The organism is Streptomyces sp. ICBB 8177 (assembly GCF_003144095.1).
Classification (GTDB): Bacteria; Actinomycetota; Actinomycetes; order Streptomycetales; family Streptomycetaceae; genus Streptantibioticus_D.
In genome coordinates, this window is sequence record NZ_NSKH01000018.1 from 1,712,183 (window position 1) to 1,825,332 (window position 113,150).

At 70.5% G+C, this 113,150-nt stretch carries 106 protein-coding genes and 4 tRNA genes (1 of these 110 cut by a window edge); 86 read left to right on the forward strand and 24 right to left on the reverse strand.

Annotated features, from left to right (window positions below; all coding sequences use genetic code 11):
* The first annotated feature begins 383 nt into the window (after positions 1-383).
* The gene (locus CK485_RS16160; RefSeq protein ID WP_109453082.1) at positions 384-1,391 is read left to right on the forward strand and encodes a regulator; all 1,008 of its coding nucleotides are present in this window, start codon (positions 384-386) and stop codon (positions 1,389-1,391) included.
* Here the strand turns inward: CK485_RS16160 and CK485_RS16165 are convergent.
* The 3 genes from CK485_RS16165 to CK485_RS16175 form a co-directional block, all read right to left on the reverse strand.
* Positions 1,375-2,163, reverse strand: a complete 789-nt coding sequence (locus CK485_RS16165; protein ID WP_109451235.1) for an NUDIX domain-containing protein — start codon at positions 2,161-2,163, stop codon at positions 1,375-1,377. The two genes, CK485_RS16160 and CK485_RS16165, sit on opposite strands and share 17 nt — an antisense overlap.
* Positions 2,164-2,435: 272 nt before the next feature.
* Positions 2,436-3,335, reverse strand: coding sequence for a hypothetical protein (locus CK485_RS16170; protein WP_109451237.1), 900 nt, complete (start codon positions 3,333-3,335; stop codon positions 2,436-2,438).
* Complete coding sequence (locus tag CK485_RS16175) at positions 3,332-3,913, reverse strand: hypothetical protein (protein ID WP_109451245.1); 582 nt, start codon at positions 3,911-3,913, stop codon at positions 3,332-3,334. Before CK485_RS16175 ends, CK485_RS16170 begins: the two co-directional genes overlap by 4 nt.
* A gap of 234 nt (positions 3,914-4,147) precedes the next feature.
* Between CK485_RS16175 and CK485_RS28790 the strand changes: the two genes are divergently transcribed.
* Both CK485_RS28790 and CK485_RS16180 read left to right on the forward strand, forming a co-directional pair.
* A tRNA-OTHER gene (locus CK485_RS28790) sits at positions 4,148-4,222 on the forward strand.
* Between the two features lie 407 nt (positions 4,223-4,629).
* Positions 4,630-4,977 carry a hypothetical protein gene (locus CK485_RS16180; RefSeq protein WP_109451247.1) on the forward strand — a complete coding sequence of 116 codons (348 nt, stop codon included), beginning with the start codon at positions 4,630-4,632 and terminating at the stop codon, positions 4,975-4,977.
* A gap of 137 nt (positions 4,978-5,114) precedes the next feature.
* Here CK485_RS16180 and CK485_RS16185 read toward each other — a convergent pair whose 3' ends face one another.
* Together CK485_RS16185 and CK485_RS16190 are read right to left on the reverse strand one after the other, a co-directional pair.
* A complete protein-coding gene (locus CK485_RS16185; RefSeq protein WP_109451249.1) occupies positions 5,115-5,534 on the reverse strand; it encodes a hypothetical protein in 420 nt (139 codons plus the stop codon).
* Positions 5,535-5,564: 30 nt separating this feature from the next.
* Positions 5,565-6,035: a hypothetical protein gene (locus CK485_RS16190; protein ID WP_199239366.1), complete on the reverse strand. Its 471-nt coding sequence runs from the start codon at positions 6,033-6,035 to the stop codon at positions 5,565-5,567.
* A gap of 493 nt (positions 6,036-6,528) precedes the next feature.
* Here CK485_RS16190 and CK485_RS16195 point away from each other — a divergent pair, with 493 nt between their 5' ends.
* Positions 6,529-6,990 (forward strand): lamin tail domain-containing protein, encoded by a 462-nt coding sequence (locus tag CK485_RS16195; RefSeq protein ID WP_109451251.1) that lies wholly within the window; start codon positions 6,529-6,531, stop codon positions 6,988-6,990.
* A gap of 326 nt (positions 6,991-7,316) precedes the next feature.
* Here CK485_RS16195 and CK485_RS16200 read toward each other — a convergent pair whose 3' ends face one another.
* Positions 7,317-9,752 (reverse strand): glycosyltransferase family 39 protein, encoded by a 2,436-nt coding sequence (locus tag CK485_RS16200; protein ID WP_109451253.1) that lies wholly within the window; start codon positions 9,750-9,752, stop codon positions 7,317-7,319.
* 330 nt (positions 9,753-10,082) lie between these two features.
* Here CK485_RS16200 and CK485_RS16205 point away from each other — a divergent pair, with 330 nt between their 5' ends.
* Entirely contained in the window at positions 10,083-10,742 is a 660-nt protein-coding gene (locus CK485_RS16205) for an SDR family oxidoreductase (protein WP_109451255.1), read from the forward strand.
* A gap of 88 nt (positions 10,743-10,830) precedes the next feature.
* Here the strand turns inward: CK485_RS16205 and CK485_RS16210 are convergent, their stop codons facing one another.
* The gene (locus tag CK485_RS16210) at positions 10,831-12,102 is read right to left on the reverse strand and encodes an amidohydrolase family protein (RefSeq protein WP_109451257.1); all 1,272 of its coding nucleotides are present in this window, start codon (positions 12,100-12,102) and stop codon (positions 10,831-10,833) included.
* A 345-nt stretch (positions 12,103-12,447) separates the two neighbouring features.
* Here CK485_RS16210 and CK485_RS16215 point away from each other — a divergent pair.
* The 9 genes from CK485_RS16215 to CK485_RS16255 all read left to right on the forward strand — a co-directional run bounded on the left by CK485_RS16215 (position 12,448) and on the right by CK485_RS16255 (position 19,316).
* Positions 12,448-12,520 (forward strand) — tRNA-Thr (locus tag CK485_RS16215).
* 57 nt (positions 12,521-12,577) lie between these two features.
* Positions 12,578-12,650 (forward strand) — tRNA-Met (locus tag CK485_RS16220).
* 84 nt (positions 12,651-12,734) lie between these two features.
* Positions 12,735-12,899 carry a 50S ribosomal protein L33 gene (gene rpmG, locus CK485_RS16225; protein ID WP_004571794.1) on the forward strand — a complete coding sequence of 55 codons (165 nt, stop codon included), beginning with the start codon at positions 12,735-12,737 and terminating at the stop codon, positions 12,897-12,899.
* A 209-nt stretch (positions 12,900-13,108) separates the two neighbouring features.
* A complete protein-coding gene (locus CK485_RS16230) occupies positions 13,109-13,561 on the forward strand; it encodes a MaoC family dehydratase N-terminal domain-containing protein (protein ID WP_109451259.1) in 453 nt (150 codons plus the stop codon).
* A gap of 1 nt (position 13,562) precedes the next feature.
* A complete protein-coding gene (locus tag CK485_RS16235; RefSeq protein ID WP_109451261.1) occupies positions 13,563-13,997 on the forward strand; it encodes a MaoC family dehydratase in 435 nt (144 codons plus the stop codon).
* Positions 13,998-14,100: 103 nt separating this feature from the next.
* Entirely contained in the window at positions 14,101-14,709 is a 609-nt protein-coding gene (locus tag CK485_RS16240) for a TetR/AcrR family transcriptional regulator (protein ID WP_241968367.1), read from the forward strand.
* 84 nt (positions 14,710-14,793) lie between these two features.
* Positions 14,794-16,245 (forward strand): MFS transporter, encoded by a 1,452-nt coding sequence (locus tag CK485_RS16245; RefSeq protein ID WP_109451264.1) that lies wholly within the window; start codon positions 14,794-14,796, stop codon positions 16,243-16,245.
* 619 nt (positions 16,246-16,864) lie between these two features.
* A complete protein-coding gene (locus CK485_RS16250) occupies positions 16,865-17,920 on the forward strand; it encodes a UDP-N-acetylmuramate dehydrogenase (RefSeq protein ID WP_109451266.1) in 1,056 nt (351 codons plus the stop codon).
* Positions 17,921-18,134: 214 nt separating this feature from the next.
* Entirely contained in the window at positions 18,135-19,316 is a 1,182-nt protein-coding gene (locus tag CK485_RS16255; RefSeq protein ID WP_241968468.1) for a hypothetical protein, read from the forward strand.
* 20 nt (positions 19,317-19,336) lie between these two features.
* Here the strand turns inward: CK485_RS16255 and CK485_RS16260 are convergent, their stop codons facing one another.
* Both CK485_RS16260 and CK485_RS16265 read right to left on the reverse strand, forming a co-directional pair.
* Positions 19,337-20,356: an adenosine deaminase gene (locus tag CK485_RS16260; RefSeq protein WP_109451268.1), complete on the reverse strand. Its 1,020-nt coding sequence runs from the start codon at positions 20,354-20,356 to the stop codon at positions 19,337-19,339.
* Between the two features lie 123 nt (positions 20,357-20,479).
* On the reverse strand, positions 20,480-21,718 hold the full coding sequence (locus tag CK485_RS16265) for a pyridoxal phosphate-dependent aminotransferase (RefSeq protein ID WP_109451270.1): 1,239 nt from the start codon (positions 21,716-21,718) through the stop codon (positions 20,480-20,482).
* A gap of 634 nt (positions 21,719-22,352) precedes the next feature.
* On the opposite strand from CK485_RS16265, the gene CK485_RS16270 reads away from it, so the two are divergent.
* The 48 genes from CK485_RS16270 to truA all read left to right on the forward strand — a co-directional run bounded on the left by CK485_RS16270 (position 22,353) and on the right by truA (position 60,734).
* Positions 22,353-22,425: transfer RNA gene (locus tag CK485_RS16270), tRNA-Trp, on the forward strand.
* Between the two features lie 108 nt (positions 22,426-22,533).
* A complete protein-coding gene (secE, locus tag CK485_RS16275) occupies positions 22,534-22,839 on the forward strand; it encodes a preprotein translocase subunit SecE (RefSeq protein ID WP_109451272.1) in 306 nt (101 codons plus the stop codon).
* Between the two features lie 77 nt (positions 22,840-22,916).
* Entirely contained in the window at positions 22,917-23,825 is a 909-nt protein-coding gene (gene nusG / locus CK485_RS16280; protein WP_109451274.1) for a transcription termination/antitermination protein NusG, read from the forward strand.
* Positions 23,826-23,994: 169 nt separating this feature from the next.
* The gene (gene rplK / locus CK485_RS16285) at positions 23,995-24,429 is read left to right on the forward strand and encodes a 50S ribosomal protein L11 (protein WP_109451275.1); all 435 of its coding nucleotides are present in this window, start codon (positions 23,995-23,997) and stop codon (positions 24,427-24,429) included.
* Between the two features lie 88 nt (positions 24,430-24,517).
* On the forward strand, positions 24,518-25,240 hold the full coding sequence (gene rplA, locus CK485_RS16290; RefSeq protein ID WP_109451277.1) for a 50S ribosomal protein L1: 723 nt from the start codon (positions 24,518-24,520) through the stop codon (positions 25,238-25,240).
* A 130-nt stretch (positions 25,241-25,370) separates the two neighbouring features.
* Complete coding sequence (locus tag CK485_RS16295) at positions 25,371-26,273, forward strand: hypothetical protein (protein ID WP_109451279.1); 903 nt, start codon at positions 25,371-25,373, stop codon at positions 26,271-26,273.
* Positions 26,274-26,568: 295 nt separating this feature from the next.
* Positions 26,569-27,129: a 50S ribosomal protein L10 gene (rplJ, locus tag CK485_RS16300; RefSeq protein ID WP_109451281.1), complete on the forward strand. Its 561-nt coding sequence runs from the start codon at positions 26,569-26,571 to the stop codon at positions 27,127-27,129.
* Between the two features lie 110 nt (positions 27,130-27,239).
* Entirely contained in the window at positions 27,240-27,626 is a 387-nt protein-coding gene (gene rplL / locus CK485_RS16305; RefSeq protein ID WP_109451283.1) for a 50S ribosomal protein L7/L12, read from the forward strand.
* A 652-nt stretch (positions 27,627-28,278) separates the two neighbouring features.
* Positions 28,279-31,764 carry a DNA-directed RNA polymerase subunit beta gene (gene rpoB / locus CK485_RS16315; RefSeq protein WP_109451285.1) on the forward strand — a complete coding sequence of 1,162 codons (3,486 nt, stop codon included), beginning with the start codon at positions 28,279-28,281 and terminating at the stop codon, positions 31,762-31,764.
* A gap of 130 nt (positions 31,765-31,894) precedes the next feature.
* Entirely contained in the window at positions 31,895-35,794 is a 3,900-nt protein-coding gene (locus CK485_RS16320) for a DNA-directed RNA polymerase subunit beta' (RefSeq protein WP_109451287.1), read from the forward strand.
* Between the two features lie 255 nt (positions 35,795-36,049).
* Positions 36,050-36,466 (forward strand): hypothetical protein, encoded by a 417-nt coding sequence (locus CK485_RS16325; protein ID WP_109451289.1) that lies wholly within the window; start codon positions 36,050-36,052, stop codon positions 36,464-36,466.
* 84 nt (positions 36,467-36,550) lie between these two features.
* Entirely contained in the window at positions 36,551-37,063 is a 513-nt protein-coding gene (locus CK485_RS16330) for a DUF1707 and DUF4190 domain-containing protein (protein WP_241968368.1), read from the forward strand.
* A gap of 514 nt (positions 37,064-37,577) precedes the next feature.
* Entirely contained in the window at positions 37,578-37,949 is a 372-nt protein-coding gene (gene rpsL, locus CK485_RS16335; protein ID WP_014144289.1) for a 30S ribosomal protein S12, read from the forward strand.
* A gap of 3 nt (positions 37,950-37,952) precedes the next feature.
* On the forward strand, positions 37,953-38,423 hold the full coding sequence (rpsG, locus tag CK485_RS16340) for a 30S ribosomal protein S7 (RefSeq protein WP_109451291.1): 471 nt from the start codon (positions 37,953-37,955) through the stop codon (positions 38,421-38,423).
* Positions 38,424-38,462: 39 nt separating this feature from the next.
* Positions 38,463-40,565, forward strand: a complete 2,103-nt coding sequence (gene fusA, locus CK485_RS16345) for an elongation factor G (RefSeq protein ID WP_109451293.1) — start codon at positions 38,463-38,465, stop codon at positions 40,563-40,565.
* Positions 40,566-40,787: 222 nt separating this feature from the next.
* Positions 40,788-41,981: an elongation factor Tu gene (gene tuf / locus CK485_RS16350; RefSeq protein ID WP_109451295.1), complete on the forward strand. Its 1,194-nt coding sequence runs from the start codon at positions 40,788-40,790 to the stop codon at positions 41,979-41,981.
* A gap of 834 nt (positions 41,982-42,815) precedes the next feature.
* On the forward strand, positions 42,816-43,124 hold the full coding sequence (gene rpsJ / locus CK485_RS16355) for a 30S ribosomal protein S10 (RefSeq protein ID WP_073492397.1): 309 nt from the start codon (positions 42,816-42,818) through the stop codon (positions 43,122-43,124).
* A gap of 13 nt (positions 43,125-43,137) precedes the next feature.
* On the forward strand, positions 43,138-43,800 hold the full coding sequence (gene rplC / locus CK485_RS16360) for a 50S ribosomal protein L3 (protein WP_109453088.1): 663 nt from the start codon (positions 43,138-43,140) through the stop codon (positions 43,798-43,800).
* A gap of 8 nt (positions 43,801-43,808) precedes the next feature.
* The gene (gene rplD / locus CK485_RS16365) at positions 43,809-44,459 is read left to right on the forward strand and encodes a 50S ribosomal protein L4 (RefSeq protein WP_109451297.1); all 651 of its coding nucleotides are present in this window, start codon (positions 43,809-43,811) and stop codon (positions 44,457-44,459) included.
* On the forward strand, positions 44,459-44,791 hold the full coding sequence (gene rplW, locus CK485_RS16370) for a 50S ribosomal protein L23 (protein ID WP_109451299.1): 333 nt from the start codon (positions 44,459-44,461) through the stop codon (positions 44,789-44,791). The genes rplD and rplW overlap by 1 nt, the downstream gene beginning before the upstream one ends.
* Before the next feature lie 47 nt (positions 44,792-44,838).
* Positions 44,839-45,675: a 50S ribosomal protein L2 gene (gene rplB, locus CK485_RS16375; protein ID WP_109451301.1), complete on the forward strand. Its 837-nt coding sequence runs from the start codon at positions 44,839-44,841 to the stop codon at positions 45,673-45,675.
* Positions 45,676-45,687: 12 nt separating this feature from the next.
* Positions 45,688-45,969, forward strand: a complete 282-nt coding sequence (gene rpsS / locus CK485_RS16380) for a 30S ribosomal protein S19 (protein ID WP_014178772.1) — start codon at positions 45,688-45,690, stop codon at positions 45,967-45,969.
* A 46-nt stretch (positions 45,970-46,015) separates the two neighbouring features.
* On the forward strand, positions 46,016-46,363 hold the full coding sequence (rplV, locus tag CK485_RS16385; RefSeq protein WP_109451303.1) for a 50S ribosomal protein L22: 348 nt from the start codon (positions 46,016-46,018) through the stop codon (positions 46,361-46,363).
* Complete coding sequence (gene rpsC, locus CK485_RS16390; protein WP_109451305.1) at positions 46,363-47,199, forward strand: 30S ribosomal protein S3; 837 nt, start codon at positions 46,363-46,365, stop codon at positions 47,197-47,199. Before rplV ends, rpsC begins: the two co-directional genes overlap by 1 nt.
* 5 nt (positions 47,200-47,204) lie before the next feature.
* Positions 47,205-47,624 carry a 50S ribosomal protein L16 gene (gene rplP / locus CK485_RS16395; RefSeq protein WP_109451307.1) on the forward strand — a complete coding sequence of 140 codons (420 nt, stop codon included), beginning with the start codon at positions 47,205-47,207 and terminating at the stop codon, positions 47,622-47,624.
* The gene (gene rpmC, locus CK485_RS16400; protein ID WP_109451309.1) at positions 47,624-47,848 is read left to right on the forward strand and encodes a 50S ribosomal protein L29; all 225 of its coding nucleotides are present in this window, start codon (positions 47,624-47,626) and stop codon (positions 47,846-47,848) included. The genes rplP and rpmC overlap by 1 nt, the downstream gene beginning before the upstream one ends.
* Positions 47,848-48,129: a 30S ribosomal protein S17 gene (rpsQ, locus tag CK485_RS16405; RefSeq protein ID WP_055470927.1), complete on the forward strand. Its 282-nt coding sequence runs from the start codon at positions 47,848-47,850 to the stop codon at positions 48,127-48,129. The genes rpmC and rpsQ overlap by 1 nt, the downstream gene beginning before the upstream one ends.
* A 100-nt stretch (positions 48,130-48,229) precedes the next feature.
* Positions 48,230-48,598, forward strand: coding sequence for a 50S ribosomal protein L14 (gene rplN / locus CK485_RS16410; RefSeq protein ID WP_109451312.1), 369 nt, complete (start codon positions 48,230-48,232; stop codon positions 48,596-48,598).
* Between the two features lie 3 nt (positions 48,599-48,601).
* Positions 48,602-48,925, forward strand: a complete 324-nt coding sequence (rplX, locus tag CK485_RS16415) for a 50S ribosomal protein L24 (RefSeq protein WP_109451313.1) — start codon at positions 48,602-48,604, stop codon at positions 48,923-48,925.
* Positions 48,925-49,488 carry a 50S ribosomal protein L5 gene (gene rplE / locus CK485_RS16420; RefSeq protein WP_109451315.1) on the forward strand — a complete coding sequence of 188 codons (564 nt, stop codon included), beginning with the start codon at positions 48,925-48,927 and terminating at the stop codon, positions 49,486-49,488. Before rplX ends, rplE begins: the two co-directional genes overlap by 1 nt.
* Positions 49,489-49,491: 3 nt before the next feature.
* On the forward strand, positions 49,492-49,677 hold the full coding sequence (locus tag CK485_RS16425; protein ID WP_003956452.1) for a type Z 30S ribosomal protein S14: 186 nt from the start codon (positions 49,492-49,494) through the stop codon (positions 49,675-49,677).
* 207 nt (positions 49,678-49,884) lie between these two features.
* Positions 49,885-50,283 carry a 30S ribosomal protein S8 gene (rpsH, locus tag CK485_RS16435; protein WP_109451317.1) on the forward strand — a complete coding sequence of 133 codons (399 nt, stop codon included), beginning with the start codon at positions 49,885-49,887 and terminating at the stop codon, positions 50,281-50,283.
* 22 nt (positions 50,284-50,305) lie between these two features.
* Positions 50,306-50,845, forward strand: coding sequence for a 50S ribosomal protein L6 (gene rplF / locus CK485_RS16440; protein ID WP_109451319.1), 540 nt, complete (start codon positions 50,306-50,308; stop codon positions 50,843-50,845).
* A 3-nt stretch (positions 50,846-50,848) separates the two neighbouring features.
* Positions 50,849-51,232 carry a 50S ribosomal protein L18 gene (gene rplR, locus CK485_RS16445; protein ID WP_109451321.1) on the forward strand — a complete coding sequence of 128 codons (384 nt, stop codon included), beginning with the start codon at positions 50,849-50,851 and terminating at the stop codon, positions 51,230-51,232.
* Between the two features lie 43 nt (positions 51,233-51,275).
* Positions 51,276-51,881 (forward strand): 30S ribosomal protein S5, encoded by a 606-nt coding sequence (rpsE, locus tag CK485_RS16450; protein WP_109451323.1) that lies wholly within the window; start codon positions 51,276-51,278, stop codon positions 51,879-51,881.
* A gap of 2 nt (positions 51,882-51,883) precedes the next feature.
* On the forward strand, positions 51,884-52,066 hold the full coding sequence (rpmD, locus tag CK485_RS16455) for a 50S ribosomal protein L30 (RefSeq protein ID WP_109451325.1): 183 nt from the start codon (positions 51,884-51,886) through the stop codon (positions 52,064-52,066).
* Between the two features lies 1 nt (position 52,067).
* Positions 52,068-52,526 (forward strand): 50S ribosomal protein L15, encoded by a 459-nt coding sequence (gene rplO / locus CK485_RS16460; protein ID WP_109451327.1) that lies wholly within the window; start codon positions 52,068-52,070, stop codon positions 52,524-52,526.
* Positions 52,527-52,695: 169 nt separating this feature from the next.
* Entirely contained in the window at positions 52,696-54,012 is a 1,317-nt protein-coding gene (gene secY / locus CK485_RS16465) for a preprotein translocase subunit SecY (RefSeq protein WP_109451329.1), read from the forward strand.
* Positions 54,012-54,671, forward strand: a complete 660-nt coding sequence (locus CK485_RS16470; RefSeq protein WP_109451331.1) for an adenylate kinase — start codon at positions 54,012-54,014, stop codon at positions 54,669-54,671. Before secY ends, CK485_RS16470 begins: the two co-directional genes overlap by 1 nt.
* Positions 54,672-54,812: 141 nt before the next feature.
* Entirely contained in the window at positions 54,813-55,649 is an 837-nt protein-coding gene (map, locus tag CK485_RS16475) for a type I methionyl aminopeptidase (RefSeq protein WP_109451333.1), read from the forward strand.
* A gap of 255 nt (positions 55,650-55,904) precedes the next feature.
* Positions 55,905-56,126, forward strand: a complete 222-nt coding sequence (gene infA, locus CK485_RS16480) for a translation initiation factor IF-1 (protein ID WP_003956442.1) — start codon at positions 55,905-55,907, stop codon at positions 56,124-56,126.
* A 37-nt stretch (positions 56,127-56,163) separates the two neighbouring features.
* Complete coding sequence (gene rpmJ / locus CK485_RS16485; protein ID WP_003956441.1) at positions 56,164-56,277, forward strand: 50S ribosomal protein L36; 114 nt, start codon at positions 56,164-56,166, stop codon at positions 56,275-56,277.
* 194 nt (positions 56,278-56,471) lie between these two features.
* Positions 56,472-56,852, forward strand: a complete 381-nt coding sequence (gene rpsM, locus CK485_RS16490; RefSeq protein ID WP_109451335.1) for a 30S ribosomal protein S13 — start codon at positions 56,472-56,474, stop codon at positions 56,850-56,852.
* A gap of 66 nt (positions 56,853-56,918) precedes the next feature.
* Positions 56,919-57,323, forward strand: coding sequence for a 30S ribosomal protein S11 (rpsK, locus tag CK485_RS16495; RefSeq protein ID WP_003948617.1), 405 nt, complete (start codon positions 56,919-56,921; stop codon positions 57,321-57,323).
* A 27-nt stretch (positions 57,324-57,350) separates the two neighbouring features.
* Positions 57,351-57,977: a 30S ribosomal protein S4 gene (gene rpsD, locus CK485_RS16500; protein ID WP_109451337.1), complete on the forward strand. Its 627-nt coding sequence runs from the start codon at positions 57,351-57,353 to the stop codon at positions 57,975-57,977.
* A 128-nt stretch (positions 57,978-58,105) separates the two neighbouring features.
* Positions 58,106-59,125, forward strand: coding sequence for a DNA-directed RNA polymerase subunit alpha (locus CK485_RS16505; RefSeq protein WP_109451339.1), 1,020 nt, complete (start codon positions 58,106-58,108; stop codon positions 59,123-59,125).
* Between the two features lie 207 nt (positions 59,126-59,332).
* Positions 59,333-59,821: a 50S ribosomal protein L17 gene (gene rplQ / locus CK485_RS16510; protein WP_109451341.1), complete on the forward strand. Its 489-nt coding sequence runs from the start codon at positions 59,333-59,335 to the stop codon at positions 59,819-59,821.
* 82 nt (positions 59,822-59,903) lie between these two features.
* Complete coding sequence (truA, locus tag CK485_RS16515) at positions 59,904-60,734, forward strand: tRNA pseudouridine(38-40) synthase TruA (RefSeq protein ID WP_109451343.1); 831 nt, start codon at positions 59,904-59,906, stop codon at positions 60,732-60,734.
* Between the two features lie 105 nt (positions 60,735-60,839).
* Here truA and CK485_RS16520 read toward each other — a convergent pair whose 3' ends face one another.
* Positions 60,840-62,033: a hypothetical protein gene (locus tag CK485_RS16520; RefSeq protein WP_241968369.1), complete on the reverse strand. Its 1,194-nt coding sequence runs from the start codon at positions 62,031-62,033 to the stop codon at positions 60,840-60,842.
* 142 nt (positions 62,034-62,175) lie between these two features.
* Here CK485_RS16520 and CK485_RS16525 point away from each other — a divergent pair, with 142 nt between their 5' ends.
* From CK485_RS16525 to glmM, 5 genes are all read left to right on the forward strand, one after another.
* Positions 62,176-63,795 (forward strand): ATP-binding cassette domain-containing protein, encoded by a 1,620-nt coding sequence (locus tag CK485_RS16525; protein ID WP_109451345.1) that lies wholly within the window; start codon positions 62,176-62,178, stop codon positions 63,793-63,795.
* A 128-nt stretch (positions 63,796-63,923) separates the two neighbouring features.
* On the forward strand, positions 63,924-65,171 hold the full coding sequence (locus CK485_RS16530; RefSeq protein WP_342673479.1) for a glycosyltransferase family 87 protein: 1,248 nt from the start codon (positions 63,924-63,926) through the stop codon (positions 65,169-65,171).
* A 261-nt stretch (positions 65,172-65,432) separates the two neighbouring features.
* Positions 65,433-65,879, forward strand: a complete 447-nt coding sequence (gene rplM / locus CK485_RS16535) for a 50S ribosomal protein L13 (RefSeq protein WP_109451349.1) — start codon at positions 65,433-65,435, stop codon at positions 65,877-65,879.
* Between the two features lie 42 nt (positions 65,880-65,921).
* A complete protein-coding gene (gene rpsI / locus CK485_RS16540; protein ID WP_109451351.1) occupies positions 65,922-66,434 on the forward strand; it encodes a 30S ribosomal protein S9 in 513 nt (170 codons plus the stop codon).
* 141 nt (positions 66,435-66,575) lie between these two features.
* Positions 66,576-67,934: a phosphoglucosamine mutase gene (gene glmM / locus CK485_RS16545; protein ID WP_109451353.1), complete on the forward strand. Its 1,359-nt coding sequence runs from the start codon at positions 66,576-66,578 to the stop codon at positions 67,932-67,934.
* A gap of 69 nt (positions 67,935-68,003) precedes the next feature.
* Here glmM and coaA read toward each other — a convergent pair whose 3' ends face one another.
* The 3 genes from coaA to CK485_RS16560 all read right to left on the reverse strand — a co-directional run bounded on the left by coaA (position 68,004) and on the right by CK485_RS16560 (position 74,974).
* Complete coding sequence (coaA, locus tag CK485_RS16550; protein ID WP_109451355.1) at positions 68,004-68,987, reverse strand: type I pantothenate kinase; 984 nt, start codon at positions 68,985-68,987, stop codon at positions 68,004-68,006.
* Positions 68,988-69,010: 23 nt separating this feature from the next.
* Positions 69,011-70,480 (reverse strand): NAD(P)H-hydrate dehydratase, encoded by a 1,470-nt coding sequence (locus tag CK485_RS16555; protein WP_109451357.1) that lies wholly within the window; start codon positions 70,478-70,480, stop codon positions 69,011-69,013.
* A gap of 93 nt (positions 70,481-70,573) precedes the next feature.
* Positions 70,574-74,974, reverse strand: a complete 4,401-nt coding sequence (locus CK485_RS16560) for a ricin-type beta-trefoil lectin domain protein (protein ID WP_206749854.1) — start codon at positions 74,972-74,974, stop codon at positions 70,574-70,576.
* A gap of 292 nt (positions 74,975-75,266) precedes the next feature.
* Between CK485_RS16560 and CK485_RS16570 the strand changes: the two genes are divergently transcribed.
* Both CK485_RS16570 and CK485_RS28530 read left to right on the forward strand, forming a co-directional pair.
* Positions 75,267-83,204: a ricin-type beta-trefoil lectin domain protein gene (locus tag CK485_RS16570; protein ID WP_146214551.1), complete on the forward strand. Its 7,938-nt coding sequence runs from the start codon at positions 75,267-75,269 to the stop codon at positions 83,202-83,204.
* Between the two features lie 50 nt (positions 83,205-83,254).
* Entirely contained in the window at positions 83,255-83,692 is a 438-nt protein-coding gene (locus CK485_RS28530) for a hypothetical protein (protein ID WP_146214552.1), read from the forward strand.
* Positions 83,693-84,490: 798 nt separating this feature from the next.
* Here the strand turns inward: CK485_RS28530 and CK485_RS16575 are convergent.
* Together CK485_RS16575 and glmS are read right to left on the reverse strand one after the other, a co-directional pair.
* Positions 84,491-84,859: a holo-ACP synthase gene (locus CK485_RS16575; protein ID WP_109451365.1), complete on the reverse strand. Its 369-nt coding sequence runs from the start codon at positions 84,857-84,859 to the stop codon at positions 84,491-84,493.
* A gap of 7 nt (positions 84,860-84,866) precedes the next feature.
* Positions 84,867-86,714 (reverse strand): glutamine--fructose-6-phosphate transaminase (isomerizing), encoded by a 1,848-nt coding sequence (glmS, locus tag CK485_RS16580; protein ID WP_109451367.1) that lies wholly within the window; start codon positions 86,712-86,714, stop codon positions 84,867-84,869.
* Between the two features lie 264 nt (positions 86,715-86,978).
* Between glmS and CK485_RS16585 the strand changes: the two genes are divergently transcribed.
* From CK485_RS16585 to CK485_RS16605, 5 genes are all read left to right on the forward strand, one after another.
* Entirely contained in the window at positions 86,979-88,022 is a 1,044-nt protein-coding gene (locus CK485_RS16585; RefSeq protein ID WP_109451369.1) for a L,D-transpeptidase, read from the forward strand.
* 196 nt (positions 88,023-88,218) lie between these two features.
* Positions 88,219-89,508 carry an alanine racemase gene (gene alr, locus CK485_RS16590; RefSeq protein WP_109451371.1) on the forward strand — a complete coding sequence of 430 codons (1,290 nt, stop codon included), beginning with the start codon at positions 88,219-88,221 and terminating at the stop codon, positions 89,506-89,508.
* A complete protein-coding gene (locus CK485_RS16595; protein WP_109451373.1) occupies positions 89,505-90,713 on the forward strand; it encodes an alpha/beta hydrolase in 1,209 nt (402 codons plus the stop codon). The genes alr and CK485_RS16595 overlap by 4 nt, the downstream gene beginning before the upstream one ends.
* A gap of 68 nt (positions 90,714-90,781) precedes the next feature.
* Complete coding sequence (tsaE, locus tag CK485_RS16600; protein WP_109451375.1) at positions 90,782-91,321, forward strand: tRNA (adenosine(37)-N6)-threonylcarbamoyltransferase complex ATPase subunit type 1 TsaE; 540 nt, start codon at positions 90,782-90,784, stop codon at positions 91,319-91,321.
* Between the two features lie 224 nt (positions 91,322-91,545).
* Entirely contained in the window at positions 91,546-91,755 is a 210-nt protein-coding gene (locus tag CK485_RS16605; RefSeq protein WP_109451377.1) for a hypothetical protein, read from the forward strand.
* 55 nt (positions 91,756-91,810) lie between these two features.
* Here the strand turns inward: CK485_RS16605 and CK485_RS16610 are convergent, their stop codons facing one another.
* Complete coding sequence (locus CK485_RS16610) at positions 91,811-92,377, reverse strand: hypothetical protein (protein WP_109451379.1); 567 nt, start codon at positions 92,375-92,377, stop codon at positions 91,811-91,813.
* A gap of 154 nt (positions 92,378-92,531) precedes the next feature.
* On the opposite strand from CK485_RS16610, the gene tsaB reads away from it, so the two are divergent.
* The 4 genes from tsaB (at position 92,532) to CK485_RS16630 (ending at position 95,257) form a co-directional block, all read left to right on the forward strand.
* Entirely contained in the window at positions 92,532-93,200 is a 669-nt protein-coding gene (gene tsaB, locus CK485_RS16615; RefSeq protein WP_109451381.1) for a tRNA (adenosine(37)-N6)-threonylcarbamoyltransferase complex dimerization subunit type 1 TsaB, read from the forward strand.
* 59 nt (positions 93,201-93,259) lie between these two features.
* Positions 93,260-93,793: a ribosomal protein S18-alanine N-acetyltransferase gene (rimI, locus tag CK485_RS16620; protein ID WP_109453099.1), complete on the forward strand. Its 534-nt coding sequence runs from the start codon at positions 93,260-93,262 to the stop codon at positions 93,791-93,793.
* Positions 93,786-94,889 carry a tRNA (adenosine(37)-N6)-threonylcarbamoyltransferase complex transferase subunit TsaD gene (gene tsaD, locus CK485_RS16625; protein ID WP_241968370.1) on the forward strand — a complete coding sequence of 368 codons (1,104 nt, stop codon included), beginning with the start codon at positions 93,786-93,788 and terminating at the stop codon, positions 94,887-94,889. The genes rimI and tsaD overlap by 8 nt, the downstream gene beginning before the upstream one ends.
* Positions 94,890-95,011: 122 nt before the next feature.
* Positions 95,012-95,257 carry a hypothetical protein gene (locus CK485_RS16630; protein WP_109453101.1) on the forward strand — a complete coding sequence of 82 codons (246 nt, stop codon included), beginning with the start codon at positions 95,012-95,014 and terminating at the stop codon, positions 95,255-95,257.
* Positions 95,258-95,299: 42 nt separating this feature from the next.
* On the opposite strand, the gene CK485_RS16635 is transcribed toward CK485_RS16630, so the two are convergent.
* Together CK485_RS16635 and CK485_RS16640 are read right to left on the reverse strand one after the other, a co-directional pair.
* Positions 95,300-95,719 (reverse strand): hypothetical protein, encoded by a 420-nt coding sequence (locus CK485_RS16635; RefSeq protein ID WP_109451383.1) that lies wholly within the window; start codon positions 95,717-95,719, stop codon positions 95,300-95,302.
* 186 nt (positions 95,720-95,905) lie between these two features.
* A complete protein-coding gene (locus CK485_RS16640; protein ID WP_199239367.1) occupies positions 95,906-97,114 on the reverse strand; it encodes a methyltransferase domain-containing protein in 1,209 nt (402 codons plus the stop codon).
* Between the two features lie 324 nt (positions 97,115-97,438).
* Here CK485_RS16640 and groES point away from each other — a divergent pair, with 324 nt between their 5' ends.
* Positions 97,439-97,747, forward strand: a complete 309-nt coding sequence (gene groES, locus CK485_RS16645; protein WP_109451385.1) for a co-chaperone GroES — start codon at positions 97,439-97,441, stop codon at positions 97,745-97,747.
* Between the two features lie 153 nt (positions 97,748-97,900).
* Positions 97,901-99,526: a chaperonin GroEL gene (gene groL, locus CK485_RS16650; RefSeq protein WP_109451386.1), complete on the forward strand. Its 1,626-nt coding sequence runs from the start codon at positions 97,901-97,903 to the stop codon at positions 99,524-99,526.
* A 188-nt stretch (positions 99,527-99,714) separates the two neighbouring features.
* Here the strand turns inward: groL and CK485_RS16655 are convergent, their stop codons facing one another.
* The 4 genes from CK485_RS16655 to CK485_RS16670 all read right to left on the reverse strand — a co-directional run bounded on the left by CK485_RS16655 (position 99,715) and on the right by CK485_RS16670 (position 103,520).
* Positions 99,715-100,488, reverse strand: a complete 774-nt coding sequence (locus CK485_RS16655; RefSeq protein ID WP_109451388.1) for an SDR family oxidoreductase — start codon at positions 100,486-100,488, stop codon at positions 99,715-99,717.
* 229 nt (positions 100,489-100,717) lie between these two features.
* Entirely contained in the window at positions 100,718-101,419 is a 702-nt protein-coding gene (locus CK485_RS16660; protein WP_109451390.1) for an MOSC domain-containing protein, read from the reverse strand.
* A gap of 3 nt (positions 101,420-101,422) precedes the next feature.
* The gene (locus tag CK485_RS16665) at positions 101,423-101,995 is read right to left on the reverse strand and encodes an MOSC domain-containing protein (RefSeq protein ID WP_109451392.1); all 573 of its coding nucleotides are present in this window, start codon (positions 101,993-101,995) and stop codon (positions 101,423-101,425) included.
* Between the two features lie 472 nt (positions 101,996-102,467).
* Positions 102,468-103,520 (reverse strand): aminotransferase class V-fold PLP-dependent enzyme, encoded by a 1,053-nt coding sequence (locus CK485_RS16670; protein WP_109451394.1) that lies wholly within the window; start codon positions 103,518-103,520, stop codon positions 102,468-102,470.
* A gap of 82 nt (positions 103,521-103,602) precedes the next feature.
* Between CK485_RS16670 and CK485_RS16675 the strand changes: the two genes are divergently transcribed.
* Positions 103,603-104,535, forward strand: coding sequence for a LysR family transcriptional regulator (locus CK485_RS16675; RefSeq protein ID WP_109451396.1), 933 nt, complete (start codon positions 103,603-103,605; stop codon positions 104,533-104,535).
* A gap of 423 nt (positions 104,536-104,958) precedes the next feature.
* On the opposite strand, the gene CK485_RS16680 is transcribed toward CK485_RS16675, so the two are convergent.
* Complete coding sequence (locus CK485_RS16680; RefSeq protein WP_109451398.1) at positions 104,959-105,264, reverse strand: WhiB family transcriptional regulator; 306 nt, start codon at positions 105,262-105,264, stop codon at positions 104,959-104,961.
* Between the two features lie 757 nt (positions 105,265-106,021).
* On the opposite strand from CK485_RS16680, the gene CK485_RS16685 reads away from it, so the two are divergent.
* From CK485_RS16685 to CK485_RS16705, 4 genes are all read left to right on the forward strand, one after another.
* Positions 106,022-106,633 carry a response regulator transcription factor gene (locus CK485_RS16685; protein ID WP_003948568.1) on the forward strand — a complete coding sequence of 204 codons (612 nt, stop codon included), beginning with the start codon at positions 106,022-106,024 and terminating at the stop codon, positions 106,631-106,633.
* A 495-nt stretch (positions 106,634-107,128) separates the two neighbouring features.
* Positions 107,129-107,764 carry a sigma-70 family RNA polymerase sigma factor gene (locus CK485_RS16695; protein WP_109451402.1) on the forward strand — a complete coding sequence of 212 codons (636 nt, stop codon included), beginning with the start codon at positions 107,129-107,131 and terminating at the stop codon, positions 107,762-107,764.
* Positions 107,765-108,098: 334 nt separating this feature from the next.
* Complete coding sequence (guaB, locus tag CK485_RS16700; RefSeq protein WP_109451404.1) at positions 108,099-109,613, forward strand: IMP dehydrogenase; 1,515 nt, start codon at positions 108,099-108,101, stop codon at positions 109,611-109,613.
* A gap of 164 nt (positions 109,614-109,777) precedes the next feature.
* Positions 109,778-110,899 (forward strand): GuaB3 family IMP dehydrogenase-related protein, encoded by a 1,122-nt coding sequence (locus CK485_RS16705; RefSeq protein ID WP_109451406.1) that lies wholly within the window; start codon positions 109,778-109,780, stop codon positions 110,897-110,899.
* Between the two features lie 252 nt (positions 110,900-111,151).
* Here CK485_RS16705 and CK485_RS16710 read toward each other — a convergent pair whose 3' ends face one another.
* Positions 111,152-111,760: a hypothetical protein gene (locus tag CK485_RS16710; RefSeq protein WP_146214553.1), complete on the reverse strand. Its 609-nt coding sequence runs from the start codon at positions 111,758-111,760 to the stop codon at positions 111,152-111,154.
* A 246-nt stretch (positions 111,761-112,006) separates the two neighbouring features.
* Here CK485_RS16710 and CK485_RS16715 point away from each other — a divergent pair, with 246 nt between their 5' ends.
* Positions 112,007-113,150, forward strand: partial view of a rod shape-determining protein gene (locus CK485_RS16715; RefSeq protein ID WP_109451410.1) — the 5' portion only. It continues 80 nt past the right edge of the window; only the first 1,144 of its 1,224 coding nucleotides appear in the window; it begins with the start codon at positions 112,007-112,009; the stop codon falls past the right edge of the window.

Here is a 113,150-nt window from a genome sequence, read left to right on the forward strand (position 1 = left end):
ATCTGCTCCGCACCGTGAAAGGAAGGCGATCTACCATCTGGTGCGCACCAGAAGGTAAGCATCTGGTGCGCACCAGAGTCAAGCCCCTCGCTCATTCGGGTGGTGGTTAGCCGCCTCGGTGCAATCCCAGGAGACCGGTACGAGCAGGGGGTTCGGTAGCCAACAGGGCTTAACTCTCGTCCTGTTAAGCCCTGTTGACCTGCGGCTATGTGGGGCATGCTGAGAAGGTCAGTTGGGGATCGATCGCCGGACGGTGGTCTGTGAGCACGGGACTTCGAAGTGCGCGGACGGCGCGCGGCTGGTCTCAGGAGCGACTGGTTCGCGAGATCGAGCGCTACGCCCGCCAGCACGTCACCGACGTTGCCTCGAATGCGAGTTTGCGGGTGTACGTGTCGGAATGGGAGAACGGCAAGCGCAAGATCTCGGAGCACTACGCGACGATCCTGCGGCAACTCCTCGGCGTTACTGACGCGGAGTTGCGGGGCGCGCCAGTCATGGCAGCGCTTCCGATGGCCGACGGATACAGCGACTTGCTCAGTCGGATCGACTCGGCCAGCAGCATTAGTGAGTCCATGGTGAAGGCGTTCAACGGTCAGACGGAGCTACTCCGCACAATGGACCGCGAGAGGGGCGCGGCACTCCTCATCGATCAGATGACGGGGCATCTTTCCGCCCTGGAAGACGCATTGAGCTTCGCCGTACTGCCGAGTGCGCGTCGCCCGGTGGCGCTTGCGCTCGCTGGCGCGTCGACACTGGCCGCGTGGCAGGCCATCGACGCGGGAGCGGTCGAACGGGCATGGCGCCAATACGAACTCGCGAAGCGGGCGGCGCGCGACGCTGAGGCACCGATGTACCTCGCCCATGCCATGGGAGAGCAGGCGTACGTGCTGTGCGAGGCTGGCCGGCCGGCCCTCGGGCTTGAGCTGATTCGTGACGCACAACGAGTTCTCGGGCGGAACGGATCGCCGCGGCTTTGGGCGTGGCTCTACGCCGCTGAGGCAGAGCTGTGTGCGCATGCCAACATGCCAGACGAGTCTAGGCGGGCACTCGATGCGGCCATGGGCAAGGTTCCTTCGGGCCCTGAGGACCGAGACCCGGACATGTTGAGCATCTTCCTGAACGACGCCCATCTGGCCCGATGGTGCGGCAACGTGTTAAGCCTGCTGGGCGACGATGACGCGGTGACCAGCCTGTACCGCGCCCTCGAAGTTGCAGACCCAACCTTTGTCCGCGCACGCGCTGGAATCCACGCGGATCTGGCCCATGCGCACCTGACGCGGGCCGAGTACGACGACGCGAACACCCACTTGCGGCAGGCGCGACTACTCGCGAACCGCACGGGTTCGGTGCGGCAGCGCCGTCGCATCGACCTACTCAGCGCGCGACTGTGACCCCCTGCGCACGTCGGCTTGCCAAGATGTGTAGCAGGGCAACGAGGGTGCCGGACCCCATCAGCTCACCGCGGGCCATGAGCCCTGGAATGTCAGCCAGGGGTATCCATTCAATGTGGCCGGCCTCTTCCAAGTCTGTCGGTGAACCGACCTTCTCGGCGCCGTGGCCTACGAAGATCTCGTGAGGCGAGTCGACCATGCCCACCATGGGCTGATAGGTCACCACGTGCTCTAGCGACTTTGGCCGCCACCCGGTTTCCTCGACGACCTCGCGTATCGCCGTCTCTGTCGTGTCCTCCCCGTCCTCGACGATGCCGCCGGGGAGCTCCCAGCCGAATTGCTGCGGCACGAATCGGTACCGCCACATCATGAGCACGCGGTCCTGATCGTCCAGAACGGCAGTCACGGCCACGCGGTGGAGCTTCACCACGTGGTGCTCAAACGGCTCCATGCCGGGCGGCTCTACGTCCCAGAGCTGAAGCTTGACCCACCGGTTGTCGTATAGGTCGCGCTCGCCATGGATGCGCCACGGCTTCAGTCCTTCCGGCCGCTCGACGCTCACCGCACCCGGCACCCGGTACGAGCTCCGTCCACGTACCTCCAGCGCGCCCTCGGAGACGAGGCGCGCGAGAACTTGCCGAAGCGCTGTCCGGCCGATGCCCAGCTCTTCGACGAGCGTGCGCTCTGAGGGGAACTTGTCCCCGGCGGTGTACACGCCAGCAGTGAGCCGTGCGTGAAGCGTCTCGTAGACCTTGGTCGTCTTCGGTCCCATCCGCGGGGCTCTCTCCGTTCCACTGCGGTGCGTACCAGCGTAGCGAGGATAAATCACGCTTCCCCCAGTCGATGCGTGAACGACAGACGTCCCCACATTCGAGCCTGCTGGTAGGAAGTAGTGGCCGTGCCAACTCATCCCCACAGCCGACAGGCACAGCCACTGTGGGGATGAGGATGGGTAGGAGGAGACTGACGTATCGCGCCGAATTTAGCGAAAATCCGCCCGCAACTCACAGGTGACGTGTGTGGCGTGACCATCTCGCTCCAGACTCAGGTCTCGAATAGTCCATCCTGTGACTCTGCAACGCGGACAAACCGGTACTCCGTCGAGCGTTCTCGCCCAAGCTGATCCTTCTTCTTTACGACTTCAATGAGGAAGGAAACCGGCATCCCAAGTTCAAGGTGCATTTCCATCAAGTTATCGGGTTCGATGTGTACATCATATGCTTTAGATTGACGGGTGGTACCGGTTTTAACCTTCACGACGCCCGACATGCGGAGTTCCGTGATCGTGCCCGCGACCGCTAGGCGGGATCGATAAGTCATTAGTTCACGCAGGCTGCGCACGTAACTCTTGCCGCGACTCGAAAGGTTGGAGGATCGAACGGTGCCGTCCACGCTGTGCCAGCGCATTTCCATGGACAGATCGAATTTATCTAGGGCTTCTACGACGCCGTCCAGGCCAGGGATTATGCGTTCCCATTGACGTACGTCCTGCTCATTTTCGACTGCGTTGACAAGCTTAAGCAGGTCGCGCATTGCGGGGTCCGCAGGCGAAGAATCAACCCTGCCTAGGCCGCCTTCCTCTTCGCTATTCTCAACCTTGGGGCGGACGTGCAACACCGTACTTCCGTGAGACAGGCCAGTTAGCTCCAATTCCACGTCTTTCCGTGCCGCAGCGGCAACCCCATCGCGGAGGGGTTTAAGGAGTGCATCACCGACGCGAAAATCCAGCACTCCTCGTTCGGCCACTTCGCCTCGTAGTCGGACTATCAGCTCTTCCGAAAGGGTGGCCTGGGGGTCGTAGTGGCGGGCCGCTTCCAGCCAATGTCGCCGCAACTCCTCTTCATATGCGTCGTCGCTGGATGGGGGGTCTGCCAGTTCAGCGAAGTATCGGCTGTTTGACTCGCGGTTACGCTCTAGAGCACGTTCACGCCAGCTCGTGCTCATAGGGTCACCTCCAGGTAGCCGCGCCGTGGTGCCGCACTCTCGATGGTGGGCTCACTCTTGTCTACCCCAGAGGTCCGACAGCGCTGCCACCAGTCATCCCACGCCCCTCTCTCCCGAAGGTACGCCTGATCCTCCGCATCCAAACGCTCGGCGCGGAAGACGGAGACGATCGGCCTGTAACGCACGGGAAGTGGTGACACTCCGAACTCGTCCAGCCGGGCCTCCCGATTGAACGCGGAGAGTAGCCAACGACTTCCGGGGAGTCCCTTCATGGCCGAAGCCGCTCGGTCATCGATCAAGACTGTGAGATCGATGTTCTGGGGGTTCACCTTCGTGCTGACGTAGCTCCCGCCCAGCCAGATGGCATGGACCAAGGAGACGTCGCCCACGTCCTCACGGTGACGTTCTTCGAGCTCAAAGAAACGGCTGAGGTAGCTCTCAAGGCCGGTCCAGAGTCGAGCCCTGGTCTCCGAGTCTTTGAAGATCAGGTCCTTGACCAGCAGTTTCTCAGCATTCTCCGGGCTGAGCCTGTACCTGCCGGGCCGTAGAAACCCGTCGTCCCCCCACTCAGGAATCACGCGCCCCTCCCCTGAGCATGCGTCCGCCGACTGGCACATGATCCCGGCTGTGCATGTATCGGGCAAGGGCAGCCGTCGTAGCGCGGTGACCGGTGCCGTTGTTGTCTGTGTGGGGCCAAAGAGCGTGGCTGGGGAGCGGCCCGGCGTACTGGCGAGGCGGGCCGCTCTGGACGAGGCGTGGACGATCAGAGGCAACTTCGACGCCAGACCTACTGTTTTTACAGGTCATCAGCAGTCGCGAGGGGAGAACAAGGGCAGACTGTAAATCTGCCGGCTCAGCCTACCCAGGTTCGAACCCTGGCGCCGCCACACGGACGACAAGACCCCGTGCGGCCTGCTTGAACAGCAGGCCGCACGGGGTCTTCTCGTTGGTCCGGGAGTGGGTACGTGCCGCAGGCGGGAGGCCTCCCCCGTGCCGAGGCGTCCCCCTGCGCCATGTGTCCTCCGGCGGGCCCTTCAGCGAGTCCTGCGGATCGGGCGGAACGAGGCGCGCCAACGTCTTGCGCCCCCCCGGGGGCCGCCTGCCCGGTGCCGGCCCGGGATGAGCGCGACGTCGAGGGCGCGGCCGGGCGCACGGGTCGCTCGCGGCGGGCCGTTGAACGCGCCTTGCGCTGGGCCATCCGGGCGCTTCGGCAACACCGCGGTCGCAGCGCTTCGTTGGGGGTGTTGTCTCAGGACGCATCCACGTCCTGTCCTCATCAGAGGAGGTCTTCTCAATGACGTTCCGCTCCAGCCGCCGCTTCGCCATCGTCGCCGCGGCGACGATGGCACTGGCCGGCTCACTGATGACCGCGTCTCCCGCGCTCGCGGCCCCGCCGCAGCCGTACGGCACGGTGGTCGCCGAGCACGGGACCTACGCGTATGCGCACACCCTTGTCGGTTCGCAGCGTCTCGCTTTCCTGCACTACGGTGCGGAGGTCGGCCTGCACTGCGAGGTGGTCGGCGAAACGGTCGACGGCAACAGGATCTGGTATGAGCTGCGCGACCGCATCGGGGGGCGGCTCGCCTGGACCCCCGCACGCTGGATGCGCAACACCGGCAGGGTGCCGGCCTGCTCCGCCTGACCCGGCAGGAGGCGGACCCGGTCGAGCGCAGTCCGCGCCGGGACGACCCGCCGGGCTGACATCGAGTGGTCGGGCGCGCGAACCTCTTCGGGCGCCCGAGCCCCCGCCGGTCCGCACGCCTCCCGTGCGGCCGGCCGTCACCGCCGGCGGGCTCTGAGGGGCGCACCGCCGGCGGTCCGGCGGGTGCGCCGGGCGGTGATCATGCTGAGGATGCCCACGACGAAGGTGACCGCGAGGCCGGTGGTCATGATGACGTTGCCCGTCACCGTGCCCAGGTTGTGCGAGGTGAGGTTGGGCGTCAGCTGGCCGGCCAGGCCACCGACACCGACGATCCAGAACGCGATGAACACCGCGAAGACCGGATGCCACCACCACCGCACGGTGACCGCCGTCAGCAGGCCGAACGCGACGAGGAACAGGATGCCCGGCGGGAAGCCGCCGAACTTGGCCGGATTCGCGAACCACTGGACGACCAGGCCCAGGACGCCGAAGAGCAGGCCGCCCAGCGAGACGAGAGTGCCGCGGCTGTGCCGAAGCGGCTGAAGCGTACGAAGCATGATGCGATCCCTTCACAAGTGGGCCGGGGGTCAACGGGACGCGCGGCGCCGGGCGGCCCGTGCCGGAAACGCCGACAACGCCGGGAACGCCGAGAGCGCCGCGAGGACGGCGGCGGCGACGAACCCGAGCACCTGGAGCCAGCCGGCGGTGAAGTCCAGCACCTGGCCCGGCTCGACCAGGCGGGACGCGGACGTAGGCGTGACGAGCCCGCCGACGACGAAGAACGCGCACATGGCGATGACGAGCGGCGGGACGAACCGCCACCACACCAGCACCACCAGCGCGGCGAGCGACAGGTCGAAGAACGGCCCTGGCCCGTCGTAACCGGTCGCCTCGTCGCCGATCGCGGCCAGGATCAGCGCCACGCAGATGGCGATCAGCAGAGTGCGGTGACGACCTCGGGCGCGGCCGATCGCGGTCCTGGCCGCGCTCCCGCCGCGCCGCGGTGTCCTCGCCGGGTCCGGTGCCCGACGTTCGCCGGGCGATGTCCGCGCGGTCACGGGACAGCCTCCTTGGCCGAGAGGATGGTGGGGTGGGTCGTTGACGTTCCTTCATCCTCATCGGGCGGCGCCCTCACGTCGTCGTATGGCGGGCGGCTTCCCGCGTACCCCCCTCGGCGTACGGACGACCGGCCGCGACATCTCCGGCCCCGAGTGACCCGGGGAGCGCGGGGCGGACCTCTGTGGGTTACCTGTGGGTCTCCCAGAACGCCGTTCCGCGGTCCCGGCAACCCGTGGCGGCACCCCCGGTGACCTGCTCGCCTTGCCGCCCAAGGGTCCGTGTACGCGGTGTTGCGCGGGGCGGTTCGCACGCCGGGGCGCGCGTGCTCCGCTTGACCGGGTTGTGCATATGTCCGTGTTGTGTAACGCGGCCATCCAACCTTCAACATCCGGGCGTTCGGCACGACAGAGTGAGGGTCCTCGGCAACACGCCGGGATTTCGCACCATTTGGCACCGCCGCGAGGCTGTGCCCGCCCAAGGGGGTCTCACGTTATGTCCCGACTGTCACTCCGCCTCGCCGTGACCACCGCGGCCGCCACCGCGATCGCAGCCTCCGTGGCCCTGCCGGCCGTCGCCGCCCCGCACGCCCCGCACGTCCCCGCTCCGCGCACCGCGGTGGCGATCACCAAGGTGCAGGCCGAGGGGCCCGGCAGCAGCCGTTCGGCCAGGAGCCTGGACGCCGAGACGGTCACCATCACCAACGAGGGCCGGACGTCCGTCAACCTCAAGGGGTGGACCCTCTCCGACACGGCCCTGCGGCACACCTACCGCTTCGGCTACGTGACCCTGCGGGCGCACCAGTCCGTCGTGGTCCACACCGGCTGGGGCCGCAACACCGCGCGCGATCTCTACCAGGGTTCGCGCAGCTACGTGTTCAGCAAGCGGCACGACACCGCCACCCTGCGCGACAAGTACGGCAAGGTCGAGTCGGTGAAGACCTGGGGGCACCGTTGATCAACAGTTGATCAACTGTTGATCAACTGTTGATCAACCACTGATCAGCTGTTGATCAATGGTTGAGTGACGGACGGCCGCCGCCCTGACCGGTCGGCGGGGGCCGGCCTCCACCGTGCACAGCAGCGCGCCACGGCCCGCGAGGGAGGGTCGTGGCGCGCTGCTGACGTGCGTGCCGAAGCGATGCCGGATGGAGCCGGACGGGTCGCTCCCGGCCACCGCCGGACGGCGCCGAACGGTTCAGTGTCGAGCCGCGCCGCGCCGCGCCGCGCCGCGCCGCGCCCGATCAGCGCCGGTTCGTGCCGATCGGCGCCGGTTCGTGCCGCTCAGTGCCGGCGCGAGCAGTCGTACAACCGCTGTCCGCCCGCCGTACCGCCGTAGTCCTTGACCGGGACGGCCGTGCAGGAGGACGTGGCCCAGTTGGAGATCTGCTGCGCGGCGCTGGTCGTCCCGGACCCGCCGCCGAAGCCGCCGAATCCTCCGAACCCGCCCATGCCGCCGCGGGTTCCGCCCGCCAGCACGTACTCGACCTGACCCGACGTCACCATCTGCTGGAACTGGGAGAGTGACGGCGACGGCACCTTGCCGGTGAAGCCGCCCAGCGGCAGGACGTCGGCGCCGGTGGCCAGTATGAACGGCGACGCCGTGCTCCAACTCGTCGTCGCGAAGACGTACTTGGCCTTGCCACGGTGAGCGCCGACGTACGAGAGCAGCTGCTTCTGCGAGGCGGTCAGCGTGCCGGAACCCGAACCGAAGCCGAACCCGCCGGCCATGCCGCCGCCACGACCCGCACCCCCCGCGCGCTCCGCCCCGCCGGGGGAGCCGTGCGCGGCAACGGGAGGCGCCGTGCCACGGAATCCGCCGAACCCGCGGCCGCCCTGCGCACCCGGCGTCGTCGGTCCGACCGACCCCATCATGCTCATCCGCCCGTACGTCGGGTCGAAGACCTGCGCCGCCCACGCCGACGGCGCGATCAGCATCGCCGCCAGGCCCGCGAGCAGCCCCGCCAGCGCGATCCGGCCGCGCGCGGTGATCCGGCCCCCGGGCCTGGCCAGCGCCAGCAGCACGACCGCCAGCACCCCGAGCCCGATCTCGACGGGGGCCAGCCAGGGCAGGAACGAGGTGAACTGCGAGGTCAGGTACGCGCCCCATGTCACCGTCGCCGCCACCGCCGCGGGCAGCGCCCAGGCGCGGCGGCCGCCCGCCCGGTAGGCGCGCCAGAGCTGGACGACGCCGCCGCCGGTGAGTGCGGCGAGCGGGACCGCGACCACGCCCATGTAGTACGTGTGACCGCCGACGCTGCCCGCGCTGAACACCAGGAAGTACGTGGCCAGCCACAGGCCCCACATCGCGAACCCGGCGCGCACCAGGTCGGTGCGCGGCTTGCGGCGCCGCCAGAGCAGGCCGCAGATCACCGCGATCGCGCCGATCGGGTACAGCCAGCCGGTCTGGGTGGCCAGCGACGTGCCGAACATCTTCGCCCAGCCCTGCTGCCCGCCGCCGAAGCCGCCGCCCCCGCCGCGATGGGCGGCCGTGGCGGTCGCGCCGCCACCGGCCCGCACCGAACCGCCCGCCGCACCGGAGTCCTGGCCGGCGAAACCCTGGCCGGCGGAACCCTGTCCGCCGAAGGCCTGCCCCCCGGAGCCCTGCGCGCCGCCGCGACCCGCGAAGGCGCCGCCCGGGCCTGTGCCGCCGGCGCGGTGTGTCCGACCGTGCCCGCCGCCACCACCGCCACCCCAGCCACCGAAGCCGGAGACGGCACCGGCACCCGCGTGGGAGCCCGCGCCGGAGGCCGACCCCGTGCCGGACGCGGCACCCGCGCCCGTTCCGGAGTGCGACGGGGCCGAGCCCCCGTGCCCGCCGAAGCCGCCCTGCGTCGCGCTGACGCTGCCCGTGGAGGCGGCGCTGATGCCGAGCGAGGAGAAGCGGTTCAGGAAGTTGTAGCCGACGACCATGCTGAAGACGGAGTTGTCCGTCGTGCCGTCCACGTAGGGCCGGTCCTTGGCCGGCGTCAGCGTCACGGCGAGCATCCAGGAGACCGAGACGGCGATCGTCACCAGCCCGGCCAGCAGCACGTGCCCGATCCGCTTGCGCCGCGAGACCGGCGCCGCCATCAGGTAGACCACGGCCAGCGCGGGCAGCACCGCCCACGCCTCCAGCATCTTGGCCTGGAAGCCGAGCCCCACCCAGACCCCCGCGAGCAGCAGTGGCCGCAGCCGTCCCGAGGCGGCGGCCCGCTGGGTGGCGGATGCGGCGAGCAGGACACAGAGAGTGAACGCCGGGTCCTCGACGGCGGTGCGGAACAAGCCCGCGGCGACCGGCGTCACGAGGAAGGCCGCCGAGGCGATCAGCGCCGCGTTCACCCCGGCCCAGCGCCGTACGACGCGGTACAGCACGAGGAGGCTCGCCACGCCTTCGAGGACCTGCGGCAGCGTCACCGCCCACGGGTGAAAGCCGAAGACGCGAGCGGAAATCGCTTGCGGCCAGAGGAATCCGGGGAGTTTATCCAGGGTGATGGAATTACCGGGATCGAATGAGCCGTAGAAGAACGCCTTCCAGCTCGTCGTCATGCTGCGCACGGCGTTGGCGTAGAACGAGTGGTACTGGCTGTGATTGATGCCCCACGCGTAGAGCACGGCCGCGCACGCGACGATGACCAGCAGCGCGGGTCTCGCGTAGGCCGGCTGGCCCGCCGGCGATCTCCACGGCGCGCGGCGATCGGCGCTGGCGGGGACGGTCGGGGTGAGGACGGTTGTTGCCATGCCCCGCAGTCTTCGGCACGCGAGAGGGGGGATCGCGCCGATCGGCGGAAGGGTAAGGGTTTTTGAAGGAATTTCTCATCGTGCCGATAGCAACGCTTTAACCGCCTGGAGGTGGTCTTTAGACGCGGGGGTGCGGACCATTACCCGCGGCGCACGGCGCAACGGAAACCGGACGCGAGGCCGGAAATGGCCGCGGTGTGGCCCTTCCGTGTTCTTCTTCACGCTTACGGGTCATGGCTCACACATGACGGCCGGCCCCTGGATCGCGCGGGCGCGCTGGATCGGCCGTTCCGGCGGCGCTTGTCGGTGCTCGGGCGTACGGTCGTAACCATGCGTACGGTGATCGCCGGAGGACACGGAAAGATCGCGCTGCGGCTGGAGACGCTGCTGAGCACGCGCGGTGACGAGGTGGCAGGCCTGATCCGCCGCCCGGAGCAGGCGGCCGACCTGCGCGAGCGGGGTGCCGAGCCGATCGTCTGCGACCTGGAGCGGGCGTCGGTGGACGAGGTCGCCGGCCATCTGCGCGGCGCCGACGCCGTGGTCTTCGCGGCGGGCGCGGGCCCCGGCAGCGGCGTCGACCGCAAGAGGACGGTGGACCACGCGGCGGCGGTGCTGTTCGCCGACGCGGCCGAGCGGGCCGGAGTACGCCGCTACGTGATCGTCTCCTCGATGGGCGCCGACAGCGAGCCGCCGCCCGGCACCGACCCGGTCTTCGCCGAGTACCTGCGGGCCAAGCGGGCGGCCGACGAGGACATCAAGGCGAGGCCGGGACTGGACTGGACGGTGCTGCGCCCCGGCGCGCTCACCGATGACGCGGGCACCGGCTTCGTCGCTCTGGCCGAGCACACCGGACGCGGCTCGGTGCCGAGGGACGACGTGGCGGCCGTGCTGGCCGCGCTGCTCGCCGAGCCCGGCACGGCGGGCCGCACGCTGGAGCTGATCGGCGGTCCGGTCCCCGTGATCGAGGCGGTCAAGGCCGCGGCGGCCTGACGCGGACGCGGCGGTCCTCCTGCGGCGACGCTTCAGGACACGGCAGGGCACGGCGGCGCGCCCGCACAGCGTCCTGCGGCGCGGGCCCTCAGGCCGGGGCGCCTCCGCTGCGCGACTGCCGGGGCAGGTCGAGCGCCGCGGTCGTGGCGCAGTCGGCGTACTCGCGCACCGCGCTGGTGCGGGAGATCACCCGGCCGCGGTGGATGACGATGCGGCTGTAGCCCAGGGACAGCACGCCGTCCACGCGCTGCCCGCGCACCGCGAGCAGTTCGGCCGGGAAGCCCGCCTCCACCCGGACCTCCGGCAGCCCCAGCACCTCCCGGGCCCGCCCGGCCACCGCCTCGTACGCGGTCCGCGCGCCGCACTCGCCGTACGACGCCAGCAGGAAGGCCGCCTCCAGCGGATCGCCGCGGCCGACCGGGTTCGCCGCGTCCCGCAGCGCACCGCATCCCGCCGCCACCCGGACCCCCGCCGCGCGCAGCGTCCGGAAGACACCCGCCCCGGGCCCGCCGCGGTCCAGCGCCCCGCAGCCGCCCTGTGGCAGGCAGACCACCGACACGCCCGCCGCGGCGAGTTGGTGGGCGACGCGCTGCCGGGTGTCGGGGGGCAGCGCGGCGAGCCGGCCGCACGGTGAGATCGTCACACCGGGGCGCAGACCGCCGGCCATCGCCGCCAGCCGGGCGAGCCGCGCCGGGTCGCCGCCGTCGGTGTGCAGGTCGACCGGGCGCCCGGCCTCCGCCGCGACGCCCAGCACGGCCTCCACGTAACCGGTCGGGTCCGGGTCCAGGTCCGGGACGCCGCCGACCACGGCCGCACCCATCTTGACCGCGTCGCGCAGCATCGCCAGCCCGTCCGCGCCCGCCACGCCGGTCAGCAGCCGGGGCATGGCGACCGCGGTCAGCTCCACCAGGCCGCGCAGCGAGCGCCGTGCCTTCAGCACCGCCTCCAGGGTGGCCAGTCCCTGCACGTCGCCGATCCGGACATGGGTGCGCACGGCGGTGGCGCCGTGTCCGAGTTGGAGCAACGCGGCCTCGGTGACCCGGCGCTGCACCTCCTCGGGGGCGTCGCTGGGCGGGCCGTCGGGCCCGGCGGTGAGCGCCGAGTCGAGGTGGGCGTGCGGTTCCGCGGGCGCCGGCAGCAGCAGGTAGCCGCCGAGGTCGACGCGGGCGTTCGGCTCGTCCGCGGTGGTGAGGCTGCCCGCGGTGCCCACCGCCTCGATCCGGCCGCCGCCGAGCCGTACGTCCACCACCCGGCCGTCGCCGAGCCGCGCGCCGGTCAGCAGCAGGGCCGGGGCGTCCAGCTCGCCGTGGGCGTCGGGACGGTCCGGTTGATGCGGCTGCGGGGGCACACTCTCGGTCATCGCGCTCCTCCGGTCCGGGCCGTCGGCGGTCGCCGCGCAAGATCACGCGGGAACGAGCGTAGGGCGAGCGGGCTGAGGCTTCGCGCAGGAGAGCAATAGTCGTACCGGGCCCTGTCGGCGGCCCGGGGCGGAGCCGGGATGCCGATGACGGTCAGTGACAAGGAGGGGCGGAGGACCGGCGGGCGTCAGGTGGCGAACCCCACTCCGGGCTGGACCCGGTCACCCCCTGGAAGCCGAGGCCGCACGCCCCGTACACCCCAGGGGAACGTTCCCGCACGGCCGGTCCCGGCGGCCCCGGAACGGATTTCACGTATCGACGCGGAGCGTGTAATGTCTTCCTCGCTCGCCCCAATAGCTCAGTCGGTAGAGCGTCTCCATGGTAAGGAGAAGGTCTACGGTTCGATTCCGTATTGGGGCTCTGATGTGACGGGAACCTCGTCCTCCATCGTTCGTGGACGGGGTTTTCGCTCATCAAGGCGGTGTAGCTCAGTCGGTAGAGCAAGCGGCTCATAATCGCTGTGTCACCGGTTCAAGTCCGGTCACCGCTACTCCGTGTAGCCGATTGTGGGATCGGTCCTTCGATCGGCTACTCTTTCCTGCGTTCACCCGTCTGTCCGTCAAGGAGCACTCACGTGGCTGCCACCGACGTCCGCCCGAAGATCACGCTGGCCTGCGTGGAGTGCAAGGAGCGGAACTACATCACCAAGAAGAACCGGCGCAACGACCCGGACCGTCTTGAGATGAAGAAGCACTGCCCCCGCTGCAACGCGCACACCGCGCACCGCGAGACCCGCTGACCCTGGGCCCCGAGCCCACCCAGCGGTACGAGAGCGCGCCGCGCGCGCATTCCAGAACGCAGCCGAAGGCCGCCCCTCAGCAGGGGCGGCCTTCGTGCGTTCCGTAGGCTTCGTACGCCCCCGTCACGCCCGGCCCGAAGGTACGCCGCGTGCGCCGACGCCGGGCCGTCCGGCCGAGACCGGCCACGCAACGTCAACTGGAGGCGCCGATGCCGCTCGACCCGTCCTTCGTCGGGCGTACGTACCCGCCCACCACGCCGTACGAGGTGGGCCGCGAGAAGATCCGCGAGTTCGCCGAGGCGATCGGTGAGACCGACCCCGCGTACCTCGACCCCGAGGCCGCTCGGGCGCTCGGCCACCCGGACGTGATCGCGCCGCCGACCTTCCCGTTCGCCATCACCTACCGGGCCGCCGCCCAGGTGGTCCAGGACCCGGAGCTGAAGCTGGACTTCAGCCGGGTCGTGCACGGTGACCAGAAGTTCACGTACACGCGCCCGGTCACGGCCGGCGACCTGCTGTCGGTGACCGTGAGCATCGAGTCGATCAAGTCGATGGCGGGCAACGACCTGATCACCGTGCGCGGTGAGGTGTCCGACGCGGACGGCGCGCACGTCGTGACGTCGATGATGATGCTCGTGGTACGTGCCGCGGAGGGTGAGTGAGATGGCCGCCAGGTTGACGTACGACGAGGTCGAGGTCGGCACCGAACTGCCGCCGCTGTCCGTGCCCGTGAGCCGGGCGACGCTGGTGCGCTACGCGGGCGCGTCAGGCGACTTCAACCCCATTCACTGGAACGAGCGGTTCGCCCGCGAGGTCGGGCTGCCGGACGTGATCGCGCACGGCATGTTCACCATGGCGTCCGCGGCCCGCGTGGTCACCGCCTGGGCGGGCGACCCGGCCGCGGTCGTCGAGTACGGGGTGCGCTTCACCAAGCCGGTCGTGGTCCCCGACGACGACAAGGGCGCCCTGATCGAGGTCACCGGCAAGGTCGCGGCCAAGCTGGACGACGAGGCGCGCACCGTCCGCGTCGACCTGACGGTGACGTCGGCCGGCCAGAAGGTGCTGGGCATGTCCCGCGCGGTGGTCCGGCTGGCGTGACGGCGAGGCCCGCGCGGGAGGGCGCGCGGGCCCGCCCCCTCCCCGTCCTTCCCGGCGGGGGGCCGCCTTGACAAGGTAGTAATTGATTACTAACTTAGGCCTCATGGCGGCGAACTCCCCAAGGATGTCGGCGGAGGAGCGGCGCGAGAGCGTCGTGCGTGCCGCGTTCGCCGAGTTCGCCAGGACCGGCTACCACGGCACCTCCACCGAGGCGATCGCCCGCCGGGCGGGGGTCTCCCAGCCCTACCTCTTCCGTCTCTTCCCCGGAAAGCAGGCGCTCTTCCGGGCGGCGGCCGAGCGGTGCTTCGAGATCATCGAGGAGATGATGGAGAACGCCGCCGAGGGGCTGCGCGGTGAAGAGGCGCGGGAGGCGATGGGCGAGGGGTACGCCCGGCTCATCCTCGACCGCGACGTGCTGCTGCTCCAGATGCAGCTGTACGTGGCCGCGGCCTCGGCGGAGAACCCCCAGCTGACGGAGTTCATCCGGCGGCGCTGGAGCGACCTGTGGGACGTCGTCCGCAGTCGCAGTGGCGCCACCGACGAGGAGATGGCCGGGTTCTTCGGGACCGGGATGCTCATCAACACCCTCGTCTCCCTCGGCATCCCCGCCGAGGACCGCTGCTGGAACGGCCTGGAGGGCTGCAAGACCGCCGCCGGACTCACGCCTTCGACGGCCGGCGCCGCCGAGAGCGGCACCGCCACCGTCATGTGAACCGTTCCCCTTCCGAGGAGGGGGTGCGCGTATGGCCGGAAAACTTAGTGACCGCTAACTAATTATGACTCTGCAGGGGGAGCCATGCCGAAGCCGATACCCGAAGCCAGAACCGCCCCGTCGGGCCGCTCCACGGTCGTCTGGGCCCTGATCGTGACCAGCGTCGCCGGATTCATGGCGGCCCTGGACAACCTGGTGGTCACCACCGCGCTGCCGTCGATCCGCAAGGACCTCGGGGGCGCGCTGACGGACCTGGAGTGGACGGTCAGCGCGTACACGCTCACCTTCGCCGTCCTGCTGATGTTCGGCGCGGCGCTCGGCGACCGGTTCGGCCGCCGCCGGATGTTCACCGCGGGACTCACCGTCTTCACCCTCGCCTCCGCGGGCGCCGCGCTCTCCTCCGGGATGGGCGAACTGATCACCGCACGAGCCGTCCAGGGCGCCGGCGCGGCCGTGATGATGCCGCTCACCCTCACCCTGCTGTCCGCGGCGGTGCCCGCGGAACGCCGGGGCATGGCCTTCGGCATCTGGGGGGCGGTCAACGGCCTCGCGGTCGCCAGCGGCCCGCTGATCGGCGGCACCCTGACCGAGCACTTCTCCTGGCAGTGGATCTTCTGGCTGAACGTGCCCATCGGCCTGCTCCTGCTGCCGTTCGCCCGGCTGCGGCTGAACGAGAGCCGCGGCCCCAACCCGCGCATCGACATCCCCGGCACCGCGCTGGTCAGCGCCGGACTGTTCGGCATCGTCTACGCGCTGGTGCGCGGCAACTCCGACGGCTGGACCGCCGCGCCGGTGCTCACCGGCCTGATCGCGGGCCCGCTGCTGCTGGCCGCCTTCGTCGCCTACGAACTGCGGGCCGCCAACCCGATGCTGCCGATGCGGCTGTTCCGCGGCCGGGCGTTCAGCGCGATCAACTCGGCGAGCCTGCTGATGTTCCTCGGCATGTTCGGCTCGATCTTCCTGCTCAGCCAGTTCCTGCAGAGCGTGCAGGGCTACAGCCCGGTCGAGGCGGGCCTGCGGATGCTGCCGTGGACCGCGATGCCGCTGATCGTCGCACCGATCGCCGGCGCGGTCTCCGACCGGATCGGCGGGCGCCCGGTCATCGCCCTCGGCCTCGCCCTCCAGGCGGCGGGACTGGCGATCTTCGCGGCGATCAGCACGGTCCACGTCTCGTACGCGGCGCAGGTCCCTGCGCTGGCCATCAGTGGCATGGGCATGGCGATGTTCTTCGCGCCCAGCTCCAACGTGGTCATGAGCAGCGTCGCCCCCGAGGAACAGGGCATCGCCTCCGGCGCCAACAACGCCCTGCGGGAGGTCGGCGGAGCGCTCGGCGTGGCGGTCCTGTCCTCGGTCTTCGCCCACACCGGCGGCTACACCTCGGGCCAGTCCTTCGTCGACGGCCTGCGGCCCGCCCTGTGGGCGGGAGCGGGCGCCGTCGCCCTGGGCGCGGCAGCGGCCGTGCTGATTCCGCGCCGCTCGCGGGTGGTCGCGGAGGAGGGAGCGGGGGAGCGGCGACCGGAGAAGGTACTCGCCTGAGGCGGCTTGCCGGTTTGTGTGGGCGGGGCGCTTTCGCGCCCCGCCCTTTGTGCGGAGTGTCGTCCGCGCCCCTGAGCGGCTTGAGAGGGGAGGGGGGCCAGAGTGCTACGCACCTGGTGTGCGGAGGGTTGCGTCTGCGCCGCTGCGGGGCTTGGCGGGGGCAGGGTGGCCAGGGTGCTGCGCACTCTGGAGGGCGGAGTGCTACGTCTGCGCCGCTGCGCGGCTTGAGAGGGCGGAGGCGGGGTGCCCACGGTGCTGCGCACCTGCCTTTGATCCCTGGTTGCTGCGCGCCCAGGGTGGCCCACGGGATCCGATTGGCTCCCGGGAGGGCGGAGGGGTCGCGGATTAGTTGCTTCCCCCTTGTCTCCGGCAACGAGTTGTCACCGCTAGATGCTTGTCGGGGACAACGGTGAGACAACTGATCCGGGACCCCTATGTCTCCCCGGGTTGCGCAGCGGGCCGGTTTCCCTCCCGTCTCGCCGGTCGCGCAGCGACCGGGTGTCCAAGGCAGGTGCGCAGCACCGTGGGCACCCCGCCTCCGCCCCCTCAAGCCGCGCAGCGGCGCAGACGTAGCACTCCGCAGAACGGCCCCCGCCCCCAGCCCCCGTAGGCTGTCCGCGTGCAGGTACTTCAGGACGCCCCCCTCGCTCCGCTCACCACCTTCCGCCTCGGCGGCCCCGCCGCGCGGCTGGTCACCGCCACGACGGACGACGAGGTCGTGGCCACCGTGCGGGAGGCCGACGACGACGGCACGCCGCTGCTGGTGATCGGCGGCGGCAGCAACCTCGTGGTCGGCGACGACGGCTTCGACGGGACCGCGCTGCGCATCGCCACCCGCGGCTTCACGCTGGACGGCACCGCCCTGGAACTGGCCGCCGGTGAGGTCTGGAGCGACGCCGTCGCCCGTACCGTCGAAGCGGGGCTCGGCGGCGTCGAGTGCCTGGCCGGCATCCCGGGCTCGGCCGGTGCCACGCCGATCCAGAACGTCGGCGCGTACGGCCAGGAGGTCGCCTCGACGATCACCGAGGTGATCGCCTACGACCGCGCCGCCCGCGAGACCGTCACCCTGTCCAACGCCGCCTGCGCCTTCGCCTACCGCGACAGCCGCTTCAAGCGGGAGCCGGGCCGCTACGTCGTCCTGCGCGTGCGCTACCGCCTGGAGGACGCGGGCGGGCTGTCGGCCCCGGTGAAGTACGCCGAGGTCGCCCGCACGCTCGGCGTCGCCGTGGGCGAGCGCGTCGACGCCGCCCTCGCGCGCGAGACCGTGCTGCGGTTGCGGGCCGGAAAGGGCATGGTGCTCGATCCGGAGGACCACGACACGTGGTCCGCGGGGTCCTTCTTCACCAACCCGATCGTCCCCGAACGTGAGTTCGACGCCTTCCTGGACCGCGCCCGGGCCCGCCTCGGCGCCGGCGTCGAGCCGCCCTCCTGGCCGGCCGGGGACGGCCTGGTGAAGACCTCCGCCGCCTGGCTGATCGACAAGGCGGGCTTCACCAAGGGGTACGGTGACGGGCCCGCGCGGATCTCCACCAAGCACACCCTCGCGCTCACCAACCGCGGTGCGGCCAAGACCGAGGACCTCCTCGCGCTTGCCCGGGAGGTGCGCGACGGGGTGCACGCGGCGTTCGGCATCACCCTCGTCAACGAGCCGGTGATGGTCGGCGCGCAACTCTGACGGCCGTTCCCGCCTCTTTCTGCCCGAAGGATCTCCTGAAAACGTTCATGAGATTCTCATTCCGTACGCCGACCGGCGGGCAGATTGGGGAGGACGACTCGTGCGCAACACGGGGAACGCGTACCCGGGCACGGACTCGGCGGATGCCTCGGGGCCGCCCTCGGCAGCGCACGTCGGACGCATCGGCCGCTGGCCGGTGCGCTGGCACCACGCGCTGCTGACGCTGTGGACGATCTGCTGGTTCTGCATCGCGGGCCGGCACGGCGGGGTCTCCTGGCACTACCTCAAGCAGGGCGAGCAACTGCTCTTCGGCCAGGTCGGCGGTGGCGGGCTGGCCCTGTACGCCAACCACCCCGAACTCCAGATCGGCCCGGTCAGCTTCCTTACCGCCGGGCTGTTCGCGCCGTTCCCGGCCGCCGTCGGCGAGCGGCTCGCCGAGGCCACCATGTCCGGTCTCGGGATGTACATGCTGGTCCTGATCGGCCGCGCCGCCGCCGACTACTACCTGGGCACCGGCGTCAACCACAAGCGCCTCCAGCAGCGCGTGCTCATCGCCGGACTCGCCTTCATCCCCATGTGGGTCGAGGTGTCGGTGCGCTTCGCCCACCTCGACGACGTGATGGCGCTGTTCTTCACCACGCTCGCGGTACGGGCGCTGGTCCGCGGGCGGGCCGTCGCGGTCGGCGTCTTCCTGGCGCTGGCCGTGGACTCCAAACCCTGGGCGGTGGCCTTCCTGCCCCTGCTGCTGGCCCTGCCGAGACCCACCTGGCTGCGGTCCGGCGCCTGGGTGGTCGGCCTGGTCGCGGTGGCCTGGCTGCCGTTCTACCTGACCCACATCAACACGGTGGCCGCCGCCCACTTCACCATCCCCAACCAGCCCGCCTCCTCGCTGCGCTGGTTCGGCGCCAACGACCCCGTGACGCCCTGGTGGGACCGGCCCGCGCAGATGGCGCTCGGACTCGGCCTCGGCGCGCTGGCGGTGCACCGGGGACGCTGGCCGGCCGTCGTGCTGCTCGCCGCCGACGCCCGCATCGTGCTCGACCCCAGCGTCTACACGTACTACAACGCCTCCGTGCTGCTCGGCACGCTGATCTGGGACGCCATCGGACAGCGCAGGCTCGTGCCGTGGGTGAGCTGGATCGCGTTGATCTCGCTGTACGGCAGCGCGCTGATCGTGCCGTCCGACTCCACGCGCGGCCTCATCCGGCTCGCGTTCGCCGTGGGGTCGGCGGCGTACGTACTGCTGTGGCCGGACCGCAGGACGCGCCGCGGGCGGGGCGGCCGCCGGAACGTGACCGCCGCCATCCCGGCGCAGCGCGGGCCGGCCGACGACGGGACCTGGCCGCCGCCCCAGCAGCCGCCGGGCCCCGGCCCGCTGTACGCCACCGGCATCTGAGCGCGCGGGGGCGCGGCGGTTCAGGCGGGCAGCGCCAGCCAGTCGTCGATCCCCGCCAGCAGGCTGCGCCGCACCTGTTCCGGAGCGCGTGAGCCGCGCACCGACTGCCGGGCCAGCTCTGCCAGTTCCTCGTCGGTGAACCCGTGGGCGTCGCGCGCCAGTTGGTACTGCGCCGCCAGTCGCGAGCCGAACAGCAGCGGGTCGTCGGCGCCCAGCGCCATCGGCACCCCGGCCGCGAACAGCGTGCGCAGCGGCACGTCCTCGGGCTTGTCGTAGACCCCGAGCGCCACGTTGGACGCCGGGCAGACCTCGCAGGTGACGCCCGCGTCCGCCAGCCGGGCCAGCAGCGCCGGGTCCTCCGCCGCCCGCACCCCGTGCCCGATCCGGCCCGCGTGCAGGTCGTCCAGGCAGTCGCGGACGCTGTGCGCCCCGGACAACTCGCCGCCGTGCGGAGCGGCCAGCAACCCGCCCTCCCGGGCGATCGCGAAGGCCCGGTCGAAGTCCCGGGCCAGGCCCCGGCGTTCGTCGTTCGACAGCCCGAAGCCGACCACCCCCCGGTCGGCGTGGCGCACCGCGAGCCGGGCCAGCGTGCGGGCGTCCAGCGGGTGCTTGGTGCGGTTGGCGGCCACCACGACCGCGATGCCGAGGCCGGTCTCACGGGAGGCGGACTCCACCGCGTCCAGGATGATCTCCAGCGCCGGGATCAGACCGCCCAGGCGCGGCGCGTACGACGTCGGGTCGACCTGGATCTCCAGCCACCCCGATCCCGCGCGCACGTCCTCCTCGGCGCTCTCGCGCACCAGCCGCCGGATGTCCTCGGGGGAGCGCAGCACCGAGCGCGCGATGTCGTACAGCCGCTGGAAGCGGAACCAGCCGCGCTCGTCGGTCGCCCGCAGCTTCGGCGGCTCGCCCGAGGTCAGCGCCTCCGGCAGGTGCACGCCGTACTTGCCGGCCAGCTCCAGCAGGGTGGAGGGCCGCATCGAGCCGGTGAAGTGCAGGTGGAGATGGGCTTTGGGGAGCAGGGTGAGGTCGCGCGCCATTCCCAGATCCTGCCGTAACGGTTCCGCCGAGCGGTAGCCGTTTCCCCGAAAGAGGAAGACGCCCGAAAAGGGGCCGGGCGGGCGTCCGAGGACACCCGCCCGGCCCTGGCACCACGCCGCGCGTCAGTCGCGCGCCTCGCCCAGCAGCTTCTGGATGCGCGAGACGCCCTCGACCAGGTCCTCGTCGCCCAGCGCGTACGACAGCCGCAGGTAGCCGGGGGTGCCGAAGGCCTCACCCGGGACCACGGCGACCTCCGCCTCCTCCAGGATCAGCGCGGCCAGCTCCACCGAGTTCTGCGGCCGCCTGCCGCGGATCTCCTTGCCCAGCAGCGCCTTGACCGACGGGTACGCGTAGAACGCGCCCTCCGGCTCCGGGCACAGGACGCCGTCGATCTCGCTCAGCATCCGCACCATCGTGCGCCGGCGGCGGTCGAACGCCTCGCGCATCTCGGCGACCGCGGTCAGGTCGCCGGAGACCGCGGCGAGGGCCGCGGCCTGGGCGACGTTGGAGACGTTGGAGGTGGCGTGCGACTGGAGGTTGGTGGCCGCCTTCACCACGTCCTTCGGGCCGATGACCCAGCCCACCCGCCAGCCGGTCATGGCGTAGGTCTTGGCGACACCGTTGACCACGATGCACTTGTCGGCCAGCTCGGGCACGACCACCGGCAGCGAGACGAACTCGGCGTCGCCGTAGACCAGGTGCTCGTAGATCTCGTCGGTCAGGACCCACAGGCCCTTGTCCGCCGCCCAGCGGCCGATCTCCTCGACCTGCTCGCGGCTGTAGACCGCGCCGGTCGGGTTGGACGGCGATACGAACAGCAGCACCTTGGTGTGCTCGGTGCGCGCCGCCTCCAGCTGCTCGACGGAGACCCGGTAGCCGGTGGTCTCGTCGGCGACCACCTCGACCGGCACGCCGCCGGCCAGCCGGATCGACTCCGGATAGGTGGTCCAGTACGGCGCCGGGACGATGACCTCGTCGCCCGGGTCGAGGATGGCGGCGAACGCCTCGTAGATCGCCTGCTTGCCGCCGTTGGTCACGAGCACCTGCGACGGGTCGACCCGGTAGCCGGAGTCGCGCAGGGTCTTGTCGGCGATGGCCTGCTTCAGCTCGGGCAGGCCGCCGGCCGGGGTGTAGCGGTGGAAGCGCGGGGTGCGGCAGGCCTCGACGGCGGCGTCGACGATGTAGTCCGGCGTCGGGAAGTCCGGCTCGCCGGCGCCGAAGCCGATGACCGGGCGTCCGGCGGCCTTGAGCGCCTTCGCCTTGGCGTCAACGGCGAGCGTCGCGGACTCGGAGATCGACCCGACACGGGCCGAGACCCGTCGGTCGGTGGGGGACTGAACGGGGGGAGTAGCTGCGGTCATGACTGCCATCGTCGCAGACCGGCCACGCGGCCCGCGAAGCGGTTTCACGGGTCGGACCCCAACGAGTGAGCACCCCGCCCCCCGACGTGCGCCGCGGCGCCCCCGACGTGCCCCCGCCCCGCCTCCCGACGCACGGCCGCGGCGTCCCCGACGCGCTTCCCGCCCCGCCTCCCGACGCACGGCCGCGCGCCCTGGGCGAGCCGCCGACCCGTCCCCTCCACGTGCGACCAGCCCGCCCCCGAGGCGCCACCGCCCCGGCCCAAAGTGCCGCCGCCCCGCGCCCCGAGCGCCGCCGCCCTCAGCCCTGAGGTGCCGCCTCCCCGGCCCCCGAGGTGCCACCGCCCTCCTGCCGGGGCGGGCCGCCGCCCCGCGTCCCAAAGGGCCGCCGCCCCGCGCCCCGAGCGCCGTCATCCCAAGCCCGAGGCGCCGCTGCCCCGGCCTGCCCCGCCGGGGCAGGCCGGGGCAGCGGCATCCGGCGCGCGGGCCCGCCCAGGGCCCGCGCGACCCGCTTCGGCGGATGTCGTTCGACGCCCGGCCCCCGAACCCGTACACTCATCCCTCGTGGTCCCCGGCGAGGCGATCCGTGCTGCGCACCCAGTGCGACGCATTGGATGCGATACGTTGGGGAAGACAAAGGGTCGTAGCTCAATTGGTAGAGCACTGGTCTCCAAAACCAGCGGTTGGGGGTTCAAGTCCCTCCGGCCCTGCTACACGCATTGGTCACGTGATGCGTGCACGCGTACGTTTGTAGTAGATGCACCGCCGTGCGACCGGGCAGGGCGCGCGGCTCACGACCCGGATTCAGGTGAGGACGAGTGACGGAAGCCCTGGGCTCCACCGCGACGCCTGAAAGTGGTCGTCCCGAGGACGAGGCGGATGAGCTCCTCGACTCGAAGGCGAAGAAGAAGCGCGGCGGCAAGCGCGGCAAGAAGGGCCCGTTCGCGAGGATGGGTCTGTTCTACCGGCAGATCATCGCGGAACTTCGCAAGGTCGTCTGGCCCACGCGCAGCGACCTGATGTCGTACACCACCGTTGTGATTGTCTTCGTAGCCGTCATGATCGGTATCGTGACCCTGGTCGACTACGGATTCACCAACCTCGTGAAGTACGTCTTCGGCTGATGATCCGCGAGGCGGGCGTCCCAGTGGCGCCCGTCCGCCCGTTCAACCCTTAGAAAAGTCAGGAAGAAGCAGCCATCGTGTCTGACCCGAACCTGTACGACGCCGACCAGCCCCTCGAGGCCGACGCGGCCGACGAGGCTGCGGCGACGGCCGCCACGGCCGAGGTCGAGGGCGACGACACCGACGCGGACATCGTCGAGGCGGCCGACGCCGGCCCGGCCGACGAGGCGGACGCGGCTGCCGACACCGACGCGGACGAGCCGGCCGAACAGGCCGCCGTCCACGAGGCCGAAGAAGGCGAAGAGCCCGCCGAGGGCGAGGAAGCCGCCACCGAGGAACCCGCCACCGAGGAAGCCGAGGCCCAGCCCGCCGCCGACCCGGTCGCCGCCTTCCGCGAGGAGCTGCGCACCCTCCCCGGCGAGTGGTACGTCATCCACACCTACGCGGGCTACGAGAACCGGGTGAAGGCCAACCTGGAGCAGCGCGCGGTCTCGCTCAACGTCGAGGACTACATCTACCAGGCCGAGGTGCCGCAGGAAGAGGTCGTCCAGATCAAGAACGGCGACCGCCGCACCGTCCGCCAGAACAAGCTCCCCGGCTACGTGCTGGTCCGCATGGACCTGACCAACGAGTCCTGGGGCGTGGTCCGCAACACCCCGGGCGTCACCGGCTTCGTCGGCAACGCCTACGACCCGTACCCGCTGACCCTGGACGAGATCGTCAAGATGCTCGCCCCGGAGGTCGAGGAGCAGGCCGCGGCCGCCACCGAGGGCGGCGAGGCCGTGGCGCCGAAGCGCAAGGTCGAGGTCCAGGTGCTGGACTTCGAGGTGGGCGACTCGGTGACGGTGACGGACGGCCCGTTCGCCACCCTCCAGGCGACGATCAACGAGATCAACGCCGACTCCAAGAAGGTCAAGGGCCTGGTCGAGATCTTCGGCCGGGAGACCCCGGTCGAGCTGTCCTTCGACCAGATCCAGAAGAACTGACGGTTCTTCGAGGCCTTCCCCAGCAGTTTCCGCCCAGGTCAGGCAGGCTCTTCCCGGAGCCGGTCTGACCTGCGCGGTTTCAGGCCGCGCCCCGATACCCGTTATCGTGGTGCGGTATGCCTGCTCGCAGGCAAAAACACTCTCGACACAGGACCCGGAGAGAGAGCACATGCCTCCCAAGAAGAAGAAGGTCACTGGGCTTATCAAGCTCCAGATCCAGGCCGGCGCGGCCAACCCGGCGCCGCCGGTCGGTCCGGCGCTCGGTCAGCACGGCGTCAACATCATGGAGTTCTGCAAGGCCTACAACGCCGCGACCGAGTCGCAGCGTGGCATGGTCGTGCCGGTGGAGATCACGGTCTACGAGGACCGTTCCTTCACCTTCATCACCAAGACCCCGCCGGCCGCGAAGCTCATCCTGAAGGCCGCGGGCGTGGACAAGGGCTCCGGTGAGCCGCACGTGAAGAAGGTCGCGAAGATCACCCGCGACCAGGTGCGGGAGATCGCCACCACCAAGATGCCCGACCTGAACGCCAACGACCTGGACGCCGCCGAGAAGATCATCGCCGGCACCGCCCGTTCCATGGGCGTCACGGTCGAGGGCTGAGCCCCGGCGCACACCCGCCAGACCTTTCCGTGGCAGGGCCAGGCGCTGGCCCGCACCACGACTCCGAACCACTCCCACAGGAGCAGCAGTGAAGCGCAGCAAGAACCTCCGCGCTGCGGACGCCAAGATCGACCGGGAGCGTCTGTACGCCCCGCTCGAGGCCGTCCGTCTCGCCAAGGAGACCGCCTCGACCAAGTTCGACTCGACCGTCGAGGTCGCCATGCGCCTGGGTGTCGACCCGCGCAAGGCCGACCAGATGGTCCGCGGCACCGTGAACCTTCCGCACGGCACCGGCAAGACCGCCCGGGTCCTGGTCTTCGCGACCGGTGACCGTGCTGCGGCCGCGGAAGCCGCGGGCGCCGACATCGTCGGCTCCGACGAACTGATCGACGAGGTGGCCAAGGGCCGCCTGGACTTCGACGCCGTCGTCGCCACCCCGGACCTCATGGGCAAGGTCGGCCGCCTGGGCCGCGTGCTCGGTCCGCGTGGTCTGATGCCGAACCCGAAGACCGGCACCGTGACCCCGGACGTGGCCAAGGCCGTGACCGAGATCAAGGGCGGCAAGATCGAGTTCCGCGTCGACAAGCACTCGAACCTGCACTTCATCATCGGCAAGGCGTCCTTCGGCGAGCAGCAGCTCGTCGAGAACTACGCCGCCGCGCTGGACGAGGTGCTGCGTCTGAAGCCGTCCGCCGCCAAGGGCCGCTACATCAAGAAGACCGCGATCAGCACCACCATGGGCCCCGGCATCCCGGTCGACCCGAACCGCACGCGCAACCTCCTCACCGAGGAGGACCCGGCGTCGGTCTGACGCACGGTCTGACGTCCGGTTCTTCGAACGCGGATCGCTGAAAGGGGCCCGGGGTCTTCCCCGGGCCCCTTTCGCATGGGTTAGCGTCGAGGCGACCTACCGGCACGGGGGCAGCATGGGGGAGGGGCACATGAAGCACGCGAGCGCGATACGCCGTATCGCGGCGGCCACGGCGGTGGTCGCCGCCCTGGGCGCCGTCTCGGCCTGCGGTGGCGACGCCAAGGCCGGTCACGCCACGGGCACCGGCAAGGCCACGTCGCAAGCGGGGAACACGGCGTCGGCGGACGACCTGACCGCGTTGCGCCAGGTCGTGAAGGCCACCGGTGACGCGGACTCCGCGAAGGTGGACGGTGACGTCTCGATGGGGAGCACCGAGTCGATGTCCGTCACCGGCAGGCTGGCCTGGGCGCACGGCCTGACCGGCGACATGACCATGAGCCACATCGGCGGTGCGGTCAGCAAGGCCCTGCCCGGCTCGATGGCGGTCCGCTATCTGCCGGACGCCGCCTACGCGAACCTGGGCGACGCCGCCTCGGCGCAACTGGACGGCAAGCACTGGGTGAAGTACTCCTACGCCGATCTCGCCAAGATCATGGGCGCCGGCTCCGGCGCGGCCATGCAGCAGCTGATGCAGAACGACAACCCCGTCCACAACGTCCAGCTAGCCCTGGCCTCCGGCACGTTGCACCGGGTCGGCACCGAGACGGTGCGCGGGGTGGCCGCCACGCACTACGAGGGCACCGAGAACACCGGCAGCCTCTCCACCGCCTCCGGCCTGACCGCCGCGGAGCGCGAGCAGCTCCAGCGGCAGCTGAAGCAGGCGGGCGTGACCTCCGGCACCGTCGACCTGTGGGTGGACGCGCACAACCTGCCGGTGAAGGTGGCCGACCGCATGCAGACCTCGCAGGGCACGGTCAGCTCGACGCTGTACTACTCCGACTACGGCGTCGCCTTCTCCGAGACCGCGCCGCCCGCCTCCGACACCGCGGACCTGACCGCGCTGCTGAGGGAAGCACAGGGCTCGTCGTCCTGACCCGGGGGCGCCCGGACCGGGCGGGAGGCGATTTGCCTCCCGCCCGCACGCTCCCGTACTCTCATCCAGAAGCCAGAGACCGCTGGTCGCCGCCGTGCCCGATTTCGGACGTGGTGGCCGAAGGATCCGCTAGACGCGGACGGCCCGCGCAGGTGTCGTGAGGATGTAGCTCCCGGAGACGGATCCCGTCGCCGGTCGAGCCCCGCCCCGTGCGCCTGCGCCGGGGCGTTTCGTATGTACTGCCTCCTCCTTCAGTCCGTGCGGTCCGCACACACCCGGAAGGAGGCCGAGGCTCATGGCGAGGCCCGACAAGTCCGCCGCGGTTGCCGAGCTGACGGACAAGTTCCGCAGCTCGAACGCCGCCGTGCTGACCGAGTACACCGGTCTCACCGTGGCGCAGCTCAAGCAGCTGCGTCGTTCGCTCGGTGAGAACGCTCAGTACAGCGTGGCGAAGAACACGCTGTCCAAGATCGCGGCCAACGAGGCCGGGATCACGTCGCTCGACGACCTGTTCGCGGGTTCGACGGCGATCGCCTTCGTCACCGGTGACCCGGTGACCTCGGCGAAGGGACTGCGCGACTTCGCCAAGGAGAACCCCGCCCTGGTCATCAAGGGCGGCGTCATGGACGGCAAGGCGCTGTCCGCCGACGAGATCAAGAAGCTCGCGGACCTCGAGTCCCGCGAGGTGCTGCTCGCCAAGCTGGCGGGTGCCATGAAGGCCAAGCAGTCCCAGGCTGCCGCGGTCTTCCAGGCGCTGCCCTCGAAGTTCGTCCGCACCGCGGAGGCGCTTCGTGCCAAGCAGGCCGAGCAGGGCGGTGCCGGTACGCCGGCTCCCGCCGAGGCCGACGCGGAGTAGTTCGCGCGTCGCGTCGCAGCGGGCCCCGTACGAAGTGATGCCGTAAGGCATTCGCCCGCCCCAGCAATCCGTACATCCGGCACCAGCCGATTTAGTGGAAGGACGCCATCATGGCGCAGCTCAGCACCGAAGAGCTCCTCGAGCAGTTCGAGAACCTCACCCTGATCCAGCTCTCCGAGTTCGTGAAGGCGTTCGAGGAGAAGTTCGACGTCACCGCCGCCGCTCCGGTCGCCGTCGCCGCCGCGGGTGCCCCGGGCGCCCCGGCCGCCGAGGCCGCCGAGGAGAAGGACGAGTTCGACGTCATCCTCACCGGCGCCGGCGACAAGAAGATCCAGGTCATCAAGGTCGTCCGCGAGCTGACCTCCCTCGGCCTGAAGGAGGCCAAGGACCTGGTCGACGGCACCCCGAAGCCGGTCCTGGAGAAGGTCAACAAGGAGCAGGCCGACAAGGCCGCCGAGTCCCTCAAGGGCGCCGGCGCCTCCGTCGAGGTCAAGTGACCCCTCGCACGGCCCGCGTGTCGTGCGTGCCCCTTTCGAGGGGCTGATCAGCCGCAGGGCGGCCACCCGATCGGGTGGCCGCCCTGCGGTGTTCCGGTGGTCCTGCCCGGGCTTGAGTGGCGTTGTCGGTGGGGGCGGGTATGGTGATCTTCGCTGGTTCGCCGAGGGGCTCGGCAGCGGCTCGACGGTGAACCGGCGAGCGGTCCGCCCGGCGGTCCGGCTCCCTTGGCGGGACGGCCGGTGTGAGGATCTCCGACGGGCCGGGGCCTTGACGAACCGCACGAGGCGCGCAATTCTCAGGACGCGTCGTGAAGCGGTCGGTGCCGCCAGGCATGGATCGCGGCCGATGCGGGAATGACTGAGGTCGAAGCGCAGGACGAAGCCGCGGGACCCGGTCGCGTGCCGGTTCCGCCGGATGACGAGGGGGAGATGATTCGGTCCCCGAATCTCTGCTCTGGACATCAGTGTGCCGAGTGGCTACACTGACCCTTTGCGCTGCCTGTTAGCTGTTGCCTGGCCCGTCACCAGGGACAAGCATCACGTCTGAGCACTGAACCGACATGGAGACCTCCCCTCATCCGGGAAGCCGCCTGTGTGCTCAGGGGGGACCGGTACGCGCGTAGTGAGTCCGAGCCCTCGGAAGGACCCCCTCTTGGCCGCCTCGCGCAACGCCTCGACTGCCAATACGAACAACGGCGCCAGCACCGCCCCGCTGCGCATCTCTTTCGCGAAGATCAAGGAACCGCTGGAGGTTCCCAACCTTCTCGCACTGCAGACCGAGAGCTTCGACTGGCTGCTCGGCAATGCCGCCTGGAAGGCTCGCGTCGAGGCGGCGCTGGACAGTGGACAGGACGTCCCCACCAAGTCCGGTCTGGAGGAGATCTTCGAGGAGATCTCCCCGATCGAGGACTTCTCCGGGTCGATGTCGCTGACCTTCCGCGACCACCGCTTCGAGCCGCCGAAGAACTCCATCGACGAGTGCAAGGAGCGCGACTTCACGTACGCGGCCCCGCTCTTCGTCACCGCCGAGTTCACCAACAACGAGACCGGCGAGATCAAGTCCCAGACGGTCTTCATGGGCGACTTCCCGCTCATGACCAACAAGGGCACCTTCTGCATCAACGGCACCGAGCGTGTCGTCGTCTCGCAGCTGGTCCGCTCGCCGGGCGTCTACTTCGACTCCACCATCGACAAGACGTCCGACAAGGACATCTTCTCGGCCAAGGTCATCCCCTCCCGCGGTGCCTGGCTGGAGCTGGAGATCGACAAGCGCGACATGGTCGGTGTCCGCATCGACCGCAAGCGCAAGCAGTCGGTCACCGTGCTGCTGAAGGCGCTGGGCTGGACCACCGAGCAGATCCTCGAGGAGTTCGGCGAGTACGAGTCGATGCGCGCCACCCTGGAGAAGGACCACACCCAGGGCCAGGACGACGCGCTGCTCGACATCTACCGCAAGCTGCGCCCGGGCGAGCCGCCGACGCGTGAGGCCGCCCAGACGCTGCTGGAGAACCTCTACTTCAACCCCAAGCGCTACGACCTGGCCAAGGTCGGCCGCTACAAGGTCAACAAGAAGCTGGGCACCGAGACCGGCCTGGACGCCGGCGTGCTGACCGTCGAGGACATCATCGCGACGATCAAGTACCTGGTGAAGCTGCACGCGGGCGAGACCGAGACGGTCACCGAGGCCGGCCAGACCGTGGTCGTCGAGGTCGACGACATCGACCACTTCGGCAACCGCCGCCTGCGCAACGTCGGCGAGCTGATCCAGAACCAGGTCCGCACCGGCCTGGCCCGCATGGAGCGCGTCGTCCGCGAGCGGATGACCACCCAGGACGTCGAGGCGATCACGCCGCAGACCCTGATCAACATCCGGCCGGTCGTCGCCTCCATCAAGGAGTTCTTCGGCACCAGCCAGCTGTCGCAGTTCATGGACCAGACCAACCCGCTGTCGGGCCTGACCCACAAGCGCCGCCTCTCCGCGCTGGGCCCCGGTGGTCTGTCCCGTGAGCGGGCCGGTCTGGACGTCCGTGACGTGCACCCCTCGCACTACGGCCGCATGTGCCCGATCGAGACGCCGGAAGGCCCGAACATCGGTCTGATCGGCTCGCTCGCCTCGTACGGCCGGGTCAACGCGTTCGGCTTCATCGAGACCCCGTACCGCAAGGTCGTCGACGGCACGGTCACCGAAGAGGTGCACTACCTGACCGCCGACGAGGAGGACCGCTTCCTGATCGCGCAGGCCAACGCCGCGCTGAACGACGAGGGGCAGTTCACCGAGGGCCGCGTCCTGGTCCGCCGCCGCGGCGGCGAGGTCGACCTCGTGCCGGCCTCCGACGTGGACTACATGGACGTCTCGCCGCGCCAGATGGTGTCGGTCGCGACCGCCATGATCCCGTTCCTGGAGCACGACGACGCCAACCGCGCGCTCATGGGCTCCAACATGATGCGCCAGGCCGTGCCGCTGCTGAAGTCGGAGTCGCCGCTGGTCGGCACCGGCATCGAGTACCGCGCCGCGGTCGACGCCGGTGACGTCATCACCGCGGAGAAGGACGGCGTGGTCCAGGAGGTCTCCGCCGACTACATCACCGTGGCCAACGACGACGGCACGTACACCACGTACCGGGTCGCCAAGTTCTCCCGCTCCAACCAGGGCACGTCCTTCAACCAGAAGGTCGTCGTGGACGAGGGCGCCCGCGTGGTGGCCGGCCAGGTGCTCGCCGACGGTCCCTCGACCGAGCAGGGCGAGATGGCGCTCGGCAAGAACCTGCTGGTCGCGTTCATGCCGTGGGAGGGCCACAACTACGAGGACGCGATCATCCTGTCGCAGCGCCTCGTGCAGGACGACGTCCTGTCCTCGATCCACATCGAGGAGCACGAGGTCGACGCCCGCGACACCAAGCTGGGCCCCGAGGAGATCACCCGGGACATCCCGAACGTCTCCGAGGAGGTCCTCGCCGACCTCGACGAGCGCGGCATCATCCGCATCGGTGCCGAGGTCGTCGCCGGCGACATCCTGGTCGGCAAGGTCACCCCGAAGGGCGAGACCGAGCTGACCCCGGAGGAGCGGCTGCTGCGCGCGATCTTCGGCGAGAAGGCCCGTGAGGTCCGCGACACCTCGCTGAAGGTGCCGCACGGCGAGACCGGCAAGGTCATCGGCGTGCGCGTCTTCGACCGCGAGGAGGGCGACGAGCTGCCGCCGGGCGTCAACCAGCTGGTCCGCGTCTACGTGGCCCAGAAGCGCAAGATCACCGACGGTGACAAGCTCGCCGGCCGCCACGGCAACAAGGGCGTCATCTCCAAGATCCTCCCCGTCGAGGACATGCCGTTCCTGGAGGACGGCACCCCGGTCGACATCATCCTGAACCCGCTGGGCGTTCCCTCCCGGATGAACCCCGGCCAGGTCCTGGAGATCCACCTGGGCTGGCTCGCCAAGCAGGGCTGGGACGTCTCGGGGATCGCGGAGGAGTGGGCCCGCAGGCTGGACGCCATCGGCGCCGGCCAGGTCGAGCCCGACACCAACGTGGCCACCCCGGTCTTCGACGGCGCCCGCGAGGACGAGATCGCCGGCCTGTTCGAGGCCACGGTCCCCAACCGCGACGGCGACCGCATGGTCCTGCCCTCCGGCAAGGCCCGGCTCTTCGACGGCCGCTCCGGCGAGCCGTTCCCCGAGCCGATCTCGGTCGGCTACATGTACATCCTCAAGCTGCACCACCTGGTGGACGACAAGCTGCACGCCCGTTCCACCGGTCCGTACTCGATGATCACCCAGCAGCCGCTGGGTGGTAAGGCCCAGTTCGGTGGCCAGCGCTTCGGCGAGATGGAGGTGTGGGCCCTGGAGGCCTACGGCGCCGCCTACGCCCTCCAGGAGCTGCTGACCATCAAGTCGGACGACGTCCTCGGCCGCGTGAAGGTCTACGAGGCCATCGTCAAGGGCGAGAACATCCCCGAGCCCGGCATCCCCGAGTCCTTCAAGGTGCTCATCAAGGAGATGCAGTCGCTCTGCCTCAACGTGGAGGTGCTCTCCAGCGACGGTATGTCCATCGAAATGCGTGACACCGACGAGGACGTCTTCCGCGCCGCGGAAGAGCTGGGTATCGACCTGTCCCGGCGCGAGCCGAGCAGCGTCGAAGAGGTCTGACGGGTTGCCGTCCGGGCCTCCACCGAGGAGGAGGCCCGGCGGCGCTCCCGGACCCGTTCAGACCATGATTGAGACACGACCCCGACAGCGTCTGTGTGTCGGGTAACCACGAAGGTGGGATTGACGACAAGTGCTCGACGTCAACTTCTTCGACGAGCTGCGGATCGGCCTGGCCACCGCGGACGACATCCGTCAGTGGTCGCACGGCGAGGTCAAGAAGCCTGAGACCATCAACTACCGCACGCTCAAGCCCGAAAAGGACGGACTCTTCTGCGAGAAGATCTTCGGCCCCACCCGGGACTGGGAGTGCTACTGCGGCAAGTACAAGCGCGTCCGCTTCAAGGGCATCATCTGTGAGCGCTGCGGCGTCGAGGTGACCCGCGCCAAGGTGCGCCGTGAGCGGATGGGCCACATCGAGCTGGCCGCCCCCGTGACCCACATCTGGTACTTCAAGGGCGTTCCGTCGCGGCTGGGCTACCTGCTCGACCTCGCCCCGAAGGACCTGGAGAAGGTCATCTACTTCGCCGCCTACATGATCACGTGGGTGGACGAGGAGCGCCGCACGCGCGACCTGCCGTCCCTGGAGGCCCAGGTCTCCGTGGAGCGCCAGCAGGTCGAGCAGCGTCGTGACGCCGACGTCGAGGCCCGCCAGAAGAAGCTGGAGGCGGACCTCGCGGAGCTGGAGTCCGAGGGCGCCAAGGCGGACGTGCGCCGCAAGGTGCGCGAGGGCGCCGAGCGCGAGATGAAGCAGCTGCGCGACCGCGCCCAGCGCGAGATCGACCGCCTCGACGAGGTGTGGAGCCGCTTCAAGTCCCTCAAGGTCCAGGACCTGGAGGGCGACGAGCTGCTCTACCGCGAGCTGCGCGACCGCTTCGGCACCTACTTCATGGGCGGCATGGGCGCCGCGGCGCTGCAGAAGCGCCTGGAGTCCTTCGACCTGGAGGAAGAGGCCGAGAAGCTCCGCGAGATCATCCGGACCGGCAAGGGCCAGAAGAAGACCCGCGCGCTCAAGCGCCTCAAGGTCGTCTCCGCGTTCCTTCAGACCCGCAACAGCCCCAACGGCATGGTGCTGGACTGCGTCCCGGTGATCCCGCCGGACCTGCGCCCGATGGTGCAGCTGGACGGTGGCCGCTTCGCGACCTCCGACCTGAACGACCTGTACCGCCGCGTCATCAACCGCAACAACCGCCTCAAGCGGCTCCTTGACCTCGGTGCCCCCGAGATCATCGTGAACAACGAGAAGCGCATGCTTCAGGAGGCCGTCGACGCGCTCTTCGACAACGGCCGCCGCGGCCGCCCGGTCACGGGCCCCGGCAACCGTCCGCTGAAGTCGCTGTCCGACATGCTCAAGGGCAAGCAGGGCCGCTTCCGCCAGAACCTGCTGGGCAAGCGCGTCGACTACTCGGCCCGTTCCGTGATCGTCGTCGGTCCGCAGCTGAAGCTGCACCAGTGCGGTCTGCCCAAGGCGATGGCGCTCGAGCTGTTCAAGCCGTTCGTGATGAAGCGCCTGGTGGACCTCAACCACGCGCAGAACATCAAGTCGGCCAAGCGCATGGTCGAGCGCGGCCGCACCGTGGTGTACGACGTCCTCGAAGAGGTCATCGCCGAGCACCCGGTGCTGCTCAACCGCGCGCCGACCCTGCACCGCCTCGGCATCCAGGCCTTCGAGCCGCAGCTGGTCGAGGGCAAGGCCATCCAGATCCACCCGCTCGTGTGCACCGCGTTCAACGCGGACTTCGACGGTGACCAGATGGCCGTGCACCTGCCGCTGTCCGCGGAGGCGCAGGCCGAGGCCCGCATCCTCATGCTGTCCTCGAACAACATCCTCAAGCCCGCCGACGGCCGTCCGGTGACGATGCCGACGCAGGACATGGTCCTGGGTCTGTTCTTCCTCACCACGGACGAGGCGGAGCGCGAGGTCAAGGGCGAGGGCCGGGCGTTCGGCTCGGTCGCCGAGGCGATCATGGCCTTCGACGCCCGCGAGCTGTCGCTCCAGGCGAAGGTGGACATCCGCTTCCCCGTCGGCACCATGCCGCCGCGCGGCTGGGAGCCGCCGGCGCGCGAGGAGGGCGAGGAGCCCTGGCAGCCGGGCGACCCGTTCCGTCTGCGCACCTCGCTGGGCCGCGCGCTCTTCAACGAGCTGCTGCCCGAGGACTACCCGTTCGTCGACTACTCGGTGGGCAAGAAGCAGCTCTCCGAGATCGTCAACGACCTGGCCGAGCGCTACCCGAAGGTCGCCGTCGCGGCGACCCTGGACAACCTCAAGGCGGCCGGTTTCTACTGGGCGACCCGCTCCGGTGTCACCGTCGCCGTCTCCGACATCGTCGTGCCCGAGGCCAAGAAGGCCATCCTTGAGGGCTACGAGGCGAAGGACGAGAAGGTCCAGAAGCAGTACGAGCGCGGCCTGATCACGAAGCAGGAGCGGTCGCAGGAGCTGATCGAGATCTGGACCAAGGCGACCAACGAGGTTGCCGCGGCCATGAACGACAACTTCCCGAAGACCAACCCGATCTTCATGATGGTCGACTCGGGTGCCCGCGGAAACATGATGCAGATGCGTCAGATCGCGGGTATGCGAGGCCTGGTGTCGAACGCCAAGAACGAGACGATCCCGCGTCCGATCAAGGCGTCCTTCCGCGAGGGCCTGACCGTGCTGGAGTACTTCATCTCCACCCACGGTGCCCGTAAGGGTCTGGCCGACACCGCGCTGCGTACCGCCGACTCGGGTTACCTGACCCGTCGTCTGGTGGACGTCTCGCAGGACGTGATCATCCGCGAGGAGGACTGTGGCACCGAGCGCGGCCTGAAGCTGTCGATCGCCGAGCGCGGCGAGGACGGCGTGCTGCGCAAGGCCGGTGGCGTCGAGACCTCGGTGTACGCGCGCAGCCTGGCCGAGGACATCGTGGTCGACGGCAAGGTGCTGGCCCCGGCCGGCACCGACCTTGGCGACGTGCTCATCGACCAGCTGGTCGCGCACGGCGTCGAGACCGTCAAGACGCGGTCCATCCTCACCTGCGAGTCCGCCGTCGGCACCTGCGCGATGTGCTACGGCCGTTCGCTGGCCACCGGCAAGCTGGTGGACATCGGCGAGGCGGTCGGCATCATCGCCGCCCAGTCGATCGGTGAGCCCGGCACCCAGCTGACGATGCGTACCTTCCACACCGGTGGTGTGGCGGGTGACGACATCACCAAGGGTCTGCCGCGTGTCGTCGAGCTGTTCGAGGCCCGTACCCCCAAGGGTCTGGCGCCGATCAGCGAGGCGGCGGGCCGGGTCCGCATCGAGGAGACCGAGAAGACCCGCAAGATCGTCGTCACTCCGGACGACGGCAGCGACGAGATCGCCTACGGCGTCTCCAAGCGCGCCCGTCTGGAGGTCGCGGAGGGCGACCACGTCGAGGTCGGCCAGAAGCTGATGGCCGGTACCGAGAACCCGCACGACGTGCTGCGGATCCTCGGTCAGCGCGCGGTGCAGATCCACCTGCTCGGCGAGGTCCAGAAGGTCTTCAACTCGCAGGGTGTGTCGATCCACGACAAGCACATCGAGATCATCATCCGGCAGATGCTGCGCCGGGTGACGATCATCGAGTCCGGCGACGCGGAGCTGCTGCCGGGCGAGCTGGTCGAGCGCGGCCGCTTCGAGTCGGAGAACCGCCGCGTGGTCGCCGAGGGCGGTCACCCCGCCTCCGGCCGTCCGCAGCTGATGGGTATCACCAAGGCGTCGCTGGCCACCGAGTCGTGGCTGTCGGCGGCCTCCTTCCAGGAGACGACCCGGGTGCTCACCGACGCGGCGATCCACGCCAAGTCGGACTCGCTGCTGGGCCTGAAGGAGAACGTCATCCTCGGTAAGCTCATCCCGGCCGGTACGGGCCTGTCCCGCTACCGCAACATCCGGGTCGAGCCGACCGAGGAGGCCAAGGCCGCGATGTACTCGGCCGTCGGCTACGACGACATCGACTACTCGCCGTTCGGCACCGGCTCCGGCCAGGCCGTTCCGCTGGAGGACTACGACTACGGGCCGTACAACGCCTGAGTCCCTCCCGGCACCGCACGATGACGAGGCGGCCGTCCCCTCCGGGGGGCGGCCGCCTCCGTCGTACGCACGGCGCCCGCCGCACCGGTGGGGCCCGCGACGGAAGGCTTTGCGAAACGAATCCGTACCGCGTCCGTCGTACGAACGGCGGGTGAAAACCGTCCGTACCGCCGATTCGCGAGGGCCGGGACGCGGGGGAGGCTGGGGCGTTCCCCTGAGCGTCGCGCGGTGAGGATGGCGAGGATGACCTGCCCCATGGACTCGGAGCGCGTGGCGCCCGTGACCGCGGTGACTCCCGCCGCCGTCGGGCCGCTGGGCTTCCGGGCGGCGCGGGGGACCGGGGGCCGGGCGGCGCTCGAAGTGCTGGACGGCGACGAGGTGATCGGCGCCCACGTGGACACCGCGTTCACCGCGAGCGTGCTCGGGGCGCTGCGCGGGCGGGGCTGGGCGGTGGTGTGGGGCCGGGTCGAGCGGGACGGCGAGCCGCCCGCGGTGGTGTTCACCGGGCCCGGCCGGCGCAGGCGCGCGACCGGCACGCCCGCCCGCGTCGTCCGGGTGGGGGAGCGCTTCTGGGTGGCGTCCGCGTCCGGGGAGCACCGGGTGGCCACCGTGTCCGACGGCGCGCGGGCGCAGGAGTGGCGGCTCGGCGCGTACGGGAACGGCGCGGTCTGATCGTGCGGCAACCTCCCACGGGCGTCGCGCGTCCAGCAGTATGGGGGGTGGCGGATCCCTGACGCGGGGGAGGCGGTCGGCGGTATGGCGAACAACGGAGGGTTCCTCTCCTGGAACGGAACACCCCAGTCGATGATGCGCGCGGCGCACGTCGACCGTGAGCGCACCGTGGACGTGCTCAAGGCCGCGTTCACCGAGGGCAGGCTCGGCCAGGACGAGTACGAGCAGCGGGTGGCCGCCGCGTACCGGGCGCAGACCTACGGGGAGCTGAGCGCGCTGGTGGCCGACGTTCCGCAGGGCCCGGTGCCGATGCAGCAGCCCCCGCTCCCGCAGCCGTACCTGGCACCGGCGGCCTTCCTGCCGGTGCCGCGCCCGCCGACCAACGGGCTGGCGGTGGCCTCGCTGCTGTGCGGCCTGGGCGGACTCTTCCTCGTGGTCCCGGCGGTCCCGGCGATCGTGCTGGGCCACGTGGCGCGGGGCCAGATCCACCAGCGCAAGGAATCCGGCGAGGGCCTGGCCACCACGGGCCTGGTCTTCGGCTGGCTGGCGGCGGTGTTCTGGACGCTGGTCGTCATCGTGTCGGTCGTCGGCTCCTGACACCGCGGGCGCCCGGGGGCGGGGGCGTAACGAGCGGCGTGTCCGCGCGGGCCGCCGGGCCCGTAGGCGTCCGGTCGCGGGGGCGCTCCGGGCGTCCCGTGTGAACGGGTCGTATCACCGTGTGAACTCCGCGTCCCGCGCGGTGGACAGCGTCTTCCCCCGCGCTCGCGCGGGCGCTACCGTGGGCCGGCGTGCCCGTGGCCCGGCGTGTCCTTCGCGTGTGCATTTGTTTTGACCGGAGCCGATGCGCTAGGTACGCTCTGACCTTGTGCCTGGGGTGTCCCCGGGTCTTTGTGCGTGCGCCCTCGGCCTCCGGCCGGGCGGCACTCCCCTCGTACAGGACACCGAGACTGCGACATCCAGACGATGTGCGCCTGCCCGCTCGCGGGTATCCGCGAAGTCTTCGACACACCCGACCGCGTGGGTCGGGAAGCGTGTCGGTGACCAGCGTAAACGGCCAGCAAACACCTCAGGTTAGCTTCAACGAGATCGGCACACAGAAACCGGAGAAGTAGTGCCTACGATCCAGCAGCTGGTCCGGAAGGGCCGGCAGGACAAGGTCGAGAAGAACAAGACGCCCGCACTGAAGGGTTCCCCTCAGCGCCGCGGCGTCTGCACGCGCGTCTACACGACCACCCCGAAGAAGCCGAACTCGGCCCTGCGTAAGGTCGCGCGTGTGCGTCTGACCAGCGGGATCGAGGTCACCGCTTACATCCCGGGTGAGGGCCACAACCTGCAGGAGCACTCGATCGTGCTCGTGCGCGGCGGTCGTGTGAAGGACCTGCCGGGTGTCCGCTACAAGATCATCCGCGGTTCGCTCGACACCCAGGGTGTCAAGAACCGCAAGCAGGCCCGCAGCCGCTACGGCGCCAAGAAGGAGAAGTAAGCCATGCCTCGTAAGGGCCCTGCCCCGAAGCGGCCGGTCATCGTCGACCCGGTCTACAACTCCCCGCTTGTCACGTCGCTGGTCAACAAGGTTCTGCTGAACGGCAAGCGCTCCACCGCCGAGCGCATCGTCTACGGCGCCCTGGAGGGCCTGCGGGAGAAGACCGGCAACGACCCGGTCATCACCCTCAAGCGCGCGCTGGAGAACATCAAGCCGACCCTCGAGGTGAAGTCCCGCCGCGTCGGTGGCGCCACCTACCAGGTGCCGGTCGAGGTCCGCCCCGCCCGTGCGTCGACGCTGGCGCTGCGCTGGCTGGTCGGCTACTCCCGCGCCCGTCGCGAGAAGACCATGACCGAGCGCCTCATGAACGAGCTGCTCGACGCGTCCAACGGTCTTGGCGCCTCCGTCAAGCGCCGCGAGGACACCCACAAGATGGCCGAGTCCAACAAGGCCTTCGCGCACTACCGCTGGTAGTCGCTACCCCATCGAGAAGCGAGAGAAGACTGAAGCCTTATGGCTACCACTTCACTTGACCTGGCCAAGGTCCGCAACATCGGGATCATGGCCCACATCGACGCGGGCAAGACGACGACCACCGAGCGGATCCTGTTCTACACCGGTGTCTCGTACAAGATCGGTGAGGTCCACGACGGCGCTGCCACGATGGACTGGATGGAGCAGGAGCAGGAGCGCGGCATCACCATCACGTCCGCCGCGACGACCTGTCACTGGCCGGTCGACGGCGTCGACCACACCATCAACATCATCGACACCCCGGGCCACGTCGACTTCACCGTCGAGGTGGAGCGTTCGCTGCGCGTCCTGGACGGTGCCGTCACGGTGTTCGACGGCGTCGCCGGTGTGGAGCCGCAGTCCGAGACCGTGTGGCGTCAGGCCGACCGCTACAACGTCCCGCGCATCTGCTTCGTCAACAAGCTGGACCGCGTGGGCGCGGAGTTCCACCGCTGCGTCGACATGATCGTCGACCGGCTCGGTGCCGTCCCGCTGGTCATGCAGCTGCCGATCGGCGCCGAGGCGGACTTCCGCGGCGTCGTCGACCTGGTCCGCATGAAGGCCCTGGTGTGGTCCGAAGAGGCCGCCAAGGGCGAGATGTACGACACGGTCGACATCCCGGCGACCCACACCGAGGCTGCCGAGGAGTACCGCGGCAAGCTGCTGGAGACCATCGCCGAGAACGACGACGAGCTGATGGAGCTGTACCTGGAGGGCACCGAGCCCACCGAGGAGCAGCTGATCGCCGCGATCCGTCGCGCCACGATCGCCTCCAAGCTCACCCCGGTCTTCTGCGGCACCGCGTTCAAGAACAAGGGCGTCCAGCCCCTGCTCGACGCGGTCGTGAAGTACCTGCCGTCCCCGATCGACGTCGAGGGCGTCTCCGGCCACAAGGTCGGCGACGAGGAGACCGAGATCTTCCGCAAGGCCTCGGACGACGAGCCGTTCTCCGGCCTGGCGTTCAAGATCATGAGCGACCCGCACCTCGGCAAGCTCACCTTCGTCCGCGTGTACTCCGGCCGCATGGAGTCCGGCACCCAGGTGCTGAACTCCGTGAAGGGCAAGAAGGAGCGCATCGGCAAGATCTACCGGATGCACGCGAACAAGCGTGAGGAGATCCCCAGCGTCGGTGCCGGCGACATCATCGCCGTCATGGGCCTGAAGGACACCACCACCGGTGAGACCCTGTGCGACGCGCAGAACCCGGTCATCCTGGAGTCGATGAACTTCCCGGCCCCGGTCATCCAGGTGGCCATCGAGCCGAAGTCCAAGGGCGACCAGGAGAAGCTCGGCGTCGCGATCCAGCGGCTCGCCGAGGAGGACCCCTCCTTCCAGGTGCACACCGACGAGGAGACCGGTCAGACGATCATCGCGGGCATGGGCGAGCTCCACCTCGACGTGCTGGTCGACCGCATGAAGCGCGAGTTCCGCGTCGAGGCGAACGTCGGCAAGCCGCAGGTCGCCTACCGCGAGACGATCCGCAAGGCCGTCGAGCGCATCGACTACACGCACAAGAAGCAGACTGGCGGTTCCGGCCAGTTCGCGAAGGTGCAGATCGCCATCGAGCCGCTCGAGGGCGACGGGTACGAGTTCGAGAACAAGGTCACCGGTGGCCGCATCCCGCGGGAGTACATCCCGTCCGTGGACGCGGGCTGCCAGGAGGCCATGGAGTTCGGCGTGCTGGCCGGCTACCCGCTGACCGGTGTCAAGGTGGTACTGCTCGACGGTGCCTACCACGACGTCGACTCCTCCGAGCTCGCCTTCAAGATCGCCGGTTCGATGGCGTTCAAGGAGGGTGCTCGCAAGGCCAGCCCGGCTCTGCTGGAGCCGATGATGGCCGTCGAGGTCACCACGCCCGAGGACTACATGGGCGATGTCATCGGTGACATCAACTCGCGCCGTGGCCAGATCCAGGCCATGGAGGAGCGCAGCGGTGCCCGGGTCGTCAAGGCCCTCGTCCCGCTGTCGGAGATGTTCGGCTACGTCGGCGACCTGCGCAGCAAGACCTCCGGCCGTGCCAGCTACTCCATGCAGTTCGACTCCTACGCCGAGGTTCCGCGGAACGTCGCAGAGGAGATCATCGCGAAGGCCAAGGGCGAGTAAGGGACTCCGTTCTCGGAGACTCTGGCAAGCCTTAGGCTTGACGGCAGGCAGTCCGGGGCATACCGCCGCAAACCGTAAGGTAGTGGCGGGTGTCCCGGCCGCCGGCACCTAAATCCGCGGGTTGGTCACAGCAAGGCCCTTCGGGGTCCTCGCCAACCCGGCAACGATCACCTGGCGGCATACGGCGTATGGCGCACAGACTCAGTCCACAGGAGGACCCCAGTGGCGAAGGCGAAGTTCGAGCGGACTAAGCCGCACGTCAACATCGGCACCATCGGTCACATCGACCACGGTAAGACCACTCTTACCGCGGCGATCACCAAGGTGCTGCACGACGCGTACCCGGACCTGAACGAGGCCTCGGCCTTCGACCAGATCGACAAGGCTCCCGAAGAGCGCCAGCGCGGTATCACCATCTCCATCGCGCACGTCGAGTACCAGACCGAGTCGCGTCACTACGCCCACGTCGACTGCCCCGGTCACGCGGACTACATCAAGAACATGATCACCGGTGCCGCTCAGATGGACGGCGCGATCCTCGTGGTCGCGGCGACCGACGGCCCGATGCCGCAGACCAAGGAGCACGTGCTCCTGGCCCGCCAGGTCGGCGTTCCGTACATCGTCGTCGCCCTGAACAAGGCCGACATGGTGGACGACGAGGAGATCCTGGAGCTCGTCGAGCTCGAGGTCCGCGAGCTGCTCAACGAGTACGAGTTCCCCGGCGACGACTGCCCGGTCGTCCAGGTCTCGGCTCTGAAGGCGCTCGAGGGCGACAAGGAGTGGGGCGAGAAGCTCCTCGGCCTGATGAAGGCCGTCGACGAGAACATCCCGCAGCCCGAGCGTGACGTCGACAAGCCGTTCCTGATGCCGATCGAGGACGTCTTCACGATCACCGGTCGCGGCACGGTCGTCACCGGCCGTATCGAGCGCGGTGTCCTCAAGGTCAACGAGACCGTCGACATCATCGGCATCAAGCCGGAGAAGACCACCACCACGGTCACCGGCATCGAGATGTTCCGCAAGCTGCTCGACGAGGGCCAGGCCGGTGAGAACGTCGGTCTGCTGCTCCGCGGCATCAAGCGCGAGGACGTCGAGCGCGGCCAGGTCATCATCAAGCCGGGCTCGGTCACCCCGCACACCGAGTTCGAGGCCCAGGCCTACATCCTGTCGAAGGACGAGGGTGGTCGCCACACCCCGTTCTTCAACAACTACCGCCCGCAGTTCTACTTCCGTACGACTGACGTGACCGGTGTCGTGACCCTCCCCGAGGGCACCGAGATGGTCATGCCGGGCGACAACACCGAGATGACGGTCCAGCTGATCCAGCCGGTCGCCATGGAGGAAGGCCTGAAGTTCGCCATCCGCGAGGGTGGCCGGACCGTGGGCGCCGGCCAGGTCACCAAGATCCTCAAGTGACCTGACGCTGACGCTGGTCGAGACCCCGTTCACCCCACGCCGGGTGAGCGGGGTCTCGCCGTTGCGGCGGGCGGTGGTGTTCTTCAGGGCGAGGTGGTTCCTTTGGGGGCGCGGGGAACTGCGCGGCCGGCCGCGTGCCGGGCGGTAGGCGGCCAATCGCCGTACGTGTCAGGGTCGTTCCCCGGCCGCGGGCCGGCAGCTGGTTGCGCGCGCAGTTCCCCGCGCCCCCAAGAAGCCACCTTCGGCGCGCACAGTCAACGGCCAGTGGCTGGCAAGGGACGGCAAAGAGTGCGGCGATTGGCCCTCTGCCGCCCGGTATGTGGCTGGTCGCGCAGTTCCCCGCGCCCCCTCGGGGCACACCGGAGGTGGTTCTTCAGGGGCGCGGGGAACGGCGCGCGCAACCCACCGGCCCGCGGCCGGACAACGACCGCAACGAGTGCGGCGATTGCAGGCGCTCGGGGGTCCGGGGGCGGAGGCGTCAACCTCGCGGAGGGACCGATTAGCCCGAGTGGCCAACGGTATGGCACACTGTCCAGGTTGCTCGGTTGAGTGCCGATGCTGCGCGCCTCCCGTCGGGAGGACCGGAAGCGAGTCCCACAGTACTCGTCGCCCCTCATCAGGGGCGGACGTACGGGAATCTTCCGGGAAGCGTCGCGCGGGGCTCGCCAGGCGCCCGGTGGATGTCTTCCCCAACCCCTGACAAGGGAATCCCGCATGCGGATTTTTCCTGACGGGGGCGCGACACGCCCGACCGCGTGGGTCGGTGAGAAGCGGCAGGGAAGCGCCGTTCGCCGGAGCCCAGAGCGTTACGAGAGACAGGACTACGGAGTAGCCATGGCGGGACAGAAGATCCGCATCCGGCTCAAGGCCTACGACCACGAGGTCATCGACTCCTCGGCGAAGAAGATCGTCGAGACGGTGACCCGCACTGGTGCGCAGGTCGCGGGCCCGGTGCCGCTGCCCACTGAGAAGAACGTGTACTGCGTCATCAAGTCGCCGCACAAGTACAAGGACGCGCGCGAGCACTTCGAGATGCGTACGCACAAGCGCCTCATCGACATCCTCGACCCCACGCCGAAGACGGTTGACTCGCTGATGCGTCTCGACCTGCCGGCCGGCGTCGACATCGAGATCAAGCTCTGAGGTGACGCGCGAGATGGCCAAGCAGCAGAAGACTGCCAAGCAGATCAAGGGCGTCCTGGGCGAGAAGCTCGGCATGACCCAGGTCTGGGACGAGAACAACCGTGTCGTCCCGGTGACCGTGGTCAAGGCCGGCCCCTGTGTCGTCACCCAGGTCCGCACCGCCGACGCCGACGGCTACGAAGCCGTCCAGATCGCCTTCGGCGAGATCGACCCGCGCAAGGTGAACAAGCCCCTCAAGGGCCACTTCGCCAAGGCCGACGTCACCCCGCGCCGCCACCTGGTGGAGCTGCGGACCTCCGACGCCAGCGAGTACACGCTCGGCCAGGAGATCACCGCCGCCGCCTTCGAGGCAGGCGTCAAGGTCGACGTGACCGGCAAGAGCAAGGGCAAGGGCTTCGCCGGTGTCATGAAGCGTCACAACTTCAAGGGCCTCGGCGCCGGACACGGCACCCAGCGCAAGCACCGCTCGCCCGGTTCCATCGGCGGCTGCGCCACCCCGGGCCGCGTGTTCAAGGGCCTGCGCATGGCGGGTCGCATGGGCAACGAGCGGGTCACCACCCAGAACCTGACCGTCCACGCCGTTGACGCGGAGAAGGGTCTGCTGCTCATCAAGGGCGCGGTTCCCGGTCCGAACGGCGGCCTCGTCCTGGTCCGTACCGCGGCCAAGGGGGCCTGAGGTAACCCATGAGCACCATTGACATCCTTTCGCCGGCCGGCGACAAGGCCGGGACCGTCGAGCTCCCCGCGGAGATCTTCGACGCGAAGGTCAGCGTTCCGCTGATCCACCAGGTCGTCGTCGCCCAGCTGGCCGCTGCCCGTCAGGGCACGCACAAGACCAAGACCCGTGGCGAGGTCCGCGGCGGTGGCAAGAAGCCGTACCGCCAGAAGGGCACCGGCCGCGCCCGTCAGGGCTCGACCCGCGCGCCGCAGTTCGCCGGTGGTGGCGTCGTGCACGGTCCCGTGCCGCGTGACTACTCGCAGCGGACCCCCAAGAAGATGATCAAGGCCGCCCTGCGTGGCGCCCTGACCGACCGCGCGCGTCACAGCCGCATCCACGTCGTGTCCGGCGTCGTCGAGGGTTCCGCCCCGTCGACCAAGGACGCCAAGGCGCTGCTGGGCAAGATCAGCGAGCGCAAGAACGTCCTGCTGGTCGTCGAGCGTGCCGACGAGCTGTCGTGGCTTTCCGCCCGCAACCTGCCCCAGGTCCACATCCTGGAGGCCGGTCAGCTGAACGCCTACGACGTGCTGGTCTCCGACGACGTGGTCTTCACCAAGGACGCCTTCGACCGCTTCACCGGTGCCGGCGTTGCCGAGACCGAAGGGAGCGCCGCCTGATGAGCGAGGCGACTGCGACCACCGTCACCAGCAAGACCTTCACGGACCCCCGTGACGTCCTGCTCAAGCCGGTGGTTTCCGAGAAGAGCTACGCGCTGCTCGACGAGAACAAGTACACCTTCGTCGTCGACCCGCGTGCCAACAAGACCCAGATCAAGCAGGCCGTCGAGGCGGTCTTCTCGGTCAAGGTCACCGGGGTCAACACGATCAACCGCCAGGGCAAGCGCAAGCGCACCCGCACCGGTTTCGGCAAGCGCAAGGACACCAAGCGCGCCATCGTGACCCTCGCCGAGGGCGACCGCATCGACATCTTCGGCGGCCCGGTCTCCTAACGGGGATCGGAACGTCCAGAAGTCCGGAATCTTCCGAGGACTGAGAAATGGGTATCCGCAAGTACAAGCCGACGACTCCTGGCCGTCGTGGCGCCAGCGTCGCCGACTTCGTCGAGATCACGCGGTCCACGCCGGAGAAGTCGCTGGTCCGCCCGCTGCACAGCAAGGGCGGCCGTAACAACGCCGGTCGTGTGACCGTCCGTCACCAGGGCGGCGGCCACAAGCGCGCCTTCCGTGTGATCGACTTCCGTCGTCACGACAAGGACGGTGTGCCGGCCAAGGTCGCGCACATCGAGTACGACCCGAACCGCACCGCCCGCATCGCGCTGCTGCACTACGCGGACGGCGAGAAGCGCTACATCCTGGCCCCGGCGAAGCTGGCCCAGGGTGACCGCGTGGAGAACGGCCCCGGCGCCGACATCAAGCCGGGCAACAACCTCCCGCTGCGCAACATCCCGGTCGGTACCACGATCCACGCGATCGAGCTCCGCCCGGGCGGCGGCGCCAAGATGGCCCGTTCCGCGGGTGCGTCGGTGCAGCTGCTGGCGAAGGAGGGCTCCATGGCCACCCTTCGTATGCCGTCCGGCGAGGTTCGCATGGTCGACGTCCGCTGCCGCGCCACCGTTGGCGAGGTCGGCAACGCCGAGCAGTCGAACATCAACTGGGGCAAGGCCGGCCGCATGCGCTGGAAGGGCGTCCGCCCGACCGTTCGTGGTGTCGCGATGAACCCGGTTGACCACCCGCACGGTGGTGGTGAGGGCAAGACCTCCGGTGGTCGCCACCCGGTCAGCCCGTGGGGTCAGAAGGAAGGACGTACTCGCCGGCCGAAGAAGGCCAGCGACAAGCTCATCGTCCGCCGCCGCAAGACGAACAAGAAGCGCTAGGAGCGGGTTTAGATGCCGCGCAGTCTCAAGAAGGGGCCCTTCGTCGACGACCACCTCATCAAGAAGGTGGATGTCCAGAACGAAGCCGGCACCAAGAACGTCATCAAGACCTGGTCCCGCCGCTCGATGATCGTCCCGGCCATGCTGGGCCACACGATCGCGGTGCACGACGGCCGCAAGCACGTCCCGGTGTTCGTCACCGAGTCGATGGTCGGCCACAAGCTCGGCGAGTTCGCGCCGACCCGCACCTTCCGCGGCCACGAGAAGGACGACCGCAAGTCGCGTCGTCGCTGATCTGCGGAGATAGCGAAGACCAATGACTGACACCGAAGGGACAACCATGGAAGCCAGGGCCCAGGCGCGGTACATCCGCGTCACGCCCATGAAGGCCCGCCGGGTGGTGGACCTCATCCGTGGCATGAACGCCACGGAGGCTCAGGCGGTCCTGCGATTCGCTCCGCAGGCCGCGAGCGTGCCGGTGGGCAAGGTGCTGGACAGCGCCATCGCCAACGCCGCGCACAACTACGACCACACCGACGCCGGTTCGCTGTACATCAGCGAGGCGTACGTGGACGAGGGTCCGACCCTGAAGCGGTTCCGGCCGCGCGCCCAGGGCCGTGCCTACCGGATCCGTAAGCGGACCAGCCACATCACCGTGGTCGTCGCCAGCAAGGAAGGGACCCGGTAATGGGCCAGAAGGTTAACCCGCACGGGTTCCGGCTCGGCATCACCACGGACTTCAAGTCCCGTTGGTACGCCGACAAGCTGTACAAGGACTACGTCAAGGAAGACGTCGCCATCCGCCGGATGATGACGCAGGGCATGGAGCGGGCCGGCATCTCCAAGGTGGAGATCGAGCGCACCCGTGACCGCGTCCGCGTCGACATCCACACCGCCCGGCCGGGCATCGTCATCGGCCGTCGCGGCGCGGAGGCCGACCGCATCCGCGGCGACCTGGAGAAGCTGACCGGCAAGCAGGTCCAGCTGAACATCCTCGAGGTCAAGAACCCGGAGACCGACGCTCAGCTGGTGGCCCAGGCCGTCGCCGAGCAGCTGGCCTCCCGCGTCTCCTTCCGCCGTGCCATGCGCAAGAGCATGCAGGGCACCATGAAGGCCGGCGCCAAGGGCATCAAGATCCAGTGCGGTGGCCGTCTCGGCGGCGCCGAGATGTCCCGCTCGGAGTTCTACCGCGAGGGCCGGGTTCCGCTGCACACGCTGCGGGCCAACGTGGACTACGGCTTCTTCGAGGCCAAGACCACCTTCGGCCGCATCGGCGTGAAGGTGTGGATCTACAAGGGCGACGTGAAGAACATCGCCGAGGTCCGCGCCGAAGGCGCCGCCGCCCGCGCGGGCAACCGCCCGTCGCGCGGTCCCGGTGGCAGTGACCGTCCGCAGCGCCGCGGTGGCGAGCGCGGCGGCCGTGGCCGCAGGCCGCAGCAGTCCGGTGAGGCCCAGGCTCCCAAGGCCGAGGCTCCCGCCGCCGCTGAGGCCCCGGCCCCGGAGACCACCGGAACGGAGGCCTGACCCCCATGCTGATCCCCCGTAGGGTCAAGCACCGCAAGCAGCACCACCCGAAGCGCGACGGCATGGCCAAGGGCGGCACCGAGCTGGCGTTCGGTGAGTACGGCATCCAGGCCGTCACCCCGGCCTACGTGACGAACCGGCAGATCGAGTCCGCTCGTATCGCCATCACCCGTCACATCCGCCGTGGCGGCAAGGTGTGGATCAACATCTACCCGGACCGTCCGCTGACCAAGAAGCCGGCCGAGACCCGCATGGGTTCCGGTAAGGGCTCTCCCGAGTGGTGGGTCGCGAACGTCAAGCCCGGTCGGGTGATGTTCGAGCTGTCTTTCCCGAACGAGAAGGTTGCGAAGGAGGCGCTGACCCGCGCCGCCCACAAGCTTCCGATGAAGTGCCGGATCGTCCGGCGCGAGGCAGGTGAGTCGTGATGGCGGCCGGTACCAAGGCGTCCGAGCTGCGCGAGCTGAACAACGAGGATCTCCTCGGCAAGCTCCGTGAGGCGAAGGAGGAGCTGTTCAACCTCCGCTTCCAGGCGGCCACGGGACAGCTCGAGAACAACACCCGTCTCAAGGTTGTCCGCAAGGACATCGCCCGGATCTACACCCTCATGCGTGAGCGTGAGCTCGGCATCGAGACGGTGGAGAGCGCCTGATGAGCGAGAAGAATGTGACTGAGACGAACGACCGCGGCTTCCGCAAGACCCGCGAGGGCCTTGTCGTCAGCGACAAGATGGACAAGACCGTCGTCGTCGCCGTTGAGGACCGCGTCAAGCACGCGCTGTACGGCAAGGTCATCCGCCGTACCAACAAGCTCAAGGCGCACGACGAGCAGAACGCCGCCGGTATCGGTGACCGCGTCCTCCTGATGGAGACCCGGCCGCTGTCCGCGACCAAGCGCTGGCGCGTCGTCGAGATCCTCGAGAAGGCCAAGTAATCCCTGAGGGGCCTCCCTCAGGACCGTTCCGTCAGGCTCGGTCGGGGGCCGCGCAAGCGGCCCCCGCACCGGGAACCGACGCGACAATCAGGAGATAGACGTGATCCAGCAGGAGTCGCGACTGCGTGTCGCCGACAACACTGGTGCCAAGGAGATCCTTTGCATCCGTGTTCTCGGTGGCTCCGGTCGCCGCTACGCGGGAATCGGTGACGTCATCGTCGCCACCGTCAAGGACGCGATCCCCGGTGGCAACGTGAAGAAGGGCGAGGTCGTCAAGGCGGTCATCGTCCGCACCGTCAAGGAGCGGCGCCGTCCCGACGGCTCGTACATCCGGTTCGACGAGAACGCCGCGGTCATCCTCAAGAACGACGGTGACCCCCGCGGCACCCGTATCTTCGGGCCCGTCGGGCGCGAGCTGCGTGAGAAGCGGTTCATGAAGATCGTTTCTCTCGCGCCGGAGGTGCTGTAACCGATGAAGATCAAGAAGGGCGACCTGGTCCAGGTCATCACCGGCAAGGACAAGGGCAAGCAGGGCAAGGTCATCCAGGCCTTCCCCCGCGAGGACCGTGTCCTGGTCGAGGGTGTCAACCGGGTCAAGAAGCACACCAAGGTCGGCCAGACCGCGCGTGGGTCGAAGACCGGCGGCATCGTGACCACCGAGGCCCCCATCCACGTCAGCAACGTGCAGCTCGTCGTGGAGAAGGACGGCAAGAAGGTCGTCACCCGCGTCGGCTTCCGCTTCGACGAGGACGGCAACAAGATCCGCGTTGCCAAGCGGACCGGTGAGGACATCTGATGACTGCCACCACTGCTACGTCCCCGCGCCTGAAGCAGCGCTACCGCGACGAGATCGCGGGCAAGATGCGTGACGAGTTCAACTACGAGAACGTCATGCAGATCCCGGGTCTCACCAAGATCGTGGTCAACATGGGTGTGGGCGACGCCGCCCGCGACTCCAAGCTGATCGAGGGCGCCATCCGCGACCTCGCCACGATCACCGGTCAGAAGCCGGCCGTCACCAAGGCCCGCAAGTCCATCGCGCAGTTCAAGCTGCGTGAGGGTCAGCCGATCGGTGCCCACGTCACCCTCCGCGGTGACCGCATGTGGGAGTTCCTGGACCGCCTGCTGTCGCTCGCGCTCCCGCGTATCCGCGACTTCCGCGGTCTGTCGCCGAAGCAGTTCGACGGCCGGGGCAACTACACCTTCGGTCTCACGGAGCAGGTCATGTTCCACGAGATCGACCAGGACAAGATCGACCGCGTCCGGGGTATGGACATCACCGTGGTCACCACGGCGACCAACGACGACGAGGGCCGTGCCCTGCTGCGTCACCTCGGCTTCCCGTTCAAGGAGGCGTGAGCCGTGGCGAAGAAGGCTCTCATTGCCAAGGCCGCTCGCAAGCCCAAGTTCGGCGTGCGCGCGTACACCCGCTGCCAGCGCTGCGGTCGTCCGCACTCCGTCTACCGCAAGTTCGGCCTGTGCCGCGTGTGCCTTCGTGAGATGGCTCACCGCGGCGAGCTGCCGGGCGTGACCAAGAGCTCCTGGTAGTCCCCTCGTTGGGACGCCAGGGCTCTCGGTAAGCAAATGGATGGCGAGCGCCCCGCCCGTACTGCCGTAAGGTAGAGGGGTTGGGCGCCCGCCGCCCATGACCGTCTTACTACGCCGAAGGTCCCCGCGCCCACCCGTCCCCAGCAGTTGGCTGGGGGAGAGGGACGCGCATACAGGAAACCGCGGCGAGAGAGGCCACAGGCCATCATGACCATGACCGACCCCATCGCAGACATGCTCACGCGTCTGCGGAACGCGAACTCGGCCTACCACGACGACGTCGTGATGCCGTTCAGCAAGATCAAGTCGCACATCGCGGAGATCCTCCAGCAGGAGGGCTACATCACCGGCTGGAAGGTCGAGGACGCCGAGGTCGGCAAGAACCTCATCCTCGACCTGAAGTTCGGCCCGAACCGCGAGCGCTCGATCGCCGGCATCAAGCGGATCAGCAAGCCGGGTCTGCGGGTCTACGCAAAGTCCACCAACCTGCCGAAGGTGCTCGGCGGCCTGGGCGTGGCGATCATCTCCACGTCGCAGGGTCTGCTCACCGGCCAGCAGGCCGCCAAGAAGGGCGTAGGCGGGGAAGTCCTCGCTTACGTCTGGTAACTCGGGAAACGGAGGTTTAGCCATGTCGCGTATTGGACGGCTGCCCATCCCGGTTCCCGCCGGCGTGGACGTCACCATCGATGGCCGCACGGTCCAGGTGAAGGGTCCCAAGGGCTCCCTCTCCCACACCGTGGCCGCGCCCATCGAGATCGCCAAGGGCGAGGACGGCACCCTCGTGGTGTCCCGCCCGAATGATGAGCGTCAGTCGAAGGCCCTGCACGGCCTGTCGCGCACGCTGGTGGCGAACATGATCACCGGCGTGACCGCGGGCTACAGCAAGGCGCTCGAAATCAGCGGTGTCGGTTACCGCGTCCAGGCGAAGGGCTCCAACCTGGAGTTCTCCCTGGGGTACAGCCACCCGATCCTCGTCGAGGCCCCCGAGGGCATCTCCTTCAAGGTCGAGTCGCCCACCAAGCTCAGCGTCGAGGGCATCGACAAGCAGAAGGTCGGCGAGGTCGCCGCGAACATCCGCAAGCTGCGCAAGCCCGACCCCTACAAGGCCAAGGGCGTGAAGTACGCGGGCGAGGTCATCCGCCGCAAGGTCGGAAAGGCTGGTAAGTAAGCCATGGCATACGGTGTCAAGATTGCCAAGGGCAACGCGTACAAGGGCGCCGCGCGCAAGCGCCGCCACATCCGCGTGCGCAAGCACGTGCACGGTTCCGTCGAGCGTCCGCGCCTCGTGGTGACCCGGTCCAACCGGGGCATCGTCGCGCAGGTCATCGACGACAACGCGGGTCACACGCTCGCCTCGGCCTCCACGCTGGACGCCTCCATCCGTGGTGGCGAGGGCGACAAGAGCGCCAAGGCGAAGCTGGTCGGCGCGCTCGTGGCCGAGCGTGCGAAGGCCGCGGGCATCGAGGCGGTCGTGTTCGACCGCGGTGGCAACCGGTACGCCGGTCGCATCGCCGCGCTGGCCGACGCCGCCCGCGAGGCCGGGCTCAAGTTCTGAGCCGCTCCGTAGCTAGCGGAAGCAACGAAGAGAGGTAATTCCAATGGCTGGACCCCAGCGCCGCGGAAGCGGTGCCGGTGGCGGCGAGCGGCGGGACCGGAAGGACCGGCGCGACGGCGGCGCCGCGGCTGAGAAGACCGCGTACGTCGAGCGCGTCGTCGCGATCAACCGCGTCGCCAAGGTTGTCAAGGGTGGTCGTCGTTTCAGCTTCACCGCGCTGGTCGTGGTGGGCGACGGTGACGGTCAGGTCGGTGTCGGCTACGGCAAGGCGAAGGAGGTGCCGGCCGCCATCGCCAAGGGTGTCGAGGAGGCCAAGAAGCACTTCTTCCGCGTCCCCCGTATCCAGGGCACCATCCCGCACCCGATCCAGGGCGAGAAGGCGGCCGGTGTCGTGCTGCTCAAGCCGGCGTCCCCCGGTACCGGTGTGATCGCCGGTGGCCCGGTGCGCGCCGTGCTCGAGTGCGCCGGCATCCACGACGTCCTCAGCAAGTCGCTCGGTTCGTCGAACCCGATCAACATCGTGCACGCCACGGTGGCCGCGCTCCAGGGCCTTCAGCGGCCCGAGGAGATCGCCGCCCGCCGCGGTCTGCCGCTGGAGGACGTGGCTCCCGCCGCTCTGCTGCGGGCGCGTGCAGGGGCGGGTGTCTGATCATGGCCCGTCTGAAGATCACGCAGACCAAGTCCTACATCGGTAGCAAGCAGAACCACCGTGACACCCTGCGTTCGCTCGGGCTCAAGCGCCTGCACGACGTGGTCGTCAAGGAGGACCGCCCGGAGATCCGCGGCATGGCGCACACCGTGCGTCACCTCGTCACGGTCGAGGAGGTGGACTGACATGTCGCAGGAATCCAAGCCGCTGAAGGTCCACAACCTCCGTCCGGCTCCCGGCGCCAAGACCGCCAAGACCCGCGTGGGTCGTGGTGAGGCGTCGAAGGGCAAGACGGCCGGTCGTGGTACCAAGGGCACGAAGGCCCGCTACCAGGTTCCGGAGCGCTTCGAGGGCGGGCAGATGCCCCTCCATATGCGCCTCCCGAAGCTGAAGGGCTTCAAGAACCCCGCCCACAAGCAGTTCCAGGTCGTCAACCTGGACAAGCTGGCCGAGCTCTACCCGCAGGGTGGCGAGGTCACGGTGGCCGACCTGGTCGCCAAGGGCGCCGTTCGCAAGAACGAGCTCGTCAAGGTGCTCGGCTCCGGCGAGGTCTCGGTGGCGCTGACGGTGACGGTCGACGCCGTCTCCGGCTCCGCCAAGGAGAAGATCGCCGCTGCCGGCGGCACCGTCACCGAGCTGCTGTAAGGCTCGTTGACCTGTAGTACGGCCTACCGGGGGTGTCCCAGATTCGGGGCATCCCCGGTTGGTCATTCCTAGGGGTACTCCGTCGCCGGTAAGGTGGCGAGGACCGTATAACCAGCCACCCTCACGACCGACCCTTCCGCGCGGCGCCGCGGGGGGCGCAGGAGGCACCGTGCTCACCGCGTTCGCCCGGGCGTTCAGGACGCCCGACCTGCGCAAGAAGCTGCTGTTCACCTTGGGCATCCTGGTGCTGTTCCGGCTCGGCGCCACCGTGCCGATCCCCGGCGTGGACTACGCGAACGTCAACCAGTGCATCAAGGAAGCCGGCGGCAACGGCGGCCTCTTCGGCATGATCAACATGTTCAGCGGCGGCGCGCTGCTCCAGCTGACGATCTTCGCGCTCGGCATCATGCCGTACATCACGGCGAGCATCATCCTCCAGCTGCTCACCGTGGTCATCCCACGCCTGGAGGCCCTCAAGAAGGAGGGCCAGGCCGGCACCACGAAGATCACCCAGTACACCCGGTACCTGACGCTGGCGCTCGCCATCCTCCAGGGCACCGGCCTGGTGGCCACCGCCCAGAGCGGCACGCTCTTCCGCACCTGCCAGGTCGGCAACCAGATCATCCCGGACACCTCGATCTTCCGCACCGCCGTCATGGTGATCACCATGACCGCCGGCACCGTGATGATCATGTGGCTGGGCGAGCTGATCACCGACCGCGGCATCGGCAACGGCATGTCGATCCTGATGTTCACCTCGATCGCGGCCGGCTTCCCCGGCTCGCTGTGGGCGATCAAGCAGTCGGGCAAGATCCTCGGCGGCTGGGGCGAGTTCTTCGGCGTGATCGTCGTCGGCCTGGCCATCGTCTGCCTGGTCGTCTTCGTCGAGCAGGCGCAGCGCAGGGTGCCGGTGCAGTACGCGAAGCGCATGATCGGCCGCCGTTCCTACGGCGGGACCTCGACGTACATCCCGCTCAAGGTCAACCAGGCGGGTGTGATTCCCGTCATCTTCGCGTCGTCGCTGCTCTACATTCCGGCGCTGATCGTGCAGTTCAGCGGTAACACCACGTCCGGATGGGCCCAGTGGATCAGCACGAATCTCACCAAGGGTGACCACCCGGTCTACCTCGCCCTGTACTTCCTGCTCATTGTTTTCTTCGCCTTCTTCTACGTGGCCATTTCCTTCAACCCCGAAGAAGTTGCCGACAACATGAAGAAGTATGGTGGGTTCATCCCGGGCATCCGGGCGGGACGACCCACGGCGGAGTACCTGGGCTACGTGCTCAACCGGATCACCTGGCCGGGTTCGCTGTACCTGGGTCTGATCGCCCTTGTGCCCACGGTGGCGATCGCGCTGTTCAACGGAAGCCAGAACTTCCCGTTCGGCGGCACGAGCATTCTCATCATCGTGGGCGTCGGTCTGGAGACCGTGAAGCAGATCGAGAGCCAGCTTCAGCAGCGTAACTACGAAGGGTTCCTCCGCTGATGAGAATCGTCCTCGTCGGGCCCCCTGGCGCTGGTAAGGGCACGCAGGCCCAGTACCTCGCCAAGAACCTGTCGATCCCGCACATCTCCACCGGGGATCTCTTCCGCAGCAACATCAGCCAGGGCACCGCTCTCGGCAGGAAGGCCCAGGAGTACACCAGCTCCGGGCGGCTGGTACCGGACGAGGTCACCATCGCGATGGCGAAGGACCGGCTGGAGGAGGCGGACGCCGCCGAGGGCTTCCTGCTGGACGGTTTCCCGCGCAACCTCGGCCAGGCCGAGGCGCTCGACGCCTACCTGCGGGAGAAGGACGTCGCGCTGGACGGCGTGCTCGACCTGGAGGTCCCCGAGGACGAGGTCGTCAAGCGGATCGCCGGCCGCCGGCTGTGCCGCAAGGACGGCGGCCACGTGTACCACGTGAGCTACAACCCGCCGAAGACCGAGGGCGTCTGCGACGTGTGCGGCGGCGAGCTGTACCAGCGCGACGACGACACCGAGGACAAGGTGCGGGTGCGGCTGGAGGTCTACCACAGCGAGACGGAGCCGATCATCGACTACTACAAGGCGCAGGACCTGGTGGTCACGATCTCGGCGCTCGGCACGGTGGACGAGGTCACCCGTCGCGCGATGGAGGCGCTCGGCGCCGCCGAGTCGGTCTGACCCCGCCGCCCGCGGCCGCTCGCCGCGCGTGTGCCGGCGGTACGACGACGGCCGCGGTGCCCCTGGGGGCGCCGCGGCCGTACATTTGTGGGAACCGGCCCGGTGCCGCACCACTCACGAGACCAGGGAAGGCGCAACGCCATGGTGGAGATCAAGACCCCCGAGCAGATCGCGAAGATGCGCGAGGCGGGACTGGTCGTCGCCGCGATCCACCGGGCGTGCGGTGAGGCCGCGCAGCCGGGGACGTCCACCAAGGAGCTGGACGAGATCGCCGCGAAGGTGATCGCCGACCACGGCGCCAAGCCGAACTTCCTGGGTTACGGCGGCTTCCCCGGCAACATCTGCACCTCGGTCAACGACGTCGTGGTGCACGGCATCCCGGACCGGGAGACCGTGCTGAAGTCCGGCGACATCATCTCCATCGACGCGGGCGCCATCGTCGACGGCTGGCACGGCGACGCGGCGTTCACCGCGTTCGTCGGCTCCGGGCACGCGCCCGAGGTGGTCGAGCTGAGCCGGGTCACCGAGGAGTCGATGTGGGCGGGGATCGCCGCGTTCCGCAACGGGGACCGGCTGGTCGACATCTCCAAGGCGATCGAGAACTACATCCGCCGCCAGCCGCGTCCTGCGACCGGCAAGTACGGGATCATCGAGGACTACGGCGGGCACGGCATCGGCACCCAGATGCACATGGACCCGCACCTGCTGAACTACGTCTCACGCAAGCGTGGCCGCGGTCCCAAGCTGGTGCCGGGCATGTGCCTGGCGATCGAGCCGATGGTCTCGCTGGGCACCCCCCGCACCCATGTGCTGGAGGACGAGTGGACGGTGCTCACCGACGACGGCACCTGGGCCTGCCACTGGGAGCACTCCGTCGCGCTGACCGAGCGCGGACCGCTGGTGCTCACCGCGCCGGACGGCGGCCGGGCGAAGCTGGCCGAGATGGGCATCGAGGCGGCGCCGGACCCGCTGGGCTGAGCCCGCGGCGACCCGCTGGACCGAGTGCGCGGCGGGCGCGTGAGGACGGGAGCGCGCCGGGCCGGGCGCCCGGTGCCCCCGCGTAACGATCTTGGAACCGGGGCAGGCTGCGGGGGACGACCCCGGATTAGTCTTTCCGGATGGGCTGACGTAGACTGACACGTCGGCTCACGTGTGTCCTCAGGCTTGCCTCTTTCAGGGCGGGTCCGCCGGGTGCCCGGGAGCCACCAAGGTAGCCGATCCCGAAAGCAGGACATGGCCAAGAAGCAAGGCGCCATCGAAATCGAGGGCACCGTGATCGAGTCTCTGCCGAACGCGATGTTCAAGGTGGAGCTGCAGAACGGTCACAAGGTCCTCGCGCACATCAGCGGCAAGATGCGTATGCACTACATCCGCATCCTCCCCGATGACCGGGTCGTGGTGGAGCTGTCTCCGTACGACCTGACGCGCGGACGGATCGTCTACCGCTACAAGTAGCAACGAGTAGATCTCACGACCCGGAGAACCTCATCCCATGAAGGTCAAGCCGAGCGTCAAGAAGATCTGCGACAAGTGCAAGGTGATCCGCCGTCACGGCCGGGTCATGGTCATCTGCGACAACCTGCGCCACAAGCAGCGCCAGGGCTGACGCACGACCCGCACCTCGCAGAACTTCGCGCGACGCAAGCAGCGACACGTACATACGCAGTCACCCGACCCCTCGCTCGGCGCGGGGACGACACCCCCGGTGGAGGCCGGGGACCCGGCTCGTAAGCCTTGGAACGAGTCTTACGGGAACGGTGCTGCGGAAGACCTCCGAACCAGTCACAGGAGCCAGTTTTCATGGCACGCATTTCCGGGGTGGACCTCCCGCGCGACAAGCGCGTCGAGGTCGCTCTGACCTACGTCTTCGGCATCGGTCGCACCCGTGCCCAGGAGACGCTGAAGAACACCGGCGTGAACCCGGACGTCCGCGTTCGCGACCTGGCCGAGGAAGACCTCGTCAAGATCGGCAAGTGGGTCGACGAGAACTACACGACCGAGGGTGACCTCCGCCGTGAGGTTCAGGCCGACATCCGCCGCAAGGTCGAGATCGGCTGCTACCAGGGTCTGCGGCACCGCCGCGGTCTGCCGGTGCACGGTCAGCGCACCCACACCAACGCCCGCACCCGCAAGGGCCCGCGTCGCGCCATCGCCGGCAAGAAGAAGCCGGGCAAGAAGTAGTCCTCAGCGGACGCTCGTCAGCGGTCTTCGCTGTAGGACCGACCACCTCCCCACAGGAGTTAAAGGATGCCCCCCAAGGGTCGTCAGGGCGCTGCCAAGAAGGTGCGCCGCAAGGAGAAGAAGAACGTCGCCCACGGGCACGCTCACATCAAGAGCACGTTCAACAACACCATCGTCTCGATCACCGACCCCACCGGGAACGTGATCTCCTGGGCCTCGGCCGGCCACGTCGGCTTCAAGGGCTCGCGCAAGTCCACTCCGTTCGCCGCGCAGATGGCCGCCGAGTCGGCCGCCCGCCGGGCGCAGGAGCACGGCATGCGCAAGGTCGACGTGTTCGTCAAGGGTCCCGGCTCCGGCCGTGAGACCGCGATCCGCTCGCTCCAGGCCACCGGCCTGGAGGTCGGTTCGATCCAGGACGTCACGCCGACTCCGCACAACGGCTGCCGCCCGCCCAAGCGCCGCCGCGTCTGACCAGCTGAAGTAGGAGAAAACTAGACAATGGCGCGTTACACCGGGGCCGACTGCAAGCGTTGCCGTCGGGAGAAGCAGAAGCTCTTCCTCAAGGGGAGCAAGTGCGAGAGCGCGAAGTGCCCGATCGAGATCCGTCCTTACCCCCCGGGTGAGCACGGACGCGGGCGCACCAAGGACAGCGAGTACCTGATGCAGAAGCGCGAGAAGCAGAAGTGCGCGCGCATCTACGGTGTCCTGGAGAAGCAGTTCCGCGGGTACTACGAGGAGGCGAACAAGAAGTCCGGCAAGACCGGTGAGAACCTTCTTCGCATCCTGGAGTCCCGTCTGGACAACGTGGTCTACCGGGCCGGCTTCGCCAAGTCCCGCGACCACGCCCGTCAGCTGGTCCGTCACGGTCACATCACCGTGAACGGCCGCAAGACGGACATCCCGTCGGCTCGGGTCGCCCCGAACGACATCGTGGAGGTCCGTTCCTCCTCGCGTCAGCTGACCCCGTTCGTGGTCGCTGCCGCCGAGGCGGGCGAGAAGACGGTGCCGGCGTGGCTGGAGTCCAACCCCGCCAAGCTCCGCATCCTCGTCCACTCGCTGCCCGAGCGCCAGGTGATCGACACCCAGGTGCAGGAGCAGCTGATCGTCGAGCTTTACTCCAAGTAAGGCTCCGGTCGCCCCTCGGGGCGGTCGGGGGCGGGCGGTACGGCGCTTTCGGGTCGTACCGCCCGTACCCTTGTCAGTACAGCGGGCGTCAAATAGCGGGCGTCCTCGACTGAAGGATCTGAGAACACATGCTGATCGCTCAGCGTCCGTCGCTGACCGAAGAGGTCGTCGACGAGTACCGCTCCCGGTTCGTGATCGAGCCGCTGGAGCCCGGCTTCGGCTACACGCTCGGCAACTCCCTGCGTCGTACCCTCCTGTCCTCGATCCCCGGCGCGGCGGTCACGTCGATCCGGATCGACGGTGTCCTGCACGAGTTCACCACCGTGCCGGGCGTCAAGGAGGACGTCACCGACCTCATCCTCAACATCAAGCAGCTGGTCGTCTCCTCGGAGCACGACGAGCCGGTCGTGATGTACCTGCGCAAGCAGGGCCCCGGCCTGGTCACCGCCGCGGACATCGCGCCGCCGGCCGGTGTCGAGGTGCACAACCCGGACCTGGTCCTCGCCACCCTCAACGGCAAGGGCAAGCTGGAGATGGAGCTGACCGTCGAGCGCGGTCGCGGCTACGTCTCCGCCGTGCAGAACAAGCAGCAGGGCCAGGAGATCGGCCGCATCCCGGTCGACTCCATCTACAGCCCGGTGCTCAAGGTCACCTACAAGGTCGAGGCGACCCGTGTCGAGCAGCGCACCGACTTCGACAAGCTGATCGTCGACGTCGAGACCAAGCAGGCCATGCGGCCGCGTGACGCCATGGCGTCGGCGGGCAAGACCCTGGTCGAGCTGTTCGGCCTGGCCCGCGAGCTGAACGTCGACGCCGAGGGCATCGACATGGGCCCGTCCCCGACGGACGCCGCGCTCGCCGCGGACCTGGCGCTGCCGATCGAGGAGCTGGAGCTGACCGTCCGCTCCTACAACTGCCTCAAGCGCGAGGGCATCCACTCGGTGGGCGAGCTGGTGGCCCGCTCCGAGGCGGACCTGCTCGACATCCGCAACTTCGGTGCGAAGTCGATCGACGAGGTCAAGGCGAAGCTGGCCGGCATGGGCCTGGCGCTCAAGGACAGCCCGCCCGGATTCGACCCGACCGCCGCGGCGGACGCCTTCGGGGCGGACGACGACGACGCCGGGTTCGTCGAGACCGAGCAGTACTGATCGCTCCGCGGGTTCGGCGGGATTCCTCTCGCCGTTCTTCCGCGGGTCGTGGGGGACTGCGGGGCCGCTTCGGCTGGTCGCGCAGTTCCCCGCGCCCCTTTGGTGGCGGGCGCAGTCCTGCCCCTTGAAGACTGCCCGCAGGCGGCCGCCTGCGGGGTCCTGTCGCCGGTACCTGGTACGGCCGGCGCAGACTGAAGGAGAAACACCATGCCGAAGCCCACCAAGGGCGCCCGTCTGGGCGGCAGCGCCGCGCACGAGAAGCTGCTCCTGGCGAACCTCGCCAAGTCGCTCTTCGAGCACGGCCGCATCACCACCACCGAGGCGAAGGCTCGCCGGCTGCGTCCGTACGCCGAGAAGCTGATCACCAAGGCGAAGAAGGGCGACATCCACAACCGTCGCCTGGTGCTGCGCGACATCACCGACAAGGACGTGGTCTACACGCTCTTCTCGGAGATCGCCCCGCGGTACGAGAACCGTCCGGGTGGCTACACCCGTATCACCAAGATCGGTCCCCGTCGTGGCGACAACGCCCCGATGGCGGTCATCGAGCTGGTGGAGGCGCTGACCGTGGCCCAGCAGGCCACCGGTGAGGCCGAGGCCGCGACCAAGCGCGCCGTGAAGGAGGACGAGGCCAAGAAGGCCGAGGCCACCGAGGCTCCGGCGGCCCCGGCCGCCGAGGAGTCCGAGGACGCCTGAGCCTGACGGCTCGTCCGGGAGCGGGCCCGCACCCCAGGTCACTGGGGGCGGGCCCGTTCCGCGTGTTTGAGAGGATCTACGCGTGAGCGACGCACTGGTACGGGTACGGCTCGACCTGAGCTATGACGGCAAGGACTTCTCCGGGTGGGCCAGGCAGCGCACCCGGCGGACCGTCCAGGGCGAGCTGGAGTCGGCGATCACCACGGTGCTGCGGCTGCCGGAGCCGGTGGAGCTGACGGTGGCCGGACGCACCGACGCCGGGGTGCACGCCCGCGGCCAGGTCGCGCACGTCGACCTGCCCGCCGAGGTGTGGGGCCGGGAGAGCGGCAGGCTGCTGCGCAGGCTCGCCGGACGGCTGCCGTGGGACGTGCGTGTGTGGCGGGTGAGTGAGGCGCCCCCCGGGTTCGACGCCCGCTTCTCGGCGATCTGGCGGCGGTACGCCTACCGGGTCGGCGACCACCCCGGCGGCGTCGATCCGCTGCTGCGCGGGCACGTGCTCTGGCACGACCGGCCGGTGGACGTCGACCTGATGAACGAGGCGGCCCGGCTGCTGCTGGGGGAGCACGACTTCGCCGCGTACTGCAAGAAGCGCGAGGGCGCGACCACCATCCGCACCCTGCTGGAGCTGGGATGGGAGCGGGACGCGGACGGGCTCGCGGTGGCCACCGTGCGGGCCGACGCCTTCTGCCACAACATGGTGCGGGCGCTGGTCGGCGCGATGCTGCTGGTCGGCGACGGGCACCGGCCGGTGGGCTTCCCCGGCGAGGTGCTGGCCGGGAAGGTGCGGCACTCCGCGGTCAACGTGGTGCGGCCGCACGGGCTGACCCTGGAGGAGGTCGGCTACCCGGCGGACGAGGAACTGGCCGCCCGAGCGGTGGCGGCCCGCAACAGGCGTACGCTGCCCGGATGCTGACGGTGCGTCAGCGTCCGGATGGGGCCACGCTGGACCTGGAAGGGGCGCGGGGAACTGTGCGCCCAGCCCCCACCGGCCGGTGGCCGGCGAACGGCCGTGGGGCCCCTAGCCCCTTCCCGACTGCGCCTCGTCGTTCCCCCGTTGGACGATGCGGTTGAAGGCGAAGGAGGCGATGTCGTCGCCCGCCTGCCGCGCCGCGGTGTCCGTCGAGGTGACCGCCGAGCCGTTGGTGAAGCCGGAGATGGTGAAGTAGGCGTACCGGCCGACCGAGTTGGCGCTCGTGTGGCAGGCGGTGGCGTGGCAGAACGCGGGGACGCCCGCGCCGGACAGCGGCACGACGTAGCCGGTGAAGTCCGTCTTCGCCTTGTCGGCCTCGGCCTTGGTGTCGAAGACGGCCACGCCCACGGTGACCGCCACGCCGCCGCGTTCGTACGTCGCACGCAGCATCTTGCGGCAGCCCTCGTCGGACAGCACGGTGCCAAGGCCCGCGGCGGCGTAGTCGGCGCACACCGCCGTGGAGTCGGTGGCGCCCTTCGCGTACGCCCGCCCGGCCATGACGAGTCGGGTGCCGGGGAAGAGCCCGTCAGGGGTGAGCGGCGCGGTGTCCTTCTTCGGGTCCGACAGGACGGCCAGCGGGTCCGGTGCGGGCGGCGGCGTGACGTCGGAGAAGCTGGGGGTCGGCTGGGCGCTGACCGGCGCGGTGTCGGGGGCGGCGACCGGCTGCCTGTGGTGGCCGGTGACGACGACGGCGGTCGCCACGATCCCGGCGACCAGGGCGGCGGCCAGCACCCCGCCGACCGCGAACAGCACCTTGCGGCGCCGTCCTTCCGCCTCGGTGCGCTCCGCCAGCGCCGACCAGTCGGGCTCGCCGCCCGGCCCCTGCGGCTGCCGGGGCAAGCCGCTCTGCGCGAGGTTGACGGCGGGAGGCGACCAGGCGGGTTGCTGGGGTGCGGCGGGGTCGGCGGGCGGGAAGCCGTAGCCGGACGGCTGGGCGGGCGGGTAGCCGTAGCCCTGCGGTGCCTGCGCGGGCGGGTAGCCGTAGCCGGGCCCGGCCTGCTGCCGGGGCGGGTAGCCGTACGCGGGGGAGGGCGCGTCGGGTCGCGCCTGCGGGTCCTGCGCCTGCGGCGTGCCGCCGGTCGCGGCGGGCGGGGCGACGGCACGGAACGGCAGCGTGGGCTGGCGGGGGTTGGGCCGCCTGGGCTGCCCGCCGGCGTCGGGTGAACCCTGCGGCGGCTGGGCCTGCTCCGGCGATCCGGGCGTGCCCTGGGGCGAGTTCGGCTGCTGCGGCCCATCCGTCATGGCGCGAATCCTATTAGAGGCCCAACGCCGCCTCCATGGCCCGTACGACCACCCCGCAGCGCTCTCCCGGCCGTTCGCGTGCCGTTCCCCGTACCGCTGAAAACCTGTTGGGCGGCGAAGGGCGCGGGGTGAGAATCCAGCCATGGGACACCTCGAAGCGGCACACCTGGAGTACCTCCTGCCGGACGGCCGGGTGCTGCTCGGTGACGTCTCGTTCCGGGTCGGCGAAGGCGATCACGTCGCGCTGGTGGGCGCGAACGGGGCCGGCAAGACCACGCTGCTGCGGCTGCTCTCGGGGGAACTGACGCCGGACGGCGGCTCGGTGACGGTCAGCGGCGGGCTCGGCGTGATGCCGCAGTTCGTCGGCTCGGTGCGCGACGACCGCACCGTGCGCGACCTGCTGGTCTCCGTCGCCCGCCGCCGCCTTCGCGAGGCCGCGCGGGCGGTGGACGCCGCCGAGCTGGAGATCATGGCGCAGGACGACGAACCCGCCCAGCTCGCCTACGCCCAGGCCCTCGCCGACTGGGCGGAAGCCGGTGGCTACGAGGCCGAGACGCTGTGGGACATGTGCACGACGGCGGCGCTGGGCGTGCCCTACGAACGGGCCCAGTGGCGGGAGGTGCGCACCCTGTCCGGCGGCGAGCAGAAGCGGCTGGTGCTGGAGGCGCTGCTGCGCGGCACCGACCAGGTCCTGCTGCTCGACGAGCCCGACAACTACCTGGACGTGCCCGGCAAGCGCTGGCTCGAGGAGCAGCTGCGGGCGACCCGCAAGACGGTGCTGTTCGTCAGCCACGACCGGGAACTGCTGGCCCGCGTCGCCGACCGCGTCGTGAGCGTCGAGCCGGGCCCGGCGGGCAGCGACGTGTGGACGCACGGCGGCGGTTTCGCCACGTACCACCAGGCCCGCAGGGAACGCTTCGCCCGCTTCGAGGAGTTGCGCAGGCGCTGGGACGAGCAGCACGCCAAGCTGAAGGCGCTGGTGCTGATGTACCGCCAGAAAGCCGCGTTCAACTCGGACATGGCCTCCCGGCTCCAGGCGGCCGTCACCCGGCTGGCGAAGTTCGAGGAGGCCGGACCGCCGCAGGAGCCGCCGCGCGAACAGGACATCAGGATGCGGCTGCGCGGCGGCCGCACCGGACTGCGCGCCGTCACCTGTGAGGGCCTGGAGCTGACCGGCCTGATGAAGCCGTTCGACCTGGAGGTCTTCTACGGCGAGCGGGTCGCCGTCCTCGGCTCCAACGGCTCCGGCAAGTCGCACTTCCTGCGCCTGCTGGCGGGCGGCGAGGTCGCGCACACCGGCAGCTGGCGGCTCGGCGCCCGCGTCGTGGCCGGCCACTTCGCGCAGACCGACGCCACGCCGGACTTCGAGGGCCGCACCCTCGTCGACATCCTGTGGAGCGAGCACGCCCGCGACCGGGGCCGGGCGATGAGCGCGCTGCGCCGCTACGAGCTGGAACGCCAGGGCGACCAGCGCTACGGCACCCTCTCCGGCGGCCAGCAGGCCCGCTTCCGCATCCTGCTGCTGGAACTGGCGGGTTCCACCGCGCTCCTGCTGGACGAGCCCACCGACAACCTCGACCTGGAGAGCGCCGACGCCCTCCAGGCCGGTCTCGAGGCGTACGAGGGCACGGTGCTCGCGGTCACCCACGACCGCTGGTTCGCCCGCTCCTTCGACCGCTTCCTGGTCTTCGGCGCCGACGGCGTGGTGCGCGAGGCGCCGGGGCCGGTGTGGGACGAGGGGCGGGTGGAGCGCCGCAGGTAGCCCGGCTGCGTGCGGGCACTCGGCCGACCGCGTGGAGCCCGACCGGCGTGCGGGCCCGGGCGGCCACGCTTAGCATCCGAAGTGTGACGTGGGGTAAATCGGAAGAACTGGGTATAACGGGCTGGCTGGTGAGACGCGCCTCCTGGCAGGCGCGCGCCACCGCCGTCGTCCTGCTGCTCGCCTCGGTCTTCGAGGTCTACCGCCGCAGCGGGACCGACGGCTCCGACAACGCCTTCGTGGTCAAGGCCGCCGGCAGCTTCCTGCACGGAGGCTCGCCCTACTCCGACCGTCGCTTCCTCTACCTGCCCAGCAGCGTGCTGGCCGCCGTGCCGGAGGCGCTGCTGCCGCACTGGGTGCTGCGTCCCCTGGTGCCCACCCTCACCGCGGGCCTGGTGGTTGCGGGGTGGTTCCTCGCCCTGCGGATCTTCGACGTGCCCTGGCGCAGCCGCCTGGCCACGCTGGTCGCGGGCGGCCTCGCCTTCTTCGCCCCGTTCCGCAGCCTGGTCGCGCTCGGCAACTGGACCGCCGCGAGCGCCGCCGCGCTGCCGCTGGCGCTGCTGCTGATGTCCCGCTCGCGCTGGTCGGCCGCCGGGGTGGTGATCGGGTTCGCGGTCGCGGTCAAGCCGATGCTGGTGCCGCTGGCGCTGCTGTTCCTGTTCGCCCGGCGCCCGCGCGCCCTCGCGCTCGCCGTGGGCGTGCCGGTCGCGCTCTCGCTGCCCGCGGCGCTGGTCATGCCCAATCCGACCTTCTTCTTCACCCGCACCCTGCCGTTCCTGCTGCACGGGCAGGACGCGTTCGCCCGGCCCTTCGACGCCTCGCTGGTGGCCGTGCTGCCGCGGATCGGCGTGCCGGTGGACGTCGCCGCGGCTCTCGCGGCAGGCGCCGCCGCGCTCGGCGTGTGGTGCGCCTGGCGGCGCTGGAACGGCTCGGTCGGCGGCGCGGGCCTGGCCCGGGTCGGCCGGGAGCGGCCCGGGGTGCCGGGCTGGTGGTCGGGGGCCGGGCGGGCGTGCGTGGCGGAGCGGCTGCGGCTGGTGGAGACCGCCGCGATGCTGATGCTCGCCACCTTCCTGGTCTCCCGGCCCGCCTTCGACCACTACAGCCTCGTGGTGCTGCCGGTGCTGCTGGCGTCGGCCGTGGTGCCGGGCTCGGTGCCGCGGCAGGCGTGGTTCTGGATCGCGCTGGTGCCGCAGGTGCCGGTGATCGACTGGCCGTTCCTGCTGCCCGACACCCGGCGCGCGTTCAAGGACGCGGCGATGCTGGGCGGTCTTGCGGCGCTGCTGGCCTGGCGGTGCGGCCGGGCCCGGCGGGTGCTGGTGCCCGAGCAGGGCGGCGCGTCGGGACCACCGCGTCCGGCGGGCTCGCGGGCGGCGCTGTAGGCCGGTTCCGGACGCGTTTTGACCCGTACGGTGGCAGGCGGGTATTCTGCCAGTTCGTTATGCGTATTGGCTTGCTCGTTCTCACGTGAGAGGCCGTTACGCCGGTCCACCGGGCCGATGACCAGCGACGGACAAGGGTTGCGTCACCCGTGTGCCGTCATGGCTGTCGTGATCGTCCGGGTGGCCTTGTAAGGACCCGTCGCCCTCGGTCCTCGCGGACCTGGGGAGACCCCACTCACTGAAGAAGCGAAGGCTACGACCGTGCGTACGTACAGCCCCAAGCCCGGCGATGTCCAGCGCCAGTGGCACGTCATCGACGCGCAGGACGTGGTCCTGGGCCGTCTGGCGTCCCAGGCCGCGTCCCTCCTGAGGGGCAAGCACAAGCCGGTGTACGCGCCTCACGTTGACACCGGTGACTTCGTCATCATCATCAACGCCGACAAGGTGCACCTGTCCGGCAACAAGCGGACCCAGAAGATGGCCTACCGCCACTCCGGCTACCCGGGTGGTCTGCGGTCCGTCCGCTACGACGAGCTGCTGGAGAAGTCCCCGGAGAAGGCCGTCGAGAAGGCCGTCAAGGGCATGCTCCCCAAGAACACCCTGGGCCGCCAGATGCTCTCGAAGCTGAAGGTCTACGCGGGCGCCGAGCACCCGCACGCCGCTCAGCAGCCCGTTCCGTTCGAGATCACGCAGGTTTCGCAGGGCTAGTCCCGGCCACCGGCTACCAGCAGAAAGCATCTGAGGAGAATCGTGGCTGAGACCACCCCTGAGGCCCCCATCGCCGAGGACGGCGAGATCACCGAGTACACCAGCGAGTCCGCCGAGGCCCCGCAGGAGTACACCTCCGAGTCGCTCGCCGGCCGTTTCGGCGACCCGCAGCCGGCCGCCGGCACCGGTCGCCGCAAGCGCTCGGTCGCCCGTGTCCGCATCGTCCCGGGCACCGGCAAGTGGAAGATCAACGGTCGCACCCTTGAGGAGTACTTCCCCAACAAGGTGCACCAGCAGGAAGTCAACGAGCCGTTCAAGATCCTTGAGCTCGACGGCCGTTACGACGTCATCGCCCGCATCTCCGGCGGCGGCATCTCCGGCCAGGCCGGTGCGCTGCGCCTGGGCGTCGCCCGTTCGCTGAACGAGGCCGACGTCGACAACAACCGCCCGGTGCTGAAGAAGGCCGGCTTCCTGACCCGCGACGCTCGCGAGATCGAGCGGAAGAAGGCCGGTCTGAAGAAGGCCCGTAAGGCCCCGCAGTACAGCAAGCGCTAAATCGCTTGTCGCAACGCCCCGGAGGCACGTCGTGCGCCTCCGGGGCGTTCGCATACCGTGTACGGTCCGCGCGGATCGCGCGGGACCGGACCGTACGGTGGTCGTACGGGGCCACCCATTCGTCATCTCGGAGGAACCACAGTGGGACGACTCTTCGGTACGGACGGGGTACGCGGCGTCGCGAACGCGGACCTCACCGCCGAGCTGGCACTCGGCCTGTCGGTCGCCGCGGCGCACGTGCTGGGCGAGGCCGGCACGTTCGAGGGCCATCGCCCGGTCGCCGTCGTCGGCCGTGACCCACGCGCCTCCGGGGAGTTCCTGGAGGCCGCCGTGGTGGCGGGCCTGGCCAGTGCCGGAGTCGACGTCCTGCGGGTCGGCGTGCTGCCGACCCCCGCGGTCGCCTACCTGACCGGCGCGCTCGGCGCCGACCTGGGCGTCATGCTCTCCGCCAGCCACAACCCGATGCCCGACAACGGCATCAAGTTCTTCGCCCGCGGCGGTCACAAGCTCGCCGACGAGCTGGAGGACCGTATCGAGGAGACCTACCGCGGCCACGCCTCCGGTGAGCCGTGGGACCGCCCGACCGGCGCCGGGGTGGGCCGGGTCCGCGACTACACCCAGGGCTTCGACAACTACGTCGCCCACCTCGTCGGCGTCCTGCCCAACCGGCTCGACGGCCTGAAGGTCGTCATCGACGCCGCGCACGGCGCCGCCTCCCGCGTCTCGCCCGAGGCCTTCGCCCGCGCGGGCGCCGAGGTCGTCACCATCGGCACCAAGCCGGACGGCCTCAACATCAACGACGAGTGCGGCTCCACGCACCTGGACAAGCTGCGCGCCGCCGTCGTCGAGCACGGAGCCCACCTCGGCGTCGCCCACGACGGCGACGCCGACCGCTGCCTGGCGGTGGACGCCTCCGGCGCCGAGGTGGACGGCGACCAGATCCTCGCCGTGCTCGCGCTCGCCATGCGCGAGGCGGGCGGCCTGCGGGAGAACACCGTGGTCGCCACCGTCATGTCCAACCTGGGCTTCAAGCTCGCCATGGAGCGCGAGGGCATCACCCTCGTGCAGACCGCGGTCGGCGACCGCTACGTGCTGGAGTCGATGAAGGACAACGGCTACGCCCTCGGCGGCGAGCAGTCCGGCCACGTCATCGTGCTGGACCACGCCACCACCGGCGACGGCACCCTCACCGGCCTGCTGCTCGCCGCCCGGGTCGCCGCCACCGGCCGCTCCCTGGCCGAGCTGGCCGCCGTGATGGAGCGGCTGCCGCAGGTGCTGGTCAACGTGCCGGACGTGGACAAGTCCCGGGTCGGCTCCGAGGCCGAACTGCGCCGCGCGGTCGAGGAGGCCGAACGCGAGCTGGGCGCCACCGGCCGCGTGCTGCTGCGCCCCTCGGGCACCGAGCCGCTGGTGCGCGTCATGGTCGAGGCCGCCGACATCGACCACGCCCGGTCGGTCGCCGGACGGCTCGCGGACGTCGTCAAGCGCACCCTGGGCTGACCCGCCGGGCCGGGGGCCGCGCCGGGACCGCCGGCGCGGCGCTCACCGCCCGTCCGGGGACAGCGCCTCTCACAGCTTGCGCAGCGAGAGCCGCTGGACCTTGTGGTCCGGGCCCTTGCGCAGCACCAGCGTGGCGCGGCCGCGGGTCGGGGCCACGTTCTGCTCCAGGTTCGGGCGGTTGATCGTCCGCCACAGCATCCGCGCGTAGTCCAGCGCCTCGTCCTCGGAGACCTGGGTGTACTTGCGGAAGTACGACGAGGGGTCCTGGAACGCGGTCTCCCGCAGCATCCGGAAGCGGCTGAGGTACCAGCGTTCGATGTCCTCGCCGCGCGCGTCCACGTAGACGCTGAAGTCGAAGTAGTCGGCGAGGCCGACCCGGGTGCGGCCGTCCTTGCCGGGCAGCGCGGGCTGGAGCACGTTGAGGCCCTCGACGATGAGGATGTCGGGGCGCCGCACCACCAGCCGCTCGTCGGGCACGATGTCGTAGATCAGGTGCGAGTAGACCGGCGCGGTGACCTCGTCCTTGCCTGCCTTGACGTCGGCGACGAAGCGGGTGAGGGCCCGGCGGTCGTAGGACTCGGGGAAGCCCTTGCGGGACATCAGGCCGCGCCGCGCCAGCTCCGCGTTGGGCAGCAGGAAGCCGTCGGTGGTGACCAGCTCCACCCGGGGGTGCTCGGGCCAGCGGGCCAGCAGCGCCTGCAGGACGCGGGCGGTGGTGGACTTGCCCACCGCGACGCTGCCCGCCACACCGATCACGAACGGGGTGCCGGACTGGGCGCCGTGCCCGTTGCCCGCGTCGAGGAAGGTGTTGAGCGCCCCGCGCAGGCCCATGGTGGCGCCGACGTAGAGGTTGAGCAGCCGGGACAGCGGCAGGTAGACGTCGCGCACCTCGTCGAGGTCCATCAGGTCGCCCAGGCCGCGCAGCCCCTCGACCTCCTCGGCGCTCAGCGGCAACGGCGTCCGCTCGCGCAGCGCGCTCCACTCTGCCCGGGTCAGATCCACGTAGGGGGTTGCCTCGCGGCGGCGCTCACTCGTCAGGGACACGCCGTCCATTGTGCTGCGGTGTTACGCGGCGTTCACGTTCGGGGCGGTGCGTCGTTCGTCACGGCATCCACGATCGAGGCGCGCACAAGCGGTACGCGCGAGGCCAGTTCGTGGGCGCCGAACGGGGGCGCCAGGTCGCGCCCGGCCAGCCCGTGCAGGTAGGCGCCGGCCGACGCGGCGTCCCGCGCGGACAGCCCGGCGGCCAGCAGTGAGCCGGTCAGCCCGGACAGCACGTCGCCGCTGCCCGCGGTCGACAGCCAGGCGGAACCGGTCGGGTTGACCCGCACCGCGCCCGTGCCCGGCTCGGCGACCAGCGTGGTCGAGCCCTTCAGCAGGGCGGTCGCGCGGAACTCCTCGGCCAGCCGCCGTACGTGCGCCAGCCGGGCCTCCTCGACCTGAGCGCGGTCGGTGTCCAGCAGCGCGGCGGCCTCGCCCGCGTGCGGGGTCAGCACGGTCCCGGCGCGGCGGGCGCGCACCGCGTCGCGGTCGGCGAGCCGCAACGCGTCGGCGTCGATGAGCACCGGCACGTCGGCGCCGACGACCTCGGCGACCGCCTGCCGGGCCCGGGCGTCGTCGCCGAGGCCGGGCCCGATCACCCAGGCCTGCACCCGTCCGGCCTTCGCGGGCGACCCGGCGCTCACCAGCGTCTCGGGGAAGCGGGCGATCACCGCGTCGGCGCCCGGCCCGACGTAGCGCACGGCACCGGCGCCGCCGCGCAGCGCGCCGCCGACCGCGAGCACGGCCGCGCCCGGGTAGCGCTCGGACCCGGCGACGACGCCGACGACGCCGCGCCGGTACTTGTCGCTCTCCCCGGAGGGCGAGGGCAGCAGCGCGGCGACGTCCGCGTGCTGGAGCGCTTCGAGGGCGGCGTGCTCCGGCAGATGCGGGCCCAGGCCGATGTCGACGAAACGCAGCGCGCCGACGTGTTCGGCGCCGGGGTCGATCAGCAGGCCCGGCTTGTAGGCGCCGAAGGTGACGGTGACGTCGGCGCGCACCGCCTCGCCCGCGACGGCGCCGGTGTCCGGGTCGATCCCGCTCGGCAGGTCCACGGCGACCACGGCCGCGCGGGCCCGGTGGGCCAGCTCCGCGAGCCTGGCGGCTTCCGGCCGCAGCCCGCCCTTGCCCCCGATGCCCACGATCCCGTCCAGCACGAGGTCGGCGCGGTCGATGACGGCGCCGGCGTCCTCGGGTGCGAGGGTGCGGCCGCCCGCGGAGCGCAGGGCGGCGAGAGCGCCGGGGTGCGTGCGCTCGGGCGCGAGCTCGACGGCGACGGCCCCGGCGCCGCGCCGGGCCAGCGCGGCGGCGGCGTACAGCGCGTCGCCGCCGTTGTCCCCGCTCCCGGCGAGCACGACGACGCGTCGCCCGTAGACACCGCCGAGCATGTCGGCGCAAGCGGTCGCGAGCCCGAACGCGGCCCGCCGCATCAGGGCCCCGCCGGGCAGCGTGCCCATGAGTGCCCGCTCAGCGGCGCGCACGGTCTCGACGTCGTGGGCGTGGCGCATGGGTCGAGGGTAGTGCGCCGTCGCCGTGCGCGCTGCCCGACGGACGGCGAAGGGCCGACTGCCGGACGGCAAACGGCCCTTCGGAGAGGACGATCAACTCAGCTGGGTGAGCGGAGTCGCGCTGTAGTCGAGCGCCTGGACGGCGCTGGGGCTCAGGGCGGCGCCGTACAGCTCCACGTTGCTGATTTCGGCGTTGGCGTATTCGCCGTACGACCCCTGGTAGAGGCGGCGCCCGATCTGAACGGGGCCCGCCGCGTCCCACGGGGTGCCGTCGAAGGTCCTGGACGCGCTCAGTGCTCCGTTGACGTAGAGGTCGAGGGTGTTGGAACTGCCGTCGTACACGCCGACGAGGTGGGTCCACACCCCGGCTTGCGCCTTCGCACCGTAGGCGGCGGTGAAGGCGGTGCTGGTGGTGTCGTCGTCGTGGCGGTCGAACGCCCAGACCCCCGCGCCGGAGGAGTAGTACAGCTGGAACGCGTTGGCCGCGCCGGCGGTGTCGGACTGGGAGACGAACGTCGAGTTGGCGGACAGGTCGTTGAGCTTGACCCACGCCGAGACCGTGAAGCTGTCCGGGTCCTGGGTGGTCGGGTCGACCGGGTCGTCGTGGGTGCCGGTGGGGACCGCCGCGGTGGCGGAAGCGGCGTATCCGGTGGTGCCGTTGAGGCTCAGGACCGAACCCATGGTGGTGTCGGTGGCCCAGGTGGCGTTGCCCTGGAGACCGGCGTCGTCGGACCCGCCGGAGTCCTTGACGGTGGTGCCGCTGCCCTCGTCGAGCTTCCACCACGCGGCGGGCTGGTTGGCGTACCCGAGAGTGACGGGTGCCGCGAAGGTGGCCGTCGCGGCCGGGGCCGCCCCCGGGTATTCGATGAGCTGGCCGCTCGGTGTCGAGACGTAGAGGTCCGGGTTGCCGTCCGGGTTCCCGCTCGCGGTGCCGCTGTTGACGTCCCCCGGGGAGGCGATGGCCGGGTAGGCGGCGCTCGGCAGCGTGACCGGCAGAGCGGTGGGCGTACCGCTGTCCCAGCCGGTCGTGGCGGTGCTGGTCCAGCTCTGTGCCGGGGTGGCGTTGCAGGTCCAGATGCGCAGCTGGGTGCCGTTGGCGGTGGCCGAGTTCGGGTCGTCGAGGCAGTCCCCGGACTGCGGGTTGACCAGGGACCCGTCGGCCCCGGGCTTCCACTGCTGGGAGCCGGTGCCGTTGCACTGGTAGAGCTGCACGAGGGTGCCGCTGGTGCCGCCCGAGGTGACGTCGAGGCACTTGCCCAGGACGCGCAGCGAACCGTCGCTGTAGAGGGTCCACTGCTGGGCCTGGGTGCCGTTGCACTGGTACAGCTGCACGGGGTTGTGGTCGGCGGTCGCGGAGTGGGTGTCGTCCACGCACAGCGGCGTGCCGCCGGTTCCGGTCAGCGCCGAGGTGAGCGTGGTGGTCACCGGTGCGGTCAGCACGGCGGGAAGGCCGTGGGCGTCCGGGGTGAGCGGGAAGGTGTCGATCGTCCCCGTGGTGTTGTCCCGCGCCCACAGGGTGGGCTTTCCGCCGACCTGGCCGGGGGCGATCAGGGTGAAACGCGACCAGTCACCAGTGCCGAGAAGGACCGGCGTGGTGGTCGAAGTCCCACCGGGCGCGGTGGGACCGAAGAAGCTGTTGTTGTGCGCTCCGCGGTAGAGCCACAGGTGGCCGTCCTCGACGGTGATCAGGTCGGGCAGGCCGTCTCCGTTCACGTCACCGGGCGCGAGGATCTGGGTGATGTGGGACCAGTCGGAGTTGTAGGCCGCTCCGCTGGTGTCACAGTTGTCGGGATTGTCATCAGTGGCCGTGCACTGGGGTCGGGCGACCGGGGCCAGGAGCCCGGCACTGTTGGTGAAGTGGCCCGGTGTCCCACCGGTGGTGGCGTCGTTCTTGTAGACGTAGAGCTTGTGGCTGTTCCTGTTGTAGGCGAACAGGTCGTCCCAGCCCATCTGGTTCGTACTGCCACGATGGGCGATCAGATAGTTGTTCCAGCCCGTGCCGTCCGGGCTCTGCGCGGCCGTGGACGCCGGTGTGGGCGACGTGACGGACGGGTCGCTGTTGCCCGGTACGAGTTCGAGGTCGCCGGTCCTGGTGGTGGCCAGCAGGTCGGGTACCCCGTCGCCGGTCAGGTCACCGGGGGTGACCTTGGTGTTGGGGTTCCACGGCGCGTAGAAGGTGTAACTCGCAGGCAAGGGCGTGGAGTTGCCCGCCTTGTCCACCGCCGAGACGTAGAGGGTGTGGGTTCCCCACATGGTCGGTGTGAACGGGATGGTGGCCGTGGCGGTGCCGTCGGAGCCGACGGTGGCGGGCACCGACGTGGCGCCGTCCACCGGGATGGGCTGGTCGAGGGAGTACTCGAAGCGGTCGACACCGCTGGCCTGGCAGGTGCCCCGGGTGCATCCTGTCGGGACGGGGTCACTGCTGCTGACGGTGACGGTGCCCTGCTGGCCCGCGTACCCGGTGGGCGTCTGCCCGCTCCCGGCGGCCGGGAAGACGGAACTGGGCGTGATGGCGGGCTGGGTGGGAGCGCTCAGGTCGGTGATGAAGTGGCACACCGGGCTCCAGGACGAGTACAAGGTGCCGTCGTAGGCCTTGGCCTGCCAGCCGTACTCGTGGCCGTCCTTGAGAGTGGCGCCCACCTCCTCGCGCACCGTGCTGCCGGACGTGACGTACGCGCTCGACGGGGCGGAGACGCTGGTCGGGTTACCGCTGGAGTCGGCGGCCTGGTCGTCCCAGAGGGAGAAGTCGCCCTTGACGTTCTCGCCCTGCATCGGTGACACCAGCTTGGCGTTGAGGGTGACGCCGCTGCTGCTCCCGTCCTGGGCCGTCATGCCGATCCAGCCCGGCGTCGTCGTGCCGCACCCGGAGGGATTCTGTGCGTCGGGCGTCGTACCGGTGTCGCTCGGCTGGTCGGGTGCGATGTCGTAAACCGTGGTGATCGTCGGGTTGATCGCGAACCGCATGAAGCCCTTGTTGCCCGACGTCTTGCTCTCGTCGCCGTAGAGGCCGAACGTCCAGGTGCCGGCCTGTCCGGCGAGATCGCTCATGACGGACGTGACGGTGAACGACACCGGCTGTGTGCCGCAACTCGAATAGAGGCTGGCGCTCTTGACGTCCACCGTCATGCTCGGATAGCTGGACACGACGTCGGGCCGGTGGTCCCAGTCGGTGGAGGAGTTGATGGTGCCGGTCGTCTTCAGGGTCAACGGCCAGGAGTTGCCGCAGCCGTTGTCCGCGCCGTAGGCCTCGGAGAGGTTCAGGGTGGCCTTCGAGATGTGCATCGCACTGGTGAGATTGCTGATGTTCATCTCGTAGTACGACTCTTCGAGCCCGAAGCAGTTGCTCGCGTACTGCTGGTACCCGGCGCCCTCGCCGTAGTCCTGTGGCTTGTCGTACTGCGGCGAGTCCGGACAGCCCTCCTGGGCCGTGGTGTAGTGGCCGGTCTTGCTCGTCGTCGGGCTGACGTAGGGGTCGATGTAGACGGGCCAGGTGGTGCCGGAGCCGGACAGCATCGCGGCGTCGGGCGTCAAGGTGAGCCGGCCGGAGCCGGTGGTCACCGACACGTCGGCCACGTGGGCGCCGTCGCCGGGCCCGCTGACGGACGACGTCGCGGGCGTGGCGTCCCCGCCGGACGGTTCGGACGGGTCGTCGGCGGCCTTCGCCACGGAGGCTCTGGCGGCGGACTTCGCACGGGACGCAGACGGGGCGGCAGTGGTGGTCGAGGAGTCCCACATCTCGGCGGGAGGCGCGGTGAAGGAGGCCGTGCCGTCCGCGTCGTCGGCGGTGAGGACGCCCTCGGAGTCGGTGGAGAGCGTCAGACCACTGGTCGAGGTGGCCACCGCCAGGGTCTTCAACTCCGGGTCGGCCGCGGCCTGGGCGTCGTGGACGATCAGCGTGTCGCTGAAGGCGCCCTGGTCGCTCACGGTCGCCTGGAGGTCGACCCCGGGCAGCACCGAGGGGTACAGCGCGGTGTTGCCGCTGACCGTGGGAGTGGGCAGTGCGAAGGGCATGGTCAGGGCGAGGCTGTGCCCGGCCGGATCGGTGAGCGTGGCCAGCGGGCCCTGCCCCCCGCCGGAGAGCGTCACGCCCGAAGGGGTGGCGGCCGGGCTGTAGGTGCCGTCGCTGTTCTCCCGCAACGTGGCGTCAACGGCCGTCCACGCGCCGTTCTCCATGACCCGGACCGGCTGGTAGGACGCCGTCGACGTCAGCGTGCCGTCGGGGTTCGCCACCGTCGTCGACGTCTCGGTGGTCAAAGCGTCGATGGGCACGCTCTTGCCGCTCTCCGCGGCCTGGATCAGCGCCGCCTGCGTCGGGTTGCCCGGAGTGTCCGGTGGCGCGTCGGAGAACGTCGCGGTGTTCGCCGGGTCCGGGGCGTCGGCCGTGGCCGGTGCCGCTCCGATGCCCAGAAGCACCAGTCCGGTCGCGCAGGCGAGTGCCCCGCAGCGCTGTGCGAGACGTCGTTGATGGTGACGCGGGCGAGATCTGCCGCCCATGGAGCCCCCCTCAAGCTTAAGGATTTCGTAAAGGTGCGCCTGAAGAAACGATTCGTCCGCTGCGGGTAGTGACGCTTTCCTGTCCCTTTTGCCGCAGCGACGTCAGATCGCCCCTTCACTCCCCCCGCCATGATCACGCTGTGTGCTCATGTGGCGCCGGGTGGCGGTCGTGAAGGCTATTGGCAGGAACTGTGTTCGATCAATACGGTTCCTGCGCACATCTGCACGAGTAGCGCGTGCGTGGTCACGGCGGCAGTCACGACGAGTCCGCTGCTGAGGGGGGAAGGGTGACATGACGTCAAGGCTGCGCTGGTTCGCGAGCACCCGCAGACGGATATGGGGGCGTGGGCTGACGGTGGCGACCGCCGCCGTGGGATCCATGGCGCTGATCGTGCCCATGGCCGGCGCGGCCGACGTGGCCCACTACGACTACAAGGGCAAGGTGTGGACCGCGCACCCGGACCCGTCCACACCGGGAGTCGGCGGACACCCGCTCACCGCGCACGGCCACGCACCCGCCCTGCCCAAGGGCGCCAAGCCGGTGAACCCCTACCGCGCCGCCGCCCCCCGGTGGCCCGCCGCCGGCACCGCGACCGTCAGCCTGAACTCGCCGACCACGGCATCCGCCACGCCGAAGGCGACCCCCGACAGCGCGTCCGCCGACGCGACGCCCGGGCCGTCCGGCAGCACCTCGGCGAAGACGAAGCGGACGGACGGCGCCACCACCACGGCGCAAGCCACGCCGCGTGCCAAGTCCTCCTCCTCCGCGACCCCTTCGCCTGCCCTCTCGGCCGACGCGTCGCGTGACGCCTCTTCCGCGCCCGCCTCCCCGGTACGCGCCGGATCACTCCCCGTCTGGGTCTCCGCCGTCCCCCGTGCCTCCACCTCCCGCAACGCCACCGCGGCGAAGGCGGACACCGCCGCCGCGATGGGCCCCGCATCCGTGCGCGTCCAACTGGCCGGACACACCCAGGCGCAGGCCGCCGGGGTCGACGGCATCCTCGCGGGCTTCTCCCGCGCCGACGGATCGGGCTCGGCCGGTTCGGCACAGGTCACCCTCGACTACAGCGCCATCGCGCGTGCCTACGGCGGCGGTTGGGCGTCCCGGCTCCACCTCGTCACCATGCCGGCCTGTGCGCTGACCACCCCGGACGTCCCCAAGTGCCGGGTGCGCACGCCGCTGGCCGCCAGCAACGACTTCGCCACGGGCAAGCTGACCGCGACCGTCCCGTTGGCCCCCGCGACCCGGTCCGCGACGGCGAACGCGCGCGCCACGTCCCCGGCCGCGAAGTCCGCGGCCGTGACCGCGGTCGCCGCGGTCTCCGGCACCTCGGGCTCGCAGGGCAGCTACACGGCGACCAGCCTCAACCCGTCCGGCACCTGGAGCGCCTCGGGCACCGGCGCGTTCACCTACTCCTACCCCGTCACCGTCCCCGCCTCGCTCGGCGGCTCGGCGCCGTCCGTGGCACTGTCGTACGACTCCCAGTCCGTCGACGGCGAGACCTCGGCGCGCAACTCGCAGTCCTCGTGGATCGGTGACGGCTGGTCGTACTCGCCCGGCTTCATCGAGCGCTCCTACAAGTCCTGCGGTCAGGACGGCATATCCGACTCCGGCGACCAGTGCTGGGGCGGCGCCAACCTCACCCTCGCCCTGGACGGCCACTCCGGCACGCTCGTGCGCGACGACAGCGCCAACCCCTCCGACCTGAGCAAGCCGCAGGTCTGGCACATCCAGGGCGACGACGGCACCAAGGTCGAGGAACTGAGTGGCGCGGACAACGGGCTGTGGAACGGCGAGTACTTCAAGGTCACCACCACCGACGGCGTCGCCTACTACTTCGGCATCGACCACGCCCCGGGCCAGACATCCGACTCCTCGACCGACAGCGCCTGGGGCGAGCCGGTCTACAGCCCCGACTCCGGCGACCCGTGCTACGACCCGGCCAAGGGCAAGGACTCGGAATGCCTGATGGGCTACCGGTTCAACCTCGACTTCGTGGTCGACACCCACAGCAACACCCAGCGCTACGACTACGCGGCGGAGACCAACTACTACGACATGGGCGGCGGCCAGGTCGCCTCCTCGGGTGGTTCTGGCACGCTGACGAAGTACGTCCGCGGCGGCTACCTCAAGCAGATCTCCTACGGCTACCAGCTCGCCGACGCCGCGGCCGGCCACACCCCGGCGGCCCGGGTCGTCTTCAACACCGCGCAGCGCTGCCAGACCTCGTCGTCGTTCACCGACTGCTCGTACGGCAACCTCAGCGACTCGACCGCCACCAACTGGCCGGACGTCCCCTACGACCTGAACTGCGACTCCACCGACAAGACCTCCGGGTCCGGCACCGGAACCTGCCTGGTGGGCGCGCCGACCTTCTGGTCCACCTACCGGCTGGACTCCATCACCACCCAGGTGAACGTCGGCGGAACGCTGACGAACGTCGACAGCTACCAGCTCAAGCAGGTCTACTCCGACGCGGGCGGTGTCACCGACCCGGTCACCGGCAAGAGCGTCGACCCCAAGGACGCCGGTGAGCTGCAGTCGGTGATGTGGCTGAACTCCATCCAGCACACCGGCGAGGACCGCACGGCGGGTGCCACGAGCGCCATCACCCTGCCCCCCGTGACCTTCACCGGCATCGAGAGCGACAACCGCGTCGACGGTCTCACCCCCGCCGCGCCCCCGCTCTACCGGCCCCGCATCTCCGCCATCACCACCGAGACCGGTGAGTCGATCGGCGTCACCTACGCTCCACCGGACTGCTCCCGCGTCAACAACACGATGCCGAGCAGCCCGGACAGCGACACGATGTCGTGCTTCAACGCGTACTGGACCACACCGGGCGGGGCGGACCCCATCTCGGACTGGTTCAACAAGACCCGCGTCCAGCAGGTGACGGTCACCGACGACTCCGGAGCCGGGTCGCCCACGCAGGAGACCGACTACTCCTACTCCGGTGCCGCCTGGCACCGCGACGACTCACCGCTGACCCCCGACAAGTACCGCACCTGGGACCAGTTCCGCGGTTATCGCACGGTCACCGTCACCACCGGGTCGGGCACCCAGCCCATCACCAAGAACGTCACGACGTATCTGCAGGGCATGGACGGCGACCTCACGTCCGACGGCACGGCCCGTTCGGTCACCGTCACCGACAGCGTCGGCGACAAGGTCACCGACAGCGACCAGCTGGCCGGAACGGCTCTGGAGAGCGACACCTACACCAGCGCGAGCGGCAGCGTCGACTCCAAGTCCGTCAGCGGCCCGTGGACCTTCACCACCACCGCGACCCAGAGCCAGGGTTCACTGCCCGACCTGACGTCGCACATGCTCAAGTCCGAGCAGACGCGCGGATACAGCCTGCTCAGCAACGGCCAGTGGCGCGAGACCGAGACCGACACCTCGTACAACGCCGACGCCCAGCCCATCACGGTCGACAGCAAGGGCGACGTGAGCGTGCCCTCGCAGGAGAAGTGCGGCACCGTCAGCTACGCCACCCCGCCGTCCGGCAACCCGATGATGCTGTCCTACCCGGACGAAGCCCTCGTCGTCGCCGGCCCCTGCGGCACCGCTCCCGGCACCTCCACCACCATCGCCGACAAGCGCCTCTTCTACGACGGTGACGGCACGGTCACAAACCCCGGCACGCTGGGCCACCTGGGCACCACCGGCAACCTGACGGCCGTCCAGATGGTGTCCGGCTACAGCGGCAGCACGCCCGCCTACCGCACCACGTCCGCCACCGCCTACGACACCTACGGCCGCGCCACCCAGAGCCTGGACGCCGACGGCGAGAAGACCACGACCGCCTTCACCCCGGCCACCGGTCAGCTGCCGGCCACCACGACGTCCACCAATCCGCGCGGCTGGGTCACCACCTCACAGCTCGACCCGCTGCGCGAACTGCCGGTCGAGGAGACCGACGCCAACAAGCGTGACACGGTCATCCAGTACGACGCCCTGGGCCGCCGCACCGCGGTCTGGCTGCCCGGCCGCGACGCCACCAGCCAGAGCGCGGACACCACGTTCTCGTACGCCATCAACGGTACGAGCGGCCCGTCGACGGTGACGACCGAGACGCTGCGCGAGGACGAGTCGTACGCGCCCACGATCGACATCTACGACGGCATGCTGCAACTGCGGCAGGTCCAGACGAAGACCGCGGACAACTCCGCCGGCCGCCTCATCACCGACACCTTCTACGACACCCACGGCTGGGCCTGGAAGTCCAACGCCGCCTATTACGAGCCGACTTCGGACCCCTCGACCACCATGTGGGTCGCCAAGGACAACCAGATCCCGTCGCAGACCCTCACCCTCTACGACGGCCAGGGGCGCCCGATCCACTCGCAGATGTGGTCCAAGGCCCAGGAGCAGTGGCAGTCCACCACCGCGTACCCGGGCGCGGACCGCACGGACAGCACTCCGCCGGCGGGCGGCACGGCGACGTCCACGTTCACCAACGCGCTCGGCCAGACGACCGCCACCTGGTCGTACGACGACAGCCCCACGCCGACCGGCAACGCCAAGGACGCGGTCGCGACCACGTACACCTACACGCCCGCCGGCCAGATCTCGACGATGAGCGACAACGCGGGCAACCAGTGGAGCTACCACTACGACCTGCTGGGTGAGGAGACCCAACAGAGCGACCCGGACACCGGCACCACCACGTTCGACAAGTACGACGACACCGGTGACCTGCTCCAGACCACGGACCCGCGCGGCCAGGTGCTCTCCTACGCCTATGACGACCTGGGCCGCAAGACCGCTGAGTACTCAGGCAACTGGTCGGCCACTCCCGACGCGTCGAAGGAACTCGCCTCCTGGTCCTACGACTCGCTGGCCGACGGGTACCCGACGTCCTCGACGCGGTACGTCGGGGGCGCGTCCGGTGACGCCTACACCGAGGCGGTGACCGGGTACAACACCGCCTACCAGCCCACCGGTTCCTCGGTGACGATCCCGGCTGACGCGGGTTTCCCCGGCAACGGCACGGGAAGCACGTCCAATACGTACTCGACCACGACGGAGTACTCCCCGAACGTCGGGCTCCTCGCGCAGACCGACTACGGCAAGGACGGCGGGCTTCCCCAGGAGAGCGTCGGGTACTCCTACGACCTCCAGGGACTGGTGGTCGGATTCGGCGGCAACACGGCGTATCTGGACAACGTCAACTACACGCCCTACGGCCAGGCCATCGACGCGACCTGGGGCCTGTACGGCGAGCAGCTCAACACCACGGCGAGCTACGACCCCGCCACCGGACGGCTGGCCACCAGCAGCGTCAACCTGCAGCCCAGCGCGGGCAAGACCGCTCTGGACAACACCACCTACGGGTACGACCAGGCCGGTGACCTCACGACGGTCTCCGACAGCCAGAACGGTGGCGCCGCCACCGACACCCAGTGCTTCACCTACGACGACCTCCAGCGGCTGACGACCGCGTGGACCGACACGGCGGGCACCACGACCCCCACCGCCGGCTCCGTCGCGAGCTGCAAGACCACCACGCCCAGCGCGTCGACCATCGGCGGGCCGGCACCGTACTGGCAGTCCTACAGCTACGACCTGCTGGGCGACCGCACGCAGGAGGTCATGCACGACACGTCGGGCAACACCGCCAACGACGTGACGCAGAGCATCAGTTACCCGGGCTCGGGGGCGACGGCCGCCCCGACGCCGAACGCGGCGAGCCAGGTCACCACGACGGGCCCTGACGGCACGTCGACGCTGACGCCCTCCTACGACACGGCGGGCGACACCTTCAAGCGCACGGTCACCACGAGCGGGCCGTTCGTGGCGGGTCCGACCCGCTCGGGCACCAAGCTCTGCCTGGACGACTCCTCGTCCGGCACCACCAACGGCAACAAGATCGACGTCTGGACCTGCAACGGCTCGGCCGCGCAGAAGCTGACGGTCGGCACCGACGGCACGGTCCAGGTCCTCGGCAAGTGCCTGGACGTCACCAAGAGCGGCACCGCCAACGGAACGCCGGTCGACCTGTGGACGTGCAACGGCAGCGGAGCCCAGCAGTGGAAGGCCGCGGCCAACGGGACACTGGTCAACCCGGAATCCGGCAAGTGCCTGGACGACCCGTCGTCCTCGACCACCAACGGCACCCAACTGGAGATCAACACCTGCGCCGCCTCCACCGAACAGCGCTGGACCAACGCCGACGCCAACCTGCCGGTGACCGGAAGCGCGCAGTCGTTCACCTACGACGCGGAGGGCCGCACGGCCTCCGTCACGACTCCCTCGGGAGGCACTGACCAGACCACGAACTACCTCTACGACGCGGACGGCAACCTGCTGGTCCAGACGACGCCGACCTCGAAGATCCTCTATCTCTTCGGGGGCGCCGAGCAGTTGACGCTCACCACAGCGTCGGGAGCGGTCAGCGGTCTGCGGTACTACTCCGGGCCGGACGGCACGACCGAATGCCGGTCCAGCACCGGCACGTTGACCTACGAGGTCGCGACCACGCAGGGCACGGCCACCACGGAGATCGACGCGTCGACGCTCGCGGTGACCCGGCGCTACTACGACCCGTACGGCGCCCCGCGCGGCACGCAGCCGTCCAACTGGGCAGACAACAAGGGCTACTTGGGCAAGCCCTCCGACCCCACGACAGGCCTCGACCTCCTCGGCGCCCGCCAGTACGACCCGAACCAGGGCGGTTTCCTCACCCCCGACCCCATCCTGGAGGCCGGCGACCCGAACCAGATGGGCGGCTACACGTACGCAGCCGACAACCCGACGACGGGGAGCGACCCGACGGGGTTGATGTACAACCTCGGCGACGGCCCTCCGCCCGGTTACTGCGACGCCATGTGCCAGGCGGAGAAGAACAACGGATCCATCATCCCGAGCGGTTCCGGCGGAGGCTCCAGCGGCTCCACTTCCAGTTCCCCTCCGCCCTCCTCGTGCAGTGGCAAGTTCGTCTGCGACGTGTCCAACGCCCAGCACGACACGACGCCGCCGCCGACCCCCATGGAGGCCCTGCAGGCCATCGGGATATCGATCGGTCTGACCATGATCGGCGAGGGCTTCGCGGACTGTGAGGTCGTTACCCTCGGCCTTGCAACTCCGGGCTGCTACCTGGGCGCTGCGGGCGCTGTCGACGGTCTGGTCGGCATGATGACCGGGTCCGACAGCGGAGGAAGCGCCATCGGTGGTGTTCACGATGAGGGTTCAACACCTGATGAGTCGGCCCCGAGTGGATCGGATCCCACGTCCGCTGCCTCGCGGACTGTGGAGAACAGCACTGCCAAGAGCGAGCCGGACGTTGCTGCGGCGAAGCATGAGAACAGCGAGGAACGTGCTCAGTCCGCATCAACCGGTGAAGCTGAGCCCTCGACACCCGCCAAGGGCACACCCGAGAAGGCCTCGACAGAGGGCGGGTGCAGCTTCGCACCGAGCACGCCTGTCCTCATGGCCGGGCACAAGACGAAACCGATCGGCGAGATCAAGCCGGGCGACAAGGTCGAGTCGGCGAACGCGAGCACGGGCGCGCACGACGGCTCTCACACCGTCACCGCGACCTGGGTCAACCATGACCATGACCTCGTCGATGTGAAGGTCGAGACCAGCCCCGGCCACACAGCCGTTCTTCACACGACGAGCAACCACCCGTTCTGGGACGCCACCACGCACGCCTGGCTCCCGGCAGGAATCTTGAAGCCCGGCCACGAACTGGCGACGGAGAACGGCCAGAAGGCCTACGTCGTCAGCGTCCGCGCCACTCCGGGCGCAGCCAACCGCTACAACCTCACCGTCTCGCAGGACCACACGTACTATGTACTGGCCGGGGCCACGCCGGTCCTCGTGCACAACACTTGCGGTGATCCAGTCTATCGAGGTGATGCACGGCCGCCCAAAGAGGTCAAGGCGGCTGGCGGATTTATGCCTCAGGACCCTTCGAGTGAGGTCTCGCTTCTCGACTATGCGAGTGATATCCGCAACAAGGCTCGTTACGTCGGCACTTCGAAGAGTCCTGACATAGCTGCGACCTACTTTGGTGGGCCGGAAGGATATCTGTACGAGATTCGCGGAGCGCCGCACGGCATCGATGTGAACAACGAGCTCGGCCCCCTCAGTCCGTCGCCCCATGAAAAGGAAATCGCCTTTGATGGCGGGATACCCTGGGAGTACGTGACTAGGGTCTGGAAGAAGGATGAATGGGGTGAGGTGGATATCGACTATGACGAACCCATCTGGGAAAGGTGATCTCCTCCCCGTCGGCCCCGCGCCGGCAGATACGGGCTCAGCTGTGCAGTATGGAGGTAGAGTTGGTGGGCGTGTTTGAGCGGGAGCAGTGCGGGCTGGTTTATGCCGCGGACATCACGATCGGTGACGTAGAGGCGATCGACTCATTCCTGATTGCACGAACCGCACGGTCTGCCGGTGCGGAGCGCGGCAGTAACGAGCGACAGGTGGCTCGTAGTGTAAGGGCGGCGCTGGTTCACGTAGTGGGCACGCTGCAGCACGCGCTCCCCCTATCCGGGGAAACAGCTGACGATGTCGACGCTCAGAGATATCTGCGCCTGCAAGTGCAAGCAGCATGGAATACGCTGTGGGTCCTGGCATCTCCCTGGCAGTCGCACAGTGCGTATGATCATGAGCGCTGGCGGCACGTAAAGTACTGGGACGCAGAGCAAGAAGCCGCAGGGGAGGCTCATTTGGTGCGTGCGCTGGACCATAATTCGAATGAGTGAAGTTCGCTGGGGGCTAGCTACCGACACTGAACTCGTGATGCCTTAGGAGCTGACGGGTGGCAGCCCTTCACGCGGGGTACTCGGTATTCACAGGGCGGTGGGCTGACCGCCGAATCCCAGCAGGTTCGCGAGGTGTTACGGCTCCAGGCTCGTGGCGGTCGTGAAGCGTGGGTCGTCTTTGAGGACGAAGCTGGCTTCTCCCTTTGCCGCCGCATGCGACGACCTGGTGGCGTCGCGGCCGCATTCCAGCGGTGCAGATCCGCGGGCCGCTCCCGCAAACACATGTCCAACGCCGCCCCAGTTCGCCGCCACCCGGGACTGGCTTACCATCTACTACCGCCGTCCTACCCACCCGACCTCGACCCCGGCGAAGGGGCCTGACCCCGCTGCCAGCTGCTACTCCAGCGTCGCCTCAACCGCCCTGGGAGCATCTGATGGAGTCGATCTCGGGGGCGTGCGGCGCGAGTGGCGTCTCCTACTCGTAGGCGGCTGGGAGGACGCGCACCGCTGCCGAGGATCGGCCGGGGGCGCTTCTGCAACGGCGGGCCCTTCGGCGCGACCTCGAAGGCCCAGGTCTGGGGATGCTGGGTGCGGAAGCCATGCGGGACGCCTGCCCCAGCCACCCACGGTGCGCGACCCGTCTCAAGGGCTCTGCGCGTACATGCCCCGGAGGAGGCGGCAGGCATCTAGGCGGGCTGCCTTCTTCGATCCCGTTGACGCCGGGGCGGCGTCAGATCTGCGAACGGTGGCTCGCCACGTCGGGGATCGATGATGCGGGCCCCGGCAGGCGTCCCGCAGTCACCCCTCCGCGATCACCACCGCCGACGCCACGCCGGCGTCGTGGGAGAGGGAGACGTGCCAGGTGCGCACGCCCAGGGCCTCGGCTCGGGCGGCCACCGTGCCGCGGACCTCCAGGCGGGGGCGGCCGGAGTCCTCCGCGCACACCTCCGCGTCGGTCCACAGCAGGCCCGGGGGCGCGCCGAGGGCCTTGGCCAACGCCTCCTTCGCGGCGAAGCGGGCGGCGAGCGAGGCCGCGCCGCGCCGCTCGCCGTCCGGGAGCCGCAGTTCCGCGGGGAGGAAGAGGCGGTCCGCCAGGGCCGGGGTCCGCCGCAACGCCTCCTCGAAGCGGGCGATTTCGGCCACGTCGATGCCCACTCCGATGATCATGCCGCGCTCACTCCACCGTGACGGACTTCGCCAGGTTGCGGGGCTGGTCGACCTCGTTGCCGCGCGCGGTCGCCAGCTCGCAGGCGAAGACCTGGAGCGGAACGGTCGCCACCAGCGGCTGGAGCAGCGTCGGGGTGGCCGGGATGCGGATGAGGTGGTCGGCGTACGGGACGACCGCCTCGTCGCCCTCCTCGGCGATCACGATCGTGCGGGCGCCGCGGGCCCGGATCTCCTGGATGTTGGAGACGATCTTGTCGTGCAGCACCGAGCGCCCGCGCGGCGACGGCACCACCACGACGACCGGCAGGTCCTGTTCGATCAGGGCGATGGGGCCGTGCTTCAGCTCGCCGGCCGCGAAGCCCTCGGCGTGCATGTACGCCAGCTCCTTGAGCTTCAGCGCGCCCTCCAGGGCCACCGGGTAGCCCACGTGGCGGCCGAGGAAGAGCACCGTGTCCTTGTCCTTGAGCGACCTGGCCAGCTCGCGCACCGGCTCCATCGTCTCCAGGACCTGGTCGACCTGCTTGGAGATGTCGGACAGCTCGCGGATGACGGTGTAGATCTCGTCGCCCCACTTGGTGCCGCGCACCTGGCCGAGGTAGAGCGCCACCAGGTAGCAGGCGACCAGCTGGGTCAGGAACGCCTTGGTGGACGCCACCGCGACCTCGGGGCCCGCGTGGGTGTAGAGCACCGCGTCGGACTCGCGCGGGATGGTCGAGCCGTTGGTGTTGCAGATGGCCAGCACCTTCGAGCCCTGCTCACGGGCGTGCCGCAGCGCCATCAGGGTGTCCATCGTCTCGCCGGACTGGCTGATGGCGACCACCAGGGAGCGATGGTCGAGGATCGGGTCGCGGTAGCGGAACTCGCTGGCCAGCTCCACCTCGCAGGGCACCCGGGTCCAGTGCTCGATCGCGTACTTGGCGATCATGCCCGCGTGGAACGCCGTGCCGCACGCGACGATGACGATCTTGTCGACCTCGCGCAGCGCCGACGCCTCGATGCGCACCTCGTCCAGGGTCAGGCGGCCCGAGCCGTCGATGCGGCCCAGCAGGGTGTCGGCCACCGCCTTGGGCTGTTCGGCGATCTCCTTGAGCATGAAGTAGTCGTAGCCGCCCTTCTCGGCGGCCGAGGCGTCCCAGTCCACGTGGTACTCGCGGAACGTTCCGGGGGCCCCGTGGAAGTCGGTGACGGTGACGCCCTCGCGGCGCAGCTCCACGACCTGGTCCTGGCCCAGCTCGATGGCCTCGCGGGTGTACGCGATGAAGGCGGCGACGTCGGAGGCGAGGAAGGCCTCGCCGTCGCCGACGCCCACCACGAGCGGGGAGTTGCGGCGGGCGGCGACCACCACGTCGGGCGCGTCGGCGGTGACCGCGACGAGGGTGAAGGCGCCCTCCAGGCGGCGGCAGACCTGGCGCATCGCCTCGGCCAGGTCGCCTGCCGAGGAGTACGCCTCCGCCAGCAGGTGGGCGACGACCTCGGTGTCGGTCTCGGACGCCAACGCGTGGCCGCGCTCGGCCAGTTCGGCGCGCAGGGCCGCGAAGTTCTCGATGATCCCGTTGTGCACGACGGCGACCCGGCCCGCGTTGTCCAGGTGCGGGTGGGCGTTGGCGTCGGTGGGGCCGCCGTGGGTGGCCCAGCGGGTGTGGCCGATGCCTGTCGTCCCGGACGGCAGCGGGCGCTCGGCCAGCTCCTTCTCCAGGTTGGCGAGCTTGCCGGCCTTCTTGGCCGAGGCCAGTCCGCCGTCGGCCAGGACGGCCACTCCGGCCGAGTCGTAGCCGCGGTACTCCAGCCGCTTCAGCCCGGCGATGACGACGTCGAGGGCGTTCTGGGCGCCCACGTATCCAACGATTCCGCACATGGGGGTCAGCTTAGGCGCACCCGGTGGGTACGGCTGCGTCGCCTGTTCGACGGCCGATGGCTCACGGCCTTGCTGACGGTACGTAGGGTTAGTGGGCTTTGATGAGCATTGATGGGCCTTTAGAGGGATTTGCGATCGGGCAAGGGGGTGGCCGCCGGACCGGGGGCCACGGGGTGCGGGCCCGGCGCGGGCATGGCTGGTCCGTCCCGACGTTGCGCGGCCGCCTGCCGCGCGCACCCTGCCGGCTTCCAGGAGGTCTTGGCCATGGCTGGTGTCACGAGAGCGAGAGGGCGGGCCGGTCTGCTCGCCGCGGCCACGCTGCTGCCGGTGCTGCTCGCCGGCGGCGGGGCGACGGCGTACGGGCTGACGCCCTTCGGCGCGGCCGGCCCCGGCCACCCCGCCGGGGCCGCGATCGGCTCGCCCAAGCACCGCCCCGACGAGGCCGCCGCTGCCGACGTCGTACCGCTCGACCAGCTGGTCCCCGGCGAGCCGCTGCCCGCCGCCGCCCGCGACACACCCGACCAGGGCCTGCCCCCCGGCACCCCCGCCCCCGCCGCCGCACGCGCCGTCCCCGCGCCCGGCGCGGCGCGCGCCGACGACGCCGCGCTCATCGAGTGGATCCCCGCCGACGACGCCGCCGCGGTGCGCGCCGCCGCCCGGCCGTCGCCCGCCCCGCGCCCGGCGCGCCGCCCGTACTGCTCGGCGCACACCGGCCCGTACCAGACCGAGGTCGAGCGCTTCCTCCACCTGTTCGCGGGCACCGGGCACGCCCGGCAGACCGCCGACGGCTGCTGGGCCATCCAGCACTACCAGCGCGCCCACGCCATCCGTCCGGCGATCGGCTTCGCGGGGCCCGTCACCTGGGGCACGATGCTCGACGCCGGGCTCGCCGCCGAGCTGGCCTCCAAGGCCCCGGCCAACCCCGACGCCGGCCACCGCTGCCCGGTGGGCCGTTACCGCATCGCCTGCGTCGACCAGAACCGGCAGCTGATGTGGGTGCAGCAGGGCCGCCGCATCGTGTTCGGCCCGGTCCGGGTCCGCACCGGCAAGGCGGGCATGCGCACCCGGGACGGGCTGTACCGGATCTACTGGCGCCACGAAGCCCACGTCTCGACGATCTACGGCACGCCCATGCCGTACAGCCAGTTCTTCGACGGCGGCGAGGCGTTCCACGGGATCTACGGCAGCCTGTACGCACCGACCGGCTCCTACGGCTGCGTCAACCTGCGCGTGGCGGACGCCCGCAGGTTGTGGGGCGTGCTGCGCAAGGGCGACCGGGTGTACATCTGGGGGCACAAGCCGCACTGACGGGGGCACAAGCCGCGCTGACGGGGGCGCAAGCCGTACCAACGGGGGCACAAGCCGCGCTGACGGGGGCGCAAGCCGTACCAACGGGGGCACAAGCCGCGCTGAACGCCCGCGCCCGGCCCGGCCGTGCCCTCGCGCGCCCGGCGTAACCCACGCCACAGCCGATCGCGCGGCCGGGCCTGAGAGACTGTCCGGGATGGACGCAACGACAGCAGACACCACCGCCGCGCGGCCCGCCACCCCGTCGCGCGCCTGGGCCGAGATCGACCTCGCCGCCCTGCGCGGCAACGTGCGGGCGCTGCGCGAGCGTGCCGCCGGGGCCGGGCTGATGGCCGTCGTCAAGGCGGACGCCTACGGTCACGGTCTGCTGCCCTGTGCCCGCGCGGCCCGGCAGGCGGGCGCCGACTGGCTGGGCACCGCGACGCCCGAGGAGGCGCTCGCGCTGCGGGCGGCGGGCGTCGGCGGGCCGGTGCTGTGCTGGCTGTGGACGCCCGGCGGTCCGTGGCGCGAGGCGATCGAGGCCGACGTGGACGTGTCGGTCAGCGGCCTGTGGGCGCTGCGCGAGGTGACCGAGGCGGCCCGGGCCGCGGGGCGCCCGGCACGCGTCCAGCTCAAGTCCGACACGGGCCTGGGCCGCAACGGCTGCCAGCCCGCCGACTGGCCGGAACTGACCGCCGCCGCGCGGGCGGCCGAGACCGAGGGCCTGATCCGGGTCACCGGCCTGTGGTCGCACTTCGCCTGCGCGGACGAGCCGGGCCACCCGTCCATCGCGGACCAACTGACCGCGTTCCACGAGGCGTTGGCGACCGCCGAGGCGCTGGGCCTGCGCCCCGAGGTGCGCCACATGGCCAACTCGCCCGCCACCTTGACCCTTCCCGAGGCGCACTTCGACCTGGTGCGCACCGGTGTCGCGATGTACGGCATCTCGCCGGTCCCGCAGGTCGGCGGCCCGGCCGACTTCGGGCTGCGGCCGGTCATGACGCTCGCCGCGCACCTGGCGCACGTCAAGCGGGTCCCCGGCGGCCACGGCGTCAGCTACGGCCACAGTTACGTCACCCCCGGCGAGACCACCCTCGCGCTGGTCCCGCTCGGGTACGCCGACGGCATCCCCCGGCACGCCTCCGGGGCCGGTCCAGTGCTGGTCGCGGGCAAGCTGCGGACGGTGGCCGGACGGGTCGCGATGGACCAGTTCGTGGTGGACCTCGGCGGCGACAGCGCCCGGGTCGGCGAGCCGGCGGTGCTGTTCGGCACCGGTGAGCAGGGGGAGCCGACCGCGGAGGACTGGGCGCGGGCGGCGGGAACCATCGCGTACGAGATCGTCACCCGCATCGGCGCCCGCGTCCCGCGCCTGTACCGCGGCGAGGAGATGGGCGCGGGCGAGGCGGCCGGCGCGCGCGGGACGGGACGCGGCGACGAGGCGGAGGGCCGGTCGGACGAACCGGCGGCCGGGCCGGCTTACCCGCACCCCGAGCAGGGCAGGCGATGAGCGAGAGCGGCAGGACGGTCGGCCGGACCGCCGGGGTCCTGGGTGCCGCGATCGGCGTCGTCGCGGCGGGCGCGGCGGCGGGTGTCGCGATAGAACGGATGACCGTGGGACGTGGCATGCGCCGGAAGGCACGCCTCGCGCTCGACGCGGCGGGGCCCTACGGCACGCTCCGCGGCACCCCCGGCACGGCCTACGCCGAGGACGGCACCGAGCTGTACTACGAGGTCGAGGAGGCCGACGTCCCCGCGGGCGCGGGCGGCGAGCGGCGGCGCGGCGCGTGGTTCAAGCGCGGCGCCGGGCCGCTGACCGTCGTCTTCTGCCACGGCTACTGCCTCAGCCAGGACTCCTGGCACTTCCAGCGCGCCGCCCTGCGCGGCGGGGTGCGGGCCGTCTACTGGGACCAGCGCAGCCACGGCCGCTCCGGCCGTGGGCGCGACCAGCTCGACGGCGAGCCCGCCAGCATCGACCAGCTGGGCCGCGACCTGAAGGCGGTCATCGACGCGGCGGCGCCCGAGGGGCCGCTGGTGCTGGCCGGGCACTCGATGGGCGGCATGACGGTGATGGCCTTCGCCGCGCAGTACCCGAGGCTGCTGGCCGAGCGGGTCGCGGGCGTGTTCTTCGCCGGGACCTCGGCGGGCAAGCTGGCGGCCGTGACGCTGGGGTTGCCGGCGGTGGGCGCCAAGGCGTTCCGGGTACTGGCGCCGGGGGTGCTGCGGGCGATGGGCGCGCAGGCCGCGCTGGTGGAGAAGGGCCGCAGGGCGACCGCCGACCTGTTCGCCGGGGTCGTCAAGCGCTACTCGTTCGCCTCCGAGGTCGACCCCGCGGTCGCCCGGCTCGCCGAGCGGATGATCGAGGCGACCCCGATCGACGTGGTCGCCGAGTTCTACCCGGCGTTCACCCAGCACGAGAAGGCCGACTCGCTGGCCGCGCTGGACGGCCTCCCGGCGCTGGTGATGGCCGGGGACAAGGACCTGCTGACGCCCAGCGAGCACAGCGTGGCCATCGCGGAGCGGCTGCCCGGGGCCGAGCTGGTCGTCGTACCCGACGCCGGTCATCTCGTCATGCTGGAGTACCCGCAGGTCGTCAACGCCCGGCTGGCCGCGCTGCTGGCCCGCGCCGCGGACCGGGCGCGGGCGCCGCTGCCGGAGGCGGTACGCGCGCTGGCCGACCCGGACGACCCGGCCGAGCAGGCGGCGGGGGCCTAGGGCGGGGTCGGCACGGGACGGCGCCGGGCGCGGGGCGGACGCCCGCGGGCCGCGTAGCATCCACAGACATGGGTACAACGCAGGACTTGGACGTCACGCAGCGGCTGACGGTCCCCACCGCCGACGCCATGCGGGAGCTGGGCGGGCGGCTGGCCGGGCTGCTGCGCCCCGGTGACCTGGTACTGCTCAGCGGCGAACTCGGCGCGGGCAAGACCACGTTGACGCGGGGGCTGGGCGAGGGCCTCGGCGTGCGCGGCGCGGTGACCTCGCCGACCTTCGTCATCGCCCGGGTGCACCCCTCGCTGACCGGCGGCCCCGCGCTGGTCCACGTGGACGCCTACCGGCTGGGCGGCGGGCTGGAGGAGATGGAGGACCTCGACCTCGACGTCTCGCTGGCCGAGTCCGTGGTGGTCGTCGAGTGGGGCGAGGGCAAGGTCGAGGAGTTGTCGGAGGAGCGCCTGCACGTCACCATCCACCGCCGCACCGGCACCGGCACCGGCGCGCAGGAGGGCACCGAAGCCGACGAGACCGACGACGCGCGCGAAGTGACGTTCACCGGCGTCGGACCGCGCTGGACGGCGCGGGAACTGGCCGCGCTGGCGGACTAGCCGGACACGGGCCGGTTGGGCCGGGCCGGCCCGGGCAGGCGGGTTGTCGCGTCGCACGCGGCGGCCCGCCTTTTCGTGTGCGCGTCCTGTGTCACGCGCCGTACGTTCCGACGAACATTCCGACAGGCTGTCGGTAAGATGTTGCGTGGCGGCGCGCTCCGTGGTGTGCTGGAGTCGAACAGTGGTTAGGGTCACCTAACCGACCTCAGGCCCAGGAGGCGCGTATGTCGGCCGGCAGTGGCGCCTCGTCGGCGCCCGGCATCTCGGTGAGCACGCTGCTCGCGGCCAACGCGGCGGCCCAGGCGGTCTGCACGCCGCCGAGGGACCCGCGCGAGGACGGCGACGTCGACGAGGGGGACGGCCGCGAGGGCGCGGGCCGCCCGGAGTCCCGGGAGGGCGACGCGGACCGCGCGGATCAACGCGACGCCGCCTAGCGCCGTACTCCGTCCGGGTGAGCGCGGGCGGCCCGGTGGAGCGGCATCGGCCCCGCTACGGGACCACGATCACCTTCGTGCCGTTGAGCGCGAACTGCCACATCGCGTCGCCGTCCGCCGGAAGCTCCCGCACGCCGCCCGCCTTCTTGCCGGTCTGCGGCGTCGGCAGCGAACCGTTGACCGCCTCGCTGAAGCCGATCGTCGTCCCGTCCACCCGCGCGAAGCGCACCACGTGCTCCACCGGCACCCCGTCCGAGCCGATGATCGGCGTGGAGGTGCGCGATGTCACGGTGTACGTGCCGGGGTCCGGCGAGACCGAGCCCGGCACCACGGTGAAGGTGCGGTCCGCCGTGCCGTTCACGTCCACCAGCCAGACCCGCTTGCGCCCGAGGGCGTACACCACGCGCTTGCCCTGACCCGACTCGGCGGGCAGCGCGGTCGCCGGGGGCGGTCCGCCGTGCCGCTTGCCGGGGGCGCCGCTCGCGCTCGGCGACGGCGCCGCGCCCGCGTGCGTCCCGCCGGTGTGGTCCGGGGCGGCGGAGGCCTGCCAGGCCAGCACGCCGATCGCCGCGAGGGCGGCCGTGGTGAGCGCGGTGACGATGGTTCCGGAGCGGATCGGCATGCGCCGAGCCTACGCGACACCGCCCGCCCGGCAGGGCCCCGCACGGCCGCCGGAGCCGCCCCGGGCCTGCCGCCCGGCGGCGGGGCGGTCGGCCACCGTGCCCCCGCATGCGCCGCCCGTCGGGGTCAGGCGCGCGGAGCCTTAGGCTGTCAGGGTGCTGTTGCTCGCGTTTGACACCGCCACCCCCGCCATCACCGCCGCCGTCCACGACGGGACGGCCGTGGTCGCCGAGTCCACCGTGGTGGACGCCCGCAGGCACGGCGAACTGCTGCTGCCCGCGGTGGACAAGGTCCTCGCGGAGGCCGGCGCGACGCTGCCCGATGTCACCGGCGTCGTGGTGGGCGTGGGCCCCGGCCCGTACACCGGGCTGCGGGTCGGCCTGGTCACCGCGGCCGCGTTCGGCGACGCCCTCGGCGTGCCGGTGCACGGCCTGTGCACGCTTGACGGCCTGGCGCACGCGGCGGGAGTGAGCGGCACGGCGGGCGAGGGGCCGTTCGTCGTCGCCACCGACGCGCGCCGCAAGGAGGTCTACTGGGCGCGCTACGACAGTCCCGGCCACCGTGTCACCGACCCGGCCGTGGACCGCCCCGCCGACATCGCCGAGCGTGTCGCGGGCCTGCCCGCCGTCGGCGCGGGCGCCGCGCTCTACCCCGAGGTCTTCACCGACGTCCGGCCGCCCGCCGACCAGTCCGCCGGGGCCCTGGCGGAGCTTGCCGCCCAGCGGCTCGCCGACGGCGGGGAGTTCCTGCCCGGGCTGCCGCTCTACCTGCGCCGCCCCGACGCCCAGGTGCCCGCCGGGTACAAGGCGGTCCTGCCGAAGTGACCGGGACTGCCCGTACGCGGGCCGCGGCGGCTGACCCCGGCGCCGTGACGCTGCGCGAGATGCGCTGGTGGGACATCGAACCGGTGATGGCGCTGGAGGAGGAGCTGTTCCCTGAGGACGCCTGGTCGCGCGGGATGTTCTGGTCGGAGCTGGCCGGCGCCCGCCACCCGGCCGCGACCCGCACCTACGTCGTCGCCGAGGACGGCACCGGCCGCCTCGTCGGCTACGGCGGCCTGGCGGCGGTGTCCGGCACCGGTGACGTGCAGACCATCGGCGTCACCGGCGGCCACCAGGGCACCGGCCTCGGCGCCCGGCTGCTGTCGGAACTGCTGCGCAAGGCCACCGCGTTCGAGTGCCACGAAGTGCTGCTGGAGGTGCGGGTCGACAACACCCGCGCCCAGCGGCTCTACGAGCGCTTCGGCTTCGAGCCGATCGGCTTCCGCCGCGGCTACTACCAGCCGGGCAACGTCGACGCGCTGGTGATGCGCCTGTCCACCGCCGACGCCCCCGCCGCGGTCCCCGGGACCGCCGTGTCCCCCCTGACGCCCGATGGCTCCCCGCAAGGACCTCTGCAAGGAAACGACCATGACTGACGAACCGCTCGTCCTCGGCATCGAGACCTCCTGCGACGAGACCGGAGTGGGCATCGTGCGCGGCCACACGCTGCTGGCCGACGCGGTCGCCTCCAGCGTGGACGAACACGCGCGGTTCGGCGGCGTGGTGCCCGAGGTCGCCAGCCGCGCGCACCTGGAGGCGATGGTCCCGACCATCCAGCGCGCCCTGAAGGAGGCCGGGGTGGCCGCCTCCGACCTCGACGGCATCGCCGTGACCGCGGGACCTGGCCTGGCCGGCGCGCTGCTGGTCGGCGTCGCGGCGGCGAAGGCGTACGCGTACGCGCTCGGCAAGCCGCTGTACGGCGTCAACCACCTCGCCTCGCACATCTGCGTCGACCAGCTGGAGCACGGCGCGCTGCCGGAGCCGACGATGGCGCTGCTGGTCTCCGGTGGGCACTCCTCGCTGCTGCTGGCGCCCGACATCACCACCGACGTGCGGCCGCTGGGCTCGACCATCGACGACGCGGCCGGCGAGGCGTTCGACAAGGTCGCGCGGGTGCTGGGGCTGGGCTTCCCCGGCGGCCCGGTCGTCGACCGCTACGCGCGCGAGGGCGACCCGTCCGCGATCCGCTTCCCGCGCGGGCTGACCGGGCCGCGCGACCCGGTCTACGACTTCTCCTTCTCCGGCCTGAAGACCGCCGTGGCGCGCTGGGTCGAGGAACGGCGCCGGGAGGGCAAGCAGGTGCCGATCGCGGATGTGGCCGCCTCGTTCCAGGAAGCGGTCACCGACGTGCTGACCCGCAAGGCGATCCGCGCCTGCAAGGACAACGGCGTCGACCACCTGATGATCGGCGGCGGCGTCGCGGCCAACTCCCGGCTGCGGTCCATGGCCGAGGAGCGCTGCGCCGACGCGGGCATCCGACTGCGCGTCCCGCGGCCGAAGTTGTGCACCGACAACGGCGCGATGGTGGCCGCGCTGGGTGCCGAGATGGTGGCGCGCGGGCGGCCCGCGTCGGACTGGGAGCTGCCCGCCGACTCCTCGTTGCCGGTGACCGAGCCCCATGTGCCGGGCGCGGGCGGCGCGTTGGACGCGCACACCGCACTGCACGCCGCGGGCCACGGGCACACGCACTGATGGCGGCGGCGGTGGCCTCCGGCGGTGGTGCGGTAAGTGATGGCGGCGGCGGTGGGATCGGCGACGGCGGCGGTGCGATCGGTGGCGACGGCGGTGGGATCGGTGGCGGCGCCGTCGCGGTGATGTGGGAGGCGCGGGCCGACGAGGGCCGGGGCGCCGAACTGCTGGCCTGGGCACGCGAGCAGCGGCTCCCTGGGGAGCCGCTGCGTCGCGAGACGTTCCGCGCGCCCGGGGACCGGGTGCTGGTCGTCACCTGGTGGTCCGCGCCCGCCGCCGAACCCTTTCCCGAACTCGCCGACCCGCCGGGGGAGTTGGTCCGGCGGCCGGTGCACCGCTGGCGCTTCGAGTCGGTCGAGGTCGTCGGCTAGGGGCCTGCGGGCCCCGCGCGTTCCACCCGTCCCGGCGGGCGCTCAGTTGGCGTCCGCCGGCACCCGGGTCACGGTCAGCACGACGTCGTCGTGCGGATGGGCCGGGGTGGGGAAGGTGTTCTGCGTCTGACCCGGCGTCAGCTCGAAGCCGTCGCCCAGCTCGCCCAGCGAGGTGTCGGGTCCCGGCGTGATGCGCACGGGGTCGGTGTTGGACGGCAGGTTGGTGCAGGTGATCTGCGTGCCGTCGATCGGCATGACCTCGGAGCTGGCCGGGGTCTTGGCGTTGACGTAGAAGACGTTGTCGCCGATGTTGTCCCCGTGGTCGTTCCAGGCGACGCAGTTGATGACGACGTCCGGATCACTGGCGGCGTCGTCGGCGTAGGCCGGGACTGCCGCGGCGATGGTGCCGATCGCCACGCCGGAGGCGGCGATGACTCGGGCCCAGCTGGATCGGGTGAACATGACGTGCCTCCCATCGGAGGTCGGGTCGTCCCCGAGGTAGACGAGCCTACGACGGATGCCTGCGCTCGGCATGTCGGCACTCACCGTGGGTGATCGCGGGAGGTGGGGAGGGGGTTTCGGGCGTGACGAACGGTGACCTGGGGGCGCCGCGAGGGGGCCGGGCCCGCGATGCCGGCGCGGAGGCGTTCAGGCCGCCCGCGCGGGCGAGCCGAGGAGCATCGTGGGCGCCCCCGCGACGCGGGTGAGCACCACCGTCGCGGAGTTGGGGCCCTGCGGCCTGATCCGCCTGCGCAGTTCCTCCGGTTCGACCGCCGAGCCGCGCTTCTTCACGGTGAGCGTGCCGACCTGACGCTCCCTCAGCAACGCCTTCAGCCTCTTGAGGTTGAACGGCAGCACGTCCGTGATCTCGTAGGCCGTCGCGTACGGGGTCGGACGCAGGGTGTCCGAGGTGACGTACGCGATGGTCTCGTCGATCAGCCGCGCACCGCCGAGCCGTTCGGCCACCTCCGCCACCAAGTGGGCGCGGATCACGGCCCCGTCGGGCTCGTAGAGGTAGCGCCCGACCGGGCCGACCGGCGGATCGGGCAGCGTGCCGCCGGTCAGCTCCGCCCGCGCGGGCAGCAGGGTGGCGCGGCGCTCCCCGGCGCGGGTGCCGAACCACAGCACCGCCTCCTTCACGTCCCCGCGGTCCGAGACCCACTCCGCCGCCGCGTCGTCCGGGACCGCCTCGTGCGGGATGCCCGGCGCGACCTTGACGGCGGCGTACCGGACGCGGCGGGCCGCCTCGATCGCCCAGGACAGCGGGGGCGAGTAGGCCTCCGGGTCGAAGATCCGGCCGCGTCCGGCCCGCCGCGCGGGGTCGACGAAGACCGCGTCGCAGCCCGCGTACGCCGGGTCCGCGGGGTCGAACGCCGTCACGTCGTCCCGCGTCACGCGGATCAGGCCGTCGAGCCCGAGGGCGCGTGCGTTCGCCTCGGCCACCGCGCAGGCCTGCGGCGAACGGTCGACCGCGACCACCTCGATCCCGGCCCGCGCCAGCGCGATCGCGTCGCCGCCGATGCCGCCGCACAGGTCGGCGACGCGCCTGACGCCCAGGGCGCGGAAGCGTTCGGCGCGGTGCGCGGCCACGGTCGAGCGCGTCGCCTGCTCGACACCGTCGGGCGTGAAGTACATCCGTGCCGCGTCGGCGCCGAACTTCGCCTCCGCCCGCCGCCGCAGCCCCGCCTGCGCGATCGCCGCGGACACCACGGGGGCCGGGTGGTCGCGGCGCAGGCGGGTCGCCGTCGCCAGCTCGTCCCCGGGCGCGTAGTCGCGCAAGGAGGACAGCAGGGCCTGCCCGTCGTCGGTCAGGAGGAAGGCGAAGGCGTCGAGATCCACCGGGCCATTGTCGGTCATCGCGGATGCCGGTCCTCCCGCACGGATGCCGGTCTCCTGCGCATGCCTGGCCTCCCTGCGCCTGCGCATGCCGGCCGGCCGTCGCGAAGCGGTCGGGGACGCCGCTGTCGGCCATGGCGAGGCCGTCGAGGACGCCGCCGTGGGCGTGGCGTTGGCACTCCGCTTGACCGAGTGCTAAGTCCGTCCTAGTCTCGGCTCTGGCACTCTCCATCAAGGAGTGCCAAGCAGCGACGAGGCAGGTCCGGCACCCGCGACGACGGGCCTTCCAGGTCGCCACCCCAAGACAGACACTCCCGTGAGCTCTCCGAAGGGGGAGGTCGGATCGTGACGACCGCCAGCACCAAGGTTGCCATCAAGCCGCTCGAGGACCGCGTTGTGGTCCAGCCGCTCGAGGCCGAGCAGACCACGGCCTCGGGCCTGGTCATCCCGGACACCGCGAAGGAGAAGCCCCAGGAGGGCGTCATCCTCGCCGTCGGTCCGGGCCGCTTCGAGGACGGCAAGCGCATCGAACTCGACGTCAAGGTCGGCGATGTCGTGCTGTACAGCAAGTACGGCGGCACCGAGGTGAAGTACAACGGCGAGGAGTACCTCGTCCTCTCGGCTCGCGACGTCCTCGCGATCGTCGAGAAGTAATTACGGCACCGCTCCCCGCGCCCGCGCGGGGTCCGGCTCCGTAACCCGGCTTCATACCAAGCAGCCGTGATCCCGCCCCGGGTTTTCCGCGTCCTACGGACCGGGGACCCGGGGCGCGGTCTTTGACGAGGAAATGACGAGGTAGTACGAGGCATGGCCAAGATCCTGAAGTTCGACGAGGACGCCCGTCGCGCCCTTGAGCGCGGCGTCAACAAGCTTGCCGACACGGTGAAGGTGACGATCGGCCCCAAGGGCCGCAACGTCGTCATCGACAAGAAGTTCGGCGCCCCGACCATCACCAACGACGGTGTCACCATCGCCCGCGAGGTCGAGGTCGAGGACCCGTACGAGAACCTGGGCGCCCAGCTGGTGAAGGAGGTGGCGACCAAGACCAACGACATCGCGGGTGACGGCACCACCACCGCCACCGTGCTGGCCCAGGCGCTGGTCCGCGAGGGTCTGCGCAACGTCGCCGCCGGCGCCTCCCCGGCCGCCCTCAAGCGCGGTATCGACGCCGCCGTCAAGGCCGTCTCCGACGACCTGATCGCCACCGCCCGCCCGATCGACTCCAAGGAGGACATCGCCGCCGTCGCCGCGCTGTCCGCCCAGGACAAGCAGGTCGGCGAGCTGATCGCCGAGGCGATGGACAAGGTCGGCAAGGACGGCGTCATCACCGTCGAGGAGTCCAACACCTTCGGCCTGGAGCTGGACTTCACCGAGGGCATGGCCTTCGACAAGGGCTACCTGTCGCCGTACTTCGTCACCGACCAGGAGCGGATGGAAGCGGTCCTGGAGGACCCGTACATCCTGATCCACCAGGGCAAGATCGCCTCGATCCAGGACCTGCTGCCGCTGCTGGAGAAGGTCATCCAGGCCGGTTCCAGCAAGCCGCTGCTGATCATCGCCGAGGACGTCGAGGGCGAGGCCCTGTCGACCCTGGTCGTCAACAAGATCCGCGGCACCTTCAACGCGGTCGCGGTCAAGGCCCCCGGCTTCGGCGACCGCCGCAAGGCGATGCTCGGCGACATGGCCACCCTCACCGGTGCCACCGTCGTCGCCGAGGAGGTCGGCCTCAAGCTCGACCAGGTCGGCCTGGACGTGCTGGGCTCCGCCCGCCGCGTGACCGTCACCAAGGACGACACCACCATCGTCGACGGTGCCGGTGACAAGGCCGAGCTGGAAGGCCGCGTCGCCCAGATCAAGGCCGAGATCTCCACCACCGACTCGGACTGGGACCGCGAGAAGCTCCAGGAGCGCCTGGCGAAGCTCGCCGGCGGCGTCTGCGTCATCAAGGTCGGCGCGGCCACCGAGGTCGAGCTGAAGGAGAAGAAGCACCGTCTGGAGGACGCCATCTCCGCGACCCGCGCCGCGGTCGAGGAGGGCATCGTCTCCGGTGGCGGCTCCGCCCTGGTGCACGCGGGCAAGGTGCTGGAGGACTCCCTCGGCAAGGAGGGCGACGAGGCCACCGGTGTCGCGGTCGTCCGCCGCGCCGTCGTCGAGCCGCTGCGCTGGATCGCCGAGAACGCGGGCCTGGAGGGCTACGTCATCACCTCCAAGGTCGCCGACCTGGAGAAGGGCCACGGCTTCAACGCCGCCACCGGCGAGTACGGCGACCTGGTCAAGGCCGGCGTCATCGACCCGGTGAAGGTCACCCGCTCCGCCCTGGAGAACGCGGCCTCCATCGCCTCGCTGCTGCTCACGACCGAGACCCTGGTCGTCGAGAAGCCGGCCGAGGAGGAGCCCGCCCCGGCCGGTCACGGTCACGGTCACTCGCACTGACGCCGACCGTCCGTCCGCCTGAGCACTGAGGCCCGGCGCCCCGAGGGAGCGCCGGGCCTCATGCGTTGGCGTCCCGCGCGCGGTCAGCATGGTCAGCGGGGGCGCGTGGTCGGCGCGGTCAGCTTGGCCCGCGGAGGCGCGTGGTCCGCGGCTGCGGGCGGGCGCGGCGGCGGAGGGTCCGGTCGCGGTCAGCGGGGGCCGAAGCGGCGGCCGAGTCCGGTCGTGAGGCGGCCGAACGCCCCGGCCGGTGCCAGCCGGCCCAGTGTCACCGCGGTCTTGTAGCGGACGTCCGGCACGCTGACCGTGCGGCCGCGCGCGAGATCACGCAGCGCCGCGGCGACCACCTTGTCGGCGTCCAGCCACGCCCAGGACGGCAGACCGCTGGTGTCCATCCCCGCCCGCCGGTGGAACTCCGTGTGCACGAACCCCGGGCACAGCGCCATCAACCGCACGCCGCTGCCCGCCAGTTCGCGCGCCGCGCCCTCGGTGAACCGCACCACCCACGCCTTGCTCGCCGCGTAGGTCCCGCGCGGGAAGAACGCCGCCACCGACGCCACGTTGACCACGAACCCCCGCCCGCGCTCCCGCATCGCCCCGGCCGCCGCGTACGTCAGCCGCAGCACCGCCTCGCAGTGCACCGTGAGCATGGTGACCTCGTCCTCCACCGGCGCCTGGAGGAACGGTGCCCGGTTGCCGAACCCGGCGTTGTTGACCAGCACGTCGACCGGCCGCTGCGGGTCCTTCAACCGCGCCTCGACCCGCGCGATCCCGTCCGGCGTCGACAGGTCCGCAGCCAGCACCTCGACTGCCACCCGGTACCGCTCGCGCACCTCGGTGGCGGCCTCCTCCAGCCGCCCGCCGTCCCGCGCCACCAGCACCAGGTCGTGCCCGTCGCCCGCCAGCCGCCGCACGAAGGCGGCCCCGAGCCCCGCCGTCGCACCCGTGATCAGTGAGGTCGTCATGCGGGAAGGCTAGTCCGCGCGGTCGGTGGCGTTGCTCCCGGTGGGCGTCTGGCCTGCCGGAGGGTGTTGCCGGTCTCGCGGAGGGGTGTCCTGCATGCCGGGGGGCGTCTGGCCTGGTGGGGGCGTCCGGCCTGGCGGGGGCGTTCCTGCCTGCCGGGTGGCGTCGCGTCCGGCCCGGCGGAGGGTATTTCTGCCGGGAGTCTGCCGGAGGGCGTTGGCGGTCTCGCGCTCACGCCATCGCGAGCCGCTGCCGGATCACCTTCGCGTGGCGGGCGTTGAGCGCGTCCCCTGCGTCCAGCACCCTGGGCAGCAACGCCGCCTCCGTCGTCATCGCCCGGAACTGCAAGGCGACGCTCACCCCGTGCTCCGGCCGCCGGACGACCTCGATCGCGTCGCCCACGCGGACCTCACCCGGCCGGATCACCCGCAGGTACGCGCCCGGCACCGCCGCCCGGGTGAAACGCCCGACCCATCCCTTCTCGCCGAGCCACACGGCGAACGTCCGGCACGGAATGCGCGCCGACGTCACCTCCAGCAGGGCATCCCCGCCGACCCGCCACCGCTCGCCGATGAGCGCCCCGCTGACGTCCACACCCTCGGTGGTGAGGTTCTCACCGAACATGCCGTTGGCCAGCGTGCGGCCCAACTCCTTCTCCCAGTCGTCGAGATCCTCCCTCCCGTACGCGTAGACGGCCTGATCGTCGCCGCCGTGGAACCGCCCGTCACCGATGTCGTCGCCCGCCAGCCCGCTGCGCCCGACCGGGTCCGCGCTCCGCTCGCGGGGCGCGGCGACCGCCACGGGCCCGTCGACCGGCCGCTTGTCGATCCCGGTGAAGGCGGCGTCGGCGTAGTCCACGACCTGCGGGACCGCCAGGTTGACCGACACCAGCCGCGGCTGCCTGTGCCGCTCCGGCCGACCGGTGGATGTCATCGGCTACTCACCGCCCATCTCGCGACGGAAGGCGGCGGCGACGCTCTCGCCGCCGTGCTCCGGCCGCCGGACGACCTCGATCGCGTCGCCCGCCCGGATCTCGCCCGGTTCGATCACCCGCAGGTACGCGCCCGGTCGTGCGGCCAGGGTGAACCGCTTCATCCACTTCGGCTCGCCCAGCCATCCCTGGAACGTCACGCAGGGGACGCGCGGTCCGGTCACCTCCAGCACGACACCGCCGACGCGCCACCGCTCGCCGATGAGCGCGGCGTTGACGTCCAGGCCCTCGGTGGTGAGGTTCTCGCCGAAGGTGCCGTTGGCCAGCGTGCGGCCCAGCTCCTTCTCCCAGTCGTCGAGATCCTCCCTCCCGTACGCGTAGACGGCCTGGTCCGTCCCGCCGTGATGCTTGACGTCATAGGCCCGGTCGCCGGCCAGCCCCACTTCGCCGGTGCCCTTGGGCCCCGGGGCATGGACCGCCACGGGCCCGTCGACCGGCCGCTTGTCGATCCCGGTGAGAGCGAGTTTCTTCCACGGGTTCGAACGCGGCACCCCGACGTTCACCGAAAGCAGCTTCATACCCCGACGGTACGGCCGGGACGGACGCGGCGTGGGGCCTTTTCCTCCGGGGCGACGTGGACGGCCCAGGGCGTGGGCAGCCGAGGGCGTCCGGGGTCCCGGGGCGGCGTGGCACGGCGTCCGGGCCAGGGAGGCCCAAGGCGTGGGCAGCCGAGGGCGTGGCTCGTTCGGGTGCCGTGCCGTGCCGTGGCGTGACGTGGCAGAGCTGCCGCAGCGTTGCGGGCCGGGCCGGGCGGGACGGGCGTCGCGTGGCCGGGGCGGGTCTGCCGGGGCGAGGCGGGCGTCGCGTGGCCGGGGCGGTTTGGCACGGCTCCGCGTGGTGAAGTGGGGTGGCGAACCACCTCACGCACGCGGGCGCCTTTCCCATGGCCGCGCGTCCGCGTCCGCGCGGGGCACCTCCCTGCCCGGCACCCTGCCGCGCCACCCCCCCGGGGAGGCAGCCGCAGCGCTCAGGCTCACAGGGCTGAGGCCCTCAGGCCCGCAGGGCCGAAGCGATCACCTCCAGCAGGCGGTCCACGTCGGCGGCCGAGTTGTAAAGGTGGAACGCCGCGCGCAGATTGCCCGCCCGAGCGGCCAGCTGGATGCCCTCCCGGGAGAGCGCCGGTGCCAGATGCCCGAGCCCGGCTATCGCCACGATCGGGGAGCCGCCAGATATCGGCTCGTGGCCCAACTCGGCGAGACCGGACCGGAACCGGTCCGCCAGCGCCAGGTCGTGCGCGCCGATGGTCTCGACACCGATCTCCTCGACCAGCGCCAGCGACGGCGCGGCGCCGACATAGCTGAGATGGGCGGGGGACAGATCGAACCGCCGCGCCGACGAGGCGAGTTCGGCGATCGGCCCGTAGCAGGACATCTCGGGGACCTCACCCGCCAACCAGCCCGCGAAGACCGGCGTCAGCTCAGCGGCGGCCGGCTCGCCGACGGCCAGGAAGCTCGCTCCGCGCGGGCACATCAGCCACTTGAACGCTCCGCACACCACGTAGTCGAACTCGCCTGCGTCCAGCGGGAGCCAGCCCAGCGACTGTGTGACGTCCACCAGGGTGCGCGTGCCGTGCGCCGCGGCGGCCGCCCGGATCGCCGCGAGGTCCGCCACCCGCCCGTCCGCCGACTGCACCGAACTCACGGCGACCAGCGCGGTGCCCGGCCGGATCTCCTCTGCCACCCGCTCCAGGGGAACAGCCCGCGGCTTGAGGTCCCTCCGGACGGCGAAGGGGTTCACGAGCGAGCTGAAGTCGCCCTCGGCGACGAGGACTTCGGCCCCTTCGGGCAGGCCGGAGGCGATCAGGCCGACGTGCACGCTGACCGCCGAACCGACCGCGACCCGCTCGGACGGCACCCCCGCTATCCGCGCGAACGCCTCGCGCGACGCGGTCACCGCGGGGTCGAAGGAGGACAGGTCCCCACGGGACCAGCCGTCCAGGGCCTCGCGCACCGCGGCGGCCGACCGGGCCGGGCCCAGGCCGTAGGACGCGGTGTTGAGATAGATCGTCTCGGCTGCGAACTCCGTGCTCCTCAAGCTGTCCATGTCCTCAGCTTGGACCCCCTCGAACTCAAAGTCCATTGAGAATAAGTGGCATTCACCCCTAAGGATTGCTTATGGTTGAGGAATGATCGAAGCACGCCATCTCCGGGTACTACGTGCGGTGTCCAGGACCGGCTCCTTCTCCGCCGCGGCGCGTGAGCTGGGCTGTACCCAACCGGCCGTGAGCCAGCAGATGAAGGCGCTGGAGTCGTCCGCCGGCACCCCGCTGCTGATCAGGGCCGGCCGCGAGATGCGGCTCACCGAGGCAGGCGAGGCCCTCACCCGGCACGCCGCCGGGATCCTCGCCGGGCTCACGGCCGCGGAGGAGGAGGTCGCCGCGATCGCCGGACTGCGGGCCGGGCGGGTGCGGCTGATCTCGTTCCCCTCCGGGATCTCCACCATCGTCCCGCCCGCCGTCGCCGGGATGCGGGCCGAGAACCCGGGAACGCAGATCTCCCTCGAGGAGGCCGAACCGCCGCAGTCCGTCGAGATGCTCCGTTCGGGTGACTGCGAGATCGCCCTGGCCTTCCGCTATCCCGACATGCGGGATGCCGAGGACTGGGACGACCTGGTGGTGCGCCACCTGCTCACGGACCGGCTGGTGGGCCTCGTCCCCTCGGGCCACCGCCTCGACACGACGTCCGGCGCGGTCGAACCAGGTGCCTCCGCAGGCGGGCGGCCCGTCGACATGGCCGAGTTGGCGGACGAGCAGTGGATCGCGGGCTGCCCGCGCTGCCGGGGGCACCTCGTCGACATCTGCGAGGCCGCCGGCTTCACTCCGCGCATCGACTTCGCCACAGACGACTACCCGGCCGTGGCGGGCCTTGTCGGCGCGGGCCTGGGCGTCGCGATGCTGCCAGAGCTGGCCCTTCGCGCGGTGCGGGCCAAGGGCGTCGCGGTCGTGGACGTCCGGCCGGCGGTGCGCCGGGAGGTCGTGGCGCTCACCCTGCCCGACCTCGCCAACGTGCCCGCGGTGAGCGCGATGCTCGACCGATTGGCCTACGCGGCGATGCGCTGAGGAGCGCTGCTGGGGGCTGGGGGAGTCCTTGAGGTGTGCTTGGCGTCTTGTGCGTGGCGCCTCGGGCTCCGGGGCGGGAGCGCGGCGCTCAGCCGCTGGGGAGGCGCGCGGGGGCCCGTTCGGCGGTGCTTCGGCGGTGAGGAGTGCTTCGACGTCTCGCGCTTTCGACCGCGCCTGGCGGGTTCGGCGGCTTCGAGCGTCCGCCGGGCTGAGGGTCCAGGCGTGGCGCCTGGCAGACCGCACGCCACCTCCAGCCCCTCCAACCTTCCCCGAGGACCCGGTCGTCCCCCCGGGACCCAGCCGCCCCCGGGACCCGGCGGCTCCGCGAAACCGAGGCGTCCCCGAGACCGCGTTACGCCATACGAGTGGTCCGGCCGCAGAGGGCCTGTCTTCCTCCCGTAGTTCAAAAGAAGAAACGATTCGTCAGTTGCTTGTGCTGCTGATCAGCCGGTTCCGCGAGCGGCCCATCATCTCCTCGCGCTCGTCCTCGGTGAGACCACCCCAGACGCCGTAGGGCTCTCTGACCGCCAGGGCGTGAGCGGCGCACGCCGCGCGGACCGGGCAGCGCATGCACACCTCCTTGGCGGCGGCCTCCCGTGAACTGCGTGCGGCGCCGCGTTCGCCCTCGGGGTGGAAGAACAGAGAGCTGTCGACGCCCCGGCAGGCGGCCACCAGTTGCCAGTCCCAGAGGTCGGCGTTGGGGCCAGGGAGACGGGAGAAATCTGCCATTGCTCATCCCCTCGAACGGTCTTCCTGAGGTCTGCCGCGGCACATCCTCCCGCGGCTGTGCACATTCAGTGTGTAACTGGATGTAAATATGACTCATTGCCAATCTAGCCTCAACACCCCTACTCGGGGAAAAAAGCCTCCAAACAGTTCAAAATCCGACACTGTTGTGTCAGGCCCGCTCATCGGTCTGTCCGGAGTGCTCCGACGTCGCGCAGAACAGGTCGCTCCGACGCCCCGGGTACCCCGTCCGTTCTGCCTCTCACCTGGCCGCGCGGCGGGCACCGCGCCCAGTGGCCGTGCGGGCCCCGGGTCCGGGTCGCCCTCGGGGCGTGCGCGCCGTGCCCGCGTCGTTCCCGCGCCGAGCGATGCCCCGTACGGGTGGTGAATGTCCCGCGAGTGGGCGCGCCCGTCGGTGGCGGGTGTTCTCAGGGGAGGCGGCCGTGCGGTGTCGGTGGGGGGTCCGGAGGGCGTCCCGGCGGTGGCGGCGCGGGGTTCGCGTGCGCCCGTGCGCTCCGGCAGGAGAGGGGATTGCACCGCTTGGTGGAGCCGGATAGCTGATTCGTGTCCGTGTGATCACGTAGAGTGTCGGGGACGGCTGCCAAACTCCGTAACTCTTTCGAGTGAGCGTCGTTGAGAGTGCGGAGGTGGTTGAACGGCGAGGCAAACGGGCACCGGCCCGGCGCCGTCGGCCCCACCGGTGACGATTCGTACCAGCCTGGAGGCTCAACGTGAAGCGGATCAGCTGCGGAGGGCGGTCATGACATCCGTCCTCGTCTGCGACGACTCCCCGCTTGCCCGAGAGGCGCTTCGCCGTGCGGTCGCGACCGTGCCCGGCGTCGAGCGCGTGACGACGGCGGCCAACGGCGAGGAAGTCCTCCGCCGCTGGGGCGCCGACCGGTCCGACCTCATCCTGATGGATGTCCGGATGCCCGGACTGGGGGGCGTCGAGACCGTACGGCGCCTGCTGTCCGCCGACCCGGGCGCGCGCATCATCATGCTGACCGTCGCGGAGGACCTGGACGGGGTCGCGCTCGCGGTTGCCGCCGGTGCCCGCGGCTACCTGCACAAGGACGCCTCCCGTGCCGAACTGCGGGCCACGGTCACCCAGGCACTCGCCGACCCGACGTGGCGGCTCGCGCCCCGGCGCCTGCGTTCCGCCGAGATGGGCGCCGCGCCCACGCTGACCGCGCGGGAGATCCAGGTGCTGGAGGGCATGAGCCACGGCCGTTCCAACGCGGAGATCGGCCGTGAGCTGTTCCTCTCCGAGGACACCGTCAAGACCCACGCGCGCCGGCTCTTCAAGAAGCTGGGGGCTTCCGACCGGGCGCACGCGGTGGCACTCGGCTTCCGCTGGGGCCTGGTGCGCTGAGGAGCGCGTCATGCGCTGTTGTGGACGGGGGCGGTTCGCCGCCCCGCCCCGGCCGCACCTGCCCCGGGGCGCGCCCGCGCGCCGACGGTGTCGCGCGCCCCGGCGCGACACCCACCAGGGCCGACGCGAGCGGAACGGGCGGGTGGCGGCCGCGCGGAGCGGTTGCCGGACGCCGGTCGCGGGGGCGCCCGGCGGAGCGGAATCGCGGGTGAAGTTCCGGATGTCCGCCCGAGGACGCATGCTTGACGTATGGACTTCCTCGGGGACCGACGAGAACTGCGGCGGGCAGTACCTCCGTACGGGGGTGTGGCGGTGGGGTCGGCCGCGGCGGTGGACGCCACCGCGGCGTCCGGACCGGAGGAGTCGCGGGGGGAAGAGATGACGGCGGCGAGCGCTCCGCCTCACGCCGCTTCCCCCGGCGCTCCCCATAACGCTTCGGGGCACAACTCCGGACGCGGTGCGACGGACGCCGAGGCGACCAGGCACCATGGACCGATGCGCGACAACGAGACTCAGGCCATCGGCGCCCTGGTCCGCCGCGCTGCCGAGGGCGACGAGCAGGCCACCCATGATCTGCTCGCGCACGTTCATCCGCTCGCCCTGCGGTACTGCCGGACCAGGTTGTCCCGGTTGCCGGGGGACGCCCGCCACTTCGTGGACGACCTCGCTCAGGAGGTCTGCCTCGCCGTGCTCTGCGCCCTGCCGCGCTACCGTGACCAGGGCCGCCCGTTCGAGGCGTTCGTCTTCGCCATCGCCGCGCACAAGGTCGCCGATCTGCAACGTGCGGCGATGCGCGGCCCCGGTTCGACGGCCGTCCCGTCCGAGGACCTGCCGGAGAAGCCGGACGACTCCCTCGGCCCCGAGGAACGCGCGCTGCTCAGCAGCGACGCCGAATGGGCCAAGGCTCTGCTCGCCAACCTGCCCGCGACCCAGCGTGAACTCGTCCTGCTGCGGGTCGCGGTGGGCCTGACCGCCGAGGAGACCGGCCGGATGCTCGGGATGTCGCCGGGCGCCGTCCGGGTCGCCCAGCACCGCGCGCTGAGCAGGCTGCGCGCGCTGGCCGAGGAGGCGGAGGCGATGCGGGCGGACGGCGCGATGCGCGAGGACGGAGCGCGGGGGCTCACGGCGTAGGACGCGTTTGCCGCCGACATCCTTCAGGAGCGCCCGCCTCGGCGCCGCACAGGCGTGCCTCCGGCTGCCGCGCGCGTGCCGGCTCCTCCGCGCGCCCCGCCTTCGCGTCACCGCACCCCTTTCACTCGTACGTGTCCACGCCACGACGTTTGCCCGGAACGTGACGCATAAGACGCGGGTGACGGCGTACCCGTGCGCTACGCGCGTCACCCCGGTCCGCGCAAGGGCGGGAGCCCGTCGGCCCGCGCCGCCCGCCACCGGAACGGCCGAAGGTAGTCCGAGTGGCCCAGTAGCATGGGATGCCACGCCGGGCAAGAGCATTGGGGAAGGTGTCATGACCGCAAACGCCGACGGAGTGGCCGAGAAGGTCGCCGAGAAATTCGGGTTCCTCGGGCTCACCTACGACGACGTGCTGCTGCTGCCTGGCGCGTCCGAGGTCGTGCCGAACCAGGTGGACACCTCGTCCCGGGTGACCCGCAACATCAAGGTCAACATCCCGTTGCTCTCCGCCGCCATGGACAAGGTCACCGAAGCCCGGATGGCCATCGCCATGGCCCGCCAGGGCGGTGTCGGCGTGCTGCACCGCAACCTGTCGGTCGAGGACCAGGTCAACCAGGTCGACCTGGTCAAGCGCTCCGAGTCCGGCATGGTCACCGACCCGATCACCGTGCACCCGGACGCCACCCTGGCCGAGGCCGACGCTCTGTGCGCCAAGTTCCGCATCAGCGGCGTCCCGGTGACCGACCCGGCGGGCAAGCTGCTCGGCATCGTCACCAACCGCGACATGGCCTTCGAGCTGGACCGCAGCCGCCAGGTCCGCGAGGTTATGACCCCGATGCCGCTGGTCACCGGCAAGGTCGGCATCTCCGGCGACGACGCGATCGAGCTGCTGCGCCGCCACAAGATCGAGAAGCTGCCGCTGGTCGACGACGAGGGCCGCCTCAAGGGCCTGATCACCGTCAAGGACTTCGTCAAGGCGGAGAAGTACCCGAACGCCGCCAAGGACTCAGAGGGCCGCCTGCTGGTGGGCGCCGCGGTGGGCGTCGGCGACGAAGCGTTCCTACGCGCCCAGGCTCTGGTGGAGGCCGGCGCCGACTTCCTGGTCATCGACAGTGCGCACGGCCACAGCCGCGGCATCCTCGACATGGTCGCCAAGGTGAAGGCGAACCTGAAGATCGAGGTCGTGGCGGGCAACGTCGCCACCCGGGACGGCGCCCAGGCGCTCATCGACGCGGGCGCGGACGGCGTCAAGGTCGGCGTGGGCCCCGGTTCGATCTGCACCACCCGCGTGGTCGCGGGCGTCGGCGCGCCGCAGGTCACCGCCATCTACGAAGCCTCGCTCGCGGCCGGCCCGGCGGGCGTCCCGCTGATCGGCGACGGCGGCCTGCAGTACTCCGGCGACATCGCCAAGGCCATCGCGGCCGGCGCCGACACCGTGATGCTCGGCAGCCTGCTGGCCGGCTGCGAGGAGTCGCCGGGCGAGCTGCTGTTCATCAACGGCAAGCAGTTCAAGTCGTACCGCGGCATGGGTTCGCTGGGCGCCATGCAGGGCCGTGGCCAGGCCAAGTCGTACTCCAAGGACCGCTACTTCCAGGACAACGTGCTGTCCGAGGACAAGCTCGTCCCCGAGGGCATCGAGGGCCAGGTGCCCTACCGCGGCCCGCTGGCCGCCGTCGCCCACCAGCTCATCGGCGGCCTGCGCTCCTCGATGGGCTACGTCGGCTCGGCGACCGTGCCGGAGCTGAAGGAGAAGGGCCGCTTCGTGCGGATCACCTCCGCGGGCCTGAAGGAGAGCCACCCGCACGACATCCAGATGACCACCGAGGCGCCGAACTACCACACGCGCTGACCGCCCGGCGCGTACGGCGGCAGCGCTGCCCCGAGTGCGGCCGCGGGCGCCGCCGTACGCACCGGTGCCGCCCGAGTCGGCCAAGCCGTGGGCACGGCCGGGTGACGGCGTGGCCGGGCCTGGGATACTGGGCGTGCAGGCCACGAGGAAAGGCATAGCGAACAGTGACTGAGATCGAGATCGGGCGAGGCAAGCGGGGCCGCAGGGCGTACGCATTCGACGACATCGCCGTCGTCCCGAGCCGGCGCACCCGGGACCCCAAGGAGGTCTCGATCGCCTGGCAGATCGACGCCTACCGCTTCGAGCTGCCCTTCCTGGCCGCGCCGATGGACTCCGTGGTCTCCCCGGAGTCCGCGATCCGCATCGGCAACCTCGGCGGCCTCGGGGTACTCAACCTCGAAGGCCTGTGGACCCGCTACGACGACCCCGAGCCGCTGCTCGCCGAGATCGCCGAACTGGACGACCTGAGGGCGACCAAGCGCCTCCAGGAGATCTACGCCGCCCCCATCCGCGAGGAACTGATCGGCCAGCGCATCAAGGAGGTGCGCGACGCGGGCGTGGTCACCGCCGCCGCGCTCTCCCCGCAGCGCACCGCGCAGTTCTCCAAGGCCGTGGTGGACGCGGGCGTGGACCTGTTCGTGATCCGCGGGACGACCGTCTCCGCCGAGCACGTGTCGGGTTCGCACGAGCCGCTCAACCTCAAGCAGTTCATCTACGAGCTGGACGTGCCCGTCATCGTGGGCGGCTGCGCCACCTACACGGCGGCCCTCCACCTGATGCGCACCGGCGCGGCGGGCGTCCTGGTCGGCTTCGGCGGCGGCGCCGCGCACACCACGCGCAACGTGCTGGGCATCCAGGTGCCGATGGCGACCGCGGTGGCCGACGTGGCCGCCGCCCGCCGCGACTACATGGACGAGTCCGGCGGCCGCTACGTGCACGTCATCGCGGACGGTGGCTTCGGCGCCAGCGGCGACCTGCCCAAGGCGATCGCCTGCGGCGCCGACGCGGTCATGATGGGCTCGCCGCTGGCCCGCGCCACCGACGCGCCCGGCCGCGGGTTCCACTGGGGCATGGAGGCGGTGCACGAGGAGCTGCCGCGCGGCAAGCGGATGAACCTCGGCGCCGCCGGCACCACCGAGGAGATCCTGCTCGGCCCGTCGCACGCCCCGGACGGCTCGATGAACTTCTTCGGCGCGCTGCGCCGCGCCATGGCCACGACCGGCTACTCGGACCTCAAGGAGTTCCAGCGCGTCGAGGTGACGGTCGCTCCGGTGGCCCACCGCTGAGCTGAGGCACTTCCCCGGTGCCGTACGTGCGCTGAGCGCGCCGTGCCTGTACCTGCGACGGATGTCGCGGTGCCGGTGGCGTACGGCGCCGGCACCTTCGCCGGGGTCGGTGACCAGTGGCGTCATCGCCGTACGAATCCGTTCGCCGCATTCCGTGTGTCGGCGCGAGGGGTGAGGCGGGGCAAGGGCCCGGGACTCGACTACGAGTCCCGGGCCCTTCGCATGCCCCCGGCCGAAGTGCGGCAGATGGGATCAGCGCTGGGCCTGACCCGCGCGACGCGCGATGACGAACCCCTCGGCGCCGGCTATCGCGAAGAAGAGCACGTCCATGGCGCTGACGAACGAGTCCTTCCACGCCTTCACCAGGTCGTTGAAGTGGGTGAACAGGACCTCGGTGAACGGGATGCCGTACATGTGGTTGATCGTCCACGCCATGCCGACCAGCTGCCCCAGCCAGACCGCGAGCAGTGAGATGACCGCGGCCATCACCGGCAGTCCGGCGCTGCGGCCACCCACCTTGCCCATCGCCGCTCCCACGACCAGACCGACGACGATCGCGACGTAGCCGACCTGGTGGTTGGTGAAGTGGAGCACCGCCGCGTAGAAGACGATGGCGACGACCGCCGCGCCGAGCCCCGCCAGCAGGCCGAGCCCGAACCGTTCAGGACGCTGCGGCACGGCGAGCGGTGACGGGAAGGCGCCGCCGGGCGGGTAGGGGACAGGTGCCGGGTAGCCGCCCTGAGCCTGCTGCTGGGGCGGGAAGCCGTAACCCGGCTGCGGGGCGGCGGTGTAACCCTGCGGCGGTGGTGGCTGAGAGCCGAAGGAATCGCCCCTTGGTGGCTCTTGCAGCGGCGTGCTCATGAGATCCCCCGAGTAGTGAAGTTATGGCCTGAAGTTGATGGTGGCCTGAAGGCTAGCAGTCGCTACTGACAAGAGGGCCTGACCAGGTGGGTAGCGCCCGATGGGCGCGCTGGGCCGCCTGAGGGCACCTCAATCACGGGCGAGCGGAGCACCGGTGACGAATGACCGGGTGACGCGAGGGTGACGCCGTTGGGCCATTTGCTGCCCAACAGGCGACTGACGCACAGCCACCTAATAATCAGATTTATGGCGCATAGGAAGTCTTTTTCCGGACGAGACCTGGGCATAGACCTCGGCACCGCGAACACCCTGGTGTACGTGCGGGGCGAGGGCATCGTGCTCAATGAGCCGTCAGTGGTGGCCGTCAACGCCGTGGGTGGTGAGGTCATCAGCGTCGGAACCGACGCCAAGTCCACGATCGGGCGAACACCTTCCCACGTTGTCGCCGTACGCCCCCTGCGTGACGGGGTGATCGCCGACTTCGACATGGCGGAGCGGATGCTCGCCCACTTCATCCGCAAGGTGGCCGGCAACCGGCGCCGCTTCAGCCGCCCCCGCGTGGTGGTGTGCGTTCCCGCGGGCATCACCAGTGTCGAACGACGCGCGGTCGTCGAGGCCGCCACCACCGCGGGCGCACGCCAGGTGTACCTGATCGACGAGCCCATGGCGGCGGCCATCGGCGCGGGGCTGCCGGTGAGCGAACCGGTCGGCTCCATGATCGTGGACATCGGCGGCGGCACGACGGAGGTCGCGGTCATCTCGCTCGGCGGCATCGTCACCGCCCGGTCCGTACGGACGGCGGGGGACGCCATCGACGCGGCGATCGCTAACTACGTGAAACGAGAACACACCCTCGTCATCGGCGAACGTACCGCCGAAGAGGTGAAGATGGCCATCGGTTCTGCCGCGCCCGCGGGCTACTGGCCGGACGGCCTGGGCCTGCTCGATCGCGAACTCGAGGAGGACCTGGGCGCCGCCGCCGACGGCCCGATGGACGACGCCTCCGACGCCGCCGGTCCACGTGGCGGTCGTGAGGCCGACCCGGAGTCGTCGGTGGGCCTGGTGACGGCGGTCGGCTCCACGCCCGAAGGCGAGCAGCGGTGCAGGATCCGGGGTCGTGACCAGGTCAGCGGCCTGCCGAAGACCTTGGAGCTGGAAACCGCGCAGATACGTCACGCGATCAACGATCCCGTGGAGATGATCATCGACGCCGTGCGGCAGACCCTGGACTCCTGCCCCCCGGAGCCGGCGGGCGACATCATGGACCACGGCATCGTGCTTACGGGTGGCGGCGCGCTCCTGCCGGGTCTCGACGCACGGCTGAGCAGTGCCTTCGACATCCCCGTCATCGTCGCCGACTCGCCGCTCGACTGCGTGGCGGTGGGCACCG

Excerpts from the sequence above, each read along its gene's own strand:
- CK485_RS16165 (WP_109451235.1), bottom strand. The coding sequence starts at position 2,163 with ATGGGACCGAAGACGACCAAGGTCTACGAGACGCTTCACGCACGGCTC.
- CK485_RS16170 (WP_109451237.1), bottom strand. The coding sequence starts at position 3,335 with ATGAGCACGAGCTGGCGTGAACGTGCTCTAGAGCGTAACCGCGAGTCA.
- CK485_RS16180 (WP_109451247.1), top strand. The coding sequence starts at position 4,630 with ATGACGTTCCGCTCCAGCCGCCGCTTCGCCATCGTCGCCGCGGCGACG.
- CK485_RS16185 (WP_109451249.1), bottom strand. The coding sequence starts at position 5,534 with ATGCTTCGTACGCTTCAGCCGCTTCGGCACAGCCGCGGCACTCTCGTC.
- CK485_RS16195 (WP_109451251.1), top strand. The coding sequence starts at position 6,529 with ATGTCCCGACTGTCACTCCGCCTCGCCGTGACCACCGCGGCCGCCACC.
- CK485_RS16200 (WP_109451253.1), bottom strand. The coding sequence starts at position 9,752 with ATGGCAACAACCGTCCTCACCCCGACCGTCCCCGCCAGCGCCGATCGC.
- CK485_RS16205 (WP_109451255.1), top strand. The coding sequence starts at position 10,083 with ATGCGTACGGTGATCGCCGGAGGACACGGAAAGATCGCGCTGCGGCTG.
- CK485_RS16210 (WP_109451257.1), bottom strand. The coding sequence starts at position 12,102 with ATGACCGAGAGTGTGCCCCCGCAGCCGCATCAACCGGACCGTCCCGAC.
- CK485_RS16230 (WP_109451259.1), top strand. The coding sequence starts at position 13,109 with ATGCCGCTCGACCCGTCCTTCGTCGGGCGTACGTACCCGCCCACCACG.
- CK485_RS16235 (WP_109451261.1), top strand. The coding sequence starts at position 13,563 with ATGGCCGCCAGGTTGACGTACGACGAGGTCGAGGTCGGCACCGAACTG.
- CK485_RS16240 (WP_241968367.1), top strand. The coding sequence starts at position 14,101 with ATGGCGGCGAACTCCCCAAGGATGTCGGCGGAGGAGCGGCGCGAGAGC.
- CK485_RS16245 (WP_109451264.1), top strand. The coding sequence starts at position 14,794 with ATGCCGAAGCCGATACCCGAAGCCAGAACCGCCCCGTCGGGCCGCTCC.
- CK485_RS16260 (WP_109451268.1), bottom strand. The coding sequence starts at position 20,356 with ATGGCGCGCGACCTCACCCTGCTCCCCAAAGCCCATCTCCACCTGCAC.
- CK485_RS16265 (WP_109451270.1), bottom strand. The coding sequence starts at position 21,718 with ATGACCGCAGCTACTCCCCCCGTTCAGTCCCCCACCGACCGACGGGTC.
- rplK (WP_109451275.1), top strand. The coding sequence starts at position 23,995 with ATGCCTCCCAAGAAGAAGAAGGTCACTGGGCTTATCAAGCTCCAGATC.
- CK485_RS16295 (WP_109451279.1), top strand. The coding sequence starts at position 25,371 with ATGAAGCACGCGAGCGCGATACGCCGTATCGCGGCGGCCACGGCGGTG.
- rplJ (WP_109451281.1), top strand. The coding sequence starts at position 26,569 with ATGGCGAGGCCCGACAAGTCCGCCGCGGTTGCCGAGCTGACGGACAAG.
- rplL (WP_109451283.1), top strand. The coding sequence starts at position 27,240 with ATGGCGCAGCTCAGCACCGAAGAGCTCCTCGAGCAGTTCGAGAACCTC.
- CK485_RS16325 (WP_109451289.1), top strand. The coding sequence starts at position 36,050 with ATGGACTCGGAGCGCGTGGCGCCCGTGACCGCGGTGACTCCCGCCGCC.
- CK485_RS16330 (WP_241968368.1), top strand. The coding sequence starts at position 36,551 with ATGGCGAACAACGGAGGGTTCCTCTCCTGGAACGGAACACCCCAGTCG.
- rpsG (WP_109451291.1), top strand. The coding sequence starts at position 37,953 with ATGCCTCGTAAGGGCCCTGCCCCGAAGCGGCCGGTCATCGTCGACCCG.
- fusA (WP_109451293.1), top strand. The coding sequence starts at position 38,463 with ATGGCTACCACTTCACTTGACCTGGCCAAGGTCCGCAACATCGGGATC.
- rpsJ (WP_073492397.1), top strand. The coding sequence starts at position 42,816 with ATGGCGGGACAGAAGATCCGCATCCGGCTCAAGGCCTACGACCACGAG.
- rplC (WP_109453088.1), top strand. The coding sequence starts at position 43,138 with ATGGCCAAGCAGCAGAAGACTGCCAAGCAGATCAAGGGCGTCCTGGGC.
- rplD (WP_109451297.1), top strand. The coding sequence starts at position 43,809 with ATGAGCACCATTGACATCCTTTCGCCGGCCGGCGACAAGGCCGGGACC.
- rplW (WP_109451299.1), top strand. The coding sequence starts at position 44,459 with ATGAGCGAGGCGACTGCGACCACCGTCACCAGCAAGACCTTCACGGAC.
- rplB (WP_109451301.1), top strand. The coding sequence starts at position 44,839 with ATGGGTATCCGCAAGTACAAGCCGACGACTCCTGGCCGTCGTGGCGCC.
- rpsS (WP_014178772.1), top strand. The coding sequence starts at position 45,688 with ATGCCGCGCAGTCTCAAGAAGGGGCCCTTCGTCGACGACCACCTCATC.
- rplV (WP_109451303.1), top strand. The coding sequence starts at position 46,016 with ATGGAAGCCAGGGCCCAGGCGCGGTACATCCGCGTCACGCCCATGAAG.
- rpsC (WP_109451305.1), top strand. The coding sequence starts at position 46,363 with ATGGGCCAGAAGGTTAACCCGCACGGGTTCCGGCTCGGCATCACCACG.
- rplP (WP_109451307.1), top strand. The coding sequence starts at position 47,205 with ATGCTGATCCCCCGTAGGGTCAAGCACCGCAAGCAGCACCACCCGAAG.
- rpmC (WP_109451309.1), top strand. The coding sequence starts at position 47,624 with ATGGCGGCCGGTACCAAGGCGTCCGAGCTGCGCGAGCTGAACAACGAG.
- rpsQ (WP_055470927.1), top strand. The coding sequence starts at position 47,848 with ATGAGCGAGAAGAATGTGACTGAGACGAACGACCGCGGCTTCCGCAAG.
- rplX (WP_109451313.1), top strand. The coding sequence starts at position 48,602 with ATGAAGATCAAGAAGGGCGACCTGGTCCAGGTCATCACCGGCAAGGAC.
- rplE (WP_109451315.1), top strand. The coding sequence starts at position 48,925 with ATGACTGCCACCACTGCTACGTCCCCGCGCCTGAAGCAGCGCTACCGC.
- rpsH (WP_109451317.1), top strand. The coding sequence starts at position 49,885 with ATGACCATGACCGACCCCATCGCAGACATGCTCACGCGTCTGCGGAAC.
- rplF (WP_109451319.1), top strand. The coding sequence starts at position 50,306 with ATGTCGCGTATTGGACGGCTGCCCATCCCGGTTCCCGCCGGCGTGGAC.
- rplR (WP_109451321.1), top strand. The coding sequence starts at position 50,849 with ATGGCATACGGTGTCAAGATTGCCAAGGGCAACGCGTACAAGGGCGCC.
- rpsE (WP_109451323.1), top strand. The coding sequence starts at position 51,276 with ATGGCTGGACCCCAGCGCCGCGGAAGCGGTGCCGGTGGCGGCGAGCGG.
- rpmD (WP_109451325.1), top strand. The coding sequence starts at position 51,884 with ATGGCCCGTCTGAAGATCACGCAGACCAAGTCCTACATCGGTAGCAAG.
- rplO (WP_109451327.1), top strand. The coding sequence starts at position 52,068 with ATGTCGCAGGAATCCAAGCCGCTGAAGGTCCACAACCTCCGTCCGGCT.
- CK485_RS16470 (WP_109451331.1), top strand. The coding sequence starts at position 54,012 with ATGAGAATCGTCCTCGTCGGGCCCCCTGGCGCTGGTAAGGGCACGCAG.
- map (WP_109451333.1), top strand. The coding sequence starts at position 54,813 with ATGGTGGAGATCAAGACCCCCGAGCAGATCGCGAAGATGCGCGAGGCG.
- infA (WP_003956442.1), top strand. The coding sequence starts at position 55,905 with ATGGCCAAGAAGCAAGGCGCCATCGAAATCGAGGGCACCGTGATCGAG.
- rpmJ (WP_003956441.1), top strand. The coding sequence starts at position 56,164 with ATGAAGGTCAAGCCGAGCGTCAAGAAGATCTGCGACAAGTGCAAGGTG.
- rpsM (WP_109451335.1), top strand. The coding sequence starts at position 56,472 with ATGGCACGCATTTCCGGGGTGGACCTCCCGCGCGACAAGCGCGTCGAG.
- rpsK (WP_003948617.1), top strand. The coding sequence starts at position 56,919 with ATGCCCCCCAAGGGTCGTCAGGGCGCTGCCAAGAAGGTGCGCCGCAAG.
- rpsD (WP_109451337.1), top strand. The coding sequence starts at position 57,351 with ATGGCGCGTTACACCGGGGCCGACTGCAAGCGTTGCCGTCGGGAGAAG.
- CK485_RS16505 (WP_109451339.1), top strand. The coding sequence starts at position 58,106 with ATGCTGATCGCTCAGCGTCCGTCGCTGACCGAAGAGGTCGTCGACGAG.
- rplQ (WP_109451341.1), top strand. The coding sequence starts at position 59,333 with ATGCCGAAGCCCACCAAGGGCGCCCGTCTGGGCGGCAGCGCCGCGCAC.
- CK485_RS16520 (WP_241968369.1), bottom strand. The coding sequence starts at position 62,033 with ATGACGGATGGGCCGCAGCAGCCGAACTCGCCCCAGGGCACGCCCGGA.
- CK485_RS16525 (WP_109451345.1), top strand. The coding sequence starts at position 62,176 with ATGGGACACCTCGAAGCGGCACACCTGGAGTACCTCCTGCCGGACGGC.
- coaA (WP_109451355.1), bottom strand. The coding sequence starts at position 68,987 with ATGGACGGCGTGTCCCTGACGAGTGAGCGCCGCCGCGAGGCAACCCCC.
- CK485_RS16555 (WP_109451357.1), bottom strand. The coding sequence starts at position 70,480 with ATGCGCCACGCCCACGACGTCGAGACCGTGCGCGCCGCTGAGCGGGCA.
- CK485_RS16560 (WP_206749854.1), bottom strand. The coding sequence starts at position 74,974 with ATGGGCGGCAGATCTCGCCCGCGTCACCATCAACGACGTCTCGCACAG.
- CK485_RS16570 (WP_146214551.1), top strand. The coding sequence starts at position 75,267 with ATGACGTCAAGGCTGCGCTGGTTCGCGAGCACCCGCAGACGGATATGG.
- CK485_RS28530 (WP_146214552.1), top strand. The coding sequence starts at position 83,255 with ATGGAGGTAGAGTTGGTGGGCGTGTTTGAGCGGGAGCAGTGCGGGCTG.
- CK485_RS16575 (WP_109451365.1), bottom strand. The coding sequence starts at position 84,859 with ATGATCATCGGAGTGGGCATCGACGTGGCCGAAATCGCCCGCTTCGAG.
- glmS (WP_109451367.1), bottom strand. The coding sequence starts at position 86,714 with ATGTGCGGAATCGTTGGATACGTGGGCGCCCAGAACGCCCTCGACGTC.
- CK485_RS16585 (WP_109451369.1), top strand. The coding sequence starts at position 86,979 with ATGGCTGGTGTCACGAGAGCGAGAGGGCGGGCCGGTCTGCTCGCCGCG.
- alr (WP_109451371.1), top strand. The coding sequence starts at position 88,219 with ATGGACGCAACGACAGCAGACACCACCGCCGCGCGGCCCGCCACCCCG.
- CK485_RS16595 (WP_109451373.1), top strand. The coding sequence starts at position 89,505 with ATGAGCGAGAGCGGCAGGACGGTCGGCCGGACCGCCGGGGTCCTGGGT.
- tsaE (WP_109451375.1), top strand. The coding sequence starts at position 90,782 with ATGGGTACAACGCAGGACTTGGACGTCACGCAGCGGCTGACGGTCCCC.
- CK485_RS16605 (WP_109451377.1), top strand. The coding sequence starts at position 91,546 with ATGTCGGCCGGCAGTGGCGCCTCGTCGGCGCCCGGCATCTCGGTGAGC.
- CK485_RS16610 (WP_109451379.1), bottom strand. The coding sequence starts at position 92,377 with ATGCCGATCCGCTCCGGAACCATCGTCACCGCGCTCACCACGGCCGCC.
- rimI (WP_109453099.1), top strand. The coding sequence starts at position 93,260 with ATGCGCTGGTGGGACATCGAACCGGTGATGGCGCTGGAGGAGGAGCTG.
- tsaD (WP_241968370.1), top strand. The coding sequence starts at position 93,786 with ATGACTGACGAACCGCTCGTCCTCGGCATCGAGACCTCCTGCGACGAG.
- CK485_RS16630 (WP_109453101.1), top strand. The coding sequence starts at position 95,012 with ATGTGGGAGGCGCGGGCCGACGAGGGCCGGGGCGCCGAACTGCTGGCC.
- CK485_RS16635 (WP_109451383.1), bottom strand. The coding sequence starts at position 95,719 with ATGTTCACCCGATCCAGCTGGGCCCGAGTCATCGCCGCCTCCGGCGTG.
- CK485_RS16640 (WP_199239367.1), bottom strand. The coding sequence starts at position 97,114 with ATGACCGACAATGGCCCGGTGGATCTCGACGCCTTCGCCTTCCTCCTG.
- groL (WP_109451386.1), top strand. The coding sequence starts at position 97,901 with ATGGCCAAGATCCTGAAGTTCGACGAGGACGCCCGTCGCGCCCTTGAG.
- CK485_RS16655 (WP_109451388.1), bottom strand. The coding sequence starts at position 100,488 with ATGACGACCTCACTGATCACGGGTGCGACGGCGGGGCTCGGGGCCGCC.
- CK485_RS16660 (WP_109451390.1), bottom strand. The coding sequence starts at position 101,419 with ATGACATCCACCGGTCGGCCGGAGCGGCACAGGCAGCCGCGGCTGGTG.
- CK485_RS16665 (WP_109451392.1), bottom strand. The coding sequence starts at position 101,995 with ATGAAGCTGCTTTCGGTGAACGTCGGGGTGCCGCGTTCGAACCCGTGG.
- CK485_RS16670 (WP_109451394.1), bottom strand. The coding sequence starts at position 103,520 with ATGGACAGCTTGAGGAGCACGGAGTTCGCAGCCGAGACGATCTATCTC.
- CK485_RS16675 (WP_109451396.1), top strand. The coding sequence starts at position 103,603 with ATGATCGAAGCACGCCATCTCCGGGTACTACGTGCGGTGTCCAGGACC.
- CK485_RS16680 (WP_109451398.1), bottom strand. The coding sequence starts at position 105,264 with ATGGCAGATTTCTCCCGTCTCCCTGGCCCCAACGCCGACCTCTGGGAC.
- CK485_RS16685 (WP_003948568.1), top strand. The coding sequence starts at position 106,022 with ATGACATCCGTCCTCGTCTGCGACGACTCCCCGCTTGCCCGAGAGGCG.
- CK485_RS16695 (WP_109451402.1), top strand. The coding sequence starts at position 107,129 with ATGCGCGACAACGAGACTCAGGCCATCGGCGCCCTGGTCCGCCGCGCT.
- guaB (WP_109451404.1), top strand. The coding sequence starts at position 108,099 with ATGACCGCAAACGCCGACGGAGTGGCCGAGAAGGTCGCCGAGAAATTC.
- CK485_RS16710 (WP_146214553.1), bottom strand. The coding sequence starts at position 111,760 with ATGAGCACGCCGCTGCAAGAGCCACCAAGGGGCGATTCCTTCGGCTCT.